Below are 108,676 nucleotides of genomic sequence, written 5' to 3'. Positions count from 1 at the left end.
TATATCCTCTGCAGTCATGCTCTCTCCGTTAGCGTTTCTGTAAATCAGATGTACTGATACTGCTTTAAACCCTAGGAGGTTTGCTAGGAAGTAAAGTCCTGCACCCTCTAGTTCAACAGCTATGTGGTTCCTTGATGATAGCTTGTCGAGAAATTCCTTACTATGAGTAAATAATGCATCACTGGTAAATACGTTGCCTACTCTTACCTTTAGCTGTTTTGCATTCAAGTTATTTACTACCTTGTTTAGTAGTTCGTAATCTGGAGTTAGTGCATAAGCTGTAAACTCTCCGTTTAAGTACTGGTAGAAAGTTCCTCCTAAGTTATAAGAGTAACCTATTGGAACTACTACTTCTCCTGGCTTTACGTCTTTTAATCCTGTAGCAGAACCAAACCTTATAATTTCCTTAACTCCTAAATTGTAAAGGTCGTGAGTTACTAGGGTTAATGACGGAATTCCTATACCGTGAAATACTACGCTTACTTTTTCTCCCTTGTATTTGCCTACGTAAGTATAGTATCCTGCAAACTCGCTTACTAACTTCGAATCTTCTAGTAAGCTACTTACAGTTTTCATTCTTTGGAGGTTACCTACGATTATTGCCTTTTCTCCCAGGTCTCCCGGTTTTGCGGTTATGAGAGCCATAGAAAGAGATGGGTAACAAAGTTATATATGAGTAACTTGATCAGCGTAACGGCATTAATCTTTTTATTAAAAAGAGGTATACTAACTTATAAAAAGAAAAAGAAAAGTTTAGGCCGAAAATTTCCATGTAGAAAGATACATATTCAATAACTTGATAAGATTTATATTTTTAGAAATCTACTTTTAATTATGAATACCATAAATACTCTTTTCAAGTACTCTTTCGTTGATTTAATTGCCCTTATATCAACTTTCAGTCTAGGTTTTGCGAAGTCGTTTATTAATTTTGGAATTCTAGCCGAAAGTTTACTTTATCTTCACATTTCATTAGCATTAATTTCATTTTTGCTAGCCGCAGTTCTGCTAAAACTTTCTTTTAATACTGGTCTAGAATTTCCTAAAATAGCGTCAACGATAAGCTTTTCATCTATAGTACTAGCAGGAAGCTCTGGAATAACTTTCCTTTTAACAAATAACAACTTGTTTAGCCATATAATGTTAGGGGCGTTCGAAGTAGCTTTAATCTCAACGTCACTATTGATAGGTTACTTAACTTGCTTCTTTAGGTTGTGTAAGAGGTACTGAGCTAAGAACTGCTGAAAATTTTTTAAGGATAACATCATTTATTAATTACTTGGAAATGCCCCCGTAGGCCAGCAAGGTAGACCACCGGCCTGCAGAGCCGGTTGTCGCAGGTTCGAGTCCTGCCGGGGGCTTACATTTGTGGGGGATACCCCCACACCCCCAATATAGGTTTCTATGATCTTCTCTAATGAACCAATGTAAGTGTGCCTTTGCTTATTGCCTTCACCGTTCTCTATTAAGTAAACATAATACTTACCTTTTATCTCTTTTATGTAGAATTTAGAACTAATGTAAAAATTAGGCATTCTGAGAATGTTAATTCACGCGGGTTTAAATACTCATTCTAATAGAATATCAACAAAGGAATTGAAAGAAGACGGCAAAGATTCCTCAATAGTGCGAAAAATTCAAAGCGTTGCTGCATGCAGCACTATGCAGCTATCTAGGAGGGCTCCATGCAGCTGCAAAGGAGTGCTGCAAATATGCGGCTACCATTTCCCGTTCGCCCTAGTCAAACGCCTTCTTCAATATGCAAAGATTTTCTTAGGCATTCATTGATAATATTGTAGAGTATTTGTCCTTTCTGCGTAAGTATTATGGTCTTTTTTACCGGCCCTTTTTGTGTCTTGACCTCTTTGATTTCTATTATCCCGTTCTCTATAAGGAAATTCTGCCAATTGTACCAAACATGTGTATTCCTGTTTAACTCGTTATAGATTTCAGAGACACTAGGCCAATCCCCTTTTTCCTCTTTCCATGCCCCGATAAGTATTATTAGTTTTTGCGGGGTTGAGAAGAGTTTGTCTATTTTGTCCTTATTCTTCTCTACTTTCATTTGCTCACCCTAGCCAAATACTCCTTAAAGCTCTGATAGAAACCCTTAATTGCCACTCTAAGCTCTACTAAGTTCTTCCAATACTCCACAGGAATAAGATAATATTCGCTTTTTGCATCCCTTTCAAACTTATCTTTCTTAATCTTGTTCTTTCTCTCTAAGTTTAGTATCTGTAAAGCAGAAATACATTTCAGCTTTTCCTCAACATCGTTATAATGGATAAAGAATACCCGCCCTAATACGTTGTATTTTCTAGCTATTTCTATTTTGGTACTAAGTACAGCATAGACAGCCTCACCGTAACGGCTTCTGCTTTCTTCTTCAGTCCAACTTGAACCCGTTATATCTAACCAGATAAGCGGATAGAACGACTCCTTAGCTTTCACATAAAGCGTTAGATCATATTTGTCCTGCAATCCTTCATAATGTTCAAAATTAACAATGTTGGTAAGAGTCCCGACTCCTGTTATCTTTACAAATACATCAAAATCTATTAGCCCTCTAGCCCGCCATTGGGCTAACTTAATTAATAGCTTTCCCAAAACTAGGTACTCTCTTCCCAACCATACATTGGGTAAAATGTAATCTTCTTGTTGATTACCCCAATACTTTAGTTTAAAAGAAAAAGAATCGGCCACGGTGGGTCACCCTTTATCATATTAAAGTCCTACATAACGGGCATTTGTAAGTCCGTGAGTACTTCTGTAAATAATATTCTGGATTCTTCTGGATGTCCTTGAAGTATATTCTTTCGTGGTTGTAAAATAGCCCGGAACCACCCTTTCTTAATTTTGCCTCTGCTTCCACAAATTTTTGGAAGAATTCGGGATTCTTCAGTGCTAGTATTGCGAAATCTGCAGGCGATTTATAAGCAGAACACCAACAGTCGTAAGCCTTTCCGTAAATGTCGTAAAGTGGATTCTTCTTTAGACCGTGAGTTTTTATGTACTCCTCTACATCATCACTTGTAAATTCGTAAATGGGTGCGTAGGTGTAAACACCAAACATTGGATGTAAATATAATTTTACGGCGTGGCTCTTCATCCAGCTCTCATCTTTCCTAACTCCAGTAACAAGTACTATTTCCTGTTTATTCTTATCCTTTAGAAATTCCTGCAAAGGCTGCAACTTTAGGTAGTGCTTGCACCACCTGTGGGTTATTGTGGGAAAACCTTTCTTCTGAACCAGCTCAAAGTAGTCATATTTAGGGCCCACAATTATAAGTTCAATGTTCATCTCTTTTGCAATTTCCTTAACGTAATCAACTAAGCCTGGTGTAGCTATACCAGTATTAATGAAGAGTGCTCTAGTCTTCTCAGGAAATGCACTCCAAGTCATGTGAAGAGCTACTAAGGAATCTCTACCACCACTAAACATGACATAAATTTGCTTAAAGCCTGAGAGAATCTTTTTAATCTCTTTAGCTGCTTGCAGCTGCATAATGCGGGTCACCTCAGCATCTGGTAAAGTTCCGCCGTAATTCTCTGGCTTATGAAAATCGCTCTTTCTATCTTTATTTTATTGTAATTCCCTATCCTAGCGTCTATAGAAATTTGATGAACTAGTGATAGTAGTTCTCTAATGTCGTCATCCAACTCTAAGAATAGTTCTTTCTCTGAGACTTCAGTCATCTCAGTTCACCAACCTCTTTATTTTTGCGAATGCATCGTTTAGTTCCTTAAGAACTGCAGGTGGTACGATATACGCGTTCTGTTCTTTCCTCCAGTTGTGCGTCTCAATCCAGTTGATAATCCTTTCTAACTCATTCGTTAGTTCAAGTAATTTTGAGATATCTATCTCAGCTTTTGCCTCAGCTTTAGCTTCACTATAGTTTATATTGATATTAAGTATGGGCTGAATATCGTTCTTGGCTAATTCTAGGCCTAACTGTTTTGCAAAATAAGGAAGATTTTCCTTATCCTCGGCCAATGAAAGAATTGCGTTCTCTAGAACGAGTTTTACAATTTTTTTCTTCTGAGGTGACAATTCCATATATTTTTGCTTTGCTATAACATTAATTCTAAAAGCTAATAATGAAGTTATGTTGTAAAAGTTTGAGGGGTTTAGGTTTGTTTGTTTGTTTGACGTTTGTTTAACAGTTTTTTCTATACCCGCATTTGTTAGTTTGTTTGTTTGGGGGTTTGTTTCAGTTGTGTTAGAAGAACTTGTATTCATTGCACCACCTCTGCGATTTTTTGTTTGATCTCGTTCTCGTGCTCTCTTAAGTAGGCCTCAAGTGCCTCATTTAATATGTCTGAGAAAGTCTTACCCCTAGCTGAGGCTAGGAGTTTTCCCTTCAAAAAAATATCTTCCCTTATCTTGAGGGTTGTTTTTATGTACTTTTCCACTCCACTCATCAATTTATCAATCTGTATATCTTTCCTTATAAATCTTTCTGGATATCTATCTCTCTTTCTTCAATCTGTCAATCCTCTCTAATAATATTTTGAACATCTCGTATGCTTCTTTGGCCTCTTTACTATCTAATATACCTAATATTTTTAGAAACTCTGCATAGGGTATTGTTACCGCACTGCCACCTAACGCCAATATTGTAGCTATTGCGTCCTTTAGTTTCTCATCTACCTCATTTCGCGTGAAAAAAACGCTTACCTATCTCATCTATCTTAGGTCTAAGTTCAACAGGTAGTTTTTCCTTATTTTGGACTAACCACGCAACTACAGCTTCTTCTATTATCTCAGTCATATCCCTATTCAGATATACAGATACTAACTTCAGTACTTGATACACGTCTTCGTCAAACGCTAATGTAGTCTTCTTTTTTGTCACCCTTTTAGTTTCGACCAACTCTGTCCCCTTATAATGCATTATCATGTTTCTCTTATATATCTGCATCTTTATTGATGGATTGATAGACAGAAAAATTTATATATTCAGATTGACAGATAGATAGATTGAGGGTGGTCAGATGGAGGTCGTGACTAAAGGGGATAAATCCAGAGAGGAACTGTTCGAGAAATTTTTGTTTCATCTCGAACAGTTCCTAGATAGGAATTCGATAATAGAGGAGGCAAGTCTAGAAGTATTATACGTCCAGAAACCACAGAAATCGCTTGACGAGCTAATTGCGAAAGGGGTAATCAGGATAGGCGACGCTCAATACACTTTGAAAACAACGATGAACGAGCATGGAAACATTGAGATCGAAAGCGAGCCGTTCTGGTTTTATGTCAAATTAGATGAGGCGATTAAATTCCTAGAGGAGGTAGGGGATTGACAATGAGTAAGGAGTTAAAGCAGATTAGACAAAGACTAGAAAAGTACTTGGACGAAAACGACCTTGATGAAGAAGACCTAAAAGAACTAGAAGAGATCGAGAAGAAAATCGAGTACATAATCAACTACTACGCTATAGGTGACTATTGATGAACGCAATAGATTACGCCGTTACTTCCAAACACCTAACTAGTACCGTTGTGCATGAATTATTATTCTCAACAAAGCAGATGAGGTTCATCAAGCCAATTCGCAGTGACAAGGGTCTAGGGAAGCTATACTACAAGTTATTGGATGGGCATTATCTGAAGTTCTGTCTATATGGAAATAAGAACGATGTAACATTGAAGATCAAACTAGTGGATATTGAAAACGGTGAGCCCAATGAAAACACAGTTTTCGAAATAACTGCTGATTGGTCAATTATTGACCAAATATTGAGTGACCAAAACGCCCCTAGAATCCTAACTGACTTTCTGAATATGATGCCTGCGTTTCACGGCGTTTCAAGAGTCGCAGACACAAAGTACGAATACAAGAACAGTTACGAAATAGTTTGGACAATTCGCGATTATATCCAGGCTAAGGTGGTTCAAGAATGAACCCGGACGACGTATTTCAACATTTGCAGGAAATACTAAACTTAGCCGATTCCGTTATCATAAGCAAATGTATCGAAGTGTTATGGGCGAAAAAGAACGGCGACGATACTTCAGTAAGCGGATATCTGAAGATAGGCGATATGACTGTGAAATTCTTCGCACAGTGGTTAGACGAAGAACTTCACGTATGGATTGAAGACGATTACTATCACTTTACTCGTGAAGAGGTCGAGAAGGTGATAAAGGGATGACTGACGCTGAAGTCGTTCCTGCAATAGAAGAAGAAATAAAAGTGGTTACAGTGAAGATGCCTGCCATACTCCTAGATGCGATAGACCGCTATGCTAGGAATCACCGCCTTTACAGGTCTGAAGTCATTAGAATGGCAATCCTAAGGTTCTTAGAGGAGGCCCAAAAGCAATGATCGTTTATCAGTGTTTAAGATGCGGGTTACTTTTCAAGACAAAGAAACAAGTGATTGCTCACTTGCATAACATTGAGAAAATCAACAATGATTTCATACTTGATGTTTACTATCAATCTTTCAACATAAAGCCTACCCCAAAGCAGGAGGCTGAAATACTATGAGTTACAAGTGCCCGTTTTGTGGGGAATTAGAGCCTTCAATAAATTGGTTGAGGATACATATCAGAAAATGTCACTACAATGAGCCACTTACCTGCCCCGTTTGTGGATATAGGGCAAGAAGCCTTAGAGGGATAATAAACCATTCTTGCGGGCGTTATGATGAAAAGCACAAGGCTTTGTATTATTTACTTCACAGAAACACAAGGAATACTACTGGTGCAAAGGTTGAAAAACAAATGACTTACTTAAAGCAGTTGAAGGAGGTTTTCAAGGTATGAAGTACATCTGTAAGATTTGCGGTAAGGAGTATAACACAAAGAACGCATTGCGGTCACACCTTAGAAGGAAACATGGTTGGAGTTTCGAGAAAATCGACAGTAGATTGATAAGCGAAAGGGTGATTAGGAAATGAACGTTATCGACATCATAGCATTTTACGGAATTCAGTTTGATGATTATTGGACTACTATCTTGGGGCTAAAGAGAGGTGCAGAAGAGAAGAACCCTATGGCTGTGCCTTTCGTTGATAGCCCTCTATTACTTGCAATGTACAAGTTCGGCCTAGGTACGTTTGCATTACTCCTAATATTGGTAATGATGCAAATCAGTAACGTCTTCTGGTATGTTTTATACGCTGATCTTCTAGGTGAAGCGGTGATTGTCGTAAACAATACTTTGGCAATCTACAGGCACAAGGTGAGAAGATGAGCCGAGCCCTGGAAAAAAAGTTTAAGGAAAAGAAATGGGTTATTGCTGACTTTAACCTTACAGAATTAAAACAATTCTTAAAAGACCTAGAGTATGAAGCCGGTGATGAAGATTTGCCCGAATTAGAATCATTAGTATTTATAGGGATTGATGGGAGGATAGAATATTTTAGTGGAGGTAGGCTAATCGTTATTAAAAATAGTAAAAATGAGGAAGTTCTAAGGAAAAGGATTCTAGAATGGCTAATTAAAAATAATGTGTACTGGGATTTCCTCCTGTAAAGTAAAGGGGTGAGGAAACAGTGACGGAATCAGGTACTAAAAAGTACCTGAGCAACCATAAGTCGATAGCTATCCATGTAACTTTAGAAGAACTAAGGCGTTACCATTCTCTTACACCCGAGCAGAAGAGACTAATTAGGGCAATCGTTAAGGCATTAATTTACCGCCCTGACTTGCTCGCTGAGTCAGATTATTTAATGAAGCTCCTGCAAAGTAAAGCAGTATCCCCCTATGTATGTCCATTGTGTTTATTGCCCTTCAGTTCTTTAACGGCTCTCAAACAGCACATTCGTTATGCTGAGCACACCAAAGTCTGTCCTATTTGTAAGAGAGAGTTCACAACAACGGATGCCCTTTTAGACCACGTTTGTAAGAAGCATAATATCTGCGTGAGTTAGATGAGTAAAATTAAGGTTTTATGGACTGTCTTCATTGCGGGCAATATTTATGATGTCGTTGTATCGTTTATTGCGTGGTATTATCACTTTATTGAGCTGAACCCTATAGTCAGCTATTTTAGTAAATACGGCTATTTTCCAATGCTTCTAACATTGATAACGCTAAAAATAATGGCAATTCTAGGGATCTACCTAATTTTGAGGAAAACTAACGAGTTATTGATTCTTACCATTGTAACGATAGGTTCAGTGTTTGCAGTGATATGGGATACGCTTGAACTGAGCCTCTTTTAAACTCATTCTCTTTTTCCTTCTGCAAATGAGGAAGTCTATAAGTCTTCTAGGTTTAGGTCTTCTAGTACTATTCCTACTAGAAATACCAATATCAACAATGCAAGTAGGAGCATATCCTGTTATAATAGGCGGTGGTGGAGGAGGAAGCGAATCTATACCAGTCAAAATAATTGGATGTGATAATGAACTTGCGAATTTTGAGGGGTATATAGTAGGTTTTAACGATAGCGGTAATCATGGATACGTGAATTCTACAATAGCAGTTATACATATTCCTAACTGCCTTAATTTCTGGAGTAATTGCCCATGTAAAAAATGTCCACTTCCTTATGCATATGCTATATGGATAGCTATGTCACCTTGTCCTCCAGGGCCAAATGCGGGAAACATTTTCCTCCAAGCAGGTGTGGGTTTAATTGTTAACCATACGGGTTGGTATGTCCAAATGTTCATAGTTTATGTTCAAGAATGTGCTCACATCTATTATCCTTTCTACAACAAGACCTTTCCCTATTACAACTTTGGAGGGACAAAACTATGTGTAGTAATGGTTCATGATAAATGTGACACAATTTATGTAAGACTTTATGATACTAATGGATACTGCTATAAGGTTACTCTTCATAATGTGTTTACTTCCTTCATACCTAGGAGTGCAATGATTATTGGTGAAATACCACGTGCCGGTACACTGATTACCCAATGTGGTGCACATATACCAGTTTTCTACTATCCGTTCCCTGATGAGAACTTTAGTGCATTCTTCTCTGTGTCAAGTGGTGAAACTGCGTCAGCAGTATGTATGTATGTGGATCATTATGTTACATTCAAACCAATCTATGTTCTAATGTGCAATAAGTCAGTAACTACATTTGAATGGTATGCAAGCAAAAACTCCTATAAATTATGCTCAGCAGGTTCATCACCATGCAGTGCAGGAATAGATATGTGTGTATATCTTGCATACTTGAATTCCAAATACGCATAGTAGTATACAAGTGTATTCATAAATTATAAAAGGTAATTTTCTTTTTTCATTTTATGCGAAAAATAATTGTTCTCGTACTGCTGTTGTCACTGTCTGTGTTAGCCCTCTATTCTGCTGTATACCTCCATGGTTTGGATAAGACTACAGTCAAAACTTCAGTGCATAATGTAACTATAACTACCACATATACCAGGAACATCGTCTTTTGTATGCCGGCATGGAATTATAATTGCACTCGTGTTTGCCTATTGCCTCCTACTACTTTAACAGGCACTACTGTTATGCATGAAACAGAGACTACAACAATTCCACCGCCTTCCTATGCTTCATTATGGCCGTATATGCTGACATTAGGTATAATAATTTTAGGTTTGGCAATGTTAATTTTCAGACATAAATGAGCCCCTTATAAACTCATTCTCTTTTTTCCTAACTTATGAAGAAGTGGATCCTGTCGTTTCTAATTCTACTTCTGGTAATGCCGGCTATCCCTGTTAATGCATACTATGAAATAATAGGAGGAGGAGGCGGCCCGCCTTGGTCGCCGTTCACTATAACTAAGACAATCTCGACAACGGGGTTTGTGACTAAGCTCGGTTGTACCCTAAGTACTGCAAATTGGTGGAGTACTGTCACAAAATGTGGTACCAATTTGAAGGTTTTAAGCGGTGGCGAATACACTGGTAATAACGTCTCTATTTCTCTATCAACCTCTTCCATCTACTTCAACGTAACCTTCTATTTGAATGGCGGTACTTCCCCCTACGGTGAGATTGCTATTGCCTATGGTACTTACGTCGACATAAATACAGAAGGAAATTACGGACTGAACACTGGTTCGTTCGGGAACGCCGGTATTATAGTCGCGTTAGAACATGGCGCTATGAAATGCGAACATATCTTCGCTTACTTCAACGGTCAAGTATTCCTAAACGCGACAGTCCCTAGTCTTACCGCCCCCGAGTACGTTACGCTTGCTTTCAATTATACCACTCCTTACTACTTACACATTTACGTTACGATAGGGTCATGTCCGACAAAGGTCTTTTGCGTTATTACAGGGACTAAAACGACGACCGGAATTAACCCGCTAACGTTAGAGAAATTAAACAACGACTTTCAGATACAAGCGTGGGACGGAGGAACAGTTTTTGGGCAAGGTGTGTGGTGTATAGTGAGGTACAGTTTTATTGAAAGCGTAACATGTAAAATCAGCTTAACTTATGAGAGCTTAGTTCTGTGTGGCGGGATCCATGCCCTCTACGGATACGCTTTTGCTAATAATCCTATTAACGTGAGTACTTCAGCATCATGGAGTATCACAAGTCTAAGTTTCGTAAACTACAGTATCTCGGGTGCAGAATATCCCGCCCAAGGCAAAATCTGTTACAGTCAAACCACTAACAAGATATACCTAATTCCAAAGCTGTATCCTGCTCCTGCTACAAACTCCTGGTACCTCAACATCACCATAACGCTGAGGATAATCATACTCTCGAAAACTTTCTGTTGTCCCGTCGTTATTCCTATATTCGTCGGGTGGTGGGCGTGCAGTGTGACGGTATACCCGCCTTGTTCGAGCTATCTGTCGGGACAAACAATATCGGTAACTAACATTACCGGCCCTAATATCCCCACGGTGCTTATGGATGCAGGATACAGTGTGGCGGTCAAACCTACAATTGAGATTGACATAGAAGGGTTGACTAACGGGTTCGTCGATTTGCCCTACACCATAACGGAACAAGTGTGTGCTCCTACTTCCTATAATTATATTATTAGAATATCTGAGGGCTGTTTGGTAGAAGGTGAGTTTACCGGCTCATTCACTATCTATCCCGCAACGAAACAGCCCGTGATTTTCGTTTCGCCATACCCAACTACAGTTACGGAAGGACAGACTATCACATTAACCTTTCAATTTAGCTATAATACACCGATAGAGAACGTGTCGATGTCAGCGTTCGTAAATAAGGGCTCTAACTTTGCTTTCTCTTATGCAAAAGATGTGGTGAGCAAAGCCCTAATCGAGTTCTGCGGGTATTGGGCCTCTGCTAACGACGGCCTCCTAATAATCACCATGAAGTGTAACTACTTGATACCTTTCAATGGCTCAAGCGGTCTTCAATACAACAATGATACCCTCAATGAGCTTCAGCTCACTGTTACCGCCACAAATGAGATAGACATAATCAATGTGAAATACGGCACCGGCGTTATCATAAGCAATAGTTCACCCATACTAGGTATAGGTTTCTACTATGGTGCCGGTGCTCTAAACATTAAATGGTTCTTTGTGGATGGCATTATTCTGCAATCAGCCACTGCAGACCAATCATTCGTAATATTAACGGGTACATCAACCACAACGTTATCACAATATATCACCGGATATACCAATTCAACCGGGTTTGGTCAGTTTAAGGTAACATTGACTGATACTCCATATGAGCTTGTGGAAGTAGATTGGTATGGAGTGACCTACAAAATCTTAAACATTAGCGTTACTCAGTCCACTACTACAACAACTAGTACAACCACTGTATGTACATCAACACTTAACTACAACTATACTCAACCGTTTAGCAATAATGTTCAGCCAAACTCTTCGCTCTATAACTTCAGTAGTGATCAACCATGGGCATCACTAATAGGGATTACCGTTACGGTAATCGTTGCACTACTAGGATGGAAATTCGGCGGAAAGGCAGGGGCAAGTGGAGGGGCGGTTATGGGACTTATTATGACGTCGTACTTAGGGCTAATGCCCTGGTACATCTTCTATATCTTCGTCTTCGGCGTCGCGTTATTGCTCGCGAAAACATTTACGGACAGATTCATGGGGGGTGAGGAGTGATGGCGGACGCAATTTCTTTAGCCCTAAGCACTGGATTAGGGCCGGTCATTGCGATAATCATAATACTGGTCTTCATGGGGCTAACGTATAAAATGGCGGGAAAGATTCCTGCCATCATTGTAGGGATTGCTTCAACATTTGCCTTAACTTTCATGGATTTCTTGCCACTCTTCTGGGGGGTCACCATTATATTTGGTCTGATAGCCGGCCTTGTACTAGGAGGTGATAGGGATGGGTACTAAGCTAATAGTTTATGTCCTGCTATTCGATATCTTTATTGCAATGATGGTAGGTGCTTACAGTGGATTAACGCCCCCTAGTATCCCTCCAGAGCCTTCTTATGCTTCTGCTCAAGCAGTGGCTTCATCGATAGTATGGACAGTAGGATGGGGGCCTCTGACTATAATCCCGCAAACTACATTGATACCGCCCTTCTGCATCTTGGGGGCTCACTTTCCAGGGCTTACAATACCTGCAGTAACGATACCGGGCGTAACGCTCTTCAGTATCAATTTTGGATGGCTTGCCCCAGTCCTCTATGTGTTTGATTGGATCATATGGATATTTGAAACAATTGCTTCTGCAGTAGGCTATCTGTTGAGTATTTTCACGGGCTCAATAACACTTCTCTCAAGTGTACCAGTGATAGGGCCGTTCTTGACGACGATAATACTAATCATTAACTTCGTACTAATCTGGGAACTCATTAAATTGATTAGGGGATACGGGCCATGACTTACAGCTCTAATGAGATTAGGGCGAAAATTCTTAGGAGGAAGATACTTCAGCTGATAGCGGAAAACTATATACTTTCAGCTTCCCTAATCAGCCATACGCTTCTGCTTAGCTATGCCACTGTCCTTAGACATCTTAGGATCCTAAATGAAGAAGGGCTAATCGACCTATACAAACAAGGTCGTACGCTTTATGCTAAAATTAAAGAGAACTCGAAAGAAATTCAGATTCTGAATTCAGAAACTATGCGGTTTAAAAAGCCTCTCGACGAGCCTGTATCGAACAAAAATGAGCCTCTGGTCAAAATTAAAGATAGCGAAAGAAGCCCTTAAGGTAGCGATAAATCCCTACAAATATTTCACCAAAGAGCAGATAGAAGAAGCGGTCAGGATCTTTTACCAAACTTGGGATGGCAATATCATATCCTCAGCCAAGAAATTCGTAGAATTAGCATCTCAAAATCCTAAGTTAGCAAAAGGTGAAGGACAGCTTAATATAGGACTCTTAATAGGACTATTCGTCTTCATCCTAATCGGCATTGTCTTACTGCCCGTCATTACAAGCGAAGTTAACAATTTAACATCAGGCACTGCCCCTAGTGTCACCGGGACTGACGCGACACTATTAAGCTTAGTGCCATTGTTCTACATATTGATACTAATCATAGTCCCGGCAGTAATTGCGTATAAGATTTACAAAGATTAAGGAGTGGTGAAGGATGGAAGAAATCAATATGAAGGAAATCATTTTTTTAGCTATCTTTATCATTGTAGGGATTGTACTGTTTCAGCCAATAGTCTCTTACGTTACCTACTTAACTAATCCAGGGTCTTACACTACTTACGTTACGACATCTGGTACCCTAACAGAGACCACATCATCATTCGTTAGTAACCCAGAGTATGTAGGGTCATCTAATGCCACACTAGTTGCATTGGTACCAGTATTCTACTTGTTAGTACTGATTGTGGTACCCGCCATTATTAGTTATAAAATATATAAGGAATGAGGGGGTATCCATGTCAAAGTGGATACAGAAGGCAATCAAACGGAAAGGAAGGGTGCACAAATATCTAGAGCGACTGTATGGAAAGCGGGCGTTTACCAAGGACGGCGATATAAAGGTCGAGTACCTAAATAAAGCCATAAAGCATGTAAAGAGGGCGAAACTAAGCAAGGAAGAGAAGAGGTCGTTATTATCGGCGTTATATTTAGCCAAACGGTTGAAACGTATGCACAAGTAGGCCCTTTTTAAAGTCACATTCTTTTTTCATCTTATGAGTGCGTTAGGGGACGTAATCTATATATTAGGTATTCTAATCCCTCTTCTAGGTTTGGTCGTAAGAAACTACCTAATCGATTTGTTAGGATTTATTATGGGCACAATGGGCTTTCTTGTATTCGTGCAAAACTATACGGACATAACATTTTCAGCGTCAAACTTCTATCTCGCTCTTCTGCCACTCGCGTTCGGACTCATGGACTTTGCCTTCTTCTTCAACTGGCTCAAGGAGGAATATGTGTGATGAGGTGGAAAGAAAATGGTCTTAGTCCCAAACACTTACGGCGTAATTGTTCTAGGTTTCGATTTAATTATGCTCATTACTGTTTTGCTGTTCAGAAAAGCAAAGCCCAAATCAAGGAGTTCAACGCTCAGCCACAGTTCCACAAGGCTCATGGGATATTACTTAGTGGTTTCGTCGGTCGTCATTATCGCTATCTCTCATTTAATGATCTATTTTCACAGTTACGTATGTTATTACGTGGGTCTGACCCTTGATAGTTTCATGTTCTACTTAGGAATGGTGATGGTGCATGGCTAACGGGGACGGAAAGTTAGTTTCGGTTTGGGAAGAAGAGCTGAAGAAAGCCCAATCTTTAGAAGAGCTAAAGCAAAAGTATGAGGAGGCAGTAAAGCAGATAGCAGACGGGAAAGATCTCAGGAAGCTCTACAAGGTCTATCAGAAGAGGGAATTTGAGCTCAAAAAGGCACAGTTTGAGCAACTTAAACAAGAGCTGTCTCAGAAGAAGAAGAAGTTTAAGAAGCAGAAAGTTGATGTTCAGGTAAAGGTCGTCAAAAAATGGATTAACTCACGGCTGTTTACGGCTGAACATTACATTGCAATGCTGCAGCAGAGTAAAGATGGTCTGCAGCTGCTATTTCTAAGGAGGGCAAAACTAGTCGAAAACCAAGGCTATCTTATGTTGGAGGTAAAGAAACTAAAGAAGACGTGGGTGTTGAATGGTGAACCTCTTCTTCTCGAAAGGAGTAAATTCCCCCTAGGGAAAAAGTTCGTGGCGGTCTGGTTTACTTTACCTGACTTTCCTTACACTTTAGACTTGACTGTGGACGAGAAGATTAAGCAACTGACGCTCAAGACGCTGAATGCCCCGCAAATACTACATTCATTGATAAAAACGAAATTCTTTGAGGCCCTTGCAAGAGTAGGATCAGGGCCCGACTTGTTGATGTTGATTGTCGGTGCGGTGATGGGGATTGGCATAGGGTTAGGAATAGGCTTTGGAATAGCTAACGCAAACCTTAGCCATATCTTGGCTCAGCATGTGACAAACAGTACTGTGACACACATACCAACTACTACATCAACGACAACTACAACTCCTAGTTTCACGATTCCATCAAATAGTTCAAAGGTGAGCTGAATGGTTGACCATAAAAAGGGAATAGAGAAATTCCTTCAAAAGCGTTTACACAATAGTTTTATCGACGTCATTTTCTTGGAAAATGACGACCTATGCCCCCCTGCGGATTATTTACAATGTGACCCAAAAATAATGCATTACGTAGGGTATATTCTTGGGACTGACCGCGTACAGATACCTTTTATTGCCGAAGTATGGCCTGACGATACAGTTCATATTTATCTGAACCCACAGAGGAACTTCTATTTAGCACATTTGGTAGGTGATTTAGATGCCTAACAAGAAGAACGGATCATCTGAGTTGGAACAGCTGAAGAAGGAAAATGAAGAACTGAAGAAGAAGTTAGCAGAGTTAGAAGCATTAATGAATAATGAACCGGCTGAGGAGGAAGATGAAGAAAAGCCTCCAGAAATCGAAAATCCTTACACGGTCACAAACCGGGCCATAAGTGAACTTGTCAACCCAAAAGATACGATGTTCTACTTATCGGGGTCACAGATCTCATTAATCCTTACGGCGTATGAGTTTGCTAATCTTCCTAGTTACTTTGGTGAGGAGCCCGTCGTTGAGCTTGCAGAGTTTGCCCATAAACTGAAGCATTACTTAGTTAGTAAGGGTGGTAGAGGAAGGAGGGATATACTCAGAGTGTTAAGAGTGTCAAGTGGCCAAGTCAGAGAGAATGTGAATAAGAGCCTGTTTAAACAACTACTCCATGGCGGGAAAGATAGCGATATGGAGGAGGAGGATTAGAATGGCTGAGCTTTTGTGGTTAGCACAAAAGATAGTTGAGGCATATCACAATATGGGTTTCATCTCTGCAGTTATTTTTGGCCCACAAGGCACTGGCAAGACCACTTACGCATTTAAGGTCGCAAGGGATGTGGAATTCGCCCTTAGAGGATTACAAACAAAAGATGAAGCATGGAAATATGTAAAGTACTTTTTCGAGTTGCCAGACGCGTTGGCATACTTGGAAGAAATAACTGAAAGGGATGAAAGAATTCCTTATATAATATTTGATGATGCGTCGATTTGGCTCAGTAAGTACTACTGGTATAAGGATTACATGAAGATGTTTTATGCTTATTACGCACTCATCAGGACTAGAGTTTCTGCGGTATTGTTTACAACGCCCGCCCCGGACGATATCGCCTATTTTCTGAGAGAGAAGGGGTGGTACCAGATAAAGATAACATGGAAAAACAAGAAAAAGAAAATCGCTGTAGCACAGCTATACGAAAAAGAATTCGCACGAGACACCCGTGGCGAATTTACAACAAAATCTGCTCACAAAGCAATAGATTATTTCAAAGTGGAGCTTCCAAATGACTTCTATGCGGAATATCTGAAGAAGAGAAAAGAGAAAGAATTAGATCTGTTATCGCAAATCCAAGTTTCACTCAGGAAAATGCAAGAGGAAAAAAACGTTGTTTGAGGGTGGAAAACGGGGTTGGGGTCAGTGTCTGTTCATTCCTTGTATACGTTTGTATACAACCACTCCATATACTTCTTATACTCCTTTTTTGCCAAAGTGAGTAAGTCCAGGTAATGCTTTGTCAAAACCTCACTAGGAGTCCTTCCTTGAATGAAGTTTACTATTTCTGATGGAATACCTAACTCTAAGGCTTTAGTGGCAAAGAATTTTCTGATATACTTAGGTGGCACAATGTCATGCCGTTTGACAAAACTGGAAACCTGATCTTTTGTAATTCTTACTTGTTGTAACTGCGTAACGTGGAATAAGTAGAAGCTCTTTTTCTGCCCCCTAGTCCAGTTGAGAATATATATGCTGAAACCTTCTTCCTTAATTTCGTTTTTCTCGTCATAATTATTAATCACTTTGAGGGCTTCAGATTCCCTTGAACCGCTTTCCAGTAAAAGCCGGTATAATAAATATAAGGAATAATTAGACTTTACAACTTCAAGCGTCCTCTTAACTTCTTCCAATGTGGGGACTCGTAAATCAGGTTTCGTCTTTTTCGGCTTAAGGTTTTCGGGCGGGTCTCTGTTTAAGACTAAGCGATAGAAATTCCTCCATGCTTTGATACAGTTATTCGATTCTTTTCTTCCCTGCTTTACACAGTTGACATATTCTTTTATTGTCCTATCCGCAATTTTTTTCTGTCTAAGTGCAAATTCGAATTTGAGCAAATCACTCGCGGAAATTTCAGAGTTGTTAGAAGGCGTTAGATCAAAGCCATTCATTCTAACTTCATTCAATTCAACGTTATTGGAATTGGGGGTTTTAGGGGGGTACCCCCTAAAACCGGCCTGCAGAGCCGGTTGTCGCAGGTTCGAGTCCTGCCGGGGGCTTACATTTATGTTGGTTTGAAAGAATTTCTCTATAAATGCAATGACCACGTTGGTAACATATGAGGAAAAAATTAGTAAACGCTTATATTTGACGTTTTCAAAAATCTACATATGGCTGTACTAGATGTGAGCAAATTAACAAAAGAGCAAAGAATTAAGTTGTTAGAGAGATGTACTAAATGCAGAGTTGAAGGAGATTAATGAGAAACTGGATAAAGTATTGGAAATTCTAAATGAGACTTTGAATTAATTCCTCAGTTTAGTGAAGAAAAATCTTAAACAAAAAGCTTATCTCTTCTTTTTTTACTCTATTTTCATTCTTATTTAGGATTTAACTCATTAACTTCCTTCTTTATTTCCTCCGGCAACATGTTGTAAACGTTCTTCATTTCCTCCCAATTTAAGAGGTGGTACCACTTAGCCTTTTTAGCCTTTATTAAAAGATAATCCCCGTCGTTTAACTCCAATTCCTTAGCCTTCTCCATAGGAATAGTTATCCTATAAGTAACGTACTCCTTACCGTTTTTCTTACTTTTAGTTACGGAAACCTTGCTTACGAAAACTACTTCCTTCTCTACCTGTTTACTTTCCATAGTTATCATTTTCTGATAAAGACTTAAAAATCTTGTTATGAATAAAATGATTCTGGCAGAAAATGGCTAAATGCAGTATCGAGACACTTAACGCAATATTAGTAGCTGTTTTCGACGCTACCAATGGTTCATTATCTGCACACGTCCCATTAGAAGCAGTATTGAGGAGGTTTCCAGGACATTTAAGAGGAGATGTAAGGAGGTGCATTAAAGAACTGATCAAAAGGGGGCTATTGACGTTACACCCTACCAGAGGTTCTAGTACTTATCAGCCGACTCAGAGAGGGTTAGAATGTGCAACTGAATTAATTAAAGGAGAAATTTCCTCAATAGAAGAATGTTACTAATTCTGAATAATTTTTGTATGTTTTGATACAAAAATATCATATATCTAGGTCAAGTTAATTAGTTTTTAATTCTGTCTTGATCCCGCTTTTTTACTTAAAAGAGCTTACTCTCACGGTAAGGGAAAGAGTATTACTACTTTAGTAAACCTGCAGGAAGGAACAACAAAGCTAACTTTTAGTACGTGATAAGTTACTTACTAATTTAGTAAAGCTAATTAACGTTAAATTACATTATTTAACGTATGAAAGAACTGTCGCAAAAACAAAAATACTCCTTGTATTAGCAAAGAGGGGTTTATTAACTTTAGAAGACCTGGAAAGATGTACAAAAATTCCACGCGCTTCGATTCTAAAGAATTTGTCAGAATTGAAGAAGGAAGGTAAAATAACAAGGGGTACTGTATATACATTGTAGATATAGAATAAAGTTTATATGAATCTTAGAGCAAAAATTAAAATATCTATATCAGCAGGTGATGCAAACTAATTAATTTAAAATGGTACAGATCAAATGATAAAAACTGACAAATCAAGAGAGTATTCAACTTTCTAGATTTCGGAGAAGTCAGTCCAATTTCTTTGCTTCTTTCTTCATTTCCTCAATATATAATGACTGAGGATTTTCCCACTCCTCAGTGGTAAAAGTAAAATAATCTATTTTAGCCCTCCTATATTTACTTAACTTCTCCATTCTATCTATATACCTCATACCTTTAAAATCGTCTGATATAATTACTAAATCAATATCGCTTGTAGCTAGATAATCTCCTCTGGCTCCGGAACCTACTACATAAACTTCTTTCACATTGATTTCCTTTTTACGTCTTCTATAAACAACTTGACCCTTCTGAGCATCTCTTCTTGGCTTTTTATTGCAGATAACGCTTTACCCACTCTATTACCCTCTCCGCTCTTTTTATTCGGCGCCTTCCTTAGAATATAACCTAGCTGGTACAGCATTTGCGGCATCTGGATATCTCGCAATAGTATAATGAACTGTTAACTTATCGACATCCTGCCTAATTTCGTCTCCTCTTATCCCAGATTCTCTTTGAATTTCATTCAAATTTCACTAAATCATGAGTTCTTATTGTGTTTATCCGTGACGTAACTTATCCTTACTTCTAATTCTGCCACGGTCACCCCTCTCAAGGGATCATACACAGTCACCCTTGGGGCTAGTCGAGGAAACACCACTATCCTCCCATCCGTTTTTCACTTTCATCCTCGTGAGCAGAGCTCGTCATCAGTTTGGAGCTCATCAATAGACTTCGATAATACAATATAAACATATCGTAAGCAAAACGAAGTTATTAAAAATAACGAATAGTTACGTAAAAGAGTTATTTTCTTACCAAAATTAATGAGTAAAGCTTTTAACGCTTTTTCTGCAGATTTTTGAGCCCAAAAAGCTGAAGCATTAGCCAGTAGAGAAAGTATCCTTAGCCGTATCTTCTAAGGCTTGTTGAAACCACTTTTAGCTTCATAAAATGAATGCTCCCCAGATTTTGTTATTCTCTTCATAAGTTATTCCGGTGTTCCTTATTTCTCCGAAGACAGATATCTTATCAACTCTATCCTCTATTTTTACCTTCAGCCTTAATTTCTTGCTTTCCTCGGAAATTACGTCTTCAACCTTTAATGCAGTCCTATAACCGTTAATCGTAGTGTAAAACTTAGTTCCCTTCTGTATTTTAGATGGAGGATTATAATACTGCTCATCTTTTAACTCAAACTCCTCCTGTATTCTCTTTATTGTATCCCTAAGGTCTAGGAGAGTTATTTCGCCATTGCTAAAGTATTCAAAATTGCCTAAAACTTCTCCACCCTTGAAGTTTAAGGGGAAGTTGTCCCTTTCAAACCTTATTGCAATATAAGACGTTGGATCTGCAGCGTAAATCTTTTGCCCGAATTCCTCAATTTGTATTACTTTTTGCTCACCGTAAGGAGTATTTAACACGTCGTTCTTCTGTATTTTTCCAGACATTACCCTACCTGCAAGAACTTTAATATTCTCAGTAGGATTCATTACGTCTCTAGCGTGAAAGACTGTCTTTGACGAGTTTATTCTAGTTTGAACAGTGCTTTCCAGGTTCTTTAATAGTTCCTCGTATTGACCTTCAGCTTGAATATCATTTATTCCTTTAACTATTATGGAAGAAGTGTAGTAGTAAAACCTTGCGTCAGTCATTCCTAGGATTTTGCCTATCCTATCAAGGTCGCTCTTAACTTGACTAACGTATTTATCATAATCCTTTTCCATGTCTATCTTAGTTATTATGACGTGGAATTCTGGCGTTCTGCCAAAGGCTTTTCTAACTAGGTAAGTAGTAATTAAATGAGTGAGCATTGTATTCTTAAGGTAAGCCTTCTCCTTTATTTCATCAACCGGAATTGCGAAAAGCGTTGTATCGCTCTCAACTGTTGAAAGGTGAGCCTGGTAAGTGTACCTATTATGACCTCCTATATCTATAGCTATTAATTGGAGGTCTCCTATGGTTATATTAACTGCGTGAGATTTGGAAGTCATTTGTCTAATTGTTTCGTCGCTGGTTATTTGTATGAGGTTTGCCAAATATTCTTGCACCGGGACTTTATACTGCTTATTATATATTTGGAATAATCTGGTCTTTTGAGCTATGTAGTCCTTGTTAGTTGAATATTTCCAAAGTAAATACCCTAAGAGAGTTGATTTACCGGAGTTAACGCTTCCCTCAATGTTGATGATAATCTTCTTCATAAAAAAATGAATGGAATATAATAATATAAATGTATTCTGTAATGATGTAAAAAGATAGTAAGTAATAAAAGGTAAACATTGGAGTATTCGTTATGTATTTAATTTCATTGCTTGGCAACGGAGACACCGGTAAAACAACATCATTCGCAAAATTCCTACTAAAGAACAATTACTTCCTAGAACACCAAGAAGAAGCAATAAAAAATGCCAAGTTTGACGCAGAAATAAACGGAAAACCAGAAGACTACTACCAATTCCTCCTCTACATATCACCACAAGAGAAGATAGAGGAAAGAACAATCTACACAGCACAAAAAATAATGGCATACCACCAAGGAAAATTCCTCCCCTTCAGAACAATATCCTACCTAAAATTCACAGGAGAAAAATACGAAAGAGTAATCGTAGAATCACCATACAAAGACGGCTTCGCAAAAGGCTACATCACTTTCTCCCTACAAGACATAGGAGGACAATTCGACCTCTTTGACAAACAAATAAACGGACTAAGAATCTCAGACGCAGTAATATACTTCGCAGACGACAAAACAACACAAAAAGACGCAGAAAACCACGCAAAAATGATCTCAGCCTTCAAACTACCAACATTCGTAGTCATAAACAAAGAAGACATACTAAAAGAAAAAGCAATCGACAAACTAAACATGATACTCACCACCTTCAAAGAACACAAAATAAACGTAATAGACAAAATAATAACATCAGCCCTATACAAAGAAGAAGAAATAGTAAAATTCATAGAAAACGCAATAAAATGGACAATACAAAAAGAAATAAGAATATACGACAAAAACGTATTCGGAGTAATAAGAAACGTAAACAGAAGCATAGCGACAATGAGAGCTTACACTTCGCTTTCCATGCCGAAAAATTCTCAACAATATCTTTATACTCAGAGGAAGAAAAGATTCTTCCCTAATAAGGTTAAAAGCGTGGAATTTGCTCTTAAGGAAACAAGAATGATTCACAAGGGCGAACTTGTAGGAGTTGCTTTCTCCGAGAATCCTTTGCCTTCAGTCGTATTTAAGGAAGAAGAGCACATAAGAAATCCAATAACTAACATCCACTTGGAGAGACCTTTACAAGAAGGAGAAATCCTATTCTCTTCGTTTATACATTCAATAAAAGGTGAAAAGTACGGTAACTTAATCCTTAATGAAGGAATAGGAGTTAACGAACTTTTCGTTATAGATACAATAAATCAAACCATTAAGGAAATTTACGACCTAACGGAATTCTTCTAAAATTTTTAAGGATTAAAAAAAGATGATTAATTATGAAAGTTTTGATAACTTATGGTAAAGATTTTCCTGCCCTAAAATTTGATAAAAAGGTTATTATAAAGCCTGGAGAAGAGTATAGAGCCTTTGATTTCTCCATCATTAAGGATTTTGATCAAGTTTATACTTACGTTGATAGTCCTGCTTACGCTTTTGCCACGTCACTACTTTATTCTAAGGATTATTTCATTGTTAAAAATCCTTACACTATGCCAACAAAAATACCTAGGGTACAAGTAAAGGAAATAAAAGACGAATTAGAAACCACTAAGGAAAAGACGGTCATAATAGCAGGAAAAGACCTGGTAAAGTCTGTAGTTGAGATCTACGGTGGAAGGAAAATAGATGAAAAGGAACCAGAAATGAATTTACTAAAAATGAAGAAGTACGAAGGTTACGCAATAATATTTACTCCAACTACCCCATCAGTAATTTTAGATACATTAAACGTTGCCGATAAATATAATGTTGAGGTATTTCTTGTTGCACCAGTTATTGACACTACAAAGGAAGGCAGAATAACTTGCTATTTAATGGATAAGGAAATTAATAATATAAACGCCATAAAGTTCCTTAAGTTACATTAAGTTTTACGAAGAGATCTTTAACTTTCTCATTTAACTCTTTAATTTCATCTTCGTTAATCTCAATTGGAGTAGAATAACAGTCGTGAATCCTAATTGCGTCAAGTAATTCCGAAAATTCACTCTCGACATCTATTTTCAGTTTCTTTTTCAAAAGCCTAAATAATCCAGCAAAATCCAGATACCATGGAATTTCTACTCCGGAATCTAGAAGCTTGGCAACTAGAACTAAATACACTGCCCTAGAAAATAATATTGCGGAGATGTCATAATATCCTCCTTTCATGTTATAAACCGCAGCCTCTAGAAAATTTTTTGCTCTAGAATACAAATTAGCCGTAAATTCTTGCATAAAGTAAAAATAGGATGAAGGTATTTATTCCTTTCTAGTTTTTCAAACTTTAACGAGAGATATATATTTGAGAATATCAACTTAAAAACTTCAAATGTAATATAAACATATGAAGATTGTGATTTTAGGTGGAGGATTTGCAGGATTATCTGCATTAAAAACTCACGATTCTATAATGATAGATAATAAAGATTACTTCGTATTAACTCACAAGCTCATTGACGTGGTAAAAAACTGGCGATCCTGGCATTGCAAAAATTCCATATCCTAAAGTTCTCAAAGCTACTGTTAAGTCAATTGATTTTAGGAAGAAAGTAGTAATAACTACTGCAGGAGAAATAGCGTATGATAAGTTAATTATATCCTTAGGTTATTCGCAGAAACTTATTGAGGGTGCAACAAAGTTCGAAAACATAGAGGACGCTTTCTTACCGCATTTCAAGAATATTTGCAAAATAATTCATTACCTGCAGTTAGTTGGGTTATGCTAATCAACGGATATGACGATAGATACGATATGCATCCTCCTTATAACGTAACTGTTGGGGCTGTAGAAATTTCTCAGATAATTAATGAGGTAATGAGAAGCCCGGAGTGGAACTCTACCGTCATTTTCATAACATTTGATGAAGGCGGAGGATATTTTGACCAAATAGTTCCTCCAGCAATAAACCACTATGGACTTGGCCAAAGGATTCCTCTTTTGATTATTTCGCCCTATGTAAAAGAGGCGTGGATAGATAATTATACACTGAGCGGATATACCTTGTTAGGATTTATTGATTATAATTGGCATTTACCCTGGTTAACAAAATGCGTAGAAAATAGTGACGTTCAAGGGCTATTATGTGCCTTCAATTTCTCGAGAGATAGACCCCCCATAATACTTTGCCCAAATAACTGGACTTATCCTATACCTTTACAATATCCTGTGTATTACGGTTACATTGCTGTAGTTCATCCTCTGCCTGGCTATGCGTCGGTTTATCCAGAACCAGCAATTCAAATCCTCCTACCGTTGGATTTAATAGGCTTTGCATTATTTTTCGCATCATTTAAGAAAAGAAATCTTACGCTCTACGCTTTGCTTTCCCTGCTAGTGAGTCTTGGAATTTCAGGTTACGTTTATTCAACCAATAGTATATATAGCTTTGTTACTGACTATTTCGTCTACTCGTCTCTAATAGGTTTCCTAATATCTTCTGTGCTAGCGTTAAAGAGATATAAGAATGTGCTAAGGAGGTAAAAATGGACGAGGTAGCTTTTTTAGCTTCTTTCCTACCTTGCAGTTTTGAAGGCTTTGAAATGTCTCTTTTTTCTTATATTGCATCTTCAAATAATAGGAAGATGGGGAATTTAGGAACCTTAGCTGGAGTGCTCTTAGTACTTTCTCTCATTTATTTAACTTACATTTTTCTCCCCGTGTTAATTACGGATACTAGTGAGTACATAATAAGGATGTCCTTAGGTTTTCTCTTAATAGGAATGGCTACGCTGTTCTTTTTCAGAGATTATCCAGAACCTAGAGGAGCATTTTTAACTGCTGCACTAGGAATAACTGCTGAAGGGATAGAAGTCGACATATTTACTGTAAGTTCTTGGATAATGACCGGAGATTATACCTGGGCTTTAATAGGCGGTATTCTAGGCTTTATATGGAGTTTAATTGCTTTCAGTATAATTTCAGTAAAATTTCCTAAGAGGATAATGAAGAATGTGGCAGTAGGCTTACTTTACACAGTAGGTTTTATTATATTAACCAGCGGGCTAATATGATGGAAAGAATAATTTCCATTATATTTCATCCTTCAATATCAACATTCCTAGGCTTTCTCATTATATTTCTAGCAAGATGTAGAAATCTACTGGATTTTATAGATATAATTTTCTTCTTTTCAATTCTACCTTTCTTGATAACACTAGTTATGCGGAAACTAGGAAAGATTTCCGATTTATTTATAAGCAGGAGGGAAGAAAGAGGAAGAGTAATCGTTCTAGTGCTACTAGGTTATATAATAGGTAGTGTATTCTTATATTATTTCAATTTCTCACCTATCTTCTTTTACCTCAGCATAGCTTACATTGTCAATACATTAGTAATATTATCCATCTCGCTCAAGTATAAAATAAGCATACACGTAGCAACAATCACGGCAATTTCAACAGCATTAATAATGATTCTGGGAATAAAGTTCATTTTCTTTTACTTGTTTTCGATAATTGTAGGTATAGCAAGAGTTAAAATTAAAGCCCATACTATTGATCAAGTTTTGTCTGCGTTTATAATATCAATTATGGTGACTTTTATACAATTAAAAATATATTTAGGAGAATAAAGAGAAATCTCTTAGCTTATTATATTTATTTCCTCAGAATACACGTAGTGAACTCCTTCATAGCAGTAATAGAACCTTATAGTGTAAGTCCCTGCAGATATTGTTCCGTTTATGTAAAAGCAATAAGTCCCAGTACCTTGTTCAACGTATACTCCTATCGCTGAAGTAGAGACTTTAGGCTTATAGTAAACAGTATAATTATGACCGTTAATGCAAATCTCATAAACACAAATATGACCTCCTAGAGGAGTAGTAGCAGTTATCGTGAAGTTAAGTTGCGTTAATCCATTTACTACACCTTCTTTTGCAGTATTTTCTACAGAGAATTGAGGAGTAGAAGTTGTTGTTACTGTTTCCGCAGTTGTAGTGTAATTACCTATGCTGGTTACAAATGTCACTTCATAAGTACCAGGCTTTATTTCAAAACTGTTAGGAGTTACGTTGGTTGGTGCAGTGAAGTTCTTTGGATAAATGTATAAAGAAACGTTGTAAACTCCAGACTTATCGATATAGTAAACTGGACATAATGTATAGCCCTTAGGATGGTAAAATATGTAATAAGTAGTACCGTTTAGTATTGCTTCATAGAAGTAGATATATCCAACCGGTATACTTGCGTTAACTTCGGTCGTTAAAACGTAAAGTCCACTAACATTAAGTATTTCAGCTTGAACATTTTTCAACTGTGGTTTAGGTGCAACTCCAAAGCTTATGGTAATAGTACATTTACCTTGTTGAGAAATAAAAGTAGCCTCGTAGGTGCTTTTTGGCAAGTTTGCTGGCGGAGAATATGTAGTATTCGAAGTTGATAATTATATTTCGTAAGTATGAGTCCCATTATGGTACCAAACAACCTGGCCATCGTTACTTTCTTTATAAAAGGCATAATATGTTGTACCATTAAGTATGACCTCATACAAGTTATCGTGGCAATTTCCAGGAATACCAGAAGCTTCTATCGTAGCCTTAATAATATAATTCTTGCATACGCATAATAGCTCTGCACTTATTACTTTGAACTTACTTGGCCCAGTTTGTATGGTTGAAGAAAAATGATAACCCATAGCGACTATTGCCAATAGTATTCCTATTACTATGATTAGTCCTATAATTCCTTCGAGTCTTATGTACTCCATATGCTCAATTTTTTAACAGTATATTTAAACTTTAACTATATATTTTTAAAAGGTTTTTATAATCTAAATATATCACTATAAAATATAGAGACAATAACGTTCAATTAATTACAAAGTGAAATTAACACTGTTAAACTTTACTTGTAGTTGAATTAGTTATTATAATATTAAACGCCAATTTAACTTTGCGTTCTCCTATAGAGTTTACTGATTGATATACCAGTAAATCTACTACGATAATAGGAAACTCTAAATTTTGGGCTATATTCTTTTCTAAAAGTTCCAGGAAAACAGACTAGGGAATTATTACCATGATATTTTGATAAAATGTCAAATTTTTCGGTCAATTACTTTACCCTTATATGGATTATGCCCAATATTTTCTCTTTTTCTTTATTATTGTCACTCTCTTTTTTGTACCTTTGTATTGCAATACTTGTTATCTTAATAACTTTTTTATAACTGGGCTTTCTCCTAGAATACATTGAAAATTTTGATATTTTCTTAAAATCTCTCCTGCTAATATAGATAACGATAATAACTAACGAGACGAGTTGTATCGGGAAGCTTATAAGTGGCGGATCGTAAGCTAGTAGTGACGACATTTCTAAAAATAGATAAAATAATGAGGATAAAATAAGGAAGAATATACTTCCAATTCCTGCAAAATCTAAAATTCCTCTCCAAAATTCCTTAAAAGACCTGCTTTTAACTTTCTGTATTCTTATAAATATTTCACCCACTATGATATAATATATCCTCATAGATGATAATGAAAAATTATAAAGTAATAACGAAGCAATGACGGACTCTACTACAAAGATCGTGTAGAATAGAAAGCCTAAGTCTGAAGGAATAAAACTAGAAAGCCTATGAAAGAGAGGAAATATTGCAAAAGGCAGAAGTATGAGAACTATTAATCTAAGAGAAGCCCTAGTTATTTCAGATTTGCTAAACGGAGTTATTTGCCTTATAACTGTTCTGTTAAACCAAATTATAGCTGAATCTAACTGAGGTAAAATTCTTGATCTAGAATATATTTCACTAATAAATGTTGATATTTTTTGAATTCTCGGTACCAGAACCGTAGCGATTATGCTAGAGGCTATAACTACTGTAATGGAAATAAGATAGACAGTATAAACGTTAACTCCTTCCTCTAATGCGTCGAGTGTAACTATAATTCCAAATTCACTCAAGGGAATCATGTAAATTCCGTTTGTATAAGATTGAACAAAGTTAGTTCCGGTTAACCAAGAGGCTGTACTGAAGGAGAAATATTTTATACTGATTATAAGGAGAGAGACCACGAAGAATCCTATCAAACTTTCATTAATTTTCAAGAGCCCTCCCACTGCTAGAAAGAAGAAAATTAATGCGAATTCTCTCACTGGTGCAATGGTTTTTATCACTTTTTCGCTACCGCTAACGGAGGAAAAAGCTATTCCTGCTAATATCATTGTTAAAGTCGTTGGAACTCCAGTGATAGACGAAATATAAGAGAAGATAAAAACTAGTGCTATAGGTAAGAGAATAATTATGCTTTCGTCTTCTACTTTACTTGGAGAAAATAAAACTCTCTGGAAGAGAAACCTGGCAAATACGTAAAGTATCATGGACGCTACTACGACTTCAATAATTACAGTAGTTATTTTTATAAAGGAGAAATTACCACCTAATGCTACAATTACAGAGTAAATAAAGAATACTTCAATATCTTCTATTGAGGCTACAGCTATTAGTAAATCCTTATCTCTTATCGTTTTGCCTTCTGTAAGCTTGTAAATAATTGATGTACTAGTATCTATTGAAGCTAGGACTAGAAATGTTGAGCCTACTGAACCTAAATGAAGGATATAGAGCCCAGTATAATAAGAAATAATAAGAATAAGCGTTAGCTCTGCTAGGGCAACGAAAATCGCTCTAGTAAATAACTCTCTTGCTTTAGTTAAATCAAAGCCTGTACCTATTTCAAATGCTAAGAGGTTCAGCGCTAATGAGGTGATAAGGGAGAACTCTGGAGAATTGAAATTTACACCCAAATAAGTTGAAGCGAGAATTCCTCCAATGAGGTAAGCTATAATGGGAGAGAGTTTAAGCCTTGTTAAGATGAACGCAAGCACTAAAGATAGAAGTAAGGAAAGCCCTAGGGCTCCATAATCCACAGTTAGAATACTAGCTTTATAGTTAAAATAGGTTTTGGAAACTAGATGCTTTATAGCGAAATAGCACTAAACTTAGTTTCAATCTGATTCTAGATCTAGTGAGTTTAAGGTCCTAGAAAACAATAGAAACTATAGTACTTATTTGCAAAATATATTAATACAACTGAAGCAAAAACTAGAATTAGTATGATTAATCCTTACGCCGACGGTTTAAAAGAGTTAAAAAAAGGGTCTTTATACGAGATCTTAGCAAATATAATATCATTTATTGGTGCAATAATACTGCTTCTGTTACTTTTCACCTATTACGGGTTTATTATATCATCGCCTACTACAACTACTAGTATTAGCAATTTACAACTTAATTCCTCGCTAATAGGAATACTTGCAGCAGCAGTTATTATAGTAATTATAGGAGCAATCCTGAGCATTGTAGGCATAATAAAACTTAGGTCTGGATTTAATTTACTTAAGAATACGGGACTTGATGTAAGTATAGGAAGTACTGGCGCAACACTAATTCTTATTTCCTTAGGAATTCTAATAGTTGGAGTTGCCACAGTAATAGTAATAGTAGGTATATTTATCATAGTAATAGCGGCAATCTTAGAACTCATAGGCGGAATTATGCTAGGCTTAGGATTTTACAATTTAGGTAAAGGACTTAATAGTTCTACAATTGAAACTGCGGGTATATTAATAATAATAAGTGGAATAATAGATATACTGATTAGCGTAGGAGGAATTCTTGAGTTCATAGCCTTTATCCTAATTTACACTTCTATAAATGATATTCTCTCTAAAGGAATTCCTTATGTTCAGACCTTTAGTCAAATGCTGGGAGTAATAAAAGGCAACGGGTACGCATATCTAAATGTATATTCTCAGGTTGAAGGGACTATAATAAGCGCAAGAATTGAAGGAACTTCAATAAGCAGTACTTCCATTACGCCAAATAAATTGAGCGTAGGTAATAACTCAATTATAGTCAATTTCGGTAGTGTGCAAGGTTTAATTCCTTACTCCAACTATATTGTAAGCCTCATTGTACAAGATAATTCCGGAAGAACAATTTTAATCCCAGTAAATGTACAATATCAACCCTACTAGATAAACTTTTTAAAAGGTAATTGAGGTAGTTTTTGCATGTTCTTCACTCTTACTTTTATCTCACTTTACGTAGTTTCCCTCATACTTGGACGTAAAATTAATATTCCTCAGATTTTCTCTGATGGTATAGTCCTAATCCTAATTTTCACAATTTCCTTCTGGGGAGGTAATCTAATTTCTGCAGAATACGTTGGGAGTATCATTTTAGTTTCCTTCATATCTTCTTTGGTAATAGTCACGATTACTTACTTCTTGGGGTCATTTATAAATGAAAGAACTGAGGAGGGAAAGATAAAAGGGGTTGATATAAAAACTCAACTTAAGTACTTATTGCCATTAATAATAGGTTTCTTAGTAGGTCTCATAACTAGGTTCTATTCTCTTATAATAAGTGACAGCGTATTTGACGAGATAATAGATTGGGAATTATATGTCCTTGCAGTCATAATAGGCATAAGCATTGGTAAGGAGTTGAAGAAGGAATTAATGAAGAGAATAAGTAGGTTTGCCATATTCTCTGTAATTATAGCAATAATAGGGGGAATAATTTCGTCAGTAATACTATTTTTATTTCTCTCCATAAGACCTTTCAATTTAGCGTTGGCAATATCTTTGGGTTCAGGGTGGTATTCTTATACTGGGCCTATAGTTGCAAAGTATTATGGACCTATTTATGGCGTAATAGCGTTCCTAGTTAACTTCTTAAGAGAACAATTCACTTTCTCGCTATTACCTATTTTCCTTAGAATTAGGTCTACTCCTTTGGGGGCAGTAGCAGTTGGAGGGGCTACTTCTATGGACACTACTTTGGGATTTTACGTGGACGTTTTAGGTTATGAATACGGAGTAGGAGCAATGATAAATGGAGTAGTTCTGACTTTAATAGTACCTTTAATTTTACCCATTATTCTTTCCTTCTGAACACCTTAGGTTATATTTACTGCATAAATTCAAATCATCCCTTAAACCTACGCTCTTGACGTCCCATATAATGGGATTGTTTTTCCAAAGCCTTCTTAAATTCCTCCTCAGTTAAAGGAATGACTTCAAAACCTGGTGGAAAGTCTATCTTTTCTAGCCTTTTTATAGGATTTTCCTCCTTAAAGTCACCAATTATTAAAACATCAACGTCGCTCCAGGCGTTAAAGCCCCCCTTGCGTAAGAACCGATGAGAAATACAGAGAAAGAATCTTTGAGAGAATTTGCAAAACTCCTGGCTTTATTTATTACTCTTTCTCTTTCCTTTATTCTCCTTTTAATAATATCTTCTTCCATTCCTCTTCTATGAATTTTATAATATCTTCAGCATATTTAATTGCGTCTTCAGCCTCATTTTTTGTGTAATAAAAACTTGGAGAGCTTGAAGACCATGCATCTGGATATCTGGTTGGAATATAAAGCCTGTCAAGATACTTTGCCTTATCTATTATTTCTTGTGGATCCTTTAACAAGGAAAGCAAATATGAAATTGAATTTCCTGCTTTAGGTTGTCCTATACCGTAAAGATAAGCTTTAACTGCTAACTCTGCTACTTGCTGTGACTTAAAACAAGCCCAATTCCGACTTACTCCCAGCCCTGGAAGGGCGAGGCTTTCCGTCCCCTTAACACCCATTTTTTGTAAAATCCAGAATTAAGGTCTGCTCTAGCACTTTCTAACGTTTGCTTAGCTTAAACAATCCATCTTTCGTATTCCTCTTTATCATAGATCACCGAAACGCTTTCTGATAGTTTTTCCTACTATGAATTTCCCATAAGGTAGTTCGAGGACTGCATTATATTTTCTTACCTCCTCAGCAAAAGCATTTATCTTTTCGTATGCATGAATTTTATCATAAGTCACGCAATATGCTATACTTACGCCCATCATTAGAGTTCCTAGTGTTAAGTTTTCTTCAAATTGTTCCTCATCAAATACTGTAGTATCTAGTCTGATTCCCGTCTCTTTGAGGAAGGATAGTCTCTCCTTTGAGAAATCCCTATTCCATCCTTTTTTAATAATAACTAGGACATCCACGTCTGAATCCTTTCTATATTTTCCTATGACTCTACTGCCGAAAAATATTATAGCCAATACGTCATCTCTGATTAACTTTCGCGTTGCTATCCTAAATAATTCTATATTTTCTAAGGAAAGATTCAGCAATCTTTAACACCTCGTCTGAATATCTTATTCCTTCTCTGCACATTTCTTCAGTTATAATCTCTTCAGGAGTTTTTACGTCTTGGCCATTAAAGAAAGGATATCTAGATATATTCCACGCGCTAGATAAATAATCGAGGGCATTAAGTACTTTATCCAAATCTTCTCCCAACTCCTGAAGATTGTTAGATGCATCAGCAATAACGTCGTGTTCTTTCCTATATATTAACTTAACCTCTAGCATTGGTTTAACGCTCTTTTCTACTTATTGTTGAGCGTGAAAGAAGCATTCAGGATAATCCTTTATTTCTAAAGCTTTCTTGGCTCTCTCGTTATCTTTAACGCTATAGTAGGCCTTAGCGTATTCTCTGTACTTTTGAGGGATCACAAACTATGTTTTGTGTTATAAGTAATAAAATTGTAGATTTTACTCTTCCTAGTGTTTATATTCCTAGCAAGCTTTACTCATCTGAAGCTATATTTAAGAACAATTATGCTCTGGGAATACCTTAGGCTCGTATTACTTTCAACTCATGAGGAGATTGTATAAACCTATATTTCCTCTGAATTTTAGGCTTTTCTCATTCTCTACGTATAGACTTCATAATACAGGGTTTAGTTAACTTCCGGTTAACTCGACAAAATAAGGAGAGAAGAAAAAACGATTGAACTTAACGGTCAACATTTCACTTTACCTTTTTAGCGTGAAAAGACTCATAAGCTTTACTTCTATTGGATAAAGTATAAATGACAGAGAAGAAGAGATTAATCGAATATTATATAGTTGATCTAGGTTAAAAGGAGACTAATTATTTAATAAGCTATAAATGGAGTGTAATCCATTTATTCTCGTCTATTGCAAGATTTAACTCGTAATTTCGAATACTCTAGAGAGAAGAAGACGTACATTTATTAACATTATTGAATAAATTCGAAACCTCAAAATTTACTATGCACTATACTATCTTTGTAACGTTAATTATACTCTGCTTGTTAATTATGAAAGTAGATAGCCCATCAAAATCTCCGTCAAATGAGGCAAGGTAAGGAATTTTAAAATAATCAAGGATAGCTATAGTGCTAGCATCAGTAAAGCTCAATTTTCCTCTGTCGTTTAATTTCTCAAAATAGAGATAAGCTAATGCAAAAACCTTCTTATCAACTATCTTTATGTCCAACTTCTTTCTCATGTAGAGCTGAACTAGCTTAGTTATTACCTTTATTGCAAATTCTTTACTTACGTGATATGTTAGAAAAGTTGCTAACTCGTCTAAAATATAATCGCTTATAACTGCAGTACCGTAATTATTAATTCCCTTAATTATCTTGCACGCTTTCTCGTGATTATTGTCCAGCTTATTCAAATAAGCAATAAGAAATGAAGTATCAAGAAAAATCATTACTGCTTACCATACACTACCTCATCAACTTTCATGGATGAGTTCTTATCCATTTTTATTTGCAAGTCTTCTAATTCCTTGTCTATTCCTTCAGAGTTTATCTCTTCATGAGTATCTAATAGGTATTTAATAACGTCGTTCAGCGTAACTCTCTTCCCGGTCTTAGCTTGTAATTCTCCAGCGAGTTTTACTAGTCTCTCCTTCACGTCTTCTGATACTTTAATCACTACTGCCATATTTAATACTTGGTTTACCAAGTATATTTAGTTTACTCGTTTCTATTTAACTCTTGGAGAATTATAAGCTGTTCTAATAAGCTCTCATCCGATGAGCTGGAAGCTTTAAGGTAAAACTCGCCTTTAACGCTTTTTAAGATCTTTAGGATCTCTCTAATTTTATCTTCGCCTATACCATAGTATTCTATCCAAATGCCTTCTTCCATTAAGCTCTTTAATTGATTATTATAGGCTTTTTCTCCTTTATCGGTGGTAACGTACTTCCCTTCTTCCGTTTTTCTTATCAATCCTTCTTCAAGGAATTTATTTAGTGCCTTGTAAAGTCCTGCATCGCTTAAGCCAGTTAGCTCCTTTAGTTCCGTGAACGACTTTGGAGTTTTGCAATATTCCAAGATTTTCTCGCTCTTCAAAGCTCGTATTCCTCCTGATTGATTATTTCCATTGATTTTATTCTGCCAAATCCTTGTTCTTTTTTATTTAAGCTAAGCTTTGACCTCATGTGAATAATTTTCTTGCTTTTTAATTCTACTATAGTCTGCTCAATTTCCTCTTCTTTAGTGTCTTCAGTCTCATTCAGGATTTTTATCCTATTAGCGTATATTCTTATTACGTTACCTTTTTCATCAACGCTAACTCCAGTTGCAAACTCATTATTGCCTATAATGTGGGCATAATGAGACTCGTTGACTTTTATTTCTAATAACGAATATTTCCATCCATCATTCATTTTTATTTCTTTTACCAATTTTTGTGAAAAACCTTTTGGAGAGATCTGATTCATAGCTTTACTTAAGTAAAGTTTAGTAAATAAGCTTACTCACGCTAGTCGAACTCCTCTAACTAGACTACGCGTTTACCCGTGGCGTAACTTATCTTTGCTTTTAATCTAATTCCGCCATGAGTAAAACACTTATTTTCTCATCTTTATCTTCAATTTTTTATCAAACGTAAGTAATGGCAAATTTTGCCTTATAGCTACTGATAAAATTAAGAAATCGTTAAAATCATCATAACTTTTTATCTCGTCCTTTTTACCCAGAGCGTAAGAAATGTCTTCAACGCTATTCTCGATTATCTCTATTTTAGGATCGCTTAGAATTTCATTTAAAACGTTTAGATCTATGTTATGTTTAATCAGGAAATAAGCTATCTCGGTAATGGAAATAAGAGGTAAGTAAACCTTATCTAATTTTTCCCATTCTTTTATTGCTTCATCGTGATTAACGTGATCTTTAAACATTACTGCTATTATAAAATTAGTATCAACTACCGCTTCCAATTTTTTCTCCAGCCTCATTTATGGCTTCATTAATTTCCTTATCAGTTATTTTTTTACCTAACGTAAGATTAAGCGAAGCTATATTTCCAGCCTTTTTCCGTATAATTATCTTATCTCCTTCAACGTAAACCACTAGCTTATCACCTATCTTTATACCCAGTTTTTCTCTCACATTGTAGGGTATTGTAATTTGATAGTTTCTAGTTACCTTAACTTCTTCCATTAATTAGTAACTATTAATAGTAGAATATAAGAGTAATCTATCTTAGGTATACAATGAGACTAAATCTTTATAAAGAGAAGATTTTATTCTCCTATAATTCAAGAGAGAGCGAATTTCTTAGCTTCTCTCAAGCTGACTTCCTCCCCGCCAGCGAGGGTTCCCCTCATCGATTCGCTCTTACATCCCTCATTTGAGGGGCAGTCGAGAGGCTCAGAGACCCCCTCCCATTAAGATTAACTACAGCAATTACATCCCTATCATTCTCATAACCGCATGAACACCTAAACCAACGATGGGAAACCTCAACCATCCTTCTACCACATTTTGGGCATGAGATTGAAGAATAACTAGGATTAACAAACTCAACAATCATCCCACGCTTCTTAGCCTGCCAAACAATCCAATACTGCAAACGACGATACTGCATCAAGTAGAGTTTATCCCTAAACTCTCCCGGCAGTCTATCAATATTCTTGATGAGGTTCTTAAGACTCTCCAATTTAACAACATTAGCACCAAAATCTCTAGCAATTTCAACAACCCACTTCCCAACTTTCCTAGCAAAATCCTCCATGACCCTCTTAGCCTTTTGATGGAAAGAACGGACTCTATACAAGATCCTCTTATTCTCCCTCCACCTCCTTGGGTATTTCTTTTGCAGGTTTTCGGCTAACGACTTCCAGTGATGAACCTCTTCGAGACGAGTCGGAATCCTAACGTAGTTTCTGTCGTCCTTCCCAACTACTATGTCAGCCATGTTTATATCAACGGCAACACTCTCCTTTGGCTTAACCTTCTCCAACTGTTTCTCAAAAACTACTTTAAGGAAAGCCTTACCGTCCTTGATCACTAACCTAGACTCCTTCATTTTCCAGCTTAAGTACTCCTTGAGGTTTCTAGAATAACCCAGAATTTGAAGTTCTCCAACACTTGCAATCCTAACAGTCATTCTCTCGAAGTTCACGCTATAACTTGCCTTTGGTGTTAGCCAAACAGTGGGTTTGTACACTCTTGGAAACCTACCCTTTTTAGGATTATTATACCAACCCTTGTATATTGAAAGGGCATCCCTATAACAATCCTCAGCAACTTTAGACGGTAGATTATACTCCTCCCTTAACCTCGTGTATAACTCCTCGTGGACTTTCGAAAGTACTCCCTTCTCATTAGGGTTTGGAACATTTTCCTTTAACCAAAATAGGGTGAAACGGAGTGCTTTAACGTAGTTATTAACAAGGGCTAGGAGGGAATCAGATAGAGCGATCTTCATAGAAACAGTTGCTCTGATCGCTTTATTTCCCCTCCTAGCCATTAATGAAGTTTAAGAAAAAGAAATATTTAAACACGGGGCTATCCATCTGGCGAGGCTTTCCGCCCCCTTAACCCCCTTCTCTGTAACTATACTTGCTGAGATTAATATCCCGGTGTTGAATGCAAGGAGAAGGTCGATTATTGTTATGGTAAGACTATTTAATGCAAAAAATTCTAAAGATACTCTTATAATATAAAGCAAAGTCCACGTTAGCGTTATGCTATAAGGCCATTTATAATAAAGAGTACTGTTTTTGAAGAAGAATTTTATCTCATTGTTTTCTAAGTAGTCTATATCCCAGAAAGTATCCCGCAATGCCTAAGGGTAGCAACGATAATAAAATAAGAGGATCGTTGATCTGTGCAGAGAAGAAAATTAACAATAGCACATATATTATTGGCCAAAAATACATCCTGCCTTTCCTAAACTTTCTTGGCATTAGCCTCCTAACTCCGATATAGATGATAAGGTAAATAATCAGCGATTGTTCTTCATAGTAATTAATCATAATATACTGTTACTAAATTTCCTTTTAAATCTAATTTATGTTGGTCATTTAAGGTATTTATTTCCCCATTTTTGTATTTCTTCAAATACTCCTTTCAATTCTTTGCCTTTTTCTGTGAGTTCATATCTTACTCTAAAAGGTCTATCACTTATTATTATCCTCTTTATGAGATCGTTATTTTCTAAATCTTTTAATGTAGAAGATAAAGTCTTTGAACTTAACTTGGTTAATCTTTGTAATTCGTTAAATCCTTTCCCTCCATCTAATAAATACCTTAAAACCAGCAATTTAGGCTCGCTACCAATTATTCTAATTGTTTCAACGATAGGGCAGATTGTATCAAGTTTCTTCAAAGTAACCAACTTTATCTATATTCACGTACTGTATATATACTTTACTTTCTACACTTACTTTGCAATGGCTAGGTTAGTAAAACACGACCGTAATAAACCTTATATGATAAAGGCAGATAATGGACAAGTTTTTATGTGTGTGCATGTGGATTGTCTAGAAATAAACCTTTCTGCGATGGTTCACATAAGAGAACCCTGGATGAGGAAGAAGGCTCAGTTTACGTCTACGACGAAAATGGAAGAATAAAGCTACAGAACTTTTATCCGTAAAAGTCTTTTTTCTTTATATGTGCAGAATGTTTGCTTATGTAGGTGATTCTAAGGAAGAGTTAACTAAACTTTATGAGGCGTTGAAGGAGTCTGCTAAAAACGACGTTATTGCCTCTAAATATGGTTTAAATCCCGTTCACGGCGATGGCTGGGGTTACGTTATTTATGACGGAGAAAGAATCTATTTTTATAAATCAAAAAATCCAATATTCACTGAGTCTTTAGTTTTACCTTCCATAGAAGGTAAGTTTTACGCAATATTTCACGCGAGACAAGCAACGGATAAATCTACTGTGTCCGCTAGATTTGCTCATCCTTTTTATGGAGACGATGAGAATTATTTTTACTTCTTTGCCCACAATGGTTCTGTCGATAAAGAAAAATTAGCCCATGATCTGAATTTCCAAGGTCAAACAACAATAGATAGTGAACTCGCTTTAAAATTTCTAATAAAGAACGGCATAGAAAAAGGGATAGATCTTTTAATGAAAGAGTATACTAAGTCGGCTCTCAATGTTTTTATACTAAGAATATCTAGATCTGACGGCTCTGCAGAGCTTTATTACGTGAATTATTACACGAGGAAAGATAGAAGTGAGTATTATAAGTTTTACAAAACAGAGAATGCTGTATTCTCTTCTACCCTCACTTACTACGGAATAAGAGGAGTTGAGGTTGAGGAAGGAAAGCTCTTAAAGTTATAATTCAATATTAATTTGGTGAGCGAAGAGGCAATTGCTAGAGCGTTAGCAAGTAACGAAGATTTTGCGAGAAAAGTAGCTGATCTTATAGCCGATAAGATAGTAATTAAGAAAATAGATGAACTGACTAAAGAAGTAGAAAAACTTTCAAAAACAATGCAAGACCTTGTAGATCAACAGAAATTGGTATGGGAAAAATTTGATGAAAATGACAAAAAGTTCAATCAAATAATGGAGAAAATTGATAAGGCAATTGAGGAGATGAAAGAGGAAAATAAGAAAATAGACGAAAAATTCGAAGTGACCATGGAAAGTATAGAGAGGGAAAATAAGAAGAGGGATAAAACTATAAATAAATTATTAAAACAGAATCAGCAAATTTTACGCACATTAGAAAATTTGACTGGCTCTTTAGAGCAGGAAGCTATTGAACACATGGAATACGTTATTAAATCCAAGCTTAATGTAGACGTTAAACTGTACAGACTTGAATTATTGCATAAGTTGGAAATAGATATTTATGGCGAATTTGGAGGTTACGTAATTGTTGGGGAAGTAAAAGCTAGAGCTGGAATAAGTACATGAAAGAAATTGGAAGAGAAGATACAGAAACTTAAGGCTTACAAGCTAGAAATCGAAAAGAAAAAGATTATTCCAGTAATTTACGCAATGACAGTAACTAAGGAATTAGCAGAGGCTTGTAATAAAAAAGGAGTTTATTTAACTAATGGTTATAAAGATTATTCTCCTTTACCGTTAGCTTGACCACCTTTCAATTATTTCTTTATTATCAAGAACTGGCATTAATTTGCTCATATTTGCTAAAGACCTTTCGTGTGCATCTTTGTCAGAAGACGACACTGCTTCTCTAGCTATAACCGGCAAATAGCCTAAAGCTTGTGCGTGCCTTGCTGATGTCTCTACTCCTATATCAGTTGCAATTCCAGTGAATACTATTGTTTGTATTCCAGCATTCCTCAACATCAGCTCGAAATTAGTGCCCACGAATATGCTTGTAGTATTCTTGTTTAGAACTACATCACTGCCTTGTGGATATACGTCCTTTACAATGTCTCCAGGGTTAAATGATCTCCTCATGTAAGGTGGTTGAAATCTTTCCGGTAACGGCGTTATTTTTGTGTAAACAATAGGAACGTTATATTGCCTGGCTGCAGAAATAATCTCTTTCAATTTCTGCAGAAATTCTTCTTTATTAAATATGGAATTTACTAGAGCTTCTTGCACGTCCCAGACTACTAATATGGAATTGTCTTTTCTTATGAATTTCTTTATTTCATCTTTATTGTACCAGGCCATAATCTCATCTAGCTAGTTAAGGTAAAAAGTTTTTATCCAAAAATTTTGGTATCAAACCAACATAATATAGATATATCGAAAATCTTATATCTATGAAGTTCTCAATTTCCCTCATGGACATTAAATCTAGGACTCTACTTATACTTTCTTTAATGTTACTGGTTGTAAACTACGTTGAAACAATGGTTATTCCTGCTTTGCCAACGATAGAGCAGGACTTTTCAATTTCTCCTACGCTAGCAGGATGGGTAACTTCGGCCTATATGATAGTTGCCGCCGCAACTTCACCGTTAATGGGCAAACTTGCAGATACTTACGGCAAAAAGAAGATGTACGTTACTGCAATAGGTTTTTACATAATTGCAGTAGCTATAGCAGGTTTTTCTCCAAATATTTGGGTTTTATTAGGCGCTAGGGCTATTCAAGGCGTCGGCTTCTCAATGTTTCCAATAGCGATAGCTTACATAACAGACTTATATCCTAAGGAAAAAGTCGCTTTTGCACAAGCAGTGTTAAGTGCTATGATAGGAATCGGGCCAGCTCTTGGATTACTAATTGGATCTTATGTAGTTGAAGATCTAGGTTGGCCTTACGCTTTTCATACTGCGGCAATATTATCTTTAATCCTTTTCATCATTTCTATAAAGTACCTTCCACACACCGGCATAAGATATAAGGAAAAAGTTGACTACTTAGGTTCAACATTAATAGGCTTAGCTACAGTTCTAGTTTTAGTTTACATTACTGAGGGACCTACATTAGGATGGGCTTCAGTATGTAACTTATCCTTGCTCATTTCTGGGCTAGTAACGTATGGAATTTTTATAGCTGTTGAAAGAAAGATAAAAGAACCTTTGTTAAGGTTAGATTTATTTAAAATAAGAAACTTTGCAGTAGCTAACTTAGTAGGAATAATTTCTGGAGTAGGAATGTTCACGGTCTTCATCTTTCTAGTTTATTACTCTCAGTTGCCTTCACCTTACGGACTTGGATTATCAATAATTCAGTCTGGATTATTAATGTCTCCAGTAGCCTTTGGAATGGTAATTTTCGGCCCCATGTTCGGTAGAGCATTGCCAAAAATAGGTCCTAAGCCTATCTTAATTCTAGGTAGTCTGCTATCGTCATTAGCTTATATTATGTTAGTATATTATAGATCCAATCCAACAGAAGTTCTCATTGATGGATTTATATCATCAATAGGATTAGTGGCAGTCATAATACCTTTAGTAAATATGGTAGCATTATCATTGCCGGAACAATATAGAACTACAGGAATGGGAATGAATACATTGCTAAGAACCATAGGTGGAGCTGCAGGTCCAGTAGTTGCTACGTCATTTATGCAGGCTTATCAAGTCCCTGTCATAATGGTTTACGATAATCAACCGTTGGTTTTAGGTTTTATGCCTTCTTCTACTGCTTTCAATTATATTGCTCTCTTCGGACTTGCAATGATGATCCTTACGTTAATAGTTTCACTATGGACTAAGAATTACACATTTAGAGGAGTTGTCGTTCAAGAAAATAATAAGAATAATCACTTAACAAACGAATATACAAGGTAAGTTATTATACCATAGAAAATATGAGCTAACACGTACGTTAATGTTATTTTTATTGGGAAAACCAATAAGTGAACTGGAAGACTAAAGAGACTTAGCACTGCAGAACCAAATAAAATACCCATAATTAATGCAGATAAGAAGTTCTTGTTTTCATAGCCTATTTTTGCTACTTCTATTATCGATATTCCAACTAATGCTACAATAATTGCAGCAATTAAGTGTAGTACAATTCCCAAGACAACGGAATCAGTCCTGAGAATGTGATAGGATATCGTTGAAAATACGCTGAGATTGTTTATAAAGAAGATTATCTCTAAAAGCCCTCCTATAAATCCTGATAATATTTTCTTTATCATGGTTGAATATATTTTTTATACTTTAAAAATTTTTTATAAGCTTATTCTCTTCCTCGCTTAATTTTAAATATTTTTTAAGGCATTATCACACGTGATAAGGGGTTATTTAACAATACTAGGAGTAATAATAGTTTGGGGTATTTCATTCCCTTTATCAAAAATTGCCCTCTATTTTATGTCTCCCTTTGTCCTTACTTTTATTAGATTTGTTATAGGCGGTCTAATTTTAACAGCTTATGGGAAAGGAATAATTTACGGTAAAAAGGAGGCTATTAATGCAATACTTAACATGGGAATTTTTGTCATACTCCTAAACCTAGCTATAAACTATTCCACTAACCCTGCATTAGCCTCTGTACTAATTTACATGCAACCTATATTCGTAGCATTATTCTCAAGGTTAAGAGGCGAGGAAATATTATTCCCTCAACTCGTTGGAATAATAGTTTCATTTGCTGGTATATTTATTTCAGTAGATAGCGTTAATTTTAGCCTAGGATCTCTAATAGCAATAGTTGCAGCAATACTTTGGGCAGTTGGAACTTTATATTACTCTAACCTAAAAAATAGGGATATAGTAAAGCTTAATGCCTTCATGTCCCTCTTTTCTTCACTGTTTGTAATACCAATCCTTCCTTTTGATTTTTATTTTAAACCTTCTGCCCTTGGAATAGGTGTGGGAATTTTAGTTGCAATAATAGCTCAGGCTTTAGGCTTCATATTATGGTTTTCAAGTGTTAAAGACCTAGGGGCAACAACTGCATCTAGTATAGTCATTTTAGTTCCAGTGTCTGCTTATCTATTTTCTTTCATAATTTTAGACCAAATACCCAACATTTTCCAAATATTCGGCTCATCGTTGGCTCTTATAGGAGTTTTTATCTCCCAATATAGTAGAGTATACTTATCAAGAAAATGATCGATACACTAGTAAACTCTCAGTGCCGGTGGACTGCATCACAGTTCAGTATAGAGCGCGCTCAGCATCAGTTTTTCTATATAATTTGCTAATAATTATTTTTACCTCACATGATACTGGATAGGATTTTTCTAAATTAGCTTTAAATAGTTGGGTATCAAATATACCTAACATGGACGTTGAGAGGGAATTAAGAATATTAATAATTACCTCCTTAGCTCATTTTAATAACGATGGAACTTTTCTAATATTCCCCCTTCTTATAGTATACTACTCTACGGTTGATAGGATAAGCCTAGTAATCTTAGGAGCAATGTCGATAATTTATACTCTGCTTTCTGGTCTTCTATCTCCTCTAATAGGTGACTTTGCAGATAAGCATAACATTGATTCTGCCTTAATGAGTTTAGGAATATTTTTGGAAGGTGCGGCAATAGGGCTTTTTGGGATTTCCTTCATGTTTCCGTCCATAGCGTTAATAGCATTAGGCTCGACACTATTAGGAATAGGACAAGCTTTTTATCATCCAATAGGTGGTGCAATACTTTCTAGGACTTTTGGCAAGGAGGCTGGCAGAGCGTTAGGAATTAATGGATCCTTAGGAAGTTTAGGAAGATCTTTAATGCCTTCAATTGTAACTTTTCTTATACTAGGCCTTGGGGAAATAACCGGTTTGCTTACAGTCTCTGCATACATGGTACTTTCCGCAATGATAATATTCGTTGGTCTCAAGTTCTATAAAAGAGAATCTATAGACGTTAGAAAGAGTAAAGAAAAGTTGGAAAAGGTATTTTATAAGTTCTTGCTCATATTAGGTTCAATAGTATTTATAAGAAGTATGTTCATTACTGGTACAACTACTTTCGTTGGAGAGTTTGTATATGATGTATATCATTCTAAAGAGTTGGCTGGAATATTCTTAACTATAGGATTTTTAGGCTCTGTTTTAGGTCAACCTGCATTCGGTTGGCTTACTGAAAGAAAAGGTGGAAGATACGCATTTATAGTTAGTAGCTTATTGACAATAGTCACCTTTATAGGATTTTTAGTATTTGCTGAAAACTTGATAATATCCCTTTCTTTTTACACAATATTCACGTTTTCTGCGTTCAGCTCTTTCCCAGTATTGTTAGGCTATGTAAGTCAAACGTTTCCTAAAAATTTCTATACAGTAGCAAATTCCTATATATGGGGTATTGGAGTTACAGTAGGAGGTGCCGCCGGAAATGCGTTAATAACAGCACTTCTGGGATTAAGATATACTATACTTTCGTCGTTTTACGTTATGCTAGGATTGGCAATATTCTCTGCTATACTAATGCCTTTAATTCCAAAGAGAGTTTCTACAGCGTGAATGTTTTAAATAAATACAGAAACTGACTTCTTACTTCTTTCAGACTAGGTCTAGGAGAAATAAAATGTTTAAAAAAATAGATTGTAATATTTGACAAAACAATTAATGTTAAAACATATCAAATAGTTTTTATACTTCATTACAAGCTTATTTTATATGCTTGGGGACAAGATTTTTGAAATACTCAGGGAATTTACTGATAGAATATACGGGAATCCTGGAACAACTGAATTATCTTTTATAAAGAAAATACCTCCAGATTTTAAATACTATTTAGCTCTGCAGGATGGAATTGCAGTAGGGATGGCTGAAGGATATCATTTAGGCAGTGAGAAGTTAGCTGTAGTAAACCTTCACGCAGCTCCAGGCTTATCTAATGCCTTAGGATTCCTTTACACAGCTTACATGGATAGAATACCTATGGTAATAATTGGAGGTCAACAGACTTCTTCTCACCTTTCAGACGAACCTAGACTTTACGGAGATTTAACAACGATATCTAAACCAGTAGTTAAGGCGTCCTTTGAAGCAAGAAATGCTGACGAAGGCGTTAAATTCCTTATAAGGGCAATAAAAACTTCCTTGACCCCTCCCTATGGGCCTACTTTCCTTTCCATCCCTGAAGATTTAGAAGACAAGGAAGTTAACATAACTGCTAAAAATTTTACGCACAAGGTAGAACTTTGTTGTAGGGAAGACGAAGTAAAGGAGGTAATGGATGAGATTAACTCCTTTGATAAAATAGCAATAGTAGCTGGATATGAAATAGATGTATTCAACGCTCACGATGAAATGAGGGAATTCGCTGAGAAAATTAACTCCCCAGTTTTTGCTGAACCTTTCGCTTCTAGAACTCCTTTTGAGACTCCACATAGGCTTTTTGCAGGAGATTTACCTAGAAGGTCTAGTGAAATAAATAAGGTACTTGAAGATTTTCCTGCTGTACTAATCATAGGAGGTAGCGTAAATAATGTGCTATTTCCGGACGACGAAGTACTGAAAGGAAAAGAGGTTATTGAAGTAACTTACGATTGGATTGAGGCGTCAAGAAGGCCCTGGAAGACTTTAGTTTGTAACCCTAGGGACTTTCTAAAGCTTGCAATTAAATATGCAAAGCCTCACGCATTTAGTCCAGTAAAAGTTTCCCCGCCTAGAAATCAGAAAGTGGAGGAAATAATGAAGTTACTGTATCCTCGTCTAGGTAATTATGCCATATTTGATGAGGCACCGTCTTATAGGGAAATAATAAGATCAATAGTTGGTTATAAAAGAAGGTTATTCTTTGCAAATAGAGCAGGATTTATTGGTTGGGCAATCCCTGCGTCTTTCGGTTATTCCTCTGCTGGAGGTAAAGCCTTGGCAATAGTTGGAGATGGAAGCTTTAATTACAGTTTTCAAGCTTTGTGGTCTGCAACAAAATACGGAGGGATAATGAAAGTTCTTGTAATTAACAATCAAGGATACAATTCTCTTAAAGGTTGGGGAAATACTAATGCAGAAATTCTCTCACCTATAACTTCTCCGTGGAAATTAGCTTCAAGTTACGGGTTTGAAGGAAAAGAGTTTGATGACTATAAGAAAGGAATAGAGTGGTTAATGGAAGGCGATACTCAAAAATTGGCAGAACTTAAGGTGTAATACTTCTTTTTTCTTCTATTAACAATGCTTTTCTTACGTTCTCTATTACATCATCCGGCATCACAATGGAAGATAGGCTCTTTATTACTGCACCAGGTAAGATAGAGCCTAAGAAGTTTAGCTCAGCCTCAAAAGTTACAATAATAGTTAGCCTTAAGCTTTCTCCTAATCTCGCTTGCCTAAAACTTATTTTATATTTTATATTACCTGCATCAATTTTGTAATTTATTAATCCTGCATCATAATAAGGACCTTCAGCCTTTGCTATTAAAGACCTTTTTAAAACTCCTCCGATCACATTCCTAGATAAGCGTAAAGGAATTATTACCTTATCCTCATAAGGTAAGAATCCTAGCAACCTTATCGCGCCCTCTTTATTGTCTATGATTGACGATATGTAATCCTTAGGTAAAGATATCTTGAAAGACTCAGAAGACGTTAAATAGTGATGTCTTGTACTCTTTATATGCTTTTCAAATGACTTTTCGTCTTGAAATTCTTTATCACAACACCTATACATAGGATGTTATACTAGTAGTTGAATTTAAGGAATAGTTTAAAGCTTTTTAACGTTTTACGTGCTTCTGTGGAACTATAATTTATCATTATATAATTACTGACTATATCTAAGTAATAAGTTTTTAACGGATATATTTAAAAAAAGTTTAAAGAATTTATATTCTGTAATGTATTAACTCTGTTAAAGTTAATTTCCCATATTTTTTATAAGAAGTTTATTTAATCTTGTGAAAAGAAAGTTATCTTTGGTGATAAAGTAAAATGATAACCTATACAGCCCCAATGTGGGTTGGATTGGTTATAGGTTTCATAATTGGTGCAGCAGCGGAAATATGGGGAATATCAAATCCTGAGACTTTAATTAGACTAGCAAAGTGGGAAGATAGATTATTCGTAGCTTGTATTGCATTAGGATTTGCTATTGGAACTCCAGTACTCTTCGGTTTATATGCTGCAGGCGTTGGTTTTCATTGGAGTCCTAAGCCGTTTTATGTAATAGGAGTACTTATAGGAGGTTTATTCTTCGGAGCGGGATTAGCACTTTCAGGATACTTCCCTGGCTCAATATGGATGGCTTTGGGAGAAGGAAGAAGAGATGCAATATATGCGGTATTTGGAGCAATATTAGGTGCGGCCACTTGGACTGCTTTATATCAAACCCCAGCAGGACAATGGTTAACCACAGTAGGAAACTTTGGTAGCCTAATAATAGGAGCTACTCATCCTTCAGGAAAAGAGTACTTAATACCTTGGGGTGGATTAACGCCACTGGACTTATTCGGAATTTCAATAATCTACGCAATAGGAATGTTCTTACTAGCTTACTATTTACCAAGGTATAAAGGAGGAGTTAGGAGCTGCTTCAGAGCAAATATACAAAGAAGACTAACACCACAAGAAATTCAAATGCATCAGGAGACTGCAAGATTCTTAACTGAAGGCGGATTACCTTATAGTGAAAATAGCTTAGCAAAGAAGTTAAATGAGTATTACGCTGTTGAAGATAACGTAACTAGGTGGTTCATGGTTTCAGTTGCAGGAATTGTAGCGTTAACAGTGGTTGCAGAGATGTTCTTACACCAAATATTCGGCGAATCTACTACTGACTCTTGGATTGCTGGACACTTATTTATGCCAACTTTCAAGTATTCACAAATAGTGTTCAAGGGAATTGGCTGGGAGCCTTATAGCGACATTGGAACATTAATGGGTGCATTCTTCAGTGCAGTATTCTTAACTAGGAGATTTACTGCATTTAGAGATATAATACCACCTAGCTGGGCTGAAAGGTTTGGAACTAACCCTGCAAAGAGATTCTTAGGATCATTCGGCGGTGCGTACTTAATGCTATTTGGTGCAAGAATGGCCAATGGTTGTGCATCCGGACATATATTAAGTGGTGACCTACAAATGTCATTAAGTGGATTAGAATTCACTGCTGCAGTATTCGCTTCCATGCTAATAACTGCACATTATGTTTACAAGAAGAGGTGATAAAAATGACAGTAAATGAGAAAGAATTAGAAGAAATGGACAAAATCTTTAAGGTAATATTCATAATAGGCTTAATCTTAGAATTCGTTGTAGCAATCGTAGTGACAGGCAATGCAACAACTACACCGTTAACAGCATCACAAGTAGCTGCTGTGGGAATAATAACTGTAATTCTATTATTGATAGCTGGAATAATATACAGCCAATTCCCGTACTCTGTACTAGGTAAACCTGTAGAAAAGGAAAAACAGAAAGTTGAAGAAAGAAGTAGATAAATAATAAAAAGATATTAATTTTTATTTATTCTTTTGTTCAATTTGTTTTTATTAATGTGTGTTCTTCTCACATTTTTATTATCACATAATTTAGTCCTAGGTATATTACAAAGAATAATCCTAGATATAGTTCGTCAATATCAAAGAAAGCTTCTCCAAAGAATAAAGTTCCTAGACTGAATAGCAGTGCTGAAAGTACATACTTTAATTGAGGAACTCTAATCTTCATTATCTGTGCTTTTAACACGAATAATAATGCTATAACTAGGATTGAAGCTAACAAAGTTCCAGTCAATGCGGAAATATAAGATTGTGGGATTAATGCTAGTATTACAAGACCTGCTTCAAGTGCCTCTGTAAAGCCCACTACGTAAACTGTAGTTAAAGTTTCTTCGCCTTCTTCTTTGTGTACTATTTTTATCCCTTTGAAATACCTTCTAGCACTTCTTATCAATTTGTATCCAAAATAGAATAGGATTACTCCAGCTACTATAAGCACGTACTCTAAGGGAAGAAATACTATGTATCTTCCTAAGGTAAAAACTGGAATTAAAACTGTAAGTACTCCTGCCAGCCCGTAAATATACGGCTTTCCATTTTTGTATATTCCATTAAATATTACAGCTACAGCACCTGCTTCTGACAATTCTAAAATGCTTATTCCTAGTGAAGCTAATAAGACTGCAATATCCATAATTCTAACTTCGGCGTTTTCATATAAAATTAGCTCTACTGCCTAGAAGGTTCTTTGTAGTTTCTTTCAGAAATAACATAAACTTACTTTTAATCAATCGATAGATTTAGAATTTATACTAATTAGATAAGCTAAATGATCTAAGAAATCTCCAGTATTCTACAACTCATCAAAAAGGATAAGTTTAAAAAAGATATTGACTTAAAATATTACCGAGTATATACCCCCAATAATTTATTGTTTCTTTTCTCCGCCTTGTTGTTGTCCTTGTGTCTTCTTTCCTTTCTTTGCCATTTGTGGTCTAAGAAAAGTTTAGTAAGTGAGAAGCTTATAAAAATTATTAACATTAATTGGTCTAAACATTAATGTAAATTATAGACGATAACTAGTGTACTGATTTTAAACTTATAACCGATCTGGCTAAATATCTTTATTATTTCACGTAATAATGATGAATAGTTTTCCAGATTCTCTATATAGATAATTTATCAATTTTAGGTAAGGGAACGATGACTAAGGATAATCTCTATATATAGAAGGGTTTAATATCTTATCATTGATATATAATTGTTTAACAATATACATATATTTCCCCAATATTAGTTAACATTATAATCAAATATTACGCAATAAAATAAAAGATAGGTGGAATATAACATGTATTAATAAAAAATTATTTAATGACGATAAGTTCGCCGAAAGTAAAATGCAAAACAATATTAAGTTTGAATTAAGAACTTATCACGTGCATTTCCATAGAGGTAGAGGACTTAGACAAATAATACTTTACTTACTTTATACCAATGGGCCATTAACTGGAGCAGAAATAATGGAAAAAGTAGAAGAAAGTAGTATGGGAATGTGGAGGCCTTCTCCTGGATCAGTTTATCCTATGATAAGAGAATTGGAGGCTGAAGGATTAATAGAAGTTGTGAAAACAGAAGGAACTAAAAAATACTACGGTCTAACTAATAAAGGTAAAGAATTACTAGGAGGGATTCCTAAAGAGAGAAGAATAGATAATGCGATAACAGAACTTGAATCATTGGTAGACTATATCTTAGATAACTGGGATTCGTTAAATTCTGAAGAGAAGGATAGAATAAGAAAGATAATTGAAAAGCTTAAATCGGTAAGCTAAGCGTTTTCGTCTGCCATTTCCATCATTAGTGCCATTATCATTCCTTTATTATTTAAAATATAACTAGTGTCTTCCCTTCTAATATAGCCATATTTTAATAGTTTTGAAAGCTTTCTGCTTACAGCAGATGTCGACATTCCAGTAGCTTTTGCCAACTTATAAATACTTCTATTCCCTCTCCATATTTCCCTTAGTATAAGAAGATGATCAGTATTTATATCACCCCTGGTAAGATCAGATACTTTAAAAGAAATTTTACCTTGAAAATCTTCTGTTTCTATTTCGACATCAGCGTCTACTCCTTTTAATGCCAAAGCTGTAAGCGTCTCCATTATTATAGCTCTCATACCTCCGCTTAGATTTGCAATAATTTTCTTATCTGTCGGTAAATAATATGCTATTACTGCGACAGAATTTATAAAATTTATAGGATCTACTTTGACTATTTCGTAACTTATTGACGAATTATCGAGAAATGTTGTAAACGATGATAATGCTTTCTTAACTTTATCGCTGTCTGTAATAGACGTTACTATTATCACTTTTTCTATATTCTTACCGTAATTGAGCACTGCCCTTATCTGAAATTTCTCGTCAAAGCCAAAGGTTGTTACTAATATCATATGTTAGATACTAAATTCCGCAAAAATTAATTTTAGTACCAGTTGCAGACACCTTTTCGGCGTAAACATAACCTGCATTTTCGTCTGGAGTTGTTAAATGAATTTTAGCAGTCGTAATATAAAGTGTTGAAAGATTTTCACCACCAAAAGTTACTGAAGTAACATTAGGAGTAGGAACTGGAATCTCGTCAACAATTTCCTTAGTTTTTGTATCAATTTTTATAACTTTACCTCCTCCAAATAAAGCTACCCACAAATTATCCTTGGAATCTATAGTCATTCCGTCAGGACTTCCTTGAATTGACGATAAATCTATAAGGGTTCTCTTATTACTTATTTTACCTTTCTCTAGATCAAAATCAAACTCGAAAATTTTCTTAGTAGGCGTATCAATATAATATAAAGTTTTATTATCAGAGCTCCAGGCTAGACCGTTGGAAATCGTTACGTTATCTAGGACTTTCTTAAACGAAAGATCGGTATCTAAAACATAAAAGCCTGCTGTAGGATATTTTTCTTCCAAATTCATCGTACCTATCCAATATCTCCCTACAGCATCGCATTTTCCGTCATTAAACCTATTTCTTGGATCCCAGTCTTTTACTTTATAAATTTCTTTAACATCGCCATCAAGGTTTACTGCATAAAAACCTTGATCAGAAGTTGCAATTAATCCTCCTGTCACTCTAGGTGAAATTGAACTTACGTAATCTTTAAGTTTTATTTCAAGATAAGTCGATTTCTTTAAATCTAGTCTATGAATTGTCCCAGCTAAGATATTGACCCAATAAAGTACGTTTTCTGTTGGATGCCAAATCGGACCTTCATAAAGATCTCCGCTATAAGGAGAAATCTTTTCCATACAAATTATAGGAAATTAGATATTTTATTCTTGCTGATACTATTCTACGATACCCTTCGTATTTATATCATATATGATCATCACGTCAGCTTCCTTATCTTTTTCTCTAACTGCTCTTACATAATTCCTCACATTTTCTATGTTTTCAGTTAGACAAACTTCTATACCCACGTTATTCTTATCCACAATTTCCAAGACTCTGCAAGGAGAAAGAATGGCCCTTATTTCTGGAACCCTTTTAGAGAACATAGAAAATACTGACATTCCACTCTTTGGTATATTTATTTTAGGTATCACAGATATATATCCTCTATTTTTCATGATTTTTAGTCTTTTTATTACTATTTTACTATCTATTCCTAATTTCTTTGAAATTTCTGCAGTCGACGCTCTAGGGTCTTCTTGCAATGCTTTAACTATTTTTATGTCGAGTTCCTTAGGTGGCAAAGGTTGTTGAAGGGGAGTATACTGCATTACTGGCTCTCCAAGAGTCTTTCTCATAAAGGATATTCTATCTTCAATTTCAGCATTACTCCCTCCAACTATTCCGTATACATTTAGCCATTCAACACATTTAAATTTTAGAAATACCCATTTATCATCCATATCCATTAAATTTTTGAATGCAATAAAAGAATAATATTTACCGTAAAAGTTAGGATCGACTAAAAGTTGAAAACCCTCTAATATTTCCTCTTTTTCCAAATTTTTTATTCTATAAAGAACGGTAGGAGGAGTTAGATTTAACAGAGACGCTAAGCTACGAATAGATATTCTACCATCACGAAATAGGTAAAGTAATATTTTCTTGTCTAGTTCGTCCATCTAATTTAAGTAAATGAAAGGGGTTAATAATTAGTTATGTTGTAAAAGCTAAAATGAAAGTAAATGGCGGACTTAATCAGATTCATAGGAGTTTTAACAATCCTGATTATTGCTGCAGAGCTTCTTGCCAGGGGTACAGAAAATATGGAAAGAAAGTTCGGGCAAGGAATTGCTGGAGGAGTAATTTTAGGTTTTTTAACAGCATTACCGGAAACAGTAATTACTGTATACGCGTTACTTAATAGAGAATATGAAGTTGCTATTGGCTCCGCAATTGGTGGCAATGTAATATTATTTACTTTAGGCATAGGTTTGGTTGGTTTAATTTATTCATTTTCCTGGAATAGATCCCTGACGATGAATTATGATTATAAAGTTGAAAATAATTTCTTAATCCTTAATACTATTATTCTAGCTGTAATAGTTTTTTATGGTAGATTTAACATTTTGACAGCAATAGTATTGTCATCAATATACATATTTTATATTTTTTATAGAATTAAGAAGGGTAAAGATGAAAAAGAAAACGATAAAATTACCAACTTATCTAAGAGCGTTATAGAACTAGTAATAGGAGCAATTCTGATATTAGCCTTTTCAGACCTGTTTGTTAAATGCATTGTTGCAATATCTAAAGAATTTAATTTACCTATAGCTTGGACTTCGCTATTGATAACTCCAATAGCAGCAGAGCTTGAGGAAAAAATATCTGGCATTAGATTGGCAATGAGAAATTTGAATGGAGGGTCTTTGGCAATAGTTAGTTTTGTAGGAAGTAAAATAGAGAACTCTACTTTATTACTGGGATTAATTGGATTCTTCTCGTCATATAGCTTTTATAATTCTTTACCGGAACTCATATCTGCAGTTATAGCCAATGTAATAGGTATAGGTATACTTCTTGACGGTAAGGTGACTAAGTATGAGTCTATACTTCTCATAGCCTTGTATTTTATTATCATTTATCTTGACCTCATATTATGAAGAGTGCTAGGATTACTGTAATAGCCAAAATTATCCCTACAAATATCATATTAGGTAAGACCCTTGGTGTATATTGATTCCTAGATATATCTTTTTCATTTTCTAGATAAGAATATAAGCCGTAGAGTATTACAATTCCGCCCAGAATAATCATAACTTCACCATAAGTTACAGAGCTTGAAGATAAGGTTTTTGCACCTTTGAGAATAGATATGAATAAAGCAAATTTCGCTATTACAAAACCGAAGCCTATTAATGCTATTCCTGTTCTAACCCATGCCAGAAAAGTTCTCTCATTTGCTAGATGATCTGAAGGAGAGCCCATCAAGGGTTTAATGACTACCTATTATATAAAGATTTTTAGCAAGAAAATCTAAAAGCTTTCAACCATGAATAAAAGTAAAAAGAAAAGATAATTTAGATTCTTAAATATAAAAAAATACTACGAAAGTGTATAAAAACATGTTAAATAGTAACGAGAAATCTTGAAAAATATTATGTAAGCTAAAACCTACATTTCATTACTCATAAAATTATTAAACTAATTGCGTAAATAGATTATAGATAAATATGTCTGAAGGACAAGATCCTTTAGAAACATTATTAAAACCTGAAAACCTTGAAAAATTAAGCAAAATAGCAGACTCATTACCAACAATAGAAAAACTTACAAATAAACTTAATGAAATGGATAAAAAGGGTCAATTAGACTTTCTATTAAACTTAACAGACCAAACTCTCTCACTTCTTGACGCAGTACAGAAAGCGGACCTAATTAATACACTCATATCCTTAGGAATGGAACAACTACCAAAAATACAAGCAATATGGCCAATAATAGAAAAACTAACAAGCGATAAGACATTAAACTTGCTACAACAAATAGATCTAGACGCTACATTAAACGCTATCGAAGCTCTAACCCCAATGATACAAAAGCTTACAAGCGACAAGGCAATCTCATTGTTAAAGCAGATAGATATAGACGCCACGTTAACAGCTATAGAAAAATTAACACCAATAATGAAAGCCTTGACAAGCGATAAGGCACTAAAAGTACTAGAAAGCATAAATTATGGTGCACTACTTGATTCTACAGAAAAGCTTACTCCTATACTTCAAAAATTAACAAGCGATAAGGCACTAAAAGTACTAGAAAGCCTTGATGTTGATACGTTATTAGAAGCTACGGTAGAATTAACTCCTACATTAAATAGGATTGCAAAGACTATGGCAGAGATGCAAAAGAAAGGTCAAATAGACGAACTTCTAAATATGATGGAGCAAGGAGTCGCTCTTCTTGACGCAGTACAGAAAGCGGACCTAATTAATACACTCATATCCTTAGGAATGGAACAACTACCAAAAATACAAGCAATATGGCCAATAATAGAAAAACTAACAAGCGATAGAGCTCTAGCATTATTGCAAAAAATTGACGTTGACGCAATGTTATCAGCTATAGAGGCATTAACTCCAATGATGCAAAAACTAACTTCTCCTAAAGCAATTTCGTTAATACAGAAATTTGACGTAGACTCAACATTGGCAGCCATTGAAGCTCTAACTCCAATGATGCAAAAAATGACTAGTGAGAGAGCAATAAAATTGGTGCAACAACTAGACGTAGAAGGCTTACTTACTGCAATGGAAGCCTCATTACCCATTTTAAAGAAATTAACTGACGAGAGAACTGTAAAGACGCTTACTCAAATAGACATCGATTCCATGGTTAATATGATGGGCAAATTAGCAGAATTACAAAAGAACGGAGTATTAGATAAGATGGTAAGATTAATTGACGTCTTCAGTGATCCTAAATTAGTAGATAACCTTGTTTTAATAATGGAGAAAATGAGTAAAGCACTTAATATATGGGTAAGCGAATTACCAAACGTTAAGCCAGTAGGCACTATGGGATTATTAAGGATGACATCTGATAAGGATGCCTCCTATGCCTTAGGTATGATGAAGGCATTATTAGAAGCGACTGGAAAAGCGTTTAGAGAAAGTTAAAGACTTTTTTCTTGGTAGTAATTCTCATGGTGTCAATTATTAATTTTTATAGTGTCAATAAGTAATTTTTATATGCATGCTTTGTATTACTTATGATGTTCTTTCAGGACGCATTAATAGTGACCCTCTTAGGATTAACTCATGGGCTAGATCCAGATCATATAGCTACTGCAAGAATTTTGAAAAATTCTGTTAAAATTCTAAAATTTTCCCTATTTCATTCTTTAGGATTTGTAATATTAGCTATACCTTTGACCATAATACTAATTATAACTTCCATTAATTCTGTTTATCTAAATATTATAGGCAATTTAATAGGAATAGGTGTAGCCTTAATTCTACTTGCTTCTGCGTTATTAGGGAAAGAATTTGAGATAGAACCAAAAGAAATGGGACTCCTTCAAGGTTCATTAGTAGTCACGCCTTCTAAGATAATTACAGTAGTTCTTGCTATATCTCTGGATAATATAATTTATTCTACAGCTATAGTAGGGATATTCATACTTTCGTCTACATTATCAATATTTGCATTAAGTTCATTAAATATGATTCCTAGAAAATTCGACAAACCAATAAATGTGGCAATATCCCTATTAACCATAATCTTTTTAGGATTTTCCACATTTGAGGTTCTATGAGATTTACACAAGGTTTAGTGAATGGAAAAAAGACAACAGTTTTTGTAATAAATGACGAATTTTATGTTCCGGATTTTGAGGGAATCGAGTGCGTGCTTGAAGACTCAAAAAATGTGGTAAAAGCTTTTGATCTATTTAAAAATGTTAAAAGTTACAGAAAAGTTAAGTTATCTAAGTTTTTGCCTGCAATATTTCCCAACAAGGTATTTTTGCCTGCAGTTAATTTTAGATCTCATTCCAAGGAGTCTTCAATTGAGCCACCTAAACAGCCTTACTTCTTTATGAAAGGAAATAATTCTATAATAGCTCACGGAGATTCAATAATCATACCTAGAGGAGTTAGAAAGGTTGATTATGAGGGAGAAATTGGGATTATAATAGGTAAAAGAGGTAAATATATAAAAAAGGAAGAAGCAATGGATTATGTATTTGGATTCACAATTATTAATGATGTAAGCTTTAGAGATTATCAATTTCCAGAAATTCACCCTTATGGGTTAAATTGGGTTATGGGAAAGTCTTTAGATACTGGCTTACCTATAGGTCCTTGGGTTGTAAGTAAGGACGAAATAACTTTTCCATTAGAAATAATAACAAGGGTTAACGGGAAGATTGTACAAAAAGGGTCTACAGAAGATATGATATTTTCTATAGAGGAACTAATTTCTTATTTAAGCAATGGAATTACCTTAGAGCCAGGAGATATAATAACTACTGGTACTCCAGCAGGAGTTGCAGAATTTGGAAATAAAGAATATTTAAAGCCGGGAGATGTTGTGGAAGTAGAAGTACCGGGAATAGGAATATTACGAAATGAAATTAAAAACGAATTTTAACCCTTGTTTATATAGTAAAAGTATGGAAAGTGAAGAAAATTTAATAAAATTTATTCTTGAAAATTATAAAAATATTGCTACTATAGGTTTTTCTAAAGATCCTTCAAAGCCCTCTCATTATGTTCCTAAATTTTTAATGGAGCATGGCTATAACGTAATACCAGTGAATCCTACAGCAAAAGAGATTCTAGGAAAGAAGAGCTACTCTTCAATCTTGGAAATACCAGATAGAATTGACGTAGTAGAAGTATTTAGGCCATCATCAGAAGTTCCAAAAATAGTAGAGGAGGTAATAAAGAGAAAAAGAGAGAAAGGAGACGTAAAAGTACTATGGCTTCAAGAAGGAATAAGAAACGATGATGCTGCTAAATTAGCAGAAAAGGAAGGAATTATTGTAATACAAGATAGGTGCATGTACAAAGAGTATAATAAGCTTATGCAAAATAAGTGAAAGAAAAATAGATAAAGTTTTTAATATGTTTATCCAAAAAATTAATTATGGAAGAAGACTTGAAGAATAAAAAGGAGAGCATAAAGTGTTGCTATAGGTTATCTGAAACTGATGTAGAATGTTTATTTAAGCTTATTGAATTAAATAAGCCAATAACATCAATCGAATTAGCTCAAATAATGGGCTTTAGTAAAACAACGGCAGAAACTAGTTTAAAGAGGTTAATGGACGTAGGTTTAGTAAATAGAATAAAAATAGAAGAGAAAAAGATAGGTAGGCCAAAATTTGTTTACTCTGTCATAAATAATATTTGGGGAAAAATAAGTGAAGATCTAAAACAGTGTGCAAAGAAAATTTTATCAGCGGCTTCATAATTTGTTGCTTCTTATTTCCATAATTTTTTTCATTGCATCCCTATAAACTAAATAAGAATAAATTGTATAATACATCGAAATTATATTTAAGCCTAGAGAAAAACCTAAAAATAAACCGTCAAGAGAAAAACCGGGTATAAAATATAAAGCAAAGGAAATTATAGAAGCTAAAATTAAGTAAAATATTTCCTTTATGGTGCTAGAAATTCCGCTTATGTATGCATCAATCTTTTCCATAGACGAAATATAAGTATTGATTATTTTTATCTTGGACCCTACGCCTTTAACTTCCTTCTCTAGAAATTTCTGTAAGGCTTCCGATTTTATATTAAAATTTGCCCCAATCATTCCATCATCTAACAAATCCGTAGAAGAGAGTAAATCTAATACCTCACTAAAAATTCTTAATGAATATAATGATCTAGCATCCTTCCATAAATAAGGAAGATTATTTAACTTCCTTGATACAAAATAGAAAAGCAAAGAAGTCTCTAAAAGTAAACTAACGTATAGCAAATTTACTATTAGTGTATAAGATTCTAACATCAATATAATTCTTCTGAAACAGAGTTAATAAGCTCAGACAGTTCTAAATGTAGCTTTCTAATTTTCCTTAATTTTTCTAGTAACGCTATACCTTTTTCAGTCATCTTATAATGGCCATCCTCGTATTTTATGAGACCTTTACTTGTTAATATGCTAATGTATTTCTCTAGGAGTGTATTACTCAAGTTAGCATACTTCATTATAGACGACTTACTACCATAGCCATCATTAATTACCTCCATTACATCCATTATAATTTCAAGTTGGTCTCTCTTACTCTTCATATATGATAAGGTAACACTTATTCTTTATAAACGTTTCTTTTAAATTCTTTTTAGAGCTTCACTTAGAACCTCAGCTTCCTTTTCTCCTAAATACTTTGATATTAAATTCAAAAATTGTTTCAAATCTTCTTCTGTCATCTGTTGGGTTATCAAAGGAGATAACTTAGCTAAGACCTCATTATTTATTACTTCTATTATTTCAATATATTCTGGAATTGTAAACTCCGGAAACTCTTTATACAATGTTAAAAGCCCTGAGGAGATTAGCTCTAATCCCTCCTTACCTATTTTTTTAATTTCTTCGAGCTGAGAATTCTTGTCCTGTAGTTTTGAAATTTCCTCTGATTTTTTCTTAACTTCTTCAAGAAATTTCAATAATTTGTATCTCTGGAAATCCAAAGCAACTAAACTACTTCTTACTTTCCTGCTTGCTATTAGTCTAACTTCCTTATCATCCCTCAATATATTAATATATCCAGAAAAGTAAAGATCCTCAACTATACTTTGTAGTGTATTCCTTGTCATGAAAATTAGGAAAGTTGATAATAACTCGTCATAAGTTAAACCTGATGCCCCCTTTTGTGCTATTGCTATTAATACTAACCTTTTTTTCTTATCTAGAAAATCCATCACATATTTCTACTACAGCAGAATAATAAATCCGATGATATCTGCTCCAGGAAAAGTACTTTGGATAGGAAGTTATGCAGTAGTATTTGGAGGATTATCTCACGTAATTGCAATAAATAAGAGAGTCAAGTGTGAGGCAACCCCTTCTGATAAACTAATATTTGAAACTACTTATGGAACATTTTATGAGAAGGGAAATGAGCTTATAGAAAGTGTAGTGAATGTAATAAAGAATCACCTTGGAGATATTCCGAGGCTTAAAATAAGACTATTTAATGATGAAGATTTTCAGATAAACGGTAAAAAAACAGGTTTAGGAAGTTCATCTGCAGCTACAGTAGCTCTTACAGCATGCTTATATAATCAAATTAAAGGAAGGATAGATACTGATGAAATTCATTTATTAGCTCAGGAGGCAAATTTCATTAGACAAAAAGGAATAGGAAGTGGATTCGATATAGCTGCCGCGGTCTACGGAAGTATAATTTATAAGAGGTTTACTGACCTTAATAAGCGTGATTGGAAAATAGAAAGATTAAGACTAGGAAATAAATATGAGATGCTTTTAGGATTCACTGGAAGAAGCTCAGAGACCGTAAATTTAGTTAAAATGTTTATTGAAAAGAAAGATGACGAAAAGTTTATCGAATTTTTACGAGAAATTAACATTGAGAACGATACAGCAATAAAACTACTTAAGCTTGGCAAAGTAGATGAAGCCTCTCAGCATGCGAAATTAGCTAGAGATTTACTAAATGTTCTAGCAGAAGATGTTATTGGCGTTAAATTGCAGAGCGAAAAGGATAAGGAACTAATAAAAATTGCTGAAGATAACGGTGCTTACATATCTTTATTGCCAGGGGCAGGTGGAGGGGATGTAATATTTGCACTTGGGGAAAATTTAGACGAAGTGAGGAAAAAATGGAAAGAAAAAGGATTAAAATTAATTGAAATCAAAGAAGATGATGGTCTAAATGAAACTTGAAGGAGAAGCTATAGCACCTTCAAATATTGCAATAGTTAAATACTGGGGAAAAAGGAATGCTGAACTCAATCTTCCCTTGAACTCTTCAATTTCGATAAGCCTCGATAATCTGTACGCAAGAACAAAGGTTATATTTAGCGAGGAATTCTCAAAAGATGAAGTAATAATAAACGGAAAGAAACTGAGCGAAAAGGAGACTTTAAATTACGCAGGAAGAGTTCTTAATATTTTCAGGAAAATTTATGGTAAGCGCTTGTTCGCTAAAGTTATCTCAACAACAAATTTTCCTCCATCTTCTGGTTTAGCATCATCAGCTGCAGGTATTGCAGCATTAGTTTACGCTAGTAATGAAGCCTTAGGTTTAGGCTTAACTCAAAAGGAACTTTCTAAAATAGCGAGAATAGGTTCCGGAAGTGCATGTAGAAGCACGGAAGGAGGATTTGTTGTGTGGGAAAAAGGAGAAAGAGAAGACGGCGAAGATTCTTTTTGTTATCAAATTTTCCCTCCTAACTACTGGGAAGACCTTGTTGATATTATAGCAATAGTTAGTGATGAAAAGAAAGAAGTATCATCGAGGGAGGGCATGGAAGTTTCTACTAGATCCTCTTATTTAATGAAATGTAGGTTAGATTTTATAAAAGAAACATTTAATGACGTTATAGAAAGCATAAGGAAAAAAGATGAAAAGAAATTTTTCGAGTTAACAATGAGGCATAGTAATAGCATGCATGCAGTGATTTTAGATTCTTGGCCTTCCTTTTTCTATCTTAACGATATGTCGTTTAAGATAATGAGGTGGGTGCAAGATTTTGGACACGCAGGTTACACTTTTGATGCTGGCCCCAACCCTCATATTTTTACTACAAAGAAACACATGAAAGAAGTAATAAACTTCCTCCAAGATCTTAATTTAAAATATATAATAACTTCACCAGGTCAAGGACCCAAGGTTTTGCATTCTTGAATCACATTTTCATATTTTTCAGCAACTTTTTCTGCCTTACTGCTATAAGCGATTACCGCTTTCTTTATCTCGCTTAACGACCTAATTATTGGCGAAACAGATGTTAATTTTTCAACTCTCTCCCCATCAAAGATGTAAACAGCTTCTTCTTTCTCTTCATATGGCACATCGTTAAACTCGTGGTATAGAAAAAGCCCTTGACTCTCCTTCATATCTTCATAAATCTCGTCTTTAATTTCGTTAAATTTCTCTAGACATTTACCAGTTATGTCGTATTTTATCCTTTTATATCCTTGTCTAAACATTATTGCGTTCTTAAATTCTTCCTTTACTTTATCTAAATTAGAGTAAATTTCTATATCCAAAAGTTGTAAGAAGTCTTTAGGCTCCGTAGGAAGGCTAATAATATTCTTTTCAAGCATTTCTACCATTGCGTGAGATAATATAGCGTTATATACTCCAGTAACACTATGGAAATATACGTTCTCAAACATGTACATTCTAGAAAGTAAAAATTGCTCAACTATTGGAGTGGCTTTACTATAAATTGCAAGTTTTCCATCTATAAAAACTAGAAATCTCTTTAGTCTTTCTATATCAAACCTACCGTAACTTACTCCAGCATAATATGAATCTCTTAATAAATAATCACTCCTATCAGCATCAACATAATTTGAAATTAGCGATAAAGCTAATTTTTCCTCATAATTTCTAGGACTCTCCTTTAAAACGTCTATAATAAATTTTACAGGATCCGGATAGAACTCGGTAAATTCCTTATCAATTATACTTCCTAGTACATTCTCTATTAAGTACGTGCCATAATTTACGTGAGTTTTCTTACCTTCTTCCTTGACTTTTAATCCGTAAACTTGATTAGCTAATAGCAAAAAATTCTCAAAAGTGTGAGAAAAAGCTACATGACCTATGTCATGGAGTAATCCTGTTAAAGCTATCATCTGTATAAGTCCTTCTTCATCTTTTAATCCACTATTAGAAATTACGTATCTAGCAAATTCCCTAGCTAAATGCATTACACCCAGACTATGTTCAAATCTTGAATGTAACATACTAGGATAAACCATGTAAGCCATTGCAGTTTGTTTAATATATCTTAGTCTTTGAAAATACGGGTCGGAAATAATTTTATTCATCTTATCGGAAATTTCTATATAGCCATGTATTGGATCCCTTATTAGCTTCATTTTTATAACTTACTCAAAGTATCTAAAATTGCTTTTGCACCTCTCATGACACTATTTTCTAGATCTTCCCTGCTTATCCACACGCCTCCTTTTGCTAAATTATCGCTAACTACTAGAACTGCTCCAGTTCTTACTCCTTTCATTCTTCCTACTGCAAAAATTGTTGCGCACTCCATTTCTACTGCAATATTACCTCTTGATGACCATCTTTTTACGAATTCCTCATCCTCTGCATAAAAAGCGTCACTACTAAATACGTTCCCTATATGGAATTTCAAACCTTCTTTCTGAAAATTCTGGACTAGGCTATTAAGAATGTAAAAATCTGGAGTAGCGGCAATACAGCTATCCTCTCTTAAATACTGATAAACCACACCACCGTGATTGTATGATGCCCCTGCAACTATGATGTACTCACCTAAATTAATCTCTGGAATCAATGCTCCAGTAGTTCCATACCTAATAAATGTTCTTCCGCCTAACATTATCAACTCTTCAAGAACTATAGCTGCAGACGGCCCTCCTATTCCATGAGTAGCTATGCTTATATCTACTCCGTTATACTTTCCAGTATATACTAAAAAACTTCTATTTTCGTTAACTAATCTAGAATTTTGTAGAAGCGAAGAAAGTAATTTCGCTCTTCCTGGATCTCCAACTATTAAAACTCTTTCTGCAACATCCCCTTTATTTGCTAAGATATGAACTGGCATAATGAAAGAAAGTAGGAATAGTATATTTAATTATCGGTTAAGACAATATAATTAGTAATGATCAAATTTGCCAAAAGGGACAATAAAGGATTCTTTAATGATGTAGAGAGTGCTATAGATATTGGTAGAATACACATTTCTCCATTTATTGCCGACGAGCTTTACATATACATAGAAGATAAAGATCTTCTAATGAATATTAGCTATTTTGATCTCATAGAAATTCTAAATTCTACAAGAATGTATAAGGTGGATATGATTAAAAGAAATACTAGATATGATAAAATTGGAATAATAATTAACCAGGATTATTTAGGCGGAATTAATGTATGTACAATAATAGATTGGGGAACACAAAAGATAGTAAGCAGTGTAAATAATGAAAAAATTAGACTAGATCATGGCCCAGATTGTGAATATAATGATTGTGTGTATATTGCTTTATTTAACTTTTTTAATGAGCTATACTATTTAAAAATAAGAATAACAGAAACAGATATACAACCATCACTTTTTAAGGTTGATCTGTTAAACTTTGTTAACGAAATAGTTTTTTATGAACTACGTCAAAAATTTAAACTGATTTAAAGAAATTTAAATTTAATGAAAGATTTAAAAAGATGATATGCAAAAGTTTTAAAAAGAGTAAGAAAAGATTCTATCTTATGAAAGAGAGAGAAGTTGAAGCAAAAAGATTAGTTGGCAAAAAACTAGTTAGGGGCAAGGTCTACGAATATGAATACTATACACTACCACTGAACCTATACATACCAAAGTCCATGGTAGAGAAATTCGGTACAAAATATATGCTGGAAGTAGACGAAGATAACGGAACTATAACAATAAAACCCAGAGGACAATAAAAATTAAGAAAAAATCAAATCTTTTATTTCAAACGGAGTTTTAGCAACTTTAATACCTGCTTCCTTAAAGGCATTTACCTTGCTCTCATAAGTACCTAGTCCCATGTATACTACAGCACCTGCATGCCCCATCCTTTTTTCCTTAGGTGCTGTTAAACCGGCAATATAAGCTACTATATTTTTAGAAATCTTTCCTTCTTTCTTCATTTTAGCAACTTCTTCTTCCATTGTACCTCCTATTTCACCTATTATTACAATCTCCTCAGTATCTTTATCCTCATCAAACATCTTCACTATATCCTGCATCTTAGTCCCTATTATAGGATCTCCTCCTATTCCGATCACAGTGGACTGTCCAAAATCCTTCAAGATTTCAGCTACTTCATAAGTAAGCGTACCGGAACGAGAAACTATTCCAATCTTACCTTTCCTAAAAGCACGTGAAGGCATTATACCCAGTAATGACTCACCAGGAACTATTATTCCAGGGCAATTCGGACCTATTATTCTAACTCCCTTCTTCTCAGCATAATGCACAACTTTTGCCATATCCAAAACTGGAATGTGCTCAGTAATTACTACTATTAACGGAATACCGCCATCTATTGCTTCATAAATAGCGTCCACAGCGAATTTGGCAGGAACAAAAATTATGCTAGCGTCTATTTCATGCTCTTGTATAGCTTCTTTTACTGTATCGTAAACAGGGACTCCGTAAACTTGAGAGCCTCCTTTACCCGGAGTAACGCCAGCAACTATCTTCGTACCATATTCAAGCATTAATTTCGTATGGAATGATCCTTCTTTTCCAGTAATTCCTTGAACAAGAACTTTAGTGTTCTTATTTATCAGCGTAGTGCATCCCTCACAGCGTCTATTGGGTTTTCATAAAAATTAATTCCATGTTCCTTAAGGATTTTCCAACCTTCTTCCTCATTAGTTCCGACTAATCTAACGAATATTGGCTTCTTTATCACATTATACGCATCAACAATTCCCAATGCGACCTCGTCGCACCTAGTTATACCGCCATAGATATTTACAAGGATTTTCTTTACCTTAGGATTTGACCCAACTTTTATAACACAATATCTAACTCTTTCCCTATCTGCTCCTCCTCCTACGTCCATGAAATCTGCAGGGTTTCCTCCCATTAGTTTTACCATATCCATTGTGGCCATAGTTAAACCTGCTCCATTGCCGATTATTCCTATATCTCCATCAAGTTCTACATAACTATCTGGAGAATACTCCCTGCCAATTTCCTTTAGAAAATCCTGGTGCTTGTAAAGTGCATTATCCTCTAAGATCACTTTGGAATCAAGAGGTATTACGCCGTTATCAGTTACAGCCAACGGATTAATTTCTACCAGCTCAGCGTCGTACTCTGTAAAAATCTTGTATAAGCCTTGAATTACTTGAGATAAACCTTTTACGCCTAAATATTTTTCTATCTCTATTATATCATATCCCCTAGGTCCCCTTTCTATAGGAATTATAAACTTCTTTACTTCACCAGAGCTTTCAATATCAATTCCACCGTGAGGTGAGGCTATTAGCATAGGTTCTGCAGTATCTCTATCAAGAATCATGGAAAGATAAACTTCTCTATCATGGGGAATATATTCCTCAACTAGAAATTTATTTATGCCTAGTTTTCTCATCTCTTGTATTGTAGAGTTAACATCATCAGTTACCTTAACAAGTCCTCTTTTTCCTCTTCCACCTTCTAGAATTTGAGCTTTAACAACAGCTTTTCCTTTCCAATCTATATTACCTTCAGTTACTATTCCGTGAGGTATTTTTATCCCTACTTTAGAAAATAGAAGCTTTCCTTCATATTCATAAAGTTTCATTATATTTGTTTCTGCATAAAGGTTTAAGAATGCATTTATCGCATTTGGGCTTATTTAGATAACAAAAAGCCTTACCTATAGAGACTATTCCGGCATGGAAGAGTTTATATAGAAAAAGATCCTTCTTTAAGTTATCTTCAACATAAATTTTAGCCTCTTTTTTATTCATTTTCTTATTTAAAACTCTTGAAAGAACTCTCCTTAAGTATTCAGACTGAGGAAAAACAAGTTGATTATTTGCGAAAAGCAGTAAAGAATCTGCAGTCTCTTCTCCTATACCTTCGATTTCCAGGATTTTATCTCTATTTTCTACTGTTAAAAAATTTTTTAGCCCACCATTTTTACTTACAATTTCACTAAAATTCTTAAGTCTTCTAGCTTTAGTTTTATAGAAATTAACGCTGCGAATCTGATCTTCCAAAACAGGTAAAGGAAGTTCTGCTATTTTATCAATATAATTTAACCCTTTTCTTCTTAAGTTCTCTATAACCTTGGTTACTGTTTCCCATTTAGTCATTTGCACTAAAAATGCGGAAATGGCTATTTCATCAGCGGATTTTAATCCACCCCACCATTCAAAAGAATAAGGATCAGAAACTATCCAACCCATTTTCTTTAAAAATTCCCTATTTTCGTCTATTATTTTTAATATTTCATATATCATTCAACACCACGCTTACAAGCCTCTCCGTGCCAGGAGTATACACCTTTGGTTGCTTAGGATTCTCAATATATTTTAAAATTTCATCTTTAGTAGACCAATTGGAAGGATCATCAAGAAATGCTACCCCCAAAATTGATGCATATAATTTACTGTCCTCAAATGTAGCAGCGTATTTCCAGTCCTTATTGTATACTATAATTGTAGGTTTTCTGTACATTACAACAGCCTCCATAGCTGTTTTACCTTGATGAGTTATTACTAATTTAGCTTTAGCTATGTACTTTTCAATATCTGGATCAAAGGAAAAAACTTTCCAACCTTTTTTCTCATATTTTTTATTTACTTTTCCTGTTTGTAGGACTACATTATCTATATCTAAGGAATATAAAATATCAAAAAGTCTCTCAAAGCCTTCACTTCCAGCAGTAACTAATATGTATCCTTCATCTGAAGGAGTATATTTAGGCCTCTCGACTATAGGCCCAACGACTATTCCATTTTTGTAAAGTTTCTCTTGTTCCTTCCAATGTAGAAATACATGCTTTGAGTACTTTGATATTATATTTACGGCCTTTCCTTTAGTCACTATCCTATCTTGACTTTCAATAACGTAAATATTTGAGGATTTAACAAATTGGAAGAAAGAGGGAAAAATTGAATGATTAGAGCCGGTAGCTATAACCTTCTTATATTTCCTTATTTTGGCACTATGAATCATTGATAATAAAAAAGAGGACAAAGAAAGGTTCCCCGAGGGGGATCTAAATTTCTCAACCTCATAGATTTTATCTGCGAATTGAGAAATCATCTTTTTGCTCATTTCGTCTCCTTTAGGTATAACAAAGTCAACTTTGTAAGGTAGATACTCTGCTATCGCTCTTGCGAAACCGGTATGCCCTCCACCGCTAGCAATTATTAGTATATCACTCATTTGATAAAAGCATTATAATCCCTTTAATAATAAAGCCTACTATGGAAGAGTACAAAGGAGTTTGGCTAAAAGGAGGAATAATATTAGCGTTCAATCTTTTAGCTGACGGTAAGAAAGCAGTTGCTGTAGGTTTAGGAGAAAGAGACTTCTACGTAGATGTAGAAATGGATAGCTCAATGAGCTTAGCTGAAGCTAAAAAATACGCAAAAGAAGGAAATTACGAAATAAAAATTGAGGGAAAGAAAGCAAAGGCAGGAAATTATGAAGTTTCTTTAGAAAGTGATGTTACTCCTTCTGGAAATCCCAAGTATTTTGAAATTTTAAACATCTCAGTTCATCACCCAACTCCAGACAAACAATACGTTAGAATAAGGGGAGTAGCTTTCGAAACTGAAGAGCAACTTAAAGATTACATGAATTGGCTAAAGAAGGCATCTGAGACCGATCATAGAATTTTAGGAGAAAAAATGGATTTATTTAGCTTCCCTGAAGAAGCGGGACCTGGTCTAGTCCTATATCATCCTAAAGGTCAGATAATTAGGAATGAATTAATTGATTATATGAAGGAAATAAACGCCTCAATGGGATATCAGGAAGTATATACTACGCACGTTTATAGAACGATTTTATGGAAAATAAGTGGACATTATGAAATGTATAAGGATAAAATGCTAATCTTTACTCACGATGATGAAGAGCTAGGAATAAAACCAATGAATTGTCCTGCTCACATATTAATTTATAAATCAAGAACCAGAAGCTATAAAGACCTTCCAATTAGGTTTTCAGAATTTGGAAACGTTTATAGGTGGGAACAAAAAGGTGAATTATACGGTTTATTAAGAGTTAGAGGATTCACTCAAGACGATGGTCACGTCTTTCTAAGAGAAGATCAGCTAGAAAATGAGGTTAAGATGCTAATTAGTAAAACTTTGGAAGTATTAGCTAAATTTGGATTTAAAGGAGATGATGTAAGAATCAATTTGTCCACAAGGCCGGATGAGAGCATAGGTACTGACGAACAATGGGAAAAGGCAACTAATGCTTTAGTTAATGCGTTGCGTTCTCTAAATTTGAAATATCAAGTGAAAGAGAAGGAAGGAGCGTTTTATGGACCTAAAATAGACTTTGATATAAGAGATAGTTTAGGAAGATGGTGGCAATTATCTACGATTCAAGTAGACTTCAACTTACCTGAAAGATTTAAACTAGAGTACGTAGATAAGGATGGAAGTAAGAAAAGGCCAGTAATGGTTCATAGAGCAATATACGGTTCAATAGATAGGTTCTTGGCAATACTTCTAGAACACTTTAAAGGAAAATTACCCACGTGGCTATCACCAGTTCAAGTTAGAATATTGCCAATTAATCCAGAAGTCAGAGAATATGCAGAAAAAGTCTTATCTAAGCTAGTCTCTATAAAAATTAGGGCAGAAATAGACTCAGAAGAGGAAACCCTCTCAAAGAGAATTAAAAAAGCTTACGATGATGGAGTTCCTTACATTTTAATAATAGGTAAAAAAGAAGCAGAAAGTAATTCAGTAACAATTAGAGCTAGAGGTAATATAGAAGTAAAAGGAGTACCTTTAGATAAATGCGTGGATGCAATATCAAAAGAAATACAAAATAGGGATTTAACAAATACTGCCATAGAGAAGGTAAAGCAATGATTGTTTATGGCTTATATAAAAGCCCTTTAGGAGATATTACTGTAGCTAAAAGTGAAAAAGGATTTGTTATGCTAGATTTTTGTAATTGTGTAGAGAAGAATTCTCTAGATAATGATGCTTTCTCAGATTTTTTTGAAAAACTAGATAAATATTTTGAAGGAAAGGAAGTAGACTTAAGAGAACCATTAGATATTAATGTTAATCCGTTTAGGTTAAGTGTATTTAAGGAAGTTATGAAGATACCTTGGGGCAAAACTAAAACCTATGGAGAAATTGCTAAAATCTTAGGTACATCTCCTAGAGCTGTGGGAATTGCGTTATCTAAAAATCCAGTTCTCTTAATTATACCCTGTCACAGGGTAATTTCTGAGAAAGGACTAGGAGGTTATTCAAGAGGAATCGAATTAAAGAAAAAGCTTTTAGAACTTGAAGGAATAAAAATATGATTTATCGATTTTTTCATTAACAATAGTTTAAATGATATAGCGAAAAAACTTAAATAATTCCCTTTCTATGTAGTATTATGAAAGCCGTTATTTTAGCTGGCGGTTACGGTAAAAGATTAAGACCATTAACTGATGATAAACCTAAGCCTTTAATAGAAATAGCAGGAAAACCAATTTTAGAATGGCAAATTTTATGGCTCAAAAGTTTTGGAATAACTTCCTTCATTATCCTTGCAGGATATAAAAAAGAAGTCTTAGTTGAATGGGTTACTAAAAATAAAGCCAGGTTAGGGATTGAATGTCTATTTAGCATGGAAGAAGAGCCTTTAGGTACTGGAGGTGCAATATATCAAGTTAAATCTTTCCTAAATGAGGACTTTATTGCAGTAAATGGAGATATTCTTACAAACTTGGATATAAGGGAATTAAAGCAAGTAGATGAAACTGCTATAGCATCAATTTCTCTCGTACCCCTAAGAAGTCCTTATGGTGTAGTGCAAACAGAGGGTGATAAAATTATAAAATTCGTGGAAAAACCCGTATTGAAAGATTACTGGATTAACGCAGGAGTATATTTCTTAAAATCTAGCATATTCGAATATCTACCTGAAAAAGGCGACATAGAAAGAATAACTTTCCCTACATTAGCAGAAAAAGGCTTGCTTAGAGGTAAAAAATTCGAGAATGTGTATTGGAGATCAATAGACTCCGTAAAAGATGTTGAAGAGGCTTCTAATGAAATTCCTCAAGTATTCAACTTTGAATAATTTCTACATCGCCGTCATCACTATAATAATCTCTTATAACCTTATCTATTCCCTTATTTTTTATTTCCTTTAGTAAGATCTTGAATTTCTCATCCAGTATTTCAGCACAATCTTCTGGCATCTTTTCTTCCAATATACTTATTATAAGTCTTATCTTTTCTATCTCGTTCATATAAAGATAGAGAGTTAATAACCACGAGTGAGTGTAAGATAAAAGTAAAATTTATCAACTATAAAATAGAGTAAAAAAGTGCCGCGGTAGCTCAGCGTGGCTAGAGCGCTGCCCTGGTAAATTTAATCCGGGCAGGCAGAGGTCCCGGGTTCAAATCCCGGCCGCGGCTTTATCACTTTAATCAGAAATCTTTTATTTACAAATACTACCTTTGCCCTATGTGCAGTGTTTCTGGAGCTTTAATACTTAACCCTAAAAATTACGACAAAATAGAAAGAAAATTTGCAGAAATCTTAAAAAATGCTGAAGATAGAGGAAGAGACAGTTTCGGCATAATTGTAGTCCAATCCGATGGAACTACTAAGTCAGTAAAATCCTTAGGAAGACCTTCAGAACAAGAAGAGAAACTTTACGATATTCTAGACGAAAAAAGCAGAGTAATAATAGCTAATAATAGAGCAGAACCGACCACAGAGTTCGTTAATAAAAAAACAGAAAAAGATATACAACCATTTGAAGGAGAAAGATTCATAGTTACTCATAATGGTATTATTGCTAACGATAAAGAGCTTGAAAAGAAATTTGGCGTAAAGAGAGAGAGTAATATAGATACTGCAGTTATACCTCCTATTTTAGATAAGTTTTGGAAGGGTGATTTGCCTACATTGAAAGATTTACTTTCAGAAATTAGAGGAAGTTTCGCTTTTATTATAGCTGATAAGAAAAACCCAAATAAAATCTATATTGCACAGAATTTTAAGCCGGTTTATATGATGTATGATTACGAATTAGGAGCAATATTCTTTACATCCCTAGATGATTACTTTTCTCAAAACCCATTAGATAAGGTGAATATAACAAAACTTGAGCCATATTCTATCGTGTCAGTAGATTCTAATTTAAAAATTGAAAAGATTGACCTTATAAAGCCAAAAGATAAGAAGAAAGTACTTGTAATCGCTAGCGGAGGATTAGATTCTACAGTAGCAGCGACTTACTTACTTAAGCAGGGACATGAAATAACGCTTTTGCATTTCAATTATAGGCATAAAGCAGAAGAAAAGGAAAGAGAAGCTGTAAGAAAAATTTCTGAATATCTACAAGTTCCATATATAGAAATAGATACTGATTTGTTCAAAATAATAGGACACACAACATTATTAAAAGGTGGTGGAGAAATAGTCAAAGAGAGGCAAGGAGAAGAAGGAGCAGAATTTGCTCACGAATGGGTACCTGCTAGAAATCTCATATTCTTTTCAGTTGCCTTAGCTATAGCAGAGGCTTATGGTTTTGATGCAATAGCTTCTGGAATTAATCTAGAGGAAGCTGGAGCTTACCCAGATAATGAAATGGAATTTGTAAGACTGTTTTCTAAACTATCGCCCTACGCAACTGGACCTAATAAAAAGATAGAGGTTATGATGCCAGTAGGTAATCTAGTTAAACATGAAATAGTGAAACTTGGAGTAGAAATAGGTGCACCTTTACACTTAACTTGGAGCTGTTATGAAGGAGGAGAAAAACATTGCGGAAAATGCGGACCTTGCTACATGAGAAAAATAGCCTTTAAGATTAATGGATTGAAGGACCCAGTAGAATACGAAAATTAAATAAAAGTATGAGGTTTAGACTCGGCATGAGGATTTCTTATCATGTTTAATATTAACTCATTTCCTTTACTTAATTTCTCTAATAATGAGAGAGAAAGAACTCTGATTAGCTCTTTCCTACATCTTATATTATCTTCAAGAACAGAAATTATCTGATCTCTAAATTTCGAATCAATCTCACTAATCCACGATTCTTCCTTTAGCTCTCTAAGCTCTTTCTCTATTTCTGACGAAATTTTTATTATATCTTCATTTGCGTCATTATTCTTTGCTAGTTCTACTAGATATTCTCCAGCTTCAAGAATTTTTCCATCGTTCAGATAGTTCACAGCTTTAAGCAGATCTTCAAACATAGTTATGTATAGTGCTATAAGGTTAAAAAATAAAGCTTTGAGTTAAGAAAAGAGGAAAATTATTTGACAACAATTACTGGAATCTTAGATTCTTGAACAACTCTTGAAGACACGCTACCTAAAAGTATTCTCTTGAACCTTGATAAGCCTCTGCTACCCATTATTATAAGCTTTATATCATTCTTATTTGCATATTCTAGAATTGCCGTTGCCGGATCTCCGCTTAAAACCTCACCTACTGCTTTTACTCCATTTTGAGTAGCCTTCTTAACAGCCTCATCTATATCTTTCTTGGCTTTCTTTTCCATCTCTTCAATCGCAGAAAGAGGCGGAAGGACACCTACAGTTTCAAATATCGTTTCATCTACAGCTTCAACTACGTAGACTTCTGAGCTATATCTTTTTGCTAAATCTATTGCAACATCTAAAGCCTTCTTACTATGCTCAGATCCATCGTATGCAACTAATATTTTCTCAAACATCACTTTTCTCTCTTAAGAGACAAATATAAATTATTTTCTATTTTCCAAAAATATACGATCTAACGTACCTCTTTAATTCAGACAGTTTATTTTTAGATAGCACACAAGAAGAAATTTCATCGATTTTTATCTTTTCTACATTACTAAGTAAAGATTTTTTAGCCTCAGCTTCAACTCTTCCCTTTTCTGTTAATTTGAAATATTTATAACCTTCGGCATAGCCAGATCTAATTAAATAAAGTAAATGAGCCTCCATCCTAGGACTGTAAATAAAAATTCTCTTGTCCCATCTAAAATAAAAAAGGCAGTCTTGTGTAATATACCTAGATGACAAGTAATCACAAACTAAGAACGACATAACAAAAAACTGAATTTTACTCAATTCTTTATACGACAAGGAGGTTAAAATTATGTCATCTACCGAGAAAGAATAATTTACTTCCTTCTCTTTTACTAGTGTATCATATTCTGCATTACACTTTTTCAAAATTAGATAAGTTGAAAGTAACGATCCGTATTTTTCAGCTTCTTCAACTGCCTCGCCTAAAAGTTGCTTCAATCGTGACATTAATAGAATGTACAAAATCTAGTTTAAATTAATATTCTGAAGCAGCCTCTTCTAAGACCGCTTTTATACTATCGAATTCATTATCGATTAGGCATTTTTTCACAGTTTCATAGCCTAAACTCCCAAGTTTATCTTCTTCTTTCAATGCCTTAGATATTCCTTCTGCCATCTCTTCATAAGTTCTAAATGTATAACCATTACCTCCATCTATTACTAATTCACTTACGCCAGCACCTTTGCTTACCACAACTGGCTTCTTAAAAAGCCAGCCTTCACATACAGTTAATCCAAATCCTTCAATTCTTGAAGGCAACGCAACGGCATTAGCCCTTTTATATAATGCCATTAGTTCTTCATCACTCACGTAACCGGTAAAGATTACTTTATTCTCTATCTTTAGATCCCTAGCTAGTTCTCTTAATTTTCTACTCCATATACTAGCTTTATCATGACCTAGACTTTTACTAGTAAAGCTACCATCTCCTGCTAAAACAAGTTTTACGTCAAGGTTTTTAATAGCTTGAATTGCTACATCCTGACTTTTTATAGGATCCATTCTTGCTACAACTAAAACTACTTTATCATCATCATTAATTCCAAATTTCCTCTCAACATTTTCAACGTCAGATTTATTTACATTAGTATTATAATACGAAGGATCTATGTACGGGTATATCTGCTTAACTTTTACTTTAGCTCCAGTTCTTACTAGACCTTCAAGATCTCTTTTAGTACTTACTATTACTGCATCAAACCCTTCAAAAGACCTAATAAGGAAATTCCTTAACTTTTCATTAAGCATTTCCGGAACAAAAGGTATGTGGTACCATAAAACTGCCGGGGCCGAAGGTCCAATTATTCCTCCTATTAATAATTGTTGAAAATCATTAATAAAATATACGTCTGTATCAGAATACAACTCAAGTAATTTCTGTGCAGATAGCCAGTTATATGTAGCGTAGTCAATATAATCTCTACCATTAAGGTTATATCTAGCTATACCATGCGATTCATTATATATACCTTCTTTAAACCTAGTATAACCACCTAAAGATTTAGGATCTAAATCAACAAAGTAAACGTCAATATTATTCATCTTAACATAAGGAGGGTATCCTGGGCCTAGGGCTACCCACTTAGCCTTACCTCCAAATTTATCTATTAAGCCTAACATCATTCTAGCTACTCCGCCTACAGAAATATAGTAGTCTTCGGAACTCAACGTAGAAATATCTAAAGGTAAATCCAATTCACCGTATTTTTCTACGATATCTTTATAGCTTAACCTAAATCTAATAGGAGGTGTTTGAGTGTTGACAGTAATTCTCATGTTAATTATATCGGTGCTTGCATATTAAAAACGCTAAGTTTTCACAACATTTTTAACCTCCGTCTTACCGTTTTATATTATGAATAGAAAATTGGTTATAGTACTATGGATAATAGGAATTTTAATTGCTATACTATTATCTTCACAATCATCAAATTATCTAAATTATAATGAAAACACAACAATACCCTCCTCTTATCCTGCAGCAAAAGCCCAAGAACTACTTTCAGAATATTTTCACGGAGGAAACGTTAACAATTCTATCGACGTAGTTCTAATAAATTCCACTCCTCAAGAGGTTTACAAGGCTGTAAAAATAATTGACGAAATAGACGGAGTTTGTAAAACTGAAAGTATAATAAATGCTTATCTAGCATATGATGAAATACTAGGCAAGGAAATAAATTATACCGGATATAAGATAATTGAGGAGAATAAAGGAAATATATCCTCTCAAGAATTAAAAGAAGAAATATCTCAATATCTTCATATTCCCATTTACTATACTTGCCTTTTTAATGTGTCTCCTCAAAACTTATTAACTAGAAATGAGACAGTCTTCTTCCTAATAACTCCTCCAGCACAATTTACATCAACTTATGAAGCAAAAAACGTTTCAGTAATTTTTGTTTACACAAAATACTGTCCAAATTATAATTTTAAGAATGGCACATATCCAGATGGCGTAATTTCTTGCCAAATACAAAGTAAACTAAGTAAGTGTGGTTTTGATAATTTTTACTTAACCGGACCTGCTCCCTTAGTTCAAGAGTTGAGTGGCTCAGAAAGCCAGAGACAAGCAATAACTTTTGCCTTAGTTTTTATAGCGCTTCTATTAATTACTGGAATATACTTTAGAAGTGTGATAGCTCCAATAATAACTCTTTCAATCATAGCACTATCGGTAATTTTCGGAATGGCAATTGTAACACTTGTAGGAAAATTCTATCATCCAGTAGATTTCCAGGTTATTGAACCAATGATTTCAGTACTTTTAGGTATAGGAACAGACTATAGTGTTTTCCTCCTAAGTAGGTTTAAAGAAGAACTGTCAAAAGGAAGGAATAAAGAAGAAGCAATGGAAATTTCTGTAAAAACGTCTGGGAAAGCAATATTAATAAGCGGAAGTGCTGTAACCCTAGTCTTCCTTTCCTTATCGTTTATTCCATATTTGCATACTTGGGGATTAACTATTGGTTTTTCGGTACCAATAACTGTATTAATTGCAGTAAGTTTATTACCAATAATATATGGAAAAATGGGTAGTAGGATCTTCTGGCCTTCTCATTTGTCATTCTATGAAAACAAGTCACTTGGAAATATAGCTAGAATAACAATGAGAAAACCAAAGACTACTTTAGCAATTTCAGTAATTATAGGGCTAATAGCCTTAGCTTTCATATTAAGTATACCGTTATCATTAGATTTTACCTCAGGTTTACCTAACATACCTGCAGTGAAAGGATTAAAAATCCTAGAAAACGCGTTTGGACAATCGTTTGTAAATCCTGTCTTAATAGTTTTTAATGAATCGAAGACTGTTATGAATTCTACTTACGTCAATACCTCATTGCTTATTCAAATAGCAAAGATAGAGGAAAATATCTCAAAGCTAAGCGGAGTAAAGCAGGTCATAGGCCCAGTACCTTGTAACTTTAACGGGACTATAACTCCAGAGATTTTACACCAAATCAGAGAAAATCTAGGAACAAACAACAAGACCTTATTAGTTACAGTAATAATGAATTACGGGACTTACACACAACAAGCCCAAAAACTTGTATTAACTATTCAAAAAATTGTTAACCCTTATCATGGCTATGTTGGCGGAACGACTGCATCAGTGATAGACGCATTAGACTATTTATTACCATATTATGAGATGTTAATAATAATTTTACCAATAATTTTAGTAATATCGTTAGCAGTCTTCTTAAGATCAATTAAAATCTCAATCGGCGCAGTGGGTACTATATTACTTAGTATAACTTTATCATTAGCGATAATTTATTTGTTCTTTAGATCGGCTAACGGCATCCTATTCTTTATTCCAATTACAATATTCGTTCTAATGATAGGATTAGGTAATGATTATAGCATATTCATATTAACAAGAGTAAAAGAAGAAATAGAAAAGGAAAGAAGTATAGAAAGCATAGTAAGGGCAATTTCAATATCTGCGGGAGCAGTGACTGCTCTAGGCGTCATATTAGCGGCATCATTTGGAGTCCTAGCAATAGATCCTATAAAACCAATAGCAGAATTAGGAATAGGAATTGCAATAGCTGCTCTTCTCGATACTTTTATTATAAGAATATTTATATATCCTGCTATATTAAAAATTGCATTAAAGTTAAACGAAACTATAAAGAGAAAATAACGAGTTTAATTGAAAATCCTTCTTCCCTTAATCTTTTTATTTCCTTCATAACATTGCCTTTCCTTTCCTTTCTTATCAATAGTTTCTCTCCAGAATCTAAATCATGAGAGTTAAAATATTCTACAAATTTCCTATTTTGTAACAAAATAATATAAACGTCATAACCGTCTTCTCTAAGTAATCTTTTAGCTTTAATTCTTTCTTCACGCGGAGCTTTTTTCCAATTAATAAGCTTAACCATATGTGAGATTCTTTAGAATTCTTAAAAATACTTTCCATAGGCTTAATTGTAAATTACTATATTCTTTTTTAAAGCTAGTATTATTAAACTGAATAATACTGCTGAGAGTTCACTCATCAATAAATCTTAATATTACTAGGCATATTTCAATTAAATCGTTAAGTTTATATCATTACAAATAAAAATATATAGATACTAGCATAACTTTAAATAAAATGATTAGAATAACCTTCGTAAGCCCTAAGGGCGGTGTAGGAAAATCCACAATAATTTATTACGTAACTAAATTACTTAGTGACAAGTTCAAGACGCTTATAGTTGATTTAACTGATTCTGCAACATTAAGTAGACTTTTCGGAATTCAAAATAATATACTTGCAGACGACGGTTATTTTGCAGATAAGGGAAACGTAGGAGTAATATCATTTTCTCGTATTTCTAATAATGATAACCTTGATTTAGAAAAAATTACACTAAAATATAAAGAAATTTTAGGTGATTATAGCCTTATTTTAGTTGAATACCCAATTCATTTTTATTCAAAATCGATAAAAATAGAATACGAAATCTTTAATTCCTTATTAAAAACTAAAAATTACATATTTAGTGTTACTATTCCACAAGATATAATAATAAAATCCACATTAAATTATACTTCGTCTCTTATATCATACTTATCAAGCATAAATAAGGATATTTATGATGAAGCTTTAATAATAAATATGGTAAAAGACATCAAAATTAAAGATGTAGCCAATTATCATAACAATGTATTTAGTATAAAATTCAATTATGATTTAATATTTAAGGGATTCTATAACGTTGACCCTCCAGATGATTTTTTGCAAATCTCAAAATTTATAGAAAATTTGATAGAATAATTCATTCTCTCAAATTAGATCGGAGTATTTTCGCTTTTATATATTATGAACATAGATTATCTATAATGCTTAGGATTACTTCAGAATGGTCAAAACTTAGGACAGTACTTGTCCACGAACCTGGAATAGAAATGTTTTATGGAATCCTAGATCCAGATGCATTCCTTTACATGAGGAGGTTTAACATAGAGAAAGCAATAAATCAACACAAGCAAATGGTTAATAAATTAAAAGAAATGAGTATAGAAGTACTAAAAATAAAAGAATTAATTAACGAGAAAGCAAAAAGCGACAAGGATTTTAGGAAACTACTAGAGAAAATTGCTTTGAATTACATAAAATATGAAGGAGATGGAAAAGCAGAAGAAAACCTATCTAGAGTTAAAAAAGACTTGGAAAAACTTGATTCTGATACTTTATTTAATATTATTTTACTTAATCCAACAGTGCTTTCTCATGAAGCATTAGGAACCAACGAGGCAGTAACTAGAATACTCAACGAAGAGCCATTAGCTAATCTATATTTTACTAGAGATCAGGCTATAATTACAGATAAAGGAGTAGTAATAGGAAGAATGAGCAAAAGGATAAGAATGAGAGAGACTGAAATAATAAAATTAGTATTCCAAGCTCTTTCTGAAAAGCCACTAAAGGAAATAAGCGAGCCAGCATTTTTAGAAGGAGGAGACTATATGCCTTTTAAGGATTTCGCGATTTTCGGAACTGGTGATAGAACTAGCATTTCAGGAATAATGCAGGCAATAGATTTTACAAACTTTAATGAGATCGTAATTGCATATAATCCAGAAATTGAGGAAACTGAAGACTACATGCTCACAATGCACCTAGATATGTATTTAAATTCACCTAAAGAGGGAGTAGTTATTAGTAACTCTACAATTTTAAGCAAAACTTTAGCTCATATATATGAAAGAAAAGAAAACGGAATCTCGCTGAAAGAAAGAACAAATCTTTTAGAATTCTTTAAAAAGAAAGGATACAGAATTCTTGAAATAAGCCTAGCAGAACAATTATCTTATGCAACAAATTTCCTTACTATAGAAAATGGTAGAATACTATCTCCTAAAGTAGCTAATAATATGATAAACATTATGGAATATCTAGAAAGAAAAGGATATAACAATTTGTTAAATGAAGTAAAAGAGGACTACAATAGGCATATTGCAAATAAAGATTTCTTCCCTAATAGAAAAGATATAAAGGATGAAGGAATTGACTATGATGAGATTGACGTTTCAGAGCTCACAGGCGGCTTTGGTGGAATACATTGCATGACGATGCCAATAAAAAGGGAATAATCAAAAACTTGAGTTCAGAAAACTTAAACAAATTAGTTATTAAGATAACATCCATAACTGTACAAATATTATTAATTATAGGCTTAATAATAGTACTATTATATACAGTAACACAAACAATAGAGTCATTTCAAATAAGCCTAATAGATGTTGTCTCAATAATCTTAGAAAATTCTCTACTGATCATTGTATTTCTAGAGGTTTACCTAAGTGTGGTAGACTTTTTCCACGGAAAAGGAAGGAGCGTAGTATACGTAATGGACGCTACATTATCTTTCGTCCTAAGAGAAATAATAATAGGGATCCTTACAGGAAGTGTGACAGATATAGACCTATTAGCAATGAGCGGAGCAATAGGTATAATAGCCTCTGGAAGATTTTTATTAACAGGCAGGAATCTTAGGTTAATTAGAAGAAGAAGAAAAGTAAATAAAGAGAGAAGTAAATAAAGTACTTGGGCCGGTAGCTCAGCTGGAAGAGTGCCCGCCTCGCAAGCGGGAGGTCCCGGGTTCAAATCCCGGCCGGTCCATATAATGATGAACGATGGGCGGCTTGAAAAGTGATGAACTTTATATTCTCTGATATTTAAGGAAAAGAAAGAGGAGAAGAAAGAAGAAAAATATTAGCAAAGAATTAATAAAAATCCATTTCACTTTCCTTCTTCCTTCTTTTTGCTTGGCTCCTCTTCTACCTTCTCTGCCACAGGCTTTTGTTCAGCTGGTAATGTTGCTAATAAGTCAGAATAAGCTACCTCACCATGCATTGCATAATCTCCAATCTGTAGTGTTTCTGGCGGAGCTCTTAATGGAATGAATAGCCCTATTAACTTCAATAAACCAAATGTAATTGCGAAATCGTAAACGAATACTACTGCGGCAGCAAAAGCTTGTATGTCTAATTGATACCAGTTACCATATAATGCTCCACGAAGAGTAGGATCTACATATACCGTAACGTTGGGATCCGCAAATATTCCTGTTAGCAAACCGCCTACAATACCAGCAATACCGTGGGTAGAAAATACGCCTAGGGTGTCATCAACTTTTAGCTTAGGTTCTAGCTTATATAGAGCTAACCACGGTATAGAGCCAGAGGCTATACCTATAATTATGGAATATAGCCCATTAACGTAACCTGCAGCTGGCGTAATTGCAACTAAACCAGTTATTGCACCGCTAGTAGCTCCCACTAATGTAGGCTTCTTAAAGAAAGCCATATCCATTAGCATCCAAGTAACGGCACTTACTGCAGTAGCAATGTTAGTATTTAATACAGCTATTGCAGCATCAATAGTAGCTCCTCCAGGGTCACCTCCGTTAAATCCGTCCCAACCAAGCCAAATTAAGCCGGCCCCTGCTAATATTAGAGGCAGACTATGAGCTTCTAGTTTTCTCTCAGAAGCTAATCTAGGCCCTACAGCTAAAGCTGCAGCCAATGCTCCTACTCCAGCATCAACGTGTATTACATAACCTCCGCTGAAGTCTACTGCTCCTAATTGATTTAACCATCCTCCAGCAAATAACCAATACGATACTGGGCTATATACTAATAAAGACCAGAATGGTACAAACACCATCCAGGCTTTAAAGTTCATTCTTTCTAAAACACCGCCTGCAAGAAGTACTGGAGTTATTGCTGCAAAGACAAATTGGAAGAATATATAGGTCGACGTAGGAATATTGAGCATACTATTAGATGGACCATAAACTGTTTGAGAAGCTTCATAAGTTCCTGGCCATGCAGGTAATGGAGTTCCCAATATTCCATAACCATTTATAACCAATGTCGGCTTTCCAAAGCCAAAATTATAACCTGCTATCATCCATACTACTAAAACTATAGCAAATGCGTAAAATACCATTAGTGCGCTATTTACAGCATATTTTTTCTTAGACAATCCTGCATAATACAATGCTACTCCTGGCACGCTTTGCAAACCTACAAAAGTTGCCGCAGTTAGCATCCAAGCGTTACTACCTAAGCTTAGCCAAGACGGAACAGAAGCTGGTGGATAGTCAGAAGTTCTATTTGCTAATGCTGCTATAGACTGATTTAATGATTGTATTTCTTGAGTAACATTAGTAGTTGAGGCAGATGTTATTAACATTAATAGAAATGGAATTACAAAAATACCTAAACTAATTATTTTTAGGTATTTCGTGTCCATTCTCTATCAGACAAAAGAAAGTATAAACTGAATAAAAGCAATTCTAATAATCTGCATAAATACTTTTTAATAGTATATTCTTTTTATTTAACACTTTGCTTTTCTCACATGCTAAAAGAAGGAAAAAATATAAAAAGATTTCATTATATTCTCTTACTAGTATAATTCGTGTTTTATCCTATTTAAAGAATAAAAGATCTGTATATACATTTTTATAGAACTTTCAAGCCATTACCAGTTAGCACTAAAACACTGAGACCTTCTGGCTTACTTTTCTTATATGCAGAGTAAACTGTTGCAGAACTATATTCTACAAGCAAACCTTTCCTTGCTAGTTCCTTCCAAGAGTCTAAAATTTCCTCGTCATTAACTACTATACAGTCACCATACTTTCTTATAACCTCTACCATCTCAGGTAAAAGGAAAGGATTAGTAGAAACTAGTGCATCAGCAATAGACGTTACTTTCTCTGGCGGAGTATATTTTATTCCCTTGACTTTAGAACAAAGAGGCATTACTTGCTCAGTTTGAACTGCTATTATATTAGGAATTTTGGCTATTATACCTTGATTAAACATATGCCTAAAACCTTCGAAAACTCCAAGCAATAAAGTACCTGCTGATGTAGGCAAAAATACATTATCTGGAGTCTTCCAACCTAGATCCCTTACAATTTCATAAGCTAAAGATCTTATACCGTCTCTAAACTGAGGCTGAAGAACATGTGAAGCATAATAATAGGGAGAATTTTCAGCAGCCTTTGCTACTTCTTCCCTGCTTCCTTCAACTTTTACTACTTCTGCACCATAGCTTTCTATTTGCTTTAACTTATTCCCTCTAGCGGTTGATGGAACAAATATTTTAACAAGCATTCCGGCAGCAGAACCATAGGCGGCAATAGAAGCTCCAGCGTTACCAGAAGAATCCTCTGATATCGCCTTTATTCCATTCTCTGCCAAATACGAAATTAAAGTTACAGAACCTCTATCTTTGTAAGAACCCGTAGGATTAAGAAAATCCAACTTAAAATAGATATCTCCATTTTTTATCATAGGCGTATTCCATTCTCCTAAAGAAATCCAAGACTTTATGTAAGGGAAATTATCTCTTAAGTTTCTAGAGAAAGGTAAATCTTCAACTTCAACTTTAAATGGACCTCCACATCTTTTACAACGCAATTCTAGACCTTCCCTTTCTTTGCCACAACGCATGCAAACTTGTTTCATGAAAAGAGATGAGGAAGAAAGTTTATTAATACTTGTGAGCGAAAAAGTCATTCCAATTTACGCCAAGGGATATTTCACCATAGCCAGAAACGGTAAAGGATTGTTTATCTCAACTTTTTATTATTACGATAAGGAAGGATATTATGCCTCGCTAGATAAGGAGAAAATCAAGGAAGAAAAGGAAAAATTAAAAGAAAATATGCAGTATTATCTCAATCAAGAAACCTTGAGGATTAACAGAAGGAGAGTAGATGAGAAAGTAAGCAAGGTAGAAATAAACTTGTTAAGCGTAAATTACCCTATGATAGATTTTTACATTACCTTTAAGGCAAGATTAAAGCTAGGATATAATTTGTATGAAGATATATATGAAAATGAAATTACTGAATACCCATTCGAAGCAATTTACGTTTTCCCTGGAAAAATTTTGTCCGCAAAGATAAGAGGCAAAGTGAGTATCAAAGATAATATAGCGATAGTAAAAGTTAAGAAAGGCATGAAGACTGGTAAAAGAGAAATATTTGCGTTCAGAGTAATATAAACTGTATATGAATAGATCAAGGTTCAGTTTTATAGAATTAAGTACTTTAATTGAATTTCAATAACGTCAGGGCAATAGCCCCGTGCTTAAAAGTTTATATGACGGAAAAGGGGGCGTAATATAAATATAGGTTATAGGGTTTTCTCAGCGGGCAATATAAGATTCGTCAAAGAGGGAAGAAGTATTATGCTTACTTAATAGAGAAGGACAAAGAAGGTAACGTAAGAGAGCGTTACATTGGCCCATTAGATAAGATAGTGGATTTTTATGTTAGCAGTAGGGGGTGTGGGGATGTATTCCCACAGTGGACCGGCCGGGATTTGAACCCGGGACCTCTCGGATGCCAACCGAGCACTCTTCCAGGCTGAGCTACCGGCCCATTCTGTATCTTCTCTTAAAATATTTTAAAACTTTTTCTATGGGCCCGCCGGGATTTGAACCCGGGATCACGACGACCCGAACGTCGCATCCTAGTCCTGGCTAGACTACGGGCCCTACGCTTTATTATTTACTCTTATTCTTAATATTTTTGATGGCTAGTGATTACGTAATAGAGTTAATAGCAAAGAGGATTGCAGGCGACATAGTATGGAGCTCTAACATAGGTTTATCAATGAAAAAATGGAGGGAGATGTTCGGAATTTCTCAGTCTGAACTTGCCAGAGTCCTTGGAATTTCGCAAACAGTTATTGCAGATTACGAAAGAGGTAGAAGACAGCCTGGAAGTGCATTTGTAAAGAAATTTGTGCAAGGTTTAATAGAAATAGACGAAAGAAGAGGATTCAAGGTAATCTCAGAATTAAGTAAATCGTTCACTTTAAATTTTCCATTTATAATGGATATGAGAGATTTTGAAACTCCAATATGTTTTGACGAATTAACAATAGCAGTTGACGGAATTCCTTTAAATTCTACAATTAATCTAAAGAAGATTTACGGTTACGTTGTAGTAGATAGCTTAACTGCAATTACCGCGTTAAGCGGAATGGAGTTTTACCAGTTTTTATCCTTAGTTTTCAATAGAGTAATAGTTTTCACTAAAGTAACCAGTGGAAGATCGCCAATAATAGCGTTAAAAATTTCTCCAGTTAAGCCTGACGTAGTAGTGCTTCATAGGCCTTTAAAAATGGATCCGCTTTCTATAGATCTTGCAGACAAGGAAGGAATAAACATTATAATCTCTACTAAGAGAAATGAGGAGGAATTAATTAAATCCCTTAGGACTCTTGTCCATTCAAAATCATTATAGCTTTTGCTATATCTCCATTAGCTTTAACTAAAGCTTCCCTTACCTCATTTTCTGGTTTTCCAGTTTGTTCCATGATGAATTTAACATCTTCATCCTTAATTTCTACTTTCTGCTGTGCACCTTTCTTTTCAACTTTTGTCTCTCCTCCAGAGACTACTATTGCTTCTTGTCCAGCAAAACTAGTTTTCATCACCATTGGGGATTCTATTGTTATTATTTCGTCTGGAGTTTCTATTGTAACTCTCAACGCATCTATCTTCTCTGCTTTAATCCCCATCCTTTGAAGAGCTTTAAGATCTTTTGGAACTTTCATAATTTAATATTATATAGGACAAACTTATTATTTGCGGTTAACAATGTTTACCAAATGAGTTATCATCTGAAAATATTAGGTGGAGGACAAGAAGTAGGCAGAGCTGCTATAGAAGTTGCCGGACCAGACGGAAGTATAGTTTTAGACTATGGAGTCAACTTTAACCCAGACGATACGCCCAACTTTCCTTTGCAAGAAATGCCTTCAAAAGTTAAAGCGTTCATAGTATCTCATGCACACTTAGACCACGTAGGTGCTTTGCCTATCTATCAAATTTCCGGAAGTAAACCAATTTACGGGACATCAATAACGAAAGAAATAGGAGAATTAATCTTAAAGGACTTCTTAAAGATTTCTGGACCAAGAGTTCCTTATGAGTGGGTAGAAGTAAAGAAAACGCTTGACAATTTCAACACAATAAAGTACAATGAAGAGTTTGAAGTTGGTTCTTTTAGGATAAAAACCTCCAGCGCAGGACATATACCGGGCAGTGCAATAACTGTAGTAAAAACTGACAAAGGAGATGTAACTTATACTGGAGACATAAATATAACTAACACAAAATTAATGAAACCTGCAGACCTCGATATAATGAGAGATTCAAGAGTTATAGTCACAGAAGCAACTTATGGTAAATTTAACCATCCGCAAAGAAAAAGCGTTGAAGACGAGTTCTATAACGCAATAATGGAAGTTTTAGAAGAAGGAGGAACAGTACTTGTTCCAGCATTTAGCTTATCAAGGAGCCAGGAGATTTTATCTTTATTGGCTGAAAGAAATATTCCATATCCTGTATATTATGACGGTATGGTTAAGACAATAATGGAAATAATGATCAACAATCCAGAGTATATTAATAATTATGAAGCACTGAAAAAAGCATATAACGAATTTCATTACGTCAACGGGTTGCAGGATAGGAAGAAAGCTTACAAAAGTAACGGAGTAATCGTTGCCAGTGCCGGTATGCTAAAAGGAGGTCCAGCAGTTTATTATTTCAAGAAAATTGCAGATAATCCAAAGAACGCAGTATTCCTAGTGAGCTATCAAGCAGACAATACTCCAGGCAGAAAACTCCTTGAATTAGGAAAATTCGATGAAGAATCTCCATTATTAAAAGCTAGGCTACAGCTATTCGACTTTTCCAGTCATGCAGGCAGAGATCAATTAATGCAAATACTTAAGGCATCAAAGAGCCTTGAGAAAGTAGTAGTAGTTCATTCCTCTGCAGATAGTGCACAATACTTTGCCGATCATGTTAAGCAAGAATTAGGAGTAGAAGTTATAGTTCCGGAAAATGGACAAGAAATACAACTATGATTCAACTATTCATTCATGCGTCAAATTTTTCATACGAAGTTAAAGAAAAAGCTGTAGAAAAAGCAGAAGAAGATTATTTGCCTTCTCTTAAAAAAGAAAATGCATTAGTAGTTTTCACAACTGTAGAAAAGGGTGATGATGAAGAAATTATAAGGAAAGCTGTAGAAAATATTAAGGATATTTTTTCTAAAGTTAAAGCCTCGTGCGTAATTATTTACCCTTACGCTCACTTATCAAATAACTTATCCTCACCAGATGTAGCAATATCTTCTCTTAAAGAAATTGAAAAGGAATTAAAAGATAGCGGAATAGAAACCTATAGAGCTCCTTTTGGATGGTATAAAGCTTTCAGCATAAGCTGTTACGGGCATCCATTGAGCGAACTATCTAGAAGAATAACAAAATCTGAAGAGTTTTCCAAGTCTGAAGAACTGGAGATTTGTAACAAATTTGGTTTCCCTTCTTCCCCTAAGGCTACTTTCATGAAGATCGCAACACTAGAATATTTAAAGAAGGAACTCTCGCCAAGCAGTATCATAATATCTAACGATGAATTAAAAGAAAAGGAAGGAACAATGATAATTAGATATTTAAAACCTTCTGGCAGAATTTTGCCGTGTATCAATGAGGATCCAAAAATTGAAGTTATCTACTTTGGTGAGAAACAGCTCGATTTCCCTAAAGAATTTAAGGACTCTAAAAACTCATTAAAAATCTGGGAGTCAAAAGACGGTAAAACTACTATCTGGGTAGGAAATTTAATTTATTATATTCTCCTTCAAGCAAAATCAATGAGTACACCGTATTTACCTTTATGGATTTCTCCAATTCACGTAAGACTATTGCCTGTGAAAAAAGATTTCCTTGAAAAGACTGAGGAGTTTGCTAACCAACTTTTATCTAAAGGAGTAAGAGTAGAAATAGATAACAAAGATGACGGGTTAGGTAATAAAATTAGGAGGTCAGGAATGGATTGGATACCTTATGTAGCAATAGTTGGAGAAAGAGAAATTAAAACTTCTACTCTTACAGTTAGAATTAGGAAAAAAGATGAGCAAAAAAGCCTAACTATAGACGAATTATACACAATAATAAAGGATGAAGATCCTCTCATGTTAAGACAAAATACTCCGGTGAAAATGTTTGATTGAAGTTGAAGTACCTCTAAAGTTGACGCTATTTGGAGAACATGCTGTAGTTTATGGAGAACCGGCAATAGCTATGGCAATAAATGAGAAGATGAAAATAAAAATAGTGCCATACCATAAAATGATATTAAAATCGAATTCTTTATCAATTAAGGGAATAAAAGTTGATTTAGAAGAAATGAAGTTAGAAAGCGAGGAAACTTCAAAAGTTCTCTCTTATGCTCTGTCAACAATTAATTTCTTTGAAAAAGAGTACGGCACTAGGAAAAACGCATTAATAGAAATAGAATCTCCAGTAGATCCTTCCGTAGGCTTAGGAACTAGTGCTGCAGTAATAGTAGGCATAGTAGGAGGATATTCTAGATATTTGGGTTATGAACTAACCAGAGAGGAAATAGCAAAAATCTCTCATAAAATAGAGCTTACAGTGCAAGGTTTAGGTAGTAGAATGGATACGTATACTACTTCTTTAGGCGGTTTAATATACTTCCCTAAGGGCGGAGGATACGAAAAAATAAGGAGAGAAATAAGGATAACAGCAGGATATATTAGAAGAATCGCAACTACAGCAGAGATTTTAAAAAGAGTTAAAAGTTTGAAGGAGAAGAATCCTGATTTATTTAACGACTTAATTTCGTCCATAGGAAAAACAGTCAATAAGGCTAAAATTGCAATAGAGAAAGGAGACGAAGAAGAAATAGGAGAACTTATGTATGTTAATCACGGGCTATTAATGTCGTTAGGCGTGACATTGCCTCCTATAGATAATCTGGTTTCAACTGCAAAAATTCTAGGCTTAAAAGGATGTAAAATAAGTGGCGGTGGAGGAGGAGGTTCAACAATATGCTTAGAAGATGAAAGGGCAAGAATTTTACTATCAACCATTGGTGCAAAAATAATTGACTCAAGAATTAGCCAAGAAGGTGTAATGATAAAGGAAATAAACCAGTAAATTAAGACTTTACTAGTGTGCGGAATAATTGGAGTAATCTCAAAAAATGACGAGAAGAAGCTTGCTACAATAACTGTTCAATGCCTAGAGAGATTAGAATATAGGGGCTACGATAGCGTAGGAGTAGCATCAATGGAAGGTAATGAATTGGAAGTAAGGAAAGCTAAAGGAAGAATTGATGAAGTAGTAAAAAGATTAAATATTCTATCAATGACGGGTAGAGTATTTCTAGGTCACACTAGATGGGCTACGCATGGAGAGCCTAACGACATTAATGCACATCCTCATACTGACTGTACTAACTCAATAGCAGTAGTTCATAACGGTACAATAAAAAATTTTAGAGAACTTAGGGAAGACTTAGAATCATTAGGTCATAAATTCAAAAGCGAAACTGATACAGAAGTTATTCCACATTTAGTTGAAGAATTTAAAAAGAGGGGGATGGACTCTTTTTCAGCTTTCAAATCTGCTATAAATTCTATTCAGGGCAGTTACGCAGTTTTAGCAATTATCAAAGGAGAAAATAAAATTTATTTCGCTAAAAAGGATAATCCTTTGATTATTGGTTTAGGAGATAAAATGAATTTCATATCAAGTGATATACCAAGCTTTTTACCTTATACTAATAAAGTTCTTATCTTAATAGATGGAGACGTAGGTTACATAACTCCAGATGAAATATACATAGAGAATGAAGGTAAGAAAGTTAATGTTCTGGATAGAATAAAAATAATAACCTGGGACGCTTCGGCTGCATCAAAAGAAGGTTATGCTCATTACATGCTTAAGGAAATTCACGAAAGCCCAAGAGCAGTCGATGACACTATCTCAGGATTAATTTCTGACATTGAAGACGTTAAGAACGCAATAAAAATCTTAGAGGAGTCTAAAAGAATAATAGTAATTGCAGCAGGAACTAGCTATCATGCAGGATTGTATTTCTCTTTACTTCTGCAAAGGGAAGGATTTAACGTGATTCCAGTAATAGCCTCAGAATATTACAATATAAAAACAAATCAAGAAGATTCAATATTAGCAATAAGCCAAAGCGGAGAGACCTACGACGTGATGATTGCATTAAAAGAATTCAAGGCTAACGGATCTAAAATAATTTCATTAACTAACGTAATAGACAGTGCAATAGCTAGACAAAGCGACGTAAAACTTTACACTAGGGCAGGACCGGAAATTGGAGTCGCAGCAACAAAAACTTTTACTTCACAAATAGCTGCGCTTCAATTTCTTTATTCCTTAATAAAAGGAGATGATTACACTTACTTAAATAAGGCAAAAGACGTCATAAGAAGAAGCTTAGATTTTGAAGGAGAAGCTAAATTAATAGGAGAGGAACTTTCTGCAAAGTCCAATGCATATTACCTAGGGAGAGGATTATCCTTACCTTTCGCCATGGAAGGCGCATTAAAAATAAAGGAAATAACTTATTTACATGCAGAGGCTTACGCTGCAGGAGAAAGTAAGCACGGGCCTATAGCTCTAGTTGAAAAAGATTTTCCAGTAGTTTTCATAAATCTAGGTGAGCTCGTAGGGGAACTACAAAATAACGTTCAGGAAATGAAAGCAAGAAAAGCTAAGACTTATGCCATTAGCGTTAATGAGAAGTTAAACACTGACAAGGAAATATTGCTTACGGTAGAAGATGAAAGATTATCACCATTTGCAGTCACTCCAATAATACAATTAATAGCTTATTATTCTGCAGTTAAGAGAGGAAATGATCCAGATAAACCTAGAAACTTAGCTAAGACGGTGACTGTAGGATGAAAGCGTTGGTACTAGCTGCAGGAAAAGGAGAGGGATTAAGACCTTATACTGAAAAAGAACAAAAGGAGGCTATAACAATCTTAGGCAAAGCTGTAATTTCTCATGTCTTATACGGTTTAAAAAAAGCAGGAATAGAGGAAGTAGTTATAGTTACAAACGAACATGAAAAACAAATTCAGGATGCAATAAATGTTGATATTCCCTTCGAAACGGTTAGGCAAAAAAGGCCTGGAATAACTGGAGCAGTACTTGATGGCATGGATAAAATTCCAGATGATGAATTCTTATTAACTTTCGGAGATATTATTGCTGAACCCGAATTTTACATGAATCTAATGAATTCCTACATAACTGGAAACTCAAAGGCTGTCTTCTCTTTAGTCCCAGTGTCTGAAGGTATGCAAACTTACGGCTTAGCTAAAATAGTTGATAATAGAATTGAAATAGTTAATGAAGGCTCAACACTAGCACTTGCAGGAGCTTACATAATACCTAAGGGAGATTTCACCGATATTTTAGAATATTTCAAAAAGATCTCTCCTTTCTCAAGATACTTCATATGGTCTGGCAAATGGATAGATATCGGTTATCCAGAAGATCTTATTAACGCAATAGAGGTCCTTCTTTCCGATTTAAATAATTCAATTATTTCAGATAAAGCTGAAATTTCAAAGACCGCAGTAATAGGAAAAAAAGTAATAATAGAAGACAACGCCATTATTGACGATTACTCGGTGATTAAAGGTCCTGCATACATAGGAAAAAATGCTTACATAGGAAATTATTCTCTAATAAGAGATTATTCGTCTATTGAAAGTGAGGCAAAAATAGGAGCATATTGCGAGGTTGCACATTCATTAGTAGAACCGAGAGCCGAAATTGGATCTAAAAGTTACTTAACTTACACAATAGTAGGAAGAGAAGCAAAAATAGGAGCATCAGTAGTAACAGTAAGTTATCCGGCAAATCCAGTTAGAGGAAGAGAAAGAAAGCTCGGTGCACTGATTTCTCCTAATGAAGAAGTATATCATGGACAAATTATAGGTCCAAATTATAGAAAATAGCTTCATTTTTGCTCTTTATTTATACTAAATTTCTAACAAAAACGGAAAAAGGCTTATTTAAGCGTAATCAAAAAGATTAAATGTGGAGCTTATTGATACTAAAAAGCTATTAGAGGGATACAAATTAAAAGATGGAGATAGTGTGCTCATAGATAGTGACTCATTATCAATTATAAAGTATTTTCATGGATTAAAGAAGATAAATTTGATTGCTGACGATGATTCTATATTTGAAGCACTAGAAATTGCAGGATTCTTAAGGGAGCGCCAAGTAGAAATATCTGTTAATAATTTTCCGCCATCATATGAACCTAAATTAGTTAGACGTAAAAAACTTGAGTTCCCTATTACGAGATCCAAAGGAAAAGGATTAACTTGGAAAGTATCGGGAGTAGATTTTTTGCCGGGCGATTACGTCCTAGGAAAGGATTTTCCAGTAAGTGATGAAAGAACCGGAATTTTGGGATATCTGGTTAATAAAAAAGCTGTAGTTATATTTGATAAGTCAAATGGAGATTATATTGAAGGTAAAATAGTTGGTAAGCTAAATGGTGACGAAGAATACCTTGTTAGACCAAATAAATGGTTAACCGACTTAGCAGTTTTTAAGGCAACTTTCGAAAAAGGCAAGGCAATTGTTGATAAGAAACTCCTATTTTGTAGACCTTTAGGCTCAGTTTTCCTTCCTTTAAATAGGAGGGATGTTTATAATGTTTTATTAAAATTAAAAATTAGATCCTCAGGATACCCGGTTGAGTGTTATGATTATAAAAATTCATGGAGTTAAAGGCGGTTCAGGAAAAACTACGATATCTAAATACCTTTTTTACTATTTTAGAAAGAAGGAAAGGAAAAGAGTATCGCTTCATTCTGTAGAAGAAATAGTTAAGTGCGATAATCCAGAAATTATAATACTAGATAATGTTAGTCTCTCAATAAAAAATGGCAATATAGAATGGAAATTGTTCGTTACAGATCCTCAAAGTTTAGAATTAAGCTTAAATTATGTTAAAAAAGATGACGATTTTATCATAGTTAATAAGGTTTCGCCGTTTCCTTGCGAGCAAAATGAAATAATAAAAAAGGTTTATAAGTTTAGATCGGTCCTAGTTCCTTTTAATGGAAAATTATTTTATGAAGAATACGACGAACTAGCAGAACCTACCCTAAATAGGCTAGCTGAAAATTTACTCGGTTTAAGGAAAGACCGCCTAATAGTTCCTTTTCAACAATAATTCACCTATTTCTTCTCCAAGCTCAGTTAACGCATATTTACCCTTACATTTTTTAATTACTCCATCGGCTACTAAGTCTGCCAACTGTAATTTTAAAGTATCTGTAGACTCGCCTATAAGATCCTTAATATCCTTAAAAGATAACTTTCCTCTTTCTTTCTTTAATGTTAGGACTATTTTACTCTTTATCTCGGACGACATTACCTTATCCTTAGCATCCATAAATTAAATTAAGAAACCTAAGAAATAAGCAATCGTGAATAAAAGTTACGTAATATTGATAATAGGAGGAATATCCTTTGGAACAGCAGCAATATTTATAAAATTTTCAGACTTAACTCCTGGGGCTATTGCTTTTTTCAGATTTCTTGTAGCAGGATTAATTTTATCCTTAGGAAAAATTGACCTTAGAAAGATAATAAAATATTCTCCATTCGGGTTATTATTATCCCTTCACATGATAACCTTCATATTAGGAGTTTATAATACAACAATCATTGATGCAACAGTATTAGTTTCAACTTCACCGTTTTTTGCCATACTCCTATCGCCTTTAAGCAAATTTAAGGCAGAAAGAATCGACGCTGTCATAACTACTATAGGCTTTTCAGGAATAATAATAATGAATTATCCCCTGCAGATAGGTTATATATATGGTAATATAATGTCATTAATATCTGCCTTCTTAATCTCACTTTATACAACATTATTAAGCAGAAACGAAGAAAACCCCCTTGTGCTAACCTCAAGCATTTACATATCTTCCTCAATTTTCTCTTTACCATTTATGATATACCAAGGAATAGGGAAGATAGATTCAACGTCAGTCTTATCCCTACTCGGCTTAATCTTTATACCAACATTAATAGGACATACAAGCGTTATTTATGCATCAAATAAAGTTAAACCACAATATATAGAAACTATAGGCTTATTAGAGCCTGTAGTTGCATCAATAATAGCAATATTTACCTTTAACCAAATACCTACTCTTTTTGAAGTTTTAGGCTCTGTACTAATAGTATCATCAATTATACTAGTTATAAATAAAAAATAGTGACAGTTATCCAATCTCCTTTTTAATCACAAAATATCCTATTAAAACCAAAACCGCTATACCTCCTGCTATTAAATAATAAAGGCAATAAGGAGGTGGAGGAGGAGGTACTTGAGGAATTATAATAACATCATTTGAAAGCGAATTAACAGCGTATATGTTACCATTTTTATACATTAAAATTGAAGGTCTCCCGCCAACTGATATATTATGAATAATACTGCCACTAAGTGAAAGTACTAGAATAGATCCCGTAGCCACGTCTGATACGTAAATATAGCCGTCTGAAGGATCATAAATTGCATCATAAGGACCCAAGCCGGCATTGAAATGAAAAACACCAGAGGAGTTTATTATAGTAAGCTCATTATTCTTCCAACTCGTTACAAAAATGTTCCCGTCGCAGTAATTAACGTAAACTACTTGGCCACCTATATAATAGGTTGTATTTAGCTTTCCTTCTATATTATATACATAGACTACACCGTCATATCCTCCTCCTATGTAAAGAAGGCAATTCTTAGGATCAAAGGCTATAGCATCAGGTTGATAACCAAGATTTATAGTTTTTATTAAACTACAGTTCTTTATTATTGCCAGAGAATTAATTTCTGGCTCTGTAACGAAAAGCTCTTGATTTTTAGGATCATAAGCCATATAATAAGGAGAAGACGTCAAATTAATAGACCTTATTATCTTGTTATTTTCTAATACTACGATCTTATCACAGCCTGCTAAAGCTACATAAATCTTGTTGCCTGCACTAATCATACTTATTGGTTGCGAACCAACAGAAATAGTAGAAATAACTGCATTATTACTAGGATCTATAATGCTTACAGTACTGGAATTATAATTTGTAACATATATATAACCAGAATTGCATAAGATAAAAGATGGGACATTCCCAACTTCAATACTAACAATTGAGGATGAGACAGATATTAACATAAACAATACTAAGAAAGAAAGCTCCCTAACCATATATACGATTACATAATGATTATTAAAAATTCTATGGTAACAGTAACCTTAGCAAAAGGAAAAATACTAATTTATTAACCTAATTCCTTAATTACCTTGCAATGATTTATGCATTTACGTACTTAGGAGATAATTTTTACATATTTTGGTTAGGTACAAAAGTAGGTACAATAACTTCTGACAAGTTAACATATAAGGGAATTGCTGAAATTTACATAGGGAAGAAAATCGATAACAACCTAACCCCTAGAGACGTTAATGAATTAATAAGATCTTGGTATGAAGCATTTAGAGTAGGTAAATTTTCAAGATATCCATTAGAATGGCTACTAAGTGTAGTCAACGAGTTGGAAAGTGACGAAAAAATACAAAGAATCCTTTTAAAGAACATAGAAAAAGATATTGAAAGCGAAGATGAAAAGAAAGCTTTAACAATTTTAGGAGACGATATAATTACTGAAATTAACAGCACAATAGGAGATTCTCCCTTTACTAAAATAGCCTTTACCGATAGATTATATGCCTATATAACAAGACCTCCATATATACTAAAACCCTATGTTTTTACAGATATTTTATAAAGCTCTTAAACTTTCTTCCCATTTAACATACAACTTAACTCTATATTAAAATTAAAATATTTTTGTAAAAATAATTTAAGAAAACTCATTAAATATCATATACTATTTAAAAAGGGAAATTAAACAGTTTATATCCAAACTTCATAATAGCTTAAATAGGAAAACAAAAGATCTCTAAATACGATGGTTGTAAAATTAACTGAGGAGATTGAAACGAACGACGATGAGTCTAGTAAACTTTGGTTTTACGATAAAAAGAATATAATAGATTGTTTTCCTAACTTAGTCGGTTTCTCAGAGAATAAAATAAAGCTTAGAGTAAAGAACTTCCTTTTTCTTAAATAAGACACTAGAATACGAGATTACAAGCTTTGTAGGAGGAGGATATATAGAGCATAAATTCAAAAATGAAGATTCCTTTGCGTCTTTACTTATAACATTTAACAAGAGCAAAAAAATCATTTCTTTATCCCTTTCATATTCCGGGAAATTTGAAAGACAAATGAGTAAAATACTGGAGGAAATGATGAAGAATCTAAAAAGAAAATACCTTGAACAAAAAACAGTAAATAAGAAAGACGAAACAATATCCTCTAAACTCTCTTCCTTATCTTTTATAGCAAAACTCATTTCAACTTCCAAGTTAATATATTCTGATAAACTAGATACTGGTAAAATAGATATAATTCCTTTCATTGAAGATATCTTGCATAAATTCTCGCAATACCATATAATTTACATATCAGGATATAATGAAGAAAATACTTTTCGACTCCTATTCGTTAGCGGAGAACTCAAAGGAGTGTATATAAAAATCTCTGACAAAGAGTTTTATTCTGAAGAAGAATTATTAAAACTTAAAGGATTATTTCACGTTTCTGTTTACGCAAATCTATTAAAAACTAGTATGGTGATCTAATTTGATCGAACCAATCGTATTGGCAGAAGAAAAAGGAAACAAATTCGTTTGGTTATCAATAGATGAAGCAGAAATGGATAAGGGAATAATAACAAACCAATATTTGCTTACAGTAAAAGATAAAGGCGTATTAATGGATCCCGGAGGACCATTAGTTTTTGAGAGAGTATATAACGCAATGCAAAAGTTCATTAAACCAGAAGACGTTGAATACATCTTCCTATCTCACGAAGATCCAGACATAGTTTCTGGCATCTCTCTATGGTTAAGTTATTGCCCCAATGCAAAAATACTAATCTCTGACTTGTGGGATAGATTCTTACCACACGTCGGAGTAGATATAAAAATGAACGTAATAAGAATACCCATTCAAGGAATGCAAATTAACCTAAACGGAGATGATTTAAGAATAATTCCTGCTCATTTCCTGCATTCAGTTGGCAACTTCCACCTTTATGATCCAATAACTAAAGTTTACTTCTCTGGAGATTTGGGAGCAGCAGTTTTCCCAAAAGGTTCATGGTATATAATAGTTGATAACTTCGACGAGCACAAAAAGTACATGGAGGGCTTTCACAAAAAATACATGGCTAATAAAAAAGCGATAGAATTATGGTTAAAACAAATTCAAGGACTAGATATTAGAATCATAGCTCCACAACACGGCGCAGTAATTGAAGGAAATAACGTGAGAAAATTCATTGATTGGATAAAAAGCTTAGATAAAATAGGAATAGATCTCCTAGAAGAAGAACTTAATACCAATACCTAGTCCTTGCAGACTTCAATCCTTCCTTATAGGCCGCATAAGTAATTATGAAGCCAACCCCAAGTGCTGCTACAAAGATTATTAAAACATCAATTACTGAAAAGTCACTAGAGTCTATTGCCTTTCTCGCATCTCTTAAATTAGAAAAGAAAGATGAAATATAAGCCCAGGCATCAAATATTGTAGCAAAAGCGTTATACGCTGTTATTAACCCTGCTTTCCAATCCCTGCCTCTTACCGTTGAAACCGCACTTAGATAAGTTGCAATAACACCCCATATAATAATCTCCAGACCAAAAACGAGTCCAGAGAACGATAATATGAAAACTGTGGTAGAGACGGAAATATAACCTAAAATTCCCAAAACTATAGCTATAATCAAGCTAAGTACATAACTCATTGGCAAAAAACCGCCCAAGGTGTACAAAAGCTTTCCTAGCCCTCTTCTATAAGCTGATATTTTACCAGAATTATATGAGTTCCAAATAGGTATGATTATATCTATAATGAAAAAGATTATATCAAGTAGTAAACCTATGCACATTAAATACTTCTCCTCTTCTTCAAGTATAAAAAGTCTTTCAACGATACTTATTTAATAACAACACTACTCTATTATATGATACTAGGAGTTCTAGGTTCAGATAAACTAGTTACGACAACTAACGCCATACTCACAGAAATATTTACAGGAATAAGGCCAATTGATAAAATTATCATATTATCAGAGGAAAAGACCAAGAGGGACTATACAGAACTAAAAGAGATAGTTAAGGTTATTGGAATTAACTCGGAAATTGAAGAAATTGAATTAGGTAAAGGATTAAAAAGTTGGAGAGAAAAACTAAAGAACGTAGATATAGACGTAGCTGACATAACTCCAGGAAGAAAATATATGGCGTATTCAATAATTGCTTATTCAAAAGCAAAAGAAGTACGTTACGTTTACATAAAAGAAGAAAGCAAAGGTTACCACATTTTTGGTTACATCCCATTTAACGAAATGGAAGTAGTAAACATGAGGACAGGAGAAAAAATTAACTTCGACCCTCCACAAACTATTAAAGGCCTGCCTAATGATAACGAATTATCAACTACAGCAACTGATGCGTTAATAAATATTTACAGTCTTCTAGGAAAAGTTACAATAGAAAACCACTATAGAGAGATCCAAGAATTTGAAATCTCTGATCATAAAGACGAGAACGAAGAATTATGCCTATTAAGAGCAGGATTCTTAAGATACAAAGAAGAGGATGAAATAAAGAACGAAGCTCAAAAAGGCTCATTCTTCATAGCTGATACAAACACCTACATAAACATAGGGCCTAGATTAAAGTTTTTGACATACTCAAAAATAGGTTACAGATTATTAGCCTCAAGGGCTACATATAACGAACTACAGAACAAGACGTCTAGCACGCAAAAAGACGAGAAACTTTACCGCTTTTATATGGGAATGGAAAGTTACAGATCATCGCACACGCCTCCAATTTCAGAAGATAGAAGATTTGGTGACATAAACCTATTAGAAGAAAGTAAAAGACTAAAAAGTGAATTACCTGACAAATTAGTATTAATAACCACTGATGTAATGTTAGCTAACTCAGCAAGATCTAAAGGAGTTTCAACTATACTTTTAAGAAACGTAAATAAAGGAAAAGGAGATATAGGAGTTTATTTAAATTGCGTAAAATACTTCACTCAAAATTCTATAATGGTAGAAGGTAAAAGAGTTGCGGAAATTCCAAAAGTCAGAGAATATGAGGAAAAAATAAGAGTAAAAACTATCAAGGAAGAATTAAACTACCCTTACCTACTTTCAATTACTGAGAACTTCCTTAAGTCTTAGCTTCCTCCTTTTTCTCTCCTTCCTCTTTCTTAGGCCTCTTAAACCTCACAACGTTAGCCTCAAAAGATATTTTAGCCTTCTCACCCTCACATTGTACAGTTATCTTACCGTTAGCTTCATTCAAAGGAGTGCACTTAGCCTCATACTTCTGAGCAAGCTCATCAACGAAATTCCTAAACCCAATGCGTTCCCTAAACCTTATTCCAGAAAGTTCAATAGTATGGTCAGTTACTGTTAACTTAGGCTCCTCCTTATCCTCACCTTTCTTTTTCTTTGAGAATCTCTTAAGTATGCCTTCTAATTTAGCTTTCTCAGAATCAACGTTTTTACCTTCTTTCAATTCAACTTTAACATCAACGTAATATTTAACAACCTTCATATCATTCAACAAAAGGTAAAGAAACTATTAAATCTAACTAAAGAGACCTTACTCACGTTAGAATAGAAGTTACATCCTCAATATGGTTAGAACAAATAACGAAACCCCTATGCCCTTCAACGATCTTTAAATCAGCATTACTAAAGAAGTTCTTACACAAACCAATAAGCTCACCAAAATCCCAATACTTCAACTCAATTTCTGCCTTCCTTCCAGAGACCAAATCTATATAAAGCCTCTTAAACATGCCACGATATTCGTCGTAACCCTCATGAATAGATAACAAAACCTTATCCTTCCTAACTCTTTCAGGAAGAATTTCCTTATACCTTGAGGTTATGATATAATTATAAAACATGTTATGCCCTTGAATTATTAGACTTCCTCCAGAATTTAGGGAAAGCTTAGAAGACAACATAAACTTAGCCATATCAAAAGTTGAGAAGGTTGCATGAGAATTACCATACATTAAAATTACATCAGCCTTTATACCAAGCTTATGTATTTCCCTTGCATCAATAACGTAGGTTTCTGCCTCAAAACCTAATTCGTCTCTAGAAAACTCCTTAGCTTTCTCTAAAGCCTTAGGCCTTAAATCAGTAATTATAAGCCTAACTTTAAAACCTTTAGACAAAAGATTCTTAGAAAGGGCTATCCCACCAATTCCGGTACCTCCAGCCACCTCTAATATCGTCAAACTACTCTTACTTACCTCTATTGACAGTGCACTAAACTCCTTTAATGCCCTATCGTACCTATTCCTCGATTTATTAATATCCTCTTCCCACTCAATAAGCTCTAGAACTTCAGAAAGGTCGCTCATATACAGAATTACTACAATAGAATATTAAAACCCCCTTCTCTGTAAAATTATGTTCATCTTCCCCGGCTTAACTACTATTTATCATACTATTTTTGTCAATATATTTGTAATTAAAGTAGCAATTATTCCGCCCATGAATCCAAAGAAGTACATCCTCATATCATTCCTTAAATCGTCAATACGTTTATTCAAAGCATCAATCTTAGCATCTACATAACCCTTTAGCTCATTTTCTAGCGAGCTAATATCAGGCCTTCAACTCCTTCCTTAGGTTATCCATTTCTTTCCTTACATTATCTATATCATTCTTCGTAGCTACATCCTTAATTACGCTATTTAGAACAATCTCGTCGTTCTGAGCAATACCAACAGCTATCCTTTTAACAAATTCCTTCTCATCCTTATCAAACTCTTCTAGCATTTGCTTTGTTAAACTCACATTAATCATATATTATCCCAAAATTTAAAAACACTAGAGAGCACAACTAAGTGCAAATTCTCTTAAATTTATTACTTCTGGGGCAGAAGTTAAATTCTGGGGCAGAAGTTGTTATTTGACGAAAGGCCAAAAGACAGGAAAGAAGACCTATTCGACAGAGAAAAAGAAGTTGAGGAAATAATAAACAATATAAAAAGACCCCCTACTACTCATCTCAGGGGTTAGAAGGATAGGTAAAACCTCAGTACTCCTAGTTTCACTAAACGAAGCTAAAGAAAATTACATACTCATCGACTGCAGGAAACTAAAAGAAAACTACGGTAGAAAAGAACTATACTCATTATTCTCTGAAGCGCTATCCTCAAAATTATCCTATCTAAAGGACATTCTAGAGAAAGTCAAAGGGATAAGTATAGCAGGAAATTACGTCGAAATAAAGTGGGGTGGAAAGAACTATATATCATTATCAAGCCTCTTCGACGAGCTAAATAAAAAAAGATTAATCATAGCAATAGACGAAGCACAGAGACTAAGAGGACCATTAAGTAAAGAAATAAAAGATGCCATAGCTCACGCTTACGACTACGATAGAAACTTAACTTTCATACTTACTGGCTCGGAAGTAGGTTTATTGCACGAATTAATAGATGTGGAAAACGAAAACTCCCCGGTTTACGGAAGATATTACCTAGAAATAACTCTTGACAGATTTAACAAGGAAAGGAGCAGAGAATTCCTACAGAGAGGATTCCAAGAGATTTCAATAAAGGTTGAGGATAAAATTATTGAAGAAATAGTAAATTATTTCGACGGAATTCCAGGCTGGCTAACATTTGCAGGTAACGAATACGCAACAAAGGGAAAAATCGAAGAAGTAAAGAAAACCGCAGTGAAAGTTGCAAAAGGAGAATTAGAAAACCTAATCGAAGAAAAACAAAAAAAAGGTATCTTACATAACGGGGAAAAGATATAGGAACGCATTAAAATGTATTGCAAAAGGAGAAAACTCTTGGTCTAAACTACTCTCTTGCATGGAAAAAGAAGAAGGTTCAACAATCTCCACAAGCGTATTAGATAATATAATACAAAACCTAGAAAAAATGAGCATAATAAAAGATTACGAGTTCCTAGATCCAGTATATAAAGAAGCATCAAAATTATTATGAAAATCTAATAATAAATGTGTAGTATATTTTATCAGATATATATTCTATATATTTTACGCTTTTTACTTTATCTATATTGATTATACTTAAATTCTGTTTTCCTCATTATCTCACAAATGAAACTAACAGATGCGTTCAAACCCTTGGACGACAAAAAATTCGACATGTTCCACATAAAGAGCTTACTAACTACGGGTATGGGAGTATTTACAGATGGCTATCTATTATCTTCAATAAGCTTAGTAATCCTAGACGTGATGTCGACATTCGGAATAACAAAATCAAATCCATCATACACTTTCTGGCTAGGAGTATTGGACGGAACAGTATTCATAGGAGCAGCACTTGGAGCAATAATCTTCGGAATATTAGCCAACAAAGGAAGAAAAACCTTTTACGGAGTAGACGTTGCCCTAATGACGATAGGTGCACTACTACAAGCATTCGTTACTTCACCCACAGAATTAGCAATAGTGAGACTTCTAGTAGGTATTGGCACAGGGGCAGACTACGTGCTATCACCATTAATAATGGCAGAGCACTCTAACGCAAAAGACAGAGGAAAATTAATTGCATTAGGTTTCGGCCTAATGTGGTCATTAGGTGCAATAACTGCATCACTGCTTTACTTAGGAATATCACCTTTCGTTACACCGTCGACGCTCTGAAGAATAATATTAGCAGCAGGAGCAATTCCGGCAGCCTCAGTAATTTACTTAAGAAGAAAAGTACCAGAAACAACTAGGTACCTACTAAGAATAAAAGGAGACGTAAAACACTTTGAAACTATAGTAAAGCAAATAGCAGGAAAAACAGTAAACGTTAATGAAGATTTAAAGGACAAAAATCCCCTACTCTCATACTTTAAAACCTCGGGAAGAATATTTGCAGTAGCAGCAATATTGTGGTTCCTTTACGACCTAACGGGTTATTCGGGCCAACTTTAATAGCAAGGTCAATAGGAATTTACAACCCAGCAATATTCTCCCTCATAGTATCAGCAGTTTTCGGCTTCCCTGGTAAATTCACTGGAATTTCATTAATTGACAAAGTAGGAAGAAAACCACTACAAGCTTTAGGCTCATTGGGAGAAGGAATATTCTTAGTAGCTTTCGCTTTGCTACTGCCGAAGGAGGCATTTCTTCCCGCAGGATTACTACTAGTAATTTACGGACTCCACGATTTCACGGGAAGCGTAGGACCCGGAATAATAAGCACTACAGGCATGCTAGGAGTAGAATTAGCGCCGACAAAAGTAAGGAGCATAGTACAGGCTATAACAGTAGCCTCAGGAAGAACTGGAGCAGCAATAGCGTCATTCTTATTCCCCGTGCTCTTCATATCAATTAGCAAAGAGGTAGCAATGATGTTCTTTGCAATACTAATGCTAATTGCTGCAGCACTAACCTGGTTCGGAGTACCAGAAACTAAAGGAAAATCCCTAGAATTAGCAAGCCAAGAAATTAAGGAAAACGTTATAAGAGAATAAAAAAGAAGAAGGAAGAAAAAGTTAGTAATGTGTTTTTATTATTATTTTTCCTCTCTTTGTATTATAATACTAGGTAAATATATCCCTGTGCCCTTAAAGGAGATAATAAAGAGGATACAAGAAAGACTCTCACTTATATTACAAGATTGACAGTAAGCAGAGAAGGATTAGCTTTTGCCCATTCGATAAAGTTGGTTTGATGACAATACTGTTAGAAAACGCTGTTTACAGCTATGGAAATTCATACCTATCCACTTTCATTATTACAACTATTATTCATGGTTAGATAATATATGAAAGAAAAGATTTTTTAAATTTATTTTTCTATATCTTTTATCGTGGTTTGTGAGAAGTGGGAATTGAAATTCATGTTTAGGAAGAGGATAACTAATCTTGAAGAATTATCGGAATTTTTAGCTAAGAAATTTCCTCAAGAAGAGGTTGTAATGTTAATCTTTGATAAATTGTATTTGCTCAGAGAAGACCCCAAAAAGTATGCCAGGGAGAAATTAAAGAACCAAACAGATAAGGACGGAAGGCCTTTATTCTCTATAGAAGTAACCGGAGATATTAGGATAATTTATAGTTTTGACTCAAAAAATTATACTGTCTTCATTTGGAGGATTGGGAAGCATAAGAAAGCTTACCGTTTTTAGCCCTAACTTTCTTAAGCGTTAGTTCCTTTAACTTATCCAATTCTTCATCACTTTCAATTGTTACGAAATAATATTCCCTGTCTTTTCCGCTCTTCATATGTATAAACTTCTCAAAGAGGTTATTAAAATAGCTCCTTATTGAGTCTTTCATTATTGATTTTTGGAAAATCGATAAGTAGTATAGACTCTATCTTAGAATTCCAGATTTATTCATTAAAATTGTAAAAACTCCCTTACTCTGCAAAAACTCATTTCTCTCCTTTTATTTTTTATCATAATATATAACAAATATAAACAAGTATTGAAAAATAATATAATATAGGTATATTATATGTTATAATATATTGTGATGTAATAATGTGTTCAAATTAGGTGTTTTTTAGTTACAAGTCAGACTTTCTAATGATATCTAGTCCTCATTTACAGTGCTCTTTAAGTAAAGAGGTTCTTTGCAATACTAATGCCCATTACAGTTTTGGTTTGAGTACCAGAAACTAAAGGAAAATCCCTAGAATTAATAAGCAAATAAATTTAAAAAATAACAATAAAAGAAACTAGTATTTTCCTCTCTTTGTATTATAATACTAGGTAAATATATCCCTCTTGTATCCTCTTTATTATCTCCTTTAAAGACGCTGGCACGTAAATTACTCCCGGCGCTAGTTCCTCTTTAGTTATATTCCTAGCCTCCATTGACGTTCCGCAAGCTACTACCTTAACTTTCTCATTCTTCAACAGAGGAGCAATCCTATTCCTCTGAGTAACTGCCGCAATTCCACCGTTCAAATAAACAACTTCAACTTCTTCAGTCTCAGGCATTTCAGATAAGTGAGTTGCTGCAGTTATTGACATTGGTATCTTTTCCTCAGAATCAACCGACAGGACTATTTTCATTTTCTCACTAAATAATAAAAACTCGTATGACATTTTTAAATCTACTCTGAAAAAATCAAATTGAATTCTTTTCTTAACATTAAGAGAAAAGAGATATTAATAAGAGGAAATATTTTAGTATAGTTATTTTTCTTCCTTTCTACATAAAAGAAAGAGTGAATTTTCCTAAAAGAAACCCTTCCTAAACTTGTATATAAAAAATCCAGTAATTATTAATAATACAGCAAAACCTACACCTATTGGAATTTCTGACTTACAAGGGATTATAGAAGTGTTTAAGTAAAAAGTACACAAAAGAGTCACTAATATAAATATTGATATAAAGCCCATTATGACTGAAAGACTTAAATTAATTTTTAACTTAGATACCATTAAGCCAGCTTTATTTTCTTTGGTAATAAAGTTTATGAAAATAACCTTAATCGGTCTGATTATGAATTTTTGAGAATTTGCATTGCCTTTATGTTAGTTGTGAAGAACGTTAAAAAATACTACATTGGCACCATCCGTTTTCAAAGCTTAAGAGTAAAAGTTCGTAATTCCTGGTATCGTAATTTTCTCAAAGAATTCCTCTTTATATCAGCCAGAATACATTGTTATAGTCTTACACCATGAGTTCTTTAGAATGCTAGAAATGGTGAAGGATAAAGCTTGTTCTTCCCTAAAACCTTTCCATCCTCCAGCAACTATCTTCTAGAGACGTTGATTGTAAAAACCCAAATGCTAAACTAGAAACTTTTGTAAAACTGCAGCACCTTTGAGAAGCGAAGGTAAAAATACTATTATATATTCAATATGCTTTACGTAATGGATTTATTACTTCATATAAAGGCCTGAGACCTTAGTTTGTTAGAATTTTCTTGGCCTCGTTTAACATCTCCTTTACTCTATCTATATAAGAAGTTATATCTGCAGTTGTTAACTTAGCTTCATGAAAGCCCCATACGTGGAGGAAGTATGCACTACTCCAGCCGTCCAATACCCAATTGCCTACTTTGCCCGCTAAGGTATTAGAAGCTTTGCCCAATAAATAAGTATACCATCTCCCTTCTTTTAATAATTGCTGATATTCTGCCAAATTGTACTTCTCTGCGAGAGCTTTAACAACCTCTTCCGCAACCTTATAAGCCTTTTCTGAGGCTTGGATTGCATCACCCTTATTTAGGTATTCTAATGCTTCGGCCATATATTTCTCTGCTAACTCCATCCTCAACTTTATTCCTTCTTGAGGATCTTCCTTTGACAATGCTAAGATTATTAAATCCTCGACATCAATCCCCTTCTCCTCGGCTTTTCTTATTAGCTCCTCCATAAGTTAAAATTCGATTTTATAATTATAAGCTAAAGACCTACTTACTCGCCTTGATGATAAACAAATTAATACCCTACATTTTCTATATTAGAGAATACGCAATCCAAAGCGCCTTGATAAATATCGTTCTCATCAAGGTCTAAATCCTGCTGAGCAACACACTCGTCAACATAACTTAAAAGCCTGTAGTTCCTCGTCTTGATTAACTCCTCCCTAACGCGCTCGACAACATTCTTAGCCTTCTCAATATAAGGCTTAGCATTATTAACCATCTCGTCTACATTATCAGTCCAAATAATATAGTAAACAATAGCACTTGCAATAACTGCGCTTATTCCATATACTGAAACAATAGAACTAATAGCCTTCTCAGCGTTCTCAACACCTCTAATACTCAGATCTAGCACGTCCTTAACTCCCAGTTCATCGGCGTAGGCCAACATTCCAGCATCAGTATAAGGATAAGGAGGAGGTTCGACTATTAAAAGATCACCAAAAGAATAACCTCCGACGTTTAACATGTTACCGTCGAAAACCAAGCCTATTAAACCAACAGACTTACAACCGCTAGTACAAGAAAAAGACATGAAAACAGGAGCACCAATTAAAGCCTCATTATAAGAAGTATTGCTTACAAGTTTCGAGCAGTATTTCTCGAAACTACCAACCAAGAAAAACTTACATAGCCCATCCATAACGCTTGCAGGGAAGAGAACGTAAGCAGAACCGCGCTGTACTGCTGGGGGAACCTTAAAAGTAGCCTGCTTACTTATAGTAGCTATAACCATGTAAGGAAAAGGAGGAAGACCAGAATCTGTTCTAAGAAGTCCTGCAAGAGTATCAGCAGAATAATGCCCACCAGATACAGTAATAAGTTCTCCAGGAACTTCAATGTCGGAGAACGATCTTGAGGTAAAGTACGGAATATAGTTCATCATTATTGCTCCCCCCGCTGCAGATTCTAACGCGTCCAAAAACCAGCCTACAAAGGGAGTATTGCATCCTTCTGGAGGGTTCGGTTGCAACCATGCACTACTTATCCTGTTTGCCATCATTCTAACAACTACAATGTTACTTTCCTTATCACGCATTTTAGTAATCAACCCTTTAGTACCATTATAAAAAATCGCTCCTCCTTGATAAGCTTGGATAGCCCTACCGGAAGCCCAATATTTCGATTTACCGCCTACGTAATAGTAGTTCCCTTCCTGCGTCCTGATGATTATTCCATGCCTAATAACTTGGAAAATATTCTTAGTATCCTTAGTCACCCTAGTTGAAGTAGCTAACGCAGGGTAAAACTCGTAAGAGAATCCCTTCTCCTTTATCTGCATTGCAGTACAAGTTGCGGTGTCCCTAATTGCACCGTAAGACAATGCTGCACCTACAATACCTGCTATAGCCCCAACGGCCCCTTCGGATATTGGAATAGGTACAGGACTGGTAGACATTACTATTATTAGATAAAATACGAGTATATAAGGATTTTGATTATACATCCATTTTCATCTGTATACAAAATTATATGCCTAAAATACGAAATATGATACATAATTGAAACTTATATCGTCTTACAGTAAAAATTGTATTCCTATTAATAAGTTAATATTTTAAACATCCATGGCATCCAATATTCGTGAAAATGCTATTCTAAAATCGTCATAAAGAACGCCCAAGCAAGAAAACATCACGTCTTAAAACATAGGGGTTTGAAAATCGTGCATTTACATCTCAGAAATTGATTCGAATAGTTTAAGAGATATTTTATGAGCATATTAGACCCCTTAATAAACATTGCATATATATACAGTGAAGATACTTATTTCTCACAAAATCCTTACATCAACACGCTAACCTCTACTTTTTAAGAGTACGAAAAATAACCTAATAATATGGTGGAAGAAAAATTAATTTCGCATAAGATTAATAGAAAGGCTTACATTAAGGCAAGAATTATTGAAACCTTAGATGATATAGACGTAGCAATACACATGTGGATAGCAGGAAGAAGTAGAAATTCTTCAGCGCAGTTAAAGCTCTATTATCCGAATTAGTAACTAAAAATCTTGATAGACTACCAAATAGCGATATAAAGAGGGGATATAATGCACCTACTCGTTCGTTAAAAGGAATTTCCATGGATTTAGCCAAGTTAGGTTATGCGCAAGTTGAGAACATAACTGACAAAGCCTTTCTCTTGCACGACTTCAATATAACGGCTTTGATCCAGACTTTAAGAAGGAGGAAGTTTTGCACGATATTCTCATAGTGAGCAATTTCATTTTAGATCATATAAAAGAATGGTTTAAGGAAGAATAGGACAACGATTTAGATAATGTATATAACATAGCACTATCTGATATGAAAAACTGGGTTAACATATTGCAAATATTATTAAATGAGCAAGCATATAATTCCTCTTCACTTAATGAAGAAAGGCCTTTAGTATTGTTCTTGAATTTTATTGAAGTTTGAAAAACGTAAATGCTAGACTCCCAATACTTCGACGTCCGACCATTCCCTTGTTAAATTTGAAAAATATCCTTAACCCCTTTACCTACAATTGAAGATATAGCTAATGCAGAATATAACTCTCTTATTTTAGTCAAAGTGCAAGTTATCGTAATTATGTCGATAGATTTGTTTACGTTTTTAAATCTTTTCACTTTTGAAAATTTTCAATGATTTCTAATTAGCAGACTATTAGATTGAGATAAAGACAGGAAGTTGGAGGAATACCGATTAACATAAGTAACGAAATTCAGCTAATTGAAGTAATACACGCATTGCTAT

Annotated in this window: 145 protein-coding genes, 5 tRNA genes and 7 pseudogenes (1 of these 157 cut by a window edge); 88 read left to right on the top strand and 69 right to left on the bottom strand. The window is 34.7% G+C overall.

The window, feature by feature from the left end:
- Positions 1–645, bottom strand: the 5' portion of a protein-coding gene (locus D1866_RS02915; protein WP_152943283.1) for a phosphorylase family protein. The gene continues 48 nt to the left of window position 1, outside the view; the window shows 645 of its 693 coding nt (coding positions 1–645); the start codon lies at positions 643–645; its stop codon lies off the left edge, out of view.
- Between the two features lie 189 nt (positions 646–834).
- On the opposite strand from D1866_RS02915, the gene D1866_RS02910 reads away from it, so the two are divergent.
- Together D1866_RS02910 and D1866_RS02905 are read left to right on the top strand one after the other, a co-directional pair.
- Positions 835–1,230 carry a hypothetical protein gene (locus D1866_RS02910; protein ID WP_152943281.1) on the top strand — a complete coding sequence of 132 codons (396 nt, stop codon included), beginning with the start codon at positions 835–837 and terminating at the stop codon, positions 1,228–1,230.
- 57 nt (positions 1,231–1,287) lie between these two features.
- A tRNA-Cys gene (locus D1866_RS02905) sits at positions 1,288–1,361 on the top strand.
- A 60-nt stretch (positions 1,362–1,421) separates the two neighbouring features.
- Here D1866_RS02905 and D1866_RS02900 read toward each other — a convergent pair.
- The 8 genes and pseudogenes from D1866_RS02900 to D1866_RS02865 all read right to left on the bottom strand — a co-directional run.
- A pseudogene (locus D1866_RS02900) lies at positions 1,422–1,535 on the bottom strand (putative integrase); the annotation flags it as partial.
- A 206-nt stretch (positions 1,536–1,741) separates the two neighbouring features.
- Positions 1,742–2,065 carry a hypothetical protein gene (locus D1866_RS02895; protein ID WP_152943279.1) on the bottom strand — a complete coding sequence of 108 codons (324 nt, stop codon included), beginning with the start codon at positions 2,063–2,065 and terminating at the stop codon, positions 1,742–1,744.
- Positions 2,062–2,703, bottom strand: coding sequence for a nuclease (locus D1866_RS02890; RefSeq protein ID WP_155861028.1), 642 nt, complete (start codon positions 2,701–2,703; stop codon positions 2,062–2,064). Before D1866_RS02890 ends, D1866_RS02895 begins: the two co-directional genes overlap by 4 nt.
- Positions 2,704–2,719: 16 nt before the next feature.
- Positions 2,720–3,505 (bottom strand): phosphoadenosine phosphosulfate reductase domain-containing protein, encoded by a 786-nt coding sequence (locus D1866_RS02885; protein WP_152943277.1) that lies wholly within the window; start codon positions 3,503–3,505, stop codon positions 2,720–2,722.
- A gap of 8 nt (positions 3,506–3,513) precedes the next feature.
- Positions 3,514–3,696, bottom strand: coding sequence for a protein D-63 (locus D1866_RS02880; RefSeq protein ID WP_152943275.1), 183 nt, complete (start codon positions 3,694–3,696; stop codon positions 3,514–3,516).
- A 1-nt stretch (position 3,697) separates the two neighbouring features.
- Entirely contained in the window at positions 3,698–4,240 is a 543-nt protein-coding gene (locus tag D1866_RS02875) for a chromosome partition protein (RefSeq protein ID WP_152943273.1), read from the bottom strand.
- Positions 4,237–4,422: a hypothetical protein gene (locus D1866_RS02870; RefSeq protein WP_152943271.1), complete on the bottom strand. Its 186-nt coding sequence runs from the start codon at positions 4,420–4,422 to the stop codon at positions 4,237–4,239. Before D1866_RS02870 ends, D1866_RS02875 begins: the two co-directional genes overlap by 4 nt.
- Positions 4,423–4,652: 230 nt before the next feature.
- Entirely contained in the window at positions 4,653–4,874 is a 222-nt protein-coding gene (locus D1866_RS02865) for a hypothetical protein (protein ID WP_196773472.1), read from the bottom strand.
- 121 nt (positions 4,875–4,995) lie between these two features.
- Here D1866_RS02865 and D1866_RS02860 point away from each other — a divergent pair, with 121 nt between their 5' ends.
- The 24 genes from D1866_RS02860 to D1866_RS02760 all read left to right on the top strand — a co-directional run bounded on the left by D1866_RS02860 (position 4,996) and on the right by D1866_RS02760 (position 16,854).
- Positions 4,996–5,304: a hypothetical protein gene (locus tag D1866_RS02860; RefSeq protein ID WP_152943269.1), complete on the top strand. Its 309-nt coding sequence runs from the start codon at positions 4,996–4,998 to the stop codon at positions 5,302–5,304.
- A gap of 2 nt (positions 5,305–5,306) precedes the next feature.
- Positions 5,307–5,453 (top strand): hypothetical protein, encoded by a 147-nt coding sequence (locus D1866_RS13035; RefSeq protein ID WP_170254150.1) that lies wholly within the window; start codon positions 5,307–5,309, stop codon positions 5,451–5,453.
- Entirely contained in the window at positions 5,453–5,905 is a 453-nt protein-coding gene (locus D1866_RS02855) for a DUF3258 domain-containing protein (protein WP_152943267.1), read from the top strand. The genes D1866_RS13035 and D1866_RS02855 overlap by 1 nt, the downstream gene beginning before the upstream one ends.
- On the top strand, positions 5,902–6,156 hold the full coding sequence (locus D1866_RS02850; protein WP_152943264.1) for a hypothetical protein: 255 nt from the start codon (positions 5,902–5,904) through the stop codon (positions 6,154–6,156). The genes D1866_RS02855 and D1866_RS02850 overlap by 4 nt, the downstream gene beginning before the upstream one ends.
- Positions 6,153–6,329, top strand: a complete 177-nt coding sequence (locus tag D1866_RS02845) for a ribbon-helix-helix domain-containing protein (RefSeq protein WP_152943262.1) — start codon at positions 6,153–6,155, stop codon at positions 6,327–6,329. The genes D1866_RS02850 and D1866_RS02845 overlap by 4 nt, the downstream gene beginning before the upstream one ends.
- Positions 6,326–6,493, top strand: coding sequence for a hypothetical protein (locus D1866_RS13030; protein ID WP_170254149.1), 168 nt, complete (start codon positions 6,326–6,328; stop codon positions 6,491–6,493). The genes D1866_RS02845 and D1866_RS13030 overlap by 4 nt, the downstream gene beginning before the upstream one ends.
- Positions 6,490–6,771 carry a hypothetical protein gene (locus D1866_RS02840; RefSeq protein WP_152943259.1) on the top strand — a complete coding sequence of 94 codons (282 nt, stop codon included), beginning with the start codon at positions 6,490–6,492 and terminating at the stop codon, positions 6,769–6,771. The genes D1866_RS13030 and D1866_RS02840 overlap by 4 nt, the downstream gene beginning before the upstream one ends.
- Entirely contained in the window at positions 6,768–6,905 is a 138-nt protein-coding gene (locus tag D1866_RS13805) for a C2H2-type zinc finger protein (protein WP_152943257.1), read from the top strand. Before D1866_RS02840 ends, D1866_RS13805 begins: the two co-directional genes overlap by 4 nt.
- On the top strand, positions 6,902–7,201 hold the full coding sequence (locus D1866_RS02830) for a DUF5658 family protein (protein ID WP_152943255.1): 300 nt from the start codon (positions 6,902–6,904) through the stop codon (positions 7,199–7,201). The genes D1866_RS13805 and D1866_RS02830 overlap by 4 nt, the downstream gene beginning before the upstream one ends.
- Complete coding sequence (locus D1866_RS02825; protein ID WP_152943253.1) at positions 7,198–7,482, top strand: hypothetical protein; 285 nt, start codon at positions 7,198–7,200, stop codon at positions 7,480–7,482. Before D1866_RS02830 ends, D1866_RS02825 begins: the two co-directional genes overlap by 4 nt.
- Before the next feature lie 20 nt (positions 7,483–7,502).
- On the top strand, positions 7,503–7,880 hold the full coding sequence (locus D1866_RS02820) for a C2H2-type zinc finger protein (RefSeq protein ID WP_155861027.1): 378 nt from the start codon (positions 7,503–7,505) through the stop codon (positions 7,878–7,880).
- A 319-nt stretch (positions 7,881–8,199) separates the two neighbouring features.
- Positions 8,200–9,162, top strand: coding sequence for a hypothetical protein (locus tag D1866_RS02815; RefSeq protein ID WP_152943251.1), 963 nt, complete (start codon positions 8,200–8,202; stop codon positions 9,160–9,162).
- A 436-nt stretch (positions 9,163–9,598) separates the two neighbouring features.
- Positions 9,599–12,019, top strand: a complete 2,421-nt coding sequence (locus D1866_RS02810) for a hypothetical protein (protein WP_152943247.1) — start codon at positions 9,599–9,601, stop codon at positions 12,017–12,019.
- The gene (locus tag D1866_RS02805; RefSeq protein ID WP_152943244.1) at positions 12,019–12,261 is read left to right on the top strand and encodes a DUF5489 family protein; all 243 of its coding nucleotides are present in this window, start codon (positions 12,019–12,021) and stop codon (positions 12,259–12,261) included. Before D1866_RS02810 ends, D1866_RS02805 begins: the two co-directional genes overlap by 1 nt.
- Entirely contained in the window at positions 12,251–12,754 is a 504-nt protein-coding gene (locus tag D1866_RS02800; protein ID WP_152943242.1) for a C166 family protein, read from the top strand. Before D1866_RS02805 ends, D1866_RS02800 begins: the two co-directional genes overlap by 11 nt.
- On the top strand, positions 12,751–13,086 hold the full coding sequence (locus D1866_RS02795) for a transcriptional regulator (protein ID WP_152943240.1): 336 nt from the start codon (positions 12,751–12,753) through the stop codon (positions 13,084–13,086). Before D1866_RS02800 ends, D1866_RS02795 begins: the two co-directional genes overlap by 4 nt.
- Positions 13,043–13,459 (top strand): V1/V3 family capsid protein, encoded by a 417-nt coding sequence (locus D1866_RS02790; RefSeq protein WP_152943238.1) that lies wholly within the window; start codon positions 13,043–13,045, stop codon positions 13,457–13,459. The genes D1866_RS02795 and D1866_RS02790 overlap by 44 nt, the downstream gene beginning before the upstream one ends.
- A gap of 13 nt (positions 13,460–13,472) precedes the next feature.
- Positions 13,473–13,763 carry a V1/V3 family capsid protein gene (locus D1866_RS02785; RefSeq protein WP_152943236.1) on the top strand — a complete coding sequence of 97 codons (291 nt, stop codon included), beginning with the start codon at positions 13,473–13,475 and terminating at the stop codon, positions 13,761–13,763.
- A 10-nt stretch (positions 13,764–13,773) separates the two neighbouring features.
- A complete protein-coding gene (locus D1866_RS13885; RefSeq protein WP_476691488.1) occupies positions 13,774–13,998 on the top strand; it encodes a capsid protein VP2 in 225 nt (74 codons plus the stop codon).
- Positions 13,999–14,031: 33 nt separating this feature from the next.
- Positions 14,032–14,280 carry a DUF5493 family protein gene (locus D1866_RS02780; protein ID WP_152943234.1) on the top strand — a complete coding sequence of 83 codons (249 nt, stop codon included), beginning with the start codon at positions 14,032–14,034 and terminating at the stop codon, positions 14,278–14,280.
- Between the two features lie 289 nt (positions 14,281–14,569).
- Positions 14,570–15,418: a B277 family protein gene (locus D1866_RS02775; RefSeq protein WP_152943232.1), complete on the top strand. Its 849-nt coding sequence runs from the start codon at positions 14,570–14,572 to the stop codon at positions 15,416–15,418.
- Positions 15,419–15,697, top strand: coding sequence for a hypothetical protein (locus D1866_RS02770; RefSeq protein ID WP_152943230.1), 279 nt, complete (start codon positions 15,419–15,421; stop codon positions 15,695–15,697).
- A complete protein-coding gene (locus tag D1866_RS02765; RefSeq protein WP_152943229.1) occupies positions 15,690–16,169 on the top strand; it encodes a hypothetical protein in 480 nt (159 codons plus the stop codon). Before D1866_RS02770 ends, D1866_RS02765 begins: the two co-directional genes overlap by 8 nt.
- A gap of 1 nt (position 16,170) precedes the next feature.
- Entirely contained in the window at positions 16,171–16,854 is a 684-nt protein-coding gene (locus tag D1866_RS02760; RefSeq protein WP_152943227.1) for a hypothetical protein, read from the top strand.
- Positions 16,855–16,886: 32 nt separating this feature from the next.
- Here D1866_RS02760 and D1866_RS02755 read toward each other — a convergent pair whose 3' ends face one another.
- Together D1866_RS02755 and D1866_RS02750 are read right to left on the bottom strand one after the other, a co-directional pair.
- Entirely contained in the window at positions 16,887–17,780 is an 894-nt protein-coding gene (locus tag D1866_RS02755) for an integrase (protein WP_231136364.1), read from the bottom strand.
- Between the two features lie 272 nt (positions 17,781–18,052).
- Complete coding sequence (locus tag D1866_RS02750; RefSeq protein ID WP_152943225.1) at positions 18,053–18,325, bottom strand: hypothetical protein; 273 nt, start codon at positions 18,323–18,325, stop codon at positions 18,053–18,055.
- Between the two features lie 62 nt (positions 18,326–18,387).
- Here D1866_RS02750 and D1866_RS02745 point away from each other — a divergent pair, with 62 nt between their 5' ends.
- Entirely contained in the window at positions 18,388–18,672 is a 285-nt protein-coding gene (locus D1866_RS02745) for a hypothetical protein (protein ID WP_152943222.1), read from the top strand.
- Between the two features lie 214 nt (positions 18,673–18,886).
- Positions 18,887–19,087 carry a MarR family transcriptional regulator gene (locus D1866_RS13595; protein WP_155861209.1) on the top strand — a complete coding sequence of 67 codons (201 nt, stop codon included), beginning with the start codon at positions 18,887–18,889 and terminating at the stop codon, positions 19,085–19,087.
- Between the two features lie 150 nt (positions 19,088–19,237).
- On the opposite strand, the gene D1866_RS02735 is transcribed toward D1866_RS13595, so the two are convergent.
- The 4 genes from D1866_RS02735 to D1866_RS02720 form a co-directional block, all read right to left on the bottom strand.
- Positions 19,238–19,477 carry a nucleotidyltransferase domain-containing protein gene (locus D1866_RS02735; protein WP_231136363.1) on the bottom strand — a complete coding sequence of 80 codons (240 nt, stop codon included), beginning with the start codon at positions 19,475–19,477 and terminating at the stop codon, positions 19,238–19,240.
- A 111-nt stretch (positions 19,478–19,588) separates the two neighbouring features.
- Positions 19,589–19,738, bottom strand: coding sequence for a HEPN domain-containing protein (locus D1866_RS02730; RefSeq protein ID WP_196773468.1), 150 nt, complete (start codon positions 19,736–19,738; stop codon positions 19,589–19,591).
- Positions 19,739–19,893: 155 nt separating this feature from the next.
- Positions 19,894–20,100, bottom strand: coding sequence for a HEPN domain-containing protein (locus D1866_RS13220; RefSeq protein WP_231136437.1), 207 nt, complete (start codon positions 20,098–20,100; stop codon positions 19,894–19,896).
- A gap of 55 nt (positions 20,101–20,155) precedes the next feature.
- Positions 20,156–21,412 carry a GTP-binding protein gene (locus tag D1866_RS02720; RefSeq protein ID WP_152943219.1) on the bottom strand — a complete coding sequence of 419 codons (1,257 nt, stop codon included), beginning with the start codon at positions 21,410–21,412 and terminating at the stop codon, positions 20,156–20,158.
- Positions 21,413–21,504: 92 nt separating this feature from the next.
- Between D1866_RS02720 and D1866_RS02715 the strand changes: the two genes are divergently transcribed.
- Both D1866_RS02715 and D1866_RS02710 read left to right on the top strand, forming a co-directional pair.
- A complete protein-coding gene (locus tag D1866_RS02715; RefSeq protein ID WP_155861026.1) occupies positions 21,505–22,677 on the top strand; it encodes a GTP-binding protein in 1,173 nt (390 codons plus the stop codon).
- Positions 22,678–22,709: 32 nt separating this feature from the next.
- Positions 22,710–23,300 carry a hypothetical protein gene (locus D1866_RS02710; RefSeq protein ID WP_152941295.1) on the top strand — a complete coding sequence of 197 codons (591 nt, stop codon included), beginning with the start codon at positions 22,710–22,712 and terminating at the stop codon, positions 23,298–23,300.
- Here the strand turns inward: D1866_RS02710 and D1866_RS02705 are convergent.
- The gene (locus D1866_RS02705) at positions 23,287–23,649 is read right to left on the bottom strand and encodes a HEPN domain-containing protein (protein WP_152941293.1); all 363 of its coding nucleotides are present in this window, start codon (positions 23,647–23,649) and stop codon (positions 23,287–23,289) included. The two genes, D1866_RS02710 and D1866_RS02705, sit on opposite strands and share 14 nt — an antisense overlap.
- Before the next feature lie 109 nt (positions 23,650–23,758).
- Here D1866_RS02705 and D1866_RS13215 point away from each other — a divergent pair, with 109 nt between their 5' ends.
- The 4 genes and pseudogenes from D1866_RS13215 to D1866_RS02685 all read left to right on the top strand — a co-directional run bounded on the left by D1866_RS13215 (position 23,759) and on the right by D1866_RS02685 (position 25,985).
- Complete coding sequence (locus tag D1866_RS13215; protein WP_231136362.1) at positions 23,759–23,920, top strand: hypothetical protein; 162 nt, start codon at positions 23,759–23,761, stop codon at positions 23,918–23,920.
- A 159-nt stretch (positions 23,921–24,079) separates the two neighbouring features.
- A pseudogene (locus tag D1866_RS02695) lies at positions 24,080–24,895 on the top strand (alkaline phosphatase family protein); the annotation flags it as partial.
- Positions 24,896–24,897: 2 nt separating this feature from the next.
- Positions 24,898–25,425, top strand: coding sequence for a hypothetical protein (locus D1866_RS02690; RefSeq protein ID WP_152941291.1), 528 nt, complete (start codon positions 24,898–24,900; stop codon positions 25,423–25,425).
- Positions 25,422–25,985 (top strand): hypothetical protein, encoded by a 564-nt coding sequence (locus D1866_RS02685; protein WP_196773467.1) that lies wholly within the window; start codon positions 25,422–25,424, stop codon positions 25,983–25,985. Before D1866_RS02690 ends, D1866_RS02685 begins: the two co-directional genes overlap by 4 nt.
- Before the next feature lie 11 nt (positions 25,986–25,996).
- Here the strand turns inward: D1866_RS02685 and D1866_RS02680 are convergent, their stop codons facing one another.
- The 3 genes from D1866_RS02680 to D1866_RS02670 form a co-directional block, all read right to left on the bottom strand.
- Positions 25,997–26,758 carry a hypothetical protein gene (locus D1866_RS02680; protein ID WP_152941287.1) on the bottom strand — a complete coding sequence of 254 codons (762 nt, stop codon included), beginning with the start codon at positions 26,756–26,758 and terminating at the stop codon, positions 25,997–25,999.
- Positions 26,759–26,797: 39 nt separating this feature from the next.
- Positions 26,798–27,121, bottom strand: a complete 324-nt coding sequence (locus D1866_RS02675) for a hypothetical protein (RefSeq protein ID WP_152941285.1) — start codon at positions 27,119–27,121, stop codon at positions 26,798–26,800.
- A 347-nt stretch (positions 27,122–27,468) separates the two neighbouring features.
- Positions 27,469–29,286, bottom strand: coding sequence for a cation:proton antiporter (locus tag D1866_RS02670; protein WP_155861025.1), 1,818 nt, complete (start codon positions 29,284–29,286; stop codon positions 27,469–27,471).
- Between the two features lie 186 nt (positions 29,287–29,472).
- Between D1866_RS02670 and D1866_RS02665 the strand changes: the two genes are divergently transcribed.
- Both D1866_RS02665 and D1866_RS02660 read left to right on the top strand, forming a co-directional pair.
- A complete protein-coding gene (locus D1866_RS02665) occupies positions 29,473–30,396 on the top strand; it encodes a DUF973 family protein (protein ID WP_152941283.1) in 924 nt (307 codons plus the stop codon).
- A gap of 36 nt (positions 30,397–30,432) precedes the next feature.
- The gene (locus D1866_RS02660; RefSeq protein ID WP_152941281.1) at positions 30,433–31,317 is read left to right on the top strand and encodes a LysO family transporter; all 885 of its coding nucleotides are present in this window, start codon (positions 30,433–30,435) and stop codon (positions 31,315–31,317) included.
- Between the two features lie 323 nt (positions 31,318–31,640).
- Here the strand turns inward: D1866_RS02660 and D1866_RS02655 are convergent, their stop codons facing one another.
- The 12 genes and pseudogenes from D1866_RS02655 to D1866_RS02600 form a co-directional block, all read right to left on the bottom strand.
- Complete coding sequence (locus D1866_RS02655; protein WP_152941279.1) at positions 31,641–32,009, bottom strand: HEPN domain-containing protein; 369 nt, start codon at positions 32,007–32,009, stop codon at positions 31,641–31,643.
- An 87-nt stretch (positions 32,010–32,096) separates the two neighbouring features.
- Complete coding sequence (locus tag D1866_RS02650; protein WP_152941277.1) at positions 32,097–32,540, bottom strand: nucleotidyltransferase domain-containing protein; 444 nt, start codon at positions 32,538–32,540, stop codon at positions 32,097–32,099.
- A pseudogene (locus D1866_RS02645) lies at positions 32,503–32,925 on the bottom strand (HEPN domain-containing protein). Before D1866_RS02645 ends, D1866_RS02650 begins: the two are co-directional and overlap by 38 nt.
- Before the next feature lie 568 nt (positions 32,926–33,493).
- Positions 33,494–33,937, bottom strand: a complete 444-nt coding sequence (locus D1866_RS02640; RefSeq protein WP_152941275.1) for a type II toxin-antitoxin system VapC family toxin — start codon at positions 33,935–33,937, stop codon at positions 33,494–33,496.
- Complete coding sequence (locus D1866_RS02635; protein WP_231136360.1) at positions 33,937–34,194, bottom strand: hypothetical protein; 258 nt, start codon at positions 34,192–34,194, stop codon at positions 33,937–33,939. Before D1866_RS02635 ends, D1866_RS02640 begins: the two co-directional genes overlap by 1 nt.
- Before the next feature lie 11 nt (positions 34,195–34,205).
- Positions 34,206–34,583, bottom strand: coding sequence for a helix-turn-helix domain-containing protein (locus D1866_RS02630; RefSeq protein ID WP_152941273.1), 378 nt, complete (start codon positions 34,581–34,583; stop codon positions 34,206–34,208).
- Positions 34,580–34,954 carry a hypothetical protein gene (locus D1866_RS02625; protein WP_152941271.1) on the bottom strand — a complete coding sequence of 125 codons (375 nt, stop codon included), beginning with the start codon at positions 34,952–34,954 and terminating at the stop codon, positions 34,580–34,582. The genes D1866_RS02630 and D1866_RS02625 overlap by 4 nt, the downstream gene beginning before the upstream one ends.
- A gap of 129 nt (positions 34,955–35,083) precedes the next feature.
- Positions 35,084–35,452, bottom strand: a complete 369-nt coding sequence (locus D1866_RS02620) for a PIN domain-containing protein (RefSeq protein ID WP_013776319.1) — start codon at positions 35,450–35,452, stop codon at positions 35,084–35,086.
- On the bottom strand, positions 35,436–35,675 hold the full coding sequence (locus D1866_RS02615) for an AbrB/MazE/SpoVT family DNA-binding domain-containing protein (protein WP_152941269.1): 240 nt from the start codon (positions 35,673–35,675) through the stop codon (positions 35,436–35,438). Before D1866_RS02615 ends, D1866_RS02620 begins: the two co-directional genes overlap by 17 nt.
- Positions 35,676–35,838: 163 nt before the next feature.
- Positions 35,839–36,987, bottom strand: a complete 1,149-nt coding sequence (locus D1866_RS02610; protein ID WP_152941266.1) for an RNA-guided endonuclease TnpB family protein — start codon at positions 36,985–36,987, stop codon at positions 35,839–35,841.
- A 271-nt stretch (positions 36,988–37,258) separates the two neighbouring features.
- Entirely contained in the window at positions 37,259–37,495 is a 237-nt protein-coding gene (locus tag D1866_RS02605) for a hypothetical protein (protein WP_152941264.1), read from the bottom strand.
- Between the two features lie 44 nt (positions 37,496–37,539).
- Positions 37,540–37,863 carry a winged helix-turn-helix transcriptional regulator gene (locus D1866_RS02600; protein WP_155861023.1) on the bottom strand — a complete coding sequence of 108 codons (324 nt, stop codon included), beginning with the start codon at positions 37,861–37,863 and terminating at the stop codon, positions 37,540–37,542.
- A 135-nt stretch (positions 37,864–37,998) separates the two neighbouring features.
- Between D1866_RS02600 and D1866_RS13210 the strand changes: the two genes are divergently transcribed.
- The 3 genes and pseudogenes from D1866_RS13210 (at position 37,999) to D1866_RS13880 (ending at position 39,584) form a co-directional block, all read left to right on the top strand.
- Positions 37,999–38,118, top strand: coding sequence for a CDGSH iron-sulfur domain-containing protein (locus tag D1866_RS13210; protein ID WP_231136359.1), 120 nt, complete (start codon positions 37,999–38,001; stop codon positions 38,116–38,118).
- 17 nt (positions 38,119–38,135) lie between these two features.
- Positions 38,136–38,822, top strand: coding sequence for a class II glutamine amidotransferase (locus tag D1866_RS02590; protein ID WP_152941260.1), 687 nt, complete (start codon positions 38,136–38,138; stop codon positions 38,820–38,822).
- A gap of 153 nt (positions 38,823–38,975) precedes the next feature.
- A pseudogene (locus D1866_RS13880) lies at positions 38,976–39,584 on the top strand (DUF8196 domain-containing protein).
- Here the strand turns inward: D1866_RS13880 and D1866_RS02575 are convergent.
- Positions 39,576–40,136 carry a cysteine hydrolase family protein gene (locus tag D1866_RS02575; protein ID WP_152941252.1) on the bottom strand — a complete coding sequence of 187 codons (561 nt, stop codon included), beginning with the start codon at positions 40,134–40,136 and terminating at the stop codon, positions 39,576–39,578. The pseudogene D1866_RS13880 and the gene D1866_RS02575 sit on opposite strands and share 9 nt — an antisense overlap.
- A gap of 113 nt (positions 40,137–40,249) precedes the next feature.
- Between D1866_RS02575 and D1866_RS02570 the strand changes: the two genes are divergently transcribed.
- Entirely contained in the window at positions 40,250–41,704 is a 1,455-nt protein-coding gene (locus D1866_RS02570) for an MFS transporter (protein WP_152941250.1), read from the top strand.
- On the opposite strand, the gene D1866_RS02565 is transcribed toward D1866_RS02570, so the two are convergent.
- Entirely contained in the window at positions 41,677–42,060 is a 384-nt protein-coding gene (locus tag D1866_RS02565; RefSeq protein ID WP_152941248.1) for a hypothetical protein, read from the bottom strand. The two genes, D1866_RS02570 and D1866_RS02565, sit on opposite strands and share 28 nt — an antisense overlap.
- A gap of 91 nt (positions 42,061–42,151) precedes the next feature.
- Between D1866_RS02565 and D1866_RS02560 the strand changes: the two genes are divergently transcribed.
- The 3 genes from D1866_RS02560 to D1866_RS02550 all read left to right on the top strand — a co-directional run bounded on the left by D1866_RS02560 (position 42,152) and on the right by D1866_RS02550 (position 45,971).
- Positions 42,152–42,979 (top strand): DMT family transporter, encoded by an 828-nt coding sequence (locus D1866_RS02560; RefSeq protein WP_155861022.1) that lies wholly within the window; start codon positions 42,152–42,154, stop codon positions 42,977–42,979.
- A gap of 172 nt (positions 42,980–43,151) precedes the next feature.
- Positions 43,152–44,333, top strand: a complete 1,182-nt coding sequence (locus D1866_RS02555; RefSeq protein WP_152941246.1) for an MFS transporter — start codon at positions 43,152–43,154, stop codon at positions 44,331–44,333.
- Positions 44,334–44,489: 156 nt separating this feature from the next.
- Positions 44,490–45,971 (top strand): thiamine pyrophosphate-binding protein, encoded by a 1,482-nt coding sequence (locus D1866_RS02550; protein ID WP_152941244.1) that lies wholly within the window; start codon positions 44,490–44,492, stop codon positions 45,969–45,971.
- On the opposite strand, the gene D1866_RS02545 is transcribed toward D1866_RS02550, so the two are convergent.
- Complete coding sequence (locus D1866_RS02545; RefSeq protein WP_152941242.1) at positions 45,961–46,491, bottom strand: C2H2-type zinc finger protein; 531 nt, start codon at positions 46,489–46,491, stop codon at positions 45,961–45,963. The two genes, D1866_RS02550 and D1866_RS02545, sit on opposite strands and share 11 nt — an antisense overlap.
- Positions 46,492–46,751: 260 nt before the next feature.
- Here D1866_RS02545 and D1866_RS02540 point away from each other — a divergent pair, with 260 nt between their 5' ends.
- Positions 46,752–47,984 carry a YeeE/YedE thiosulfate transporter family protein gene (locus D1866_RS02540; protein ID WP_152941239.1) on the top strand — a complete coding sequence of 411 codons (1,233 nt, stop codon included), beginning with the start codon at positions 46,752–46,754 and terminating at the stop codon, positions 47,982–47,984.
- A gap of 5 nt (positions 47,985–47,989) precedes the next feature.
- Complete coding sequence (locus D1866_RS02535) at positions 47,990–48,259, top strand: hypothetical protein (protein ID WP_231136358.1); 270 nt, start codon at positions 47,990–47,992, stop codon at positions 48,257–48,259.
- A 67-nt stretch (positions 48,260–48,326) separates the two neighbouring features.
- On the opposite strand, the gene D1866_RS02530 is transcribed toward D1866_RS02535, so the two are convergent.
- On the bottom strand, positions 48,327–48,953 hold the full coding sequence (locus D1866_RS02530) for a hypothetical protein (RefSeq protein WP_152941237.1): 627 nt from the start codon (positions 48,951–48,953) through the stop codon (positions 48,327–48,329).
- 706 nt (positions 48,954–49,659) lie between these two features.
- Here D1866_RS02530 and D1866_RS02525 point away from each other — a divergent pair.
- Complete coding sequence (locus D1866_RS02525) at positions 49,660–50,094, top strand: PadR family transcriptional regulator (RefSeq protein WP_152941235.1); 435 nt, start codon at positions 49,660–49,662, stop codon at positions 50,092–50,094.
- Here D1866_RS02525 and csa3 read toward each other — a convergent pair.
- From csa3 to D1866_RS02510, 3 genes are read right to left on the bottom strand one after another with little or no spacing between them, the layout of a single operon-like run.
- Positions 50,091–50,717, bottom strand: coding sequence for a CRISPR-associated CARF protein Csa3 (gene csa3, locus D1866_RS02520; RefSeq protein WP_013776302.1), 627 nt, complete (start codon positions 50,715–50,717; stop codon positions 50,091–50,093). The two genes, D1866_RS02525 and csa3, sit on opposite strands and share 4 nt — an antisense overlap.
- A 10-nt stretch (positions 50,718–50,727) precedes the next feature.
- Positions 50,728–51,579: an SMP-30/gluconolactonase/LRE family protein gene (locus tag D1866_RS02515; protein ID WP_152941233.1), complete on the bottom strand. Its 852-nt coding sequence runs from the start codon at positions 51,577–51,579 to the stop codon at positions 50,728–50,730.
- Positions 51,580–51,618: 39 nt separating this feature from the next.
- A complete protein-coding gene (locus tag D1866_RS02510; protein ID WP_152941231.1) occupies positions 51,619–52,404 on the bottom strand; it encodes an Lrp/AsnC family transcriptional regulator in 786 nt (261 codons plus the stop codon).
- Positions 52,405–52,467: 63 nt separating this feature from the next.
- Between D1866_RS02510 and D1866_RS02505 the strand changes: the two genes are divergently transcribed.
- Entirely contained in the window at positions 52,468–53,388 is a 921-nt protein-coding gene (locus tag D1866_RS02505; protein WP_152941229.1) for a sodium:calcium antiporter, read from the top strand.
- Here the strand turns inward: D1866_RS02505 and D1866_RS02500 are convergent.
- Entirely contained in the window at positions 53,378–53,713 is a 336-nt protein-coding gene (locus D1866_RS02500) for a YidH family protein (protein WP_196773463.1), read from the bottom strand. The genes D1866_RS02505 and D1866_RS02500 overlap by 11 nt on opposite strands.
- 245 nt (positions 53,714–53,958) lie before the next feature.
- Here D1866_RS02500 and D1866_RS02495 point away from each other — a divergent pair, with 245 nt between their 5' ends.
- The 5 genes from D1866_RS02495 (at position 53,959) to lrs14 (ending at position 57,703) form a co-directional block, all read left to right on the top strand.
- The gene (locus D1866_RS02495) at positions 53,959–55,404 is read left to right on the top strand and encodes a DUF1641 domain-containing protein (RefSeq protein WP_152941225.1); all 1,446 of its coding nucleotides are present in this window, start codon (positions 53,959–53,961) and stop codon (positions 55,402–55,404) included.
- A gap of 92 nt (positions 55,405–55,496) precedes the next feature.
- The gene (locus D1866_RS02490; protein ID WP_152941223.1) at positions 55,497–56,042 is read left to right on the top strand and encodes a hypothetical protein; all 546 of its coding nucleotides are present in this window, start codon (positions 55,497–55,499) and stop codon (positions 56,040–56,042) included.
- Positions 56,039–56,878 carry a fumarylacetoacetate hydrolase family protein gene (locus D1866_RS02485; protein ID WP_152941221.1) on the top strand — a complete coding sequence of 280 codons (840 nt, stop codon included), beginning with the start codon at positions 56,039–56,041 and terminating at the stop codon, positions 56,876–56,878. Before D1866_RS02490 ends, D1866_RS02485 begins: the two co-directional genes overlap by 4 nt.
- 22 nt (positions 56,879–56,900) lie before the next feature.
- Complete coding sequence (locus D1866_RS02480) at positions 56,901–57,329, top strand: CoA-binding protein (RefSeq protein ID WP_152941218.1); 429 nt, start codon at positions 56,901–56,903, stop codon at positions 57,327–57,329.
- 47 nt (positions 57,330–57,376) lie between these two features.
- Positions 57,377–57,703 carry an Lrs14 family HTH-type transcriptional regulator gene (gene lrs14 / locus D1866_RS02475; RefSeq protein WP_152941216.1) on the top strand — a complete coding sequence of 109 codons (327 nt, stop codon included), beginning with the start codon at positions 57,377–57,379 and terminating at the stop codon, positions 57,701–57,703.
- Here the strand turns inward: lrs14 and D1866_RS02470 are convergent.
- The 3 genes from D1866_RS02470 to D1866_RS02460 are packed head-to-tail and all read right to left on the bottom strand — an operon-like array spanning position 57,698 to position 59,163.
- A complete protein-coding gene (locus D1866_RS02470; RefSeq protein WP_152941214.1) occupies positions 57,698–58,249 on the bottom strand; it encodes a hypothetical protein in 552 nt (183 codons plus the stop codon). The genes lrs14 and D1866_RS02470 overlap by 6 nt on opposite strands.
- Positions 58,249–58,533 carry an Sso10a family chromatin protein gene (locus D1866_RS02465; protein ID WP_152941212.1) on the bottom strand — a complete coding sequence of 95 codons (285 nt, stop codon included), beginning with the start codon at positions 58,531–58,533 and terminating at the stop codon, positions 58,249–58,251. The genes D1866_RS02470 and D1866_RS02465 overlap by 1 nt, the downstream gene beginning before the upstream one ends.
- 39 nt (positions 58,534–58,572) lie before the next feature.
- On the bottom strand, positions 58,573–59,163 hold the full coding sequence (locus D1866_RS02460) for a hypothetical protein (RefSeq protein ID WP_152941210.1): 591 nt from the start codon (positions 59,161–59,163) through the stop codon (positions 58,573–58,575).
- Between the two features lie 34 nt (positions 59,164–59,197).
- Between D1866_RS02460 and D1866_RS02455 the strand changes: the two genes are divergently transcribed.
- Both D1866_RS02455 and mvaD read left to right on the top strand, forming a co-directional pair.
- A complete protein-coding gene (locus D1866_RS02455; RefSeq protein WP_152941208.1) occupies positions 59,198–60,148 on the top strand; it encodes a phosphomevalonate kinase in 951 nt (316 codons plus the stop codon).
- A complete protein-coding gene (mvaD, locus tag D1866_RS02450) occupies positions 60,138–61,112 on the top strand; it encodes a diphosphomevalonate decarboxylase (RefSeq protein WP_152941206.1) in 975 nt (324 codons plus the stop codon). The genes D1866_RS02455 and mvaD overlap by 11 nt, the downstream gene beginning before the upstream one ends.
- On the opposite strand, the gene D1866_RS02445 is transcribed toward mvaD, so the two are convergent.
- Together D1866_RS02445 and D1866_RS02440 are read right to left on the bottom strand one after the other, a co-directional pair.
- Complete coding sequence (locus D1866_RS02445; protein WP_152941204.1) at positions 61,085–62,317, bottom strand: HD domain-containing protein; 1,233 nt, start codon at positions 62,315–62,317, stop codon at positions 61,085–61,087. The genes mvaD and D1866_RS02445 overlap by 28 nt on opposite strands.
- Positions 62,318–62,319: 2 nt before the next feature.
- Positions 62,320–63,033 (bottom strand): purine-nucleoside phosphorylase, encoded by a 714-nt coding sequence (locus tag D1866_RS02440; protein ID WP_155861021.1) that lies wholly within the window; start codon positions 63,031–63,033, stop codon positions 62,320–62,322.
- Between the two features lie 54 nt (positions 63,034–63,087).
- Here D1866_RS02440 and D1866_RS02435 point away from each other — a divergent pair, with 54 nt between their 5' ends.
- Together D1866_RS02435 and D1866_RS02430 are read left to right on the top strand one after the other, a co-directional pair.
- Entirely contained in the window at positions 63,088–63,618 is a 531-nt protein-coding gene (locus D1866_RS02435) for a hypothetical protein (RefSeq protein ID WP_152941200.1), read from the top strand.
- Positions 63,619–63,695: 77 nt separating this feature from the next.
- Positions 63,696–63,893, top strand: a complete 198-nt coding sequence (locus tag D1866_RS02430; RefSeq protein ID WP_048054938.1) for a hypothetical protein — start codon at positions 63,696–63,698, stop codon at positions 63,891–63,893.
- Between the two features lie 3 nt (positions 63,894–63,896).
- On the opposite strand, the gene sucD is transcribed toward D1866_RS02430, so the two are convergent.
- Genes sucD through D1866_RS02410 form a run of 4 tightly spaced genes read right to left on the bottom strand, consistent with a single transcriptional unit; the run spans position 63,897 to position 67,344 of the window.
- Complete coding sequence (gene sucD, locus D1866_RS02425) at positions 63,897–64,742, bottom strand: succinate--CoA ligase subunit alpha (protein WP_155861020.1); 846 nt, start codon at positions 64,740–64,742, stop codon at positions 63,897–63,899.
- On the bottom strand, positions 64,742–65,749 hold the full coding sequence (locus tag D1866_RS02420; RefSeq protein WP_152941196.1) for a succinate--CoA ligase subunit beta: 1,008 nt from the start codon (positions 65,747–65,749) through the stop codon (positions 64,742–64,744). The genes sucD and D1866_RS02420 overlap by 1 nt, the downstream gene beginning before the upstream one ends.
- On the bottom strand, positions 65,736–66,413 hold the full coding sequence (locus tag D1866_RS02415; protein WP_152941194.1) for an endonuclease III domain-containing protein: 678 nt from the start codon (positions 66,411–66,413) through the stop codon (positions 65,736–65,738). The genes D1866_RS02420 and D1866_RS02415 overlap by 14 nt, the downstream gene beginning before the upstream one ends.
- On the bottom strand, positions 66,403–67,344 hold the full coding sequence (locus D1866_RS02410; RefSeq protein ID WP_152941191.1) for a UDP-N-acetylglucosamine--N-acetylmuramyl-(pentapeptide) pyrophosphoryl-undecaprenol N-acetylglucosamine transferase: 942 nt from the start codon (positions 67,342–67,344) through the stop codon (positions 66,403–66,405). Before D1866_RS02410 ends, D1866_RS02415 begins: the two co-directional genes overlap by 11 nt.
- A 41-nt stretch (positions 67,345–67,385) precedes the next feature.
- Between D1866_RS02410 and thrS the strand changes: the two genes are divergently transcribed.
- The 3 genes from thrS to D1866_RS02395 all read left to right on the top strand — a co-directional run bounded on the left by thrS (position 67,386) and on the right by D1866_RS02395 (position 70,227).
- Positions 67,386–69,014 (top strand): threonine--tRNA ligase, encoded by a 1,629-nt coding sequence (gene thrS, locus D1866_RS02405; RefSeq protein ID WP_152941189.1) that lies wholly within the window; start codon positions 67,386–67,388, stop codon positions 69,012–69,014.
- Positions 69,011–69,460, top strand: coding sequence for a methylated-DNA--[protein]-cysteine S-methyltransferase (locus D1866_RS02400; RefSeq protein ID WP_152941187.1), 450 nt, complete (start codon positions 69,011–69,013; stop codon positions 69,458–69,460). Before thrS ends, D1866_RS02400 begins: the two co-directional genes overlap by 4 nt.
- Before the next feature lie 77 nt (positions 69,461–69,537).
- Positions 69,538–70,227: a nucleotidyltransferase family protein gene (locus tag D1866_RS02395; protein ID WP_152941185.1), complete on the top strand. Its 690-nt coding sequence runs from the start codon at positions 69,538–69,540 to the stop codon at positions 70,225–70,227.
- On the opposite strand, the gene D1866_RS02390 is transcribed toward D1866_RS02395, so the two are convergent.
- Complete coding sequence (locus tag D1866_RS02390) at positions 70,214–70,399, bottom strand: hypothetical protein (RefSeq protein WP_152941183.1); 186 nt, start codon at positions 70,397–70,399, stop codon at positions 70,214–70,216. The genes D1866_RS02395 and D1866_RS02390 overlap by 14 nt on opposite strands.
- 80 nt (positions 70,400–70,479) lie before the next feature.
- Between D1866_RS02390 and D1866_RS02385 the strand changes: the two genes are divergently transcribed.
- Both D1866_RS02385 and queC read left to right on the top strand, forming a co-directional pair.
- Positions 70,480–70,568: transfer RNA gene (locus tag D1866_RS02385), tRNA-Thr, on the top strand.
- 49 nt (positions 70,569–70,617) lie between these two features.
- Complete coding sequence (queC, locus tag D1866_RS02380) at positions 70,618–72,009, top strand: 7-cyano-7-deazaguanine synthase QueC (protein WP_152941181.1); 1,392 nt, start codon at positions 70,618–70,620, stop codon at positions 72,007–72,009.
- On the opposite strand, the gene D1866_RS02375 is transcribed toward queC, so the two are convergent.
- The 4 genes from D1866_RS02375 to D1866_RS02360 are packed head-to-tail and all read right to left on the bottom strand — an operon-like array spanning position 72,006 to position 74,742.
- Positions 72,006–72,362, bottom strand: coding sequence for a hypothetical protein (locus D1866_RS02375; RefSeq protein WP_013776274.1), 357 nt, complete (start codon positions 72,360–72,362; stop codon positions 72,006–72,008). The genes queC and D1866_RS02375 overlap by 4 nt on opposite strands.
- Before the next feature lie 59 nt (positions 72,363–72,421).
- Positions 72,422–72,844 carry a universal stress protein gene (locus D1866_RS02370; protein WP_152941179.1) on the bottom strand — a complete coding sequence of 141 codons (423 nt, stop codon included), beginning with the start codon at positions 72,842–72,844 and terminating at the stop codon, positions 72,422–72,424.
- A gap of 37 nt (positions 72,845–72,881) precedes the next feature.
- On the bottom strand, positions 72,882–73,412 hold the full coding sequence (locus tag D1866_RS02365; protein WP_013776272.1) for a hypothetical protein: 531 nt from the start codon (positions 73,410–73,412) through the stop codon (positions 72,882–72,884).
- Between the two features lie 28 nt (positions 73,413–73,440).
- Positions 73,441–74,742, bottom strand: coding sequence for a glycosyltransferase family 4 protein (locus D1866_RS02360; RefSeq protein WP_152941177.1), 1,302 nt, complete (start codon positions 74,740–74,742; stop codon positions 73,441–73,443).
- 79 nt (positions 74,743–74,821) lie between these two features.
- Between D1866_RS02360 and D1866_RS02355 the strand changes: the two genes are divergently transcribed.
- Positions 74,822–77,122, top strand: a complete 2,301-nt coding sequence (locus D1866_RS02355; RefSeq protein WP_152941175.1) for an MMPL family transporter — start codon at positions 74,822–74,824, stop codon at positions 77,120–77,122.
- On the opposite strand, the gene D1866_RS02350 is transcribed toward D1866_RS02355, so the two are convergent.
- Complete coding sequence (locus D1866_RS02350; protein ID WP_152941173.1) at positions 77,106–77,363, bottom strand: hypothetical protein; 258 nt, start codon at positions 77,361–77,363, stop codon at positions 77,106–77,108. The genes D1866_RS02355 and D1866_RS02350 overlap by 17 nt on opposite strands.
- Positions 77,364–77,578: 215 nt before the next feature.
- Between D1866_RS02350 and D1866_RS02345 the strand changes: the two genes are divergently transcribed.
- From D1866_RS02345 to D1866_RS02330, 4 genes are all read left to right on the top strand, one after another.
- Complete coding sequence (locus D1866_RS02345; RefSeq protein ID WP_152941171.1) at positions 77,579–78,244, top strand: ParA family protein; 666 nt, start codon at positions 77,579–77,581, stop codon at positions 78,242–78,244.
- Positions 78,245–78,309: 65 nt separating this feature from the next.
- Positions 78,310–79,563, top strand: coding sequence for an arginine deiminase family protein (locus D1866_RS02340; protein ID WP_152941168.1), 1,254 nt, complete (start codon positions 78,310–78,312; stop codon positions 79,561–79,563).
- Positions 79,533–80,012, top strand: a complete 480-nt coding sequence (locus D1866_RS02335; RefSeq protein WP_231136357.1) for a phosphate-starvation-inducible PsiE family protein — start codon at positions 79,533–79,535, stop codon at positions 80,010–80,012. Before D1866_RS02340 ends, D1866_RS02335 begins: the two co-directional genes overlap by 31 nt.
- Before the next feature lie 7 nt (positions 80,013–80,019).
- Positions 80,020–80,092, top strand: a tRNA-Ala gene (locus D1866_RS02330).
- 120 nt (positions 80,093–80,212) lie between these two features.
- Here the strand turns inward: D1866_RS02330 and D1866_RS02325 are convergent.
- Together D1866_RS02325 and D1866_RS02320 are read right to left on the bottom strand one after the other, a co-directional pair.
- Positions 80,213–81,730: an ammonium transporter gene (locus D1866_RS02325; protein WP_152941166.1), complete on the bottom strand. Its 1,518-nt coding sequence runs from the start codon at positions 81,728–81,730 to the stop codon at positions 80,213–80,215.
- Positions 81,731–81,942: 212 nt separating this feature from the next.
- Complete coding sequence (locus tag D1866_RS02320) at positions 81,943–82,956, bottom strand: pyridoxal-phosphate dependent enzyme (protein ID WP_152941164.1); 1,014 nt, start codon at positions 82,954–82,956, stop codon at positions 81,943–81,945.
- Positions 82,957–82,990: 34 nt separating this feature from the next.
- On the opposite strand from D1866_RS02320, the gene D1866_RS02315 reads away from it, so the two are divergent.
- Positions 82,991–83,497 (top strand): hypothetical protein, encoded by a 507-nt coding sequence (locus tag D1866_RS02315; RefSeq protein ID WP_231136356.1) that lies wholly within the window; start codon positions 82,991–82,993, stop codon positions 83,495–83,497.
- Between the two features lie 161 nt (positions 83,498–83,658).
- Positions 83,659–83,769: pseudogene (locus D1866_RS02310) on the top strand (putative integrase); the annotation flags it as partial.
- 33 nt (positions 83,770–83,802) lie between these two features.
- On the opposite strand, the gene D1866_RS02305 reads toward D1866_RS02310, so the two are convergent.
- Positions 83,803–83,876 (bottom strand) — tRNA-Ala (locus D1866_RS02305).
- 40 nt (positions 83,877–83,916) lie between these two features.
- Positions 83,917–83,992 (bottom strand) — tRNA-Pro (locus D1866_RS02300).
- A gap of 37 nt (positions 83,993–84,029) precedes the next feature.
- Between D1866_RS02300 and D1866_RS02295 the strand changes: the two genes are divergently transcribed.
- Positions 84,030–84,746, top strand: coding sequence for a helix-turn-helix domain-containing protein (locus D1866_RS02295; protein ID WP_152941453.1), 717 nt, complete (start codon positions 84,030–84,032; stop codon positions 84,744–84,746).
- Here the strand turns inward: D1866_RS02295 and D1866_RS02290 are convergent.
- Entirely contained in the window at positions 84,715–85,059 is a 345-nt protein-coding gene (locus D1866_RS02290; RefSeq protein ID WP_152941160.1) for a nascent polypeptide-associated complex protein, read from the bottom strand. The two genes, D1866_RS02295 and D1866_RS02290, sit on opposite strands and share 32 nt — an antisense overlap.
- Positions 85,060–85,113: 54 nt before the next feature.
- On the opposite strand from D1866_RS02290, the gene D1866_RS02285 reads away from it, so the two are divergent.
- From D1866_RS02285 to D1866_RS02255, 7 genes are all read left to right on the top strand, one after another.
- Positions 85,114–86,379, top strand: coding sequence for an MBL fold metallo-hydrolase (locus tag D1866_RS02285; RefSeq protein ID WP_152941158.1), 1,266 nt, complete (start codon positions 85,114–85,116; stop codon positions 86,377–86,379).
- Entirely contained in the window at positions 86,376–87,530 is a 1,155-nt protein-coding gene (locus D1866_RS02280; protein ID WP_152941156.1) for a threonyl-tRNA synthetase editing domain-containing protein, read from the top strand. Before D1866_RS02285 ends, D1866_RS02280 begins: the two co-directional genes overlap by 4 nt.
- Positions 87,523–88,479, top strand: a complete 957-nt coding sequence (mvk, locus tag D1866_RS02275; protein WP_152941154.1) for a mevalonate kinase — start codon at positions 87,523–87,525, stop codon at positions 88,477–88,479. The genes D1866_RS02280 and mvk overlap by 8 nt, the downstream gene beginning before the upstream one ends.
- A gap of 15 nt (positions 88,480–88,494) precedes the next feature.
- Positions 88,495–90,264, top strand: a complete 1,770-nt coding sequence (gene glmS, locus D1866_RS02270) for a glutamine--fructose-6-phosphate transaminase (isomerizing) (protein WP_155861018.1) — start codon at positions 88,495–88,497, stop codon at positions 90,262–90,264.
- Positions 90,261–91,328, top strand: coding sequence for a nucleotidyltransferase family protein (locus D1866_RS02265; RefSeq protein ID WP_152941152.1), 1,068 nt, complete (start codon positions 90,261–90,263; stop codon positions 91,326–91,328). Before glmS ends, D1866_RS02265 begins: the two co-directional genes overlap by 4 nt.
- A gap of 82 nt (positions 91,329–91,410) precedes the next feature.
- Entirely contained in the window at positions 91,411–92,115 is a 705-nt protein-coding gene (locus D1866_RS02260) for a hypothetical protein (protein ID WP_152941150.1), read from the top strand.
- The gene (locus tag D1866_RS02255) at positions 92,090–92,563 is read left to right on the top strand and encodes a hypothetical protein (RefSeq protein WP_152941148.1); all 474 of its coding nucleotides are present in this window, start codon (positions 92,090–92,092) and stop codon (positions 92,561–92,563) included. Before D1866_RS02260 ends, D1866_RS02255 begins: the two co-directional genes overlap by 26 nt.
- On the opposite strand, the gene D1866_RS02250 is transcribed toward D1866_RS02255, so the two are convergent.
- Positions 92,540–92,785, bottom strand: coding sequence for a helix-turn-helix domain-containing protein (locus tag D1866_RS02250; RefSeq protein WP_152941146.1), 246 nt, complete (start codon positions 92,783–92,785; stop codon positions 92,540–92,542). The genes D1866_RS02255 and D1866_RS02250 overlap by 24 nt on opposite strands.
- 34 nt (positions 92,786–92,819) lie before the next feature.
- Between D1866_RS02250 and D1866_RS02245 the strand changes: the two genes are divergently transcribed.
- Positions 92,820–93,620, top strand: a complete 801-nt coding sequence (locus D1866_RS02245) for a DMT family transporter (RefSeq protein WP_155861017.1) — start codon at positions 92,820–92,822, stop codon at positions 93,618–93,620.
- A gap of 6 nt (positions 93,621–93,626) precedes the next feature.
- On the opposite strand, the gene D1866_RS02240 is transcribed toward D1866_RS02245, so the two are convergent.
- Entirely contained in the window at positions 93,627–94,604 is a 978-nt protein-coding gene (locus D1866_RS02240) for a YncE family protein (RefSeq protein ID WP_152941144.1), read from the bottom strand.
- Positions 94,605–94,705: 101 nt separating this feature from the next.
- Here D1866_RS02240 and D1866_RS02235 point away from each other — a divergent pair, with 101 nt between their 5' ends.
- The 4 genes from D1866_RS02235 (at position 94,706) to D1866_RS02220 (ending at position 96,876) form a co-directional block, all read left to right on the top strand.
- Positions 94,706–95,185: a hypothetical protein gene (locus tag D1866_RS02235; protein WP_152941142.1), complete on the top strand. Its 480-nt coding sequence runs from the start codon at positions 94,706–94,708 to the stop codon at positions 95,183–95,185.
- Between the two features lie 183 nt (positions 95,186–95,368).
- Entirely contained in the window at positions 95,369–95,530 is a 162-nt protein-coding gene (locus D1866_RS02230) for a hypothetical protein (protein WP_152941140.1), read from the top strand.
- A 157-nt stretch (positions 95,531–95,687) separates the two neighbouring features.
- Entirely contained in the window at positions 95,688–96,104 is a 417-nt protein-coding gene (locus tag D1866_RS02225; protein ID WP_152941138.1) for a hypothetical protein, read from the top strand.
- Between the two features lies 1 nt (position 96,105).
- Positions 96,106–96,876 (top strand): oxygen-binding di-iron domain-containing protein, encoded by a 771-nt coding sequence (locus tag D1866_RS02220; RefSeq protein ID WP_152941136.1) that lies wholly within the window; start codon positions 96,106–96,108, stop codon positions 96,874–96,876.
- Here the strand turns inward: D1866_RS02220 and D1866_RS02215 are convergent.
- Positions 96,860–97,417, bottom strand: coding sequence for a hypothetical protein (locus D1866_RS02215; protein ID WP_152941134.1), 558 nt, complete (start codon positions 97,415–97,417; stop codon positions 96,860–96,862). The genes D1866_RS02220 and D1866_RS02215 overlap by 17 nt on opposite strands.
- Positions 97,418–97,492: 75 nt before the next feature.
- Here D1866_RS02215 and D1866_RS02210 point away from each other — a divergent pair, with 75 nt between their 5' ends.
- Positions 97,493–98,725: a PIN domain-containing protein gene (locus D1866_RS02210; RefSeq protein ID WP_152941132.1), complete on the top strand. Its 1,233-nt coding sequence runs from the start codon at positions 97,493–97,495 to the stop codon at positions 98,723–98,725.
- Here D1866_RS02210 and D1866_RS02205 read toward each other — a convergent pair.
- The 3 genes from D1866_RS02205 to D1866_RS02195 form a co-directional block, all read right to left on the bottom strand.
- The gene (locus D1866_RS02205) at positions 98,715–99,104 is read right to left on the bottom strand and encodes a hypothetical protein (protein ID WP_152941130.1); all 390 of its coding nucleotides are present in this window, start codon (positions 99,102–99,104) and stop codon (positions 98,715–98,717) included. The genes D1866_RS02210 and D1866_RS02205 overlap by 11 nt on opposite strands.
- Before the next feature lie 52 nt (positions 99,105–99,156).
- On the bottom strand, positions 99,157–99,927 hold the full coding sequence (locus D1866_RS02200; RefSeq protein WP_231136355.1) for a TRM11 family methyltransferase: 771 nt from the start codon (positions 99,925–99,927) through the stop codon (positions 99,157–99,159).
- Between the two features lie 247 nt (positions 99,928–100,174).
- A complete protein-coding gene (locus tag D1866_RS02195) occupies positions 100,175–100,366 on the bottom strand; it encodes a hypothetical protein (protein ID WP_152941128.1) in 192 nt (63 codons plus the stop codon).
- A 211-nt stretch (positions 100,367–100,577) separates the two neighbouring features.
- Between D1866_RS02195 and D1866_RS02190 the strand changes: the two genes are divergently transcribed.
- From D1866_RS02190 to D1866_RS02180, 4 genes and pseudogenes are all read left to right on the top strand, one after another.
- Complete coding sequence (locus D1866_RS02190) at positions 100,578–101,339, top strand: AAA family ATPase (protein ID WP_338025412.1); 762 nt, start codon at positions 100,578–100,580, stop codon at positions 101,337–101,339.
- Positions 101,320–101,532 carry a hypothetical protein gene (locus D1866_RS13735; protein ID WP_338025411.1) on the top strand — a complete coding sequence of 71 codons (213 nt, stop codon included), beginning with the start codon at positions 101,320–101,322 and terminating at the stop codon, positions 101,530–101,532. The genes D1866_RS02190 and D1866_RS13735 overlap by 20 nt, the downstream gene beginning before the upstream one ends.
- A 116-nt stretch (positions 101,533–101,648) precedes the next feature.
- Positions 101,649–103,021 (top strand): annotated as a pseudogene (locus tag D1866_RS02185) (MFS transporter).
- 338 nt (positions 103,022–103,359) lie between these two features.
- Positions 103,360–103,677, top strand: coding sequence for a type II toxin-antitoxin system RelE family toxin (locus tag D1866_RS02180; RefSeq protein WP_155861016.1), 318 nt, complete (start codon positions 103,360–103,362; stop codon positions 103,675–103,677).
- A gap of 576 nt (positions 103,678–104,253) precedes the next feature.
- On the opposite strand, the gene D1866_RS02175 is transcribed toward D1866_RS02180, so the two are convergent.
- The 4 genes from D1866_RS02175 to D1866_RS02160 all read right to left on the bottom strand — a co-directional run bounded on the left by D1866_RS02175 (position 104,254) and on the right by D1866_RS02160 (position 107,334).
- The gene (locus tag D1866_RS02175; RefSeq protein WP_152941126.1) at positions 104,254–104,571 is read right to left on the bottom strand and encodes a DsrE family protein; all 318 of its coding nucleotides are present in this window, start codon (positions 104,569–104,571) and stop codon (positions 104,254–104,256) included.
- Positions 104,572–104,736: 165 nt separating this feature from the next.
- Positions 104,737–104,943, bottom strand: coding sequence for a hypothetical protein (locus D1866_RS02170; RefSeq protein WP_048054671.1), 207 nt, complete (start codon positions 104,941–104,943; stop codon positions 104,737–104,739).
- A 469-nt stretch (positions 104,944–105,412) separates the two neighbouring features.
- Positions 105,413–105,883 (bottom strand): PaREP1 family protein, encoded by a 471-nt coding sequence (locus D1866_RS02165; RefSeq protein ID WP_152941124.1) that lies wholly within the window; start codon positions 105,881–105,883, stop codon positions 105,413–105,415.
- A gap of 65 nt (positions 105,884–105,948) precedes the next feature.
- Positions 105,949–107,334, bottom strand: coding sequence for a hypothetical protein (locus D1866_RS02160; RefSeq protein ID WP_152941122.1), 1,386 nt, complete (start codon positions 107,332–107,334; stop codon positions 105,949–105,951).
- 441 nt (positions 107,335–107,775) lie between these two features.
- Between D1866_RS02160 and D1866_RS13205 the strand changes: the two genes are divergently transcribed.
- Entirely contained in the window at positions 107,776–107,937 is a 162-nt protein-coding gene (locus D1866_RS13205) for a hypothetical protein (protein WP_231136354.1), read from the top strand.
- A 20-nt stretch (positions 107,938–107,957) separates the two neighbouring features.
- A pseudogene (locus D1866_RS13200) lies at positions 107,958–108,152 on the top strand (hypothetical protein); the annotation flags it as partial.
- Positions 108,153–108,676 lie beyond the last annotated feature (524 nt).

Origin of the sequence: Acidianus ambivalens (genome assembly GCF_009729015.1) — an archaeon.
Lineage (GTDB): Archaea > Thermoproteota > Thermoprotei_A > Sulfolobales > Sulfolobaceae > Acidianus > Acidianus ambivalens.
Note: the sequence above shows the minus strand (reverse complement) of the source record. Positions and strands in the feature narration are given on the sequence as shown.

What these genes read in the sequence shown, in the direction of transcription:
- D1866_RS02910 (WP_152943281.1), top strand. Translation starts at nt 835, where the DNA reads ATGAATACCATAAATACTCTTTTCAAGTACTCTTTCGTTGATTTAATT.
- D1866_RS02895 (WP_152943279.1), bottom strand. Translation starts at nt 2,065, where the DNA reads ATGAAAGTAGAGAAGAATAAGGACAAAATAGACAAACTCTTCTCAACC.
- D1866_RS02885 (WP_152943277.1), bottom strand. Translation starts at nt 3,505, where the DNA reads ATGCAGCTGCAAGCAGCTAAAGAGATTAAAAAGATTCTCTCAGGCTTT.
- D1866_RS02880 (WP_152943275.1), bottom strand. Translation starts at nt 3,696, where the DNA reads ATGACTGAAGTCTCAGAGAAAGAACTATTCTTAGAGTTGGATGACGAC.
- D1866_RS02875 (WP_152943273.1), bottom strand. Translation starts at nt 4,240, where the DNA reads ATGAATACAAGTTCTTCTAACACAACTGAAACAAACCCCCAAACAAAC.
- D1866_RS02870 (WP_152943271.1), bottom strand. Translation starts at nt 4,422, where the DNA reads ATGAGTGGAGTGGAAAAGTACATAAAAACAACCCTCAAGATAAGGGAA.
- D1866_RS02860 (WP_152943269.1), top strand. Translation starts at nt 4,996, where the DNA reads ATGGAGGTCGTGACTAAAGGGGATAAATCCAGAGAGGAACTGTTCGAG.
- D1866_RS13035 (WP_170254150.1), top strand. Translation starts at nt 5,307, where the DNA reads ATGAGTAAGGAGTTAAAGCAGATTAGACAAAGACTAGAAAAGTACTTG.
- D1866_RS02855 (WP_152943267.1), top strand. Translation starts at nt 5,453, where the DNA reads ATGAACGCAATAGATTACGCCGTTACTTCCAAACACCTAACTAGTACC.
- D1866_RS02850 (WP_152943264.1), top strand. Translation starts at nt 5,902, where the DNA reads ATGAACCCGGACGACGTATTTCAACATTTGCAGGAAATACTAAACTTA.
- D1866_RS02845 (WP_152943262.1), top strand. Translation starts at nt 6,153, where the DNA reads ATGACTGACGCTGAAGTCGTTCCTGCAATAGAAGAAGAAATAAAAGTG.
- D1866_RS13030 (WP_170254149.1), top strand. Translation starts at nt 6,326, where the DNA reads ATGATCGTTTATCAGTGTTTAAGATGCGGGTTACTTTTCAAGACAAAG.
- D1866_RS02840 (WP_152943259.1), top strand. Translation starts at nt 6,490, where the DNA reads ATGAGTTACAAGTGCCCGTTTTGTGGGGAATTAGAGCCTTCAATAAAT.
- D1866_RS13805 (WP_152943257.1), top strand. Translation starts at nt 6,768, where the DNA reads ATGAAGTACATCTGTAAGATTTGCGGTAAGGAGTATAACACAAAGAAC.
- D1866_RS02830 (WP_152943255.1), top strand. Translation starts at nt 6,902, where the DNA reads ATGAACGTTATCGACATCATAGCATTTTACGGAATTCAGTTTGATGAT.
- D1866_RS02825 (WP_152943253.1), top strand. Translation starts at nt 7,198, where the DNA reads ATGAGCCGAGCCCTGGAAAAAAAGTTTAAGGAAAAGAAATGGGTTATT.
- D1866_RS02815 (WP_152943251.1), top strand. Translation starts at nt 8,200, where the DNA reads ATGAGGAAGTCTATAAGTCTTCTAGGTTTAGGTCTTCTAGTACTATTC.
- D1866_RS02810 (WP_152943247.1), top strand. Translation starts at nt 9,599, where the DNA reads ATGAAGAAGTGGATCCTGTCGTTTCTAATTCTACTTCTGGTAATGCCG.
- D1866_RS02805 (WP_152943244.1), top strand. Translation starts at nt 12,019, where the DNA reads ATGGCGGACGCAATTTCTTTAGCCCTAAGCACTGGATTAGGGCCGGTC.
- D1866_RS02800 (WP_152943242.1), top strand. Translation starts at nt 12,251, where the DNA reads ATGGGTACTAAGCTAATAGTTTATGTCCTGCTATTCGATATCTTTATT.
- D1866_RS02795 (WP_152943240.1), top strand. Translation starts at nt 12,751, where the DNA reads ATGACTTACAGCTCTAATGAGATTAGGGCGAAAATTCTTAGGAGGAAG.
- D1866_RS02790 (WP_152943238.1), top strand. Translation starts at nt 13,043, where the DNA reads ATGAGCCTCTGGTCAAAATTAAAGATAGCGAAAGAAGCCCTTAAGGTA.
- D1866_RS02785 (WP_152943236.1), top strand. Translation starts at nt 13,473, where the DNA reads ATGGAAGAAATCAATATGAAGGAAATCATTTTTTTAGCTATCTTTATC.
- D1866_RS13885 (WP_476691488.1), top strand. Translation starts at nt 13,774, where the DNA reads ATGTCAAAGTGGATACAGAAGGCAATCAAACGGAAAGGAAGGGTGCAC.
- D1866_RS02780 (WP_152943234.1), top strand. Translation starts at nt 14,032, where the DNA reads ATGAGTGCGTTAGGGGACGTAATCTATATATTAGGTATTCTAATCCCT.
- D1866_RS02775 (WP_152943232.1), top strand. Translation starts at nt 14,570, where the DNA reads ATGGCTAACGGGGACGGAAAGTTAGTTTCGGTTTGGGAAGAAGAGCTG.
- D1866_RS02770 (WP_152943230.1), top strand. Translation starts at nt 15,419, where the DNA reads ATGGTTGACCATAAAAAGGGAATAGAGAAATTCCTTCAAAAGCGTTTA.
- D1866_RS02765 (WP_152943229.1), top strand. Translation starts at nt 15,690, where the DNA reads ATGCCTAACAAGAAGAACGGATCATCTGAGTTGGAACAGCTGAAGAAG.
- D1866_RS02760 (WP_152943227.1), top strand. Translation starts at nt 16,171, where the DNA reads ATGGCTGAGCTTTTGTGGTTAGCACAAAAGATAGTTGAGGCATATCAC.
- D1866_RS02750 (WP_152943225.1), bottom strand. Translation starts at nt 18,325, where the DNA reads ATGGAAAGTAAACAGGTAGAGAAGGAAGTAGTTTTCGTAAGCAAGGTT.
- D1866_RS02745 (WP_152943222.1), top strand. Translation starts at nt 18,388, where the DNA reads ATGGCTAAATGCAGTATCGAGACACTTAACGCAATATTAGTAGCTGTT.
- D1866_RS02720 (WP_152943219.1), bottom strand. Translation starts at nt 21,412, where the DNA reads ATGAAGAAGATTATCATCAACATTGAGGGAAGCGTTAACTCCGGTAAA.
- D1866_RS02715 (WP_155861026.1), top strand. Translation starts at nt 21,505, where the DNA reads ATGTATTTAATTTCATTGCTTGGCAACGGAGACACCGGTAAAACAACA.
- D1866_RS02710 (WP_152941295.1), top strand. Translation starts at nt 22,710, where the DNA reads ATGAAAGTTTTGATAACTTATGGTAAAGATTTTCCTGCCCTAAAATTT.
- D1866_RS02705 (WP_152941293.1), bottom strand. Translation starts at nt 23,649, where the DNA reads ATGCAAGAATTTACGGCTAATTTGTATTCTAGAGCAAAAAATTTTCTA.
- D1866_RS13215 (WP_231136362.1), top strand. Translation starts at nt 23,759, where the DNA reads ATGAAGATTGTGATTTTAGGTGGAGGATTTGCAGGATTATCTGCATTA.
- D1866_RS02690 (WP_152941291.1), top strand. Translation starts at nt 24,898, where the DNA reads ATGGACGAGGTAGCTTTTTTAGCTTCTTTCCTACCTTGCAGTTTTGAA.
- D1866_RS02685 (WP_196773467.1), top strand. Translation starts at nt 25,422, where the DNA reads ATGATGGAAAGAATAATTTCCATTATATTTCATCCTTCAATATCAACA.
- D1866_RS02675 (WP_152941285.1), bottom strand. Translation starts at nt 27,121, where the DNA reads ATGGAGTACATAAGACTCGAAGGAATTATAGGACTAATCATAGTAATA.
- D1866_RS02665 (WP_152941283.1), top strand. Translation starts at nt 29,473, where the DNA reads ATGATTAATCCTTACGCCGACGGTTTAAAAGAGTTAAAAAAAGGGTCT.
- D1866_RS02660 (WP_152941281.1), top strand. Translation starts at nt 30,433, where the DNA reads ATGTTCTTCACTCTTACTTTTATCTCACTTTACGTAGTTTCCCTCATA.
- D1866_RS02655 (WP_152941279.1), bottom strand. Translation starts at nt 32,009, where the DNA reads ATGGGTGTTAAGGGGACGGAAAGCCTCGCCCTTCCAGGGCTGGGAGTA.
- D1866_RS02640 (WP_152941275.1), bottom strand. Translation starts at nt 33,937, where the DNA reads ATGATTTTTCTTGATACTTCATTTCTTATTGCTTATTTGAATAAGCTG.
- D1866_RS02625 (WP_152941271.1), bottom strand. Translation starts at nt 34,954, where the DNA reads ATGAATCAGATCTCTCCAAAAGGTTTTTCACAAAAATTGGTAAAAGAA.
- D1866_RS02615 (WP_152941269.1), bottom strand. Translation starts at nt 35,675, where the DNA reads ATGGAAGAAGTTAAGGTAACTAGAAACTATCAAATTACAATACCCTAC.
- D1866_RS02610 (WP_152941266.1), bottom strand. Translation starts at nt 36,987, where the DNA reads ATGGCTAGGAGGGGAAATAAAGCGATCAGAGCAACTGTTTCTATGAAG.
- D1866_RS02605 (WP_152941264.1), bottom strand. Translation starts at nt 37,495, where the DNA reads ATGATTAATTACTATGAAGAACAATCGCTGATTATTTACCTTATCATC.
- D1866_RS02590 (WP_152941260.1), top strand. Translation starts at nt 38,136, where the DNA reads ATGTGCAGAATGTTTGCTTATGTAGGTGATTCTAAGGAAGAGTTAACT.
- D1866_RS02575 (WP_152941252.1), bottom strand. Translation starts at nt 40,136, where the DNA reads ATGGCCTGGTACAATAAAGATGAAATAAAGAAATTCATAAGAAAAGAC.
- D1866_RS02570 (WP_152941250.1), top strand. Translation starts at nt 40,250, where the DNA reads ATGGACATTAAATCTAGGACTCTACTTATACTTTCTTTAATGTTACTG.
- D1866_RS02565 (WP_152941248.1), bottom strand. Translation starts at nt 42,060, where the DNA reads ATGATAAAGAAAATATTATCAGGATTTATAGGAGGGCTTTTAGAGATA.
- D1866_RS02555 (WP_152941246.1), top strand. Translation starts at nt 43,152, where the DNA reads ATGGACGTTGAGAGGGAATTAAGAATATTAATAATTACCTCCTTAGCT.
- D1866_RS02550 (WP_152941244.1), top strand. Translation starts at nt 44,490, where the DNA reads ATGCTTGGGGACAAGATTTTTGAAATACTCAGGGAATTTACTGATAGA.
- D1866_RS02545 (WP_152941242.1), bottom strand. Translation starts at nt 46,491, where the DNA reads ATGTATAGGTGTTGTGATAAAGAATTTCAAGACGAAAAGTCATTTGAA.
- D1866_RS02540 (WP_152941239.1), top strand. Translation starts at nt 46,752, where the DNA reads ATGATAACCTATACAGCCCCAATGTGGGTTGGATTGGTTATAGGTTTC.
- D1866_RS02535 (WP_231136358.1), top strand. Translation starts at nt 47,990, where the DNA reads ATGACAGTAAATGAGAAAGAATTAGAAGAAATGGACAAAATCTTTAAG.
- D1866_RS02530 (WP_152941237.1), bottom strand. Translation starts at nt 48,953, where the DNA reads ATGGATATTGCAGTCTTATTAGCTTCACTAGGAATAAGCATTTTAGAA.
- D1866_RS02525 (WP_152941235.1), top strand. Translation starts at nt 49,660, where the DNA reads ATGCAAAACAATATTAAGTTTGAATTAAGAACTTATCACGTGCATTTC.
- csa3 (WP_013776302.1), bottom strand. Translation starts at nt 50,717, where the DNA reads ATGATATTAGTAACAACCTTTGGCTTTGACGAGAAATTTCAGATAAGG.
- D1866_RS02515 (WP_152941233.1), bottom strand. Translation starts at nt 51,579, where the DNA reads ATGGAAAAGATTTCTCCTTATAGCGGAGATCTTTATGAAGGTCCGATT.
- D1866_RS02510 (WP_152941231.1), bottom strand. Translation starts at nt 52,404, where the DNA reads ATGGACGAACTAGACAAGAAAATATTACTTTACCTATTTCGTGATGGT.
- D1866_RS02505 (WP_152941229.1), top strand. Translation starts at nt 52,468, where the DNA reads ATGGCGGACTTAATCAGATTCATAGGAGTTTTAACAATCCTGATTATT.
- D1866_RS02500 (WP_196773463.1), bottom strand. Translation starts at nt 53,713, where the DNA reads ATGGGCTCTCCTTCAGATCATCTAGCAAATGAGAGAACTTTTCTGGCA.
- D1866_RS02495 (WP_152941225.1), top strand. Translation starts at nt 53,959, where the DNA reads ATGTCTGAAGGACAAGATCCTTTAGAAACATTATTAAAACCTGAAAAC.
- D1866_RS02490 (WP_152941223.1), top strand. Translation starts at nt 55,497, where the DNA reads ATGATGTTCTTTCAGGACGCATTAATAGTGACCCTCTTAGGATTAACT.
- D1866_RS02485 (WP_152941221.1), top strand. Translation starts at nt 56,039, where the DNA reads ATGAGATTTACACAAGGTTTAGTGAATGGAAAAAAGACAACAGTTTTT.
- D1866_RS02480 (WP_152941218.1), top strand. Translation starts at nt 56,901, where the DNA reads ATGGAAAGTGAAGAAAATTTAATAAAATTTATTCTTGAAAATTATAAA.
- lrs14 (WP_152941216.1), top strand. Translation starts at nt 57,377, where the DNA reads ATGGAAGAAGACTTGAAGAATAAAAAGGAGAGCATAAAGTGTTGCTAT.
- D1866_RS02470 (WP_152941214.1), bottom strand. Translation starts at nt 58,249, where the DNA reads ATGTTAGAATCTTATACACTAATAGTAAATTTGCTATACGTTAGTTTA.
- D1866_RS02465 (WP_152941212.1), bottom strand. Translation starts at nt 58,533, where the DNA reads ATGAAGAGTAAGAGAGACCAACTTGAAATTATAATGGATGTAATGGAG.
- D1866_RS02460 (WP_152941210.1), bottom strand. Translation starts at nt 59,163, where the DNA reads ATGGATTTTCTAGATAAGAAAAAAAGGTTAGTATTAATAGCAATAGCA.
- D1866_RS02455 (WP_152941208.1), top strand. Translation starts at nt 59,198, where the DNA reads ATGATATCTGCTCCAGGAAAAGTACTTTGGATAGGAAGTTATGCAGTA.
- mvaD (WP_152941206.1), top strand. Translation starts at nt 60,138, where the DNA reads ATGAAACTTGAAGGAGAAGCTATAGCACCTTCAAATATTGCAATAGTT.
- D1866_RS02445 (WP_152941204.1), bottom strand. Translation starts at nt 62,317, where the DNA reads ATGAAGCTAATAAGGGATCCAATACATGGCTATATAGAAATTTCCGAT.
- D1866_RS02435 (WP_152941200.1), top strand. Translation starts at nt 63,088, where the DNA reads ATGATCAAATTTGCCAAAAGGGACAATAAAGGATTCTTTAATGATGTA.
- D1866_RS02430 (WP_048054938.1), top strand. Translation starts at nt 63,696, where the DNA reads ATGAAAGAGAGAGAAGTTGAAGCAAAAAGATTAGTTGGCAAAAAACTA.
- D1866_RS02420 (WP_152941196.1), bottom strand. Translation starts at nt 65,749, where the DNA reads ATGAAACTTTATGAATATGAAGGAAAGCTTCTATTTTCTAAAGTAGGG.
- D1866_RS02415 (WP_152941194.1), bottom strand. Translation starts at nt 66,413, where the DNA reads ATGATATATGAAATATTAAAAATAATAGACGAAAATAGGGAATTTTTA.
- D1866_RS02410 (WP_152941191.1), bottom strand. Translation starts at nt 67,344, where the DNA reads ATGAGTGATATACTAATAATTGCTAGCGGTGGAGGGCATACCGGTTTC.
- thrS (WP_152941189.1), top strand. Translation starts at nt 67,386, where the DNA reads ATGGAAGAGTACAAAGGAGTTTGGCTAAAAGGAGGAATAATATTAGCG.
- D1866_RS02400 (WP_152941187.1), top strand. Translation starts at nt 69,011, where the DNA reads ATGATTGTTTATGGCTTATATAAAAGCCCTTTAGGAGATATTACTGTA.
- D1866_RS02395 (WP_152941185.1), top strand. Translation starts at nt 69,538, where the DNA reads ATGAAAGCCGTTATTTTAGCTGGCGGTTACGGTAAAAGATTAAGACCA.
- D1866_RS02390 (WP_152941183.1), bottom strand. Translation starts at nt 70,399, where the DNA reads ATGAACGAGATAGAAAAGATAAGACTTATAATAAGTATATTGGAAGAA.
- queC (WP_152941181.1), top strand. Translation starts at nt 70,618, where the DNA reads ATGTGCAGTGTTTCTGGAGCTTTAATACTTAACCCTAAAAATTACGAC.
- D1866_RS02375 (WP_013776274.1), bottom strand. Translation starts at nt 72,362, where the DNA reads ATGTTTGAAGATCTGCTTAAAGCTGTGAACTATCTGAACGATGGAAAA.
- D1866_RS02370 (WP_152941179.1), bottom strand. Translation starts at nt 72,844, where the DNA reads ATGTTTGAGAAAATATTAGTTGCATACGATGGATCTGAGCATAGTAAG.
- D1866_RS02365 (WP_013776272.1), bottom strand. Translation starts at nt 73,412, where the DNA reads ATGTCACGATTGAAGCAACTTTTAGGCGAGGCAGTTGAAGAAGCTGAA.
- D1866_RS02360 (WP_152941177.1), bottom strand. Translation starts at nt 74,742, where the DNA reads ATGAGAATTACTGTCAACACTCAAACACCTCCTATTAGATTTAGGTTA.
- D1866_RS02355 (WP_152941175.1), top strand. Translation starts at nt 74,822, where the DNA reads ATGAATAGAAAATTGGTTATAGTACTATGGATAATAGGAATTTTAATT.
- D1866_RS02350 (WP_152941173.1), bottom strand. Translation starts at nt 77,363, where the DNA reads ATGGTTAAGCTTATTAATTGGAAAAAAGCTCCGCGTGAAGAAAGAATT.
- D1866_RS02345 (WP_152941171.1), top strand. Translation starts at nt 77,579, where the DNA reads ATGATTAGAATAACCTTCGTAAGCCCTAAGGGCGGTGTAGGAAAATCC.
- D1866_RS02340 (WP_152941168.1), top strand. Translation starts at nt 78,310, where the DNA reads ATGCTTAGGATTACTTCAGAATGGTCAAAACTTAGGACAGTACTTGTC.
- D1866_RS02325 (WP_152941166.1), bottom strand. Translation starts at nt 81,730, where the DNA reads ATGGACACGAAATACCTAAAAATAATTAGTTTAGGTATTTTTGTAATT.
- D1866_RS02320 (WP_152941164.1), bottom strand. Translation starts at nt 82,956, where the DNA reads ATGAAACAAGTTTGCATGCGTTGTGGCAAAGAAAGGGAAGGTCTAGAA.
- D1866_RS02295 (WP_152941453.1), top strand. Translation starts at nt 84,030, where the DNA reads ATGGCTAGTGATTACGTAATAGAGTTAATAGCAAAGAGGATTGCAGGC.
- D1866_RS02290 (WP_152941160.1), bottom strand. Translation starts at nt 85,059, where the DNA reads ATGAAAGTTCCAAAAGATCTTAAAGCTCTTCAAAGGATGGGGATTAAA.
- D1866_RS02285 (WP_152941158.1), top strand. Translation starts at nt 85,114, where the DNA reads ATGAGTTATCATCTGAAAATATTAGGTGGAGGACAAGAAGTAGGCAGA.
- D1866_RS02280 (WP_152941156.1), top strand. Translation starts at nt 86,376, where the DNA reads ATGATTCAACTATTCATTCATGCGTCAAATTTTTCATACGAAGTTAAA.
- D1866_RS02265 (WP_152941152.1), top strand. Translation starts at nt 90,261, where the DNA reads ATGAAAGCGTTGGTACTAGCTGCAGGAAAAGGAGAGGGATTAAGACCT.
- D1866_RS02255 (WP_152941148.1), top strand. Translation starts at nt 92,090, where the DNA reads ATGATTATAAAAATTCATGGAGTTAAAGGCGGTTCAGGAAAAACTACG.
- D1866_RS02250 (WP_152941146.1), bottom strand. Translation starts at nt 92,785, where the DNA reads ATGGATGCTAAGGATAAGGTAATGTCGTCCGAGATAAAGAGTAAAATA.
- D1866_RS02240 (WP_152941144.1), bottom strand. Translation starts at nt 94,604, where the DNA reads ATGGTTAGGGAGCTTTCTTTCTTAGTATTGTTTATGTTAATATCTGTC.
- D1866_RS02235 (WP_152941142.1), top strand. Translation starts at nt 94,706, where the DNA reads ATGATTTATGCATTTACGTACTTAGGAGATAATTTTTACATATTTTGG.
- D1866_RS02230 (WP_152941140.1), top strand. Translation starts at nt 95,369, where the DNA reads ATGGTTGTAAAATTAACTGAGGAGATTGAAACGAACGACGATGAGTCT.
- D1866_RS02225 (WP_152941138.1), top strand. Translation starts at nt 95,688, where the DNA reads ATGAGTAAAATACTGGAGGAAATGATGAAGAATCTAAAAAGAAAATAC.
- D1866_RS02215 (WP_152941134.1), bottom strand. Translation starts at nt 97,417, where the DNA reads ATGTGCATAGGTTTACTACTTGATATAATCTTTTTCATTATAGATATA.
- D1866_RS02210 (WP_152941132.1), top strand. Translation starts at nt 97,493, where the DNA reads ATGATACTAGGAGTTCTAGGTTCAGATAAACTAGTTACGACAACTAAC.
- D1866_RS02205 (WP_152941130.1), bottom strand. Translation starts at nt 99,104, where the DNA reads ATGAAGGTTGTTAAATATTACGTTGATGTTAAAGTTGAATTGAAAGAA.
- D1866_RS02200 (WP_231136355.1), bottom strand. Translation starts at nt 99,927, where the DNA reads ATGAGCGACCTTTCTGAAGTTCTAGAGCTTATTGAGTGGGAAGAGGAT.
- D1866_RS02175 (WP_152941126.1), bottom strand. Translation starts at nt 104,571, where the DNA reads ATGAAAATAGTCCTGTCGGTTGATTCTGAGGAAAAGATACCAATGTCA.
- D1866_RS02170 (WP_048054671.1), bottom strand. Translation starts at nt 104,943, where the DNA reads ATGGTATCTAAGTTAAAAATTAATTTAAGTCTTTCAGTCATAATGGGC.
- D1866_RS02165 (WP_152941124.1), bottom strand. Translation starts at nt 105,883, where the DNA reads ATGGAGGAGCTAATAAGAAAAGCCGAGGAGAAGGGGATTGATGTCGAG.
- D1866_RS02160 (WP_152941122.1), bottom strand. Translation starts at nt 107,334, where the DNA reads ATGTCTACCAGTCCTGTACCTATTCCAATATCCGAAGGGGCCGTTGGG.
- D1866_RS13205 (WP_231136354.1), top strand. Translation starts at nt 107,776, where the DNA reads ATGGTGGAAGAAAAATTAATTTCGCATAAGATTAATAGAAAGGCTTAC.